Genomic DNA, 106,697 nt, shown 5'->3' with positions numbered 1-106,697 from the left:
ACCTGCCCCGGTGCCGCCGCCCAGGCCTCTTTCCAGGGAAGATGAGAAACATGCGCCGGAACCTGCCCCGGTGCCACCGCCCAGGCCTCTTTCCAGGGAAGATGAGTTCCATGCGCCGGAACCTGCCCCGGTGCCGCCGCCCAGGCCTCTTTCCAGGGAAGATGAGAAACATGCGGCCGTCCCTTCCCAGGTACCGGAAGGGATTCAGCCCGTGAATACCATACTGAGCAAAGCGGCGGGGGGCGGCGATGAACTCAAGGACATCCTCAATTCTGCCCGGGAAATGAAAGCGGAGCTCAGGCAGGTCCTTGATGAATCCCGCTTGATGCTCGCTGAAGCTGAGCAGAAGGTGCGCCAGGTAAGGGCCATATCCGAAGAGAACCGCAGTTACGCCCCTCCGCCCGCGGCACCGCCTCCTCAAGCGGCACCCCAGCCTTTCATTCACGCAGGCATTGAGATCCCAGAGCGCTCCGATCTTGACGTGGAGCTCGATGACATCCTGAAGCTGCTGGTCTATCACAAGGGCTCCGATCTCCATCTCAAGGTGGGATCGCCTCCCGTGACCAGGATTGAAGGCGAGCTCATCCCCGTGGGGAGCCAGAATCTGACAGCGAAAGACACCCAGAGGCTCATCCTCAGGATCATGAACCCCGATCTGGTGCAGTCCCTGCTCAGGAAAAAGGAGATTGACTTTTCTTATGAGGTGAGCTGCGGCCGCTTCAGGGTCAATGCATTTCTGCAGAAATCCACGGTGAGCGCCTCCCTGAGGCTGGTGAAATCCCAGATCCCGAACTTCAAGCAGCTTTACCTCCCCTCAACCCTTGAGAAAATTGTGGATTTCCATGACGGGCTCTTCCTGGTCACCGGCTCGGCGGGATCGGGAAAGTCCACGACCCTGGCGGCCATGATAAACTTTCTGAACGAGTCAAAGAAATATCATGTCATTACCATAGAAGACCCTGTTGAATATGTTTTTGAAGACAAGCAGTGCATCATTACCCAGCGCGAGGTGGGAATTGACACCGAGTCGTTCCGGGATGCCCTGAAGATGGCGCTGCGCCAGGATCCCAATGTCATCATGATAGGAGAGCTCCGTGATACCGAGACGGTCTCGCAGGCCATCATGGCCGCTGAGACAGGGCACCTGATCCTGGCGACCCTCCATACCCCAAACACGATCCAGGCAGTGCGCCGCCTTCTTGATTTTTTCCCGAGCGAGCAGCAGAAAACCTACCAGGCTTCACTGGCTTCAACGCTGAGAGGCATCATCTCCCAGAAGCTTATCAAGAGAATTGACCAGGACGAGAGAATTCCTGCCGTGGAGCTCATGTTTGCCACCCCTACGATCAGCAGCCTCATAAGGGAAGGAAACCTCACCGAGATATACCAGTATATCAAGGATGGCATGAGCGAGGGAATGATTACTTTCACCGAGTCCCTCACGCGCCTTTTCAAGACAGGGTGCATCTCAAGGGAAAGCGCCCTGTTCAACGCGGAGCAGGCGACGGAAGTGAGGCTTACCATGGCCGAAAACGAAGGCGGTGGATCGATTGATGCTCCCGACGCGATGAAATCAAGCTGGTGGCATGACCGCCTCTAGGCCCGTCATAGTCGTCACAGAGGCATAGGTGAAAAAGCAGTCCTTCACTCTTGCGCAAAGCAGGTATAGTAATGCGCATTATAAATTGCAGTATCATAGTTACCAGAGTTAAGTATCCTTGCTCATCTGGCAATTTGCCTGTCCCCGCAGGGGGGAATGCTGCAATTACTTATACTCTGGAGTATCAATCATTACAGGCTTATTAAGAATATTATCTTCCCCGCGGCAGGCCCCGCGAGTGCAACTGCCAAAAGAAGAATCACTCTCAGATATGAAGGGAATTTGCGGGAAGAACAAGAAAAATGGTACTTAGAGGTAATTAGTGCGCTTTAGGGATCTCATGCGGAGAAGGAGGTGTGGCGCCAGGGGAATCTCTCACTCAAATCAAGGAGAAAAACAATCCAAAGGAGGAAAATATGCCCACTGCGAATCTGCCGAAAACGATGAAAGGAAAGGACCTCATCACCACCCAGGAATGGACCAGGGATGAGCTGGACCATGTGCTCAAGCTTGCCAAGGACATGAAAAAGAAGAGGTTTGCCCCTGAATACACGGAGCTGCTGAAACACAGGACCTTCTTCATGTTTTTCTACAACCCCTCGGTGAGGACAAGGCAGTCCTTTGAATGTGCCGCCACAGAGCTCGGCGGCCACGCCCAGTTTCTCGAGCCCAAGACCATGCGGCTCAAGACGGCCACCACTGCCGGCGAAACGGTGGAAGACGCGGCGAAGGTGATGAACCGCTATGCCTGCGGGATCGGCATCAGGATCCTGGAGGACAAGATCGCCGCTTACGGCGAAGGCGACGACCTGCTGCGCGAATACGCGAAATGGTCTGAAATTCCCATCCTGAGCATGGCCCACGACAAGTTCCACCCATGCCAGGGCCTGGCCGACATGATGGGCATCCAGGAGCATCTCGGCGAGAACCTCCAGGGGAAAAAGATCCTCATCGCCTGGGGCCATGGCGCCCTTGCCCGCTCATGGTGCTCGGTGCAGGAAGCAATGCTCATCTGCTCGCGCTTTGGAATGGACGTGACGCTTGCCCACCCCGAGGGATATGACCTTGACCCGGAAGTGATCAAGCATACGCAGCATAACTGCAAGGAGCAGAACAGCAAGTTTGAAATCACCCACGACCCCGTGGCGGGATACAAGGGAGCCCATGTAGTCTATTCCCGCAACTGGATGAGCCCCAACGCCTACCAGAACGGTGAATTCAACAAGCAGGGCGATATCGAAAAGGCCCTCAGGTACACCGAGTGGATCTGTGATGCAGATAAGATGAAGCACTCCGAGAATGCCCTTTACACCCATCCCATGCCGATAGACAGGGGTCACGAGGTCACCGATGAAGTGGCAAGCGGTCCCAGGAGCATAATCTATGACGTGGCCGAGAACAGGCTCCATGTGCAGAAGGCCATAATGGCCCTCACGATGTCGGACCACTAGGTGCAAAAAAATAATAAAAGGAGGTGAGCCTTCGGATTCGAAGGACCATAGATGGAAAAAGTTGCAGTAATCGCCTTAGGCGGAAATTCTCTTATCAAGGACAAAAAGCATGAGTCAGTTGAGGACCAGTACATTGCTGCATTTGAGTCCTGCACGCACATCGCGGAACTGATCGAGGCAGGCTACAATGTGGTGATCACTCATGGAAACGGCCCGCAGGTGGGCTTCATACTTCTGCGCTCCGAGCTCTCAAGGCACAAGATCCACGAGGTTCCCCTGGATTTCTGCGGGGCTGACACGCAGGGCGCACTGGGCTACTCATTCCAGCAGGCCCTGGGAAACATCCTCAAGGACAAGAAAATAAAGAAGCCCATAGTCACCGTGGTGACCCAGGTCGTCGTGGACAAGAACGACGAGCGCTTCAAGAACCCCTCGAAGCCCATCGGCCAGTTCTATACCAAGGAGGAAGCCGAGGAGCGCAGGGACAAGAGCGGCTGGGAGATCAAGGAGGATGCCGGCCGCGGCTGGCGCCGCGTGGTCGCCTCGCCGCTTCCGATTGAGATTATCGAGGAGGACGCGGTGAAGACCCTCATCGAAAAAGGCTTCGTCGTTATCACCGTCGGAGGGGGCGGCATCCCTGTCATCAGGAACGAGAAGGGCGATCTGCAGGGAGTCGCGGCCGTCATCGACAAGGATTTTGCCTCAAGCCTCCTGGCAAGCAATATCAAGGCGGACTACTTCATCATCTCCACGGCCGTAGAGCAGGTGTACCTGAATTACGGCAAGGAGAATCAGAAGGCCCTCAGCAAGGTGACGGTGAGCGAGCTCAAGAAGTACATTGAAGACGGCCATTTCAAGCCCGGCAGCATGCTCCCAAAGATCCAGGCTGTCATCTCCTTCATAGAGAAGGGCGGCCGCGAGGCCATCATTACCGATCCGCCCCATATAAGGGCCGCCGTTGAAGGCAAGACCGGCACTCACGTGATAGGAGGTTAGCCATGAACCGTGTGAAGGGGATGGAATGCATAAGCTGCAGGGGAAAAGTTGCTTATGACGCGAAAAAAGTCCAGTATCTCTGCCCTGAATGCGGCGGGAACCTGGAGATACTTTTCGATTATCAGCATATCGGCAAGTATTTCACCAGGGAAGCCCTGGCCGCATCAAAGGATTTTTCCATGTGGAGGTATGCTCCCCTGCTTCCCATACAGGATCTCTCACGCATTCCTCCCCTTCACATTGGTTGGACCCCTCTCTACCACGCCGGGAAAATGGGCGCTGTCCTGGGCATGAGCCAGCTCTATCTCAAGGATGACGGGAGAAACCCCAGCGCCTCCCTCAAGGACAGGGCAGGCGCCGTGGCGCTGGTATGCGCCCTTGAGCGTGGCATCAGCAGTATCACGGGAGCATCAACAGGCAACGCCGGCTCATCAATGGCATGCCTCTGTGCAAGCGTGGGAATAAGGCCCGTGATCTTTGTGCCTGAGAAAGCGCCAAGGGCAAAGATAGCCCAGCTTCTTCTCTATGGCGCCCGCGTGCTCATGGTGCGCGGCACCTACGATGAAGCCTTTGACCTCTGCCTCAAGGTATCCGATACTTATGGATGGTTCAATCGCAACACCGGGTACAACCCCTTTACCCGTGAAGGAAAAAAGACCTGCATTCTCGAGATCTGCGAACAGCTCATGTGGGATGCTCCCGACTGGGTATTTGTCTCCGTGGGCGATGGCAACATCATAAGCGGCATGTGGAAGGGGCTGCGCGATCTCAATGAACTGGGCTTCATAAAGAAGCTTCCCAGGATATGCGCCGTGCAGTCGGAAAAGAGCAATGCCGTGGCGCAGGCGGTGAAGAACTACCAGGACGGGCCGATCACCGTAAAGCCTGTGAAGGCCACCACAATAGCGGACAGCATCTCTGTCGATCTTCCCAGGGACGGTATTGCCGCCGTAAGGGCAGTGCTGGAGACGAAAGGCGAGGCCGTCGAGGTCTCCGATGAGGAGATCCTTGAAAACATAAAGTTCCTTGCCCATCATTCGGGTATATTCGGCGAACCGGCAGGGGTCACTTCGCTTGCCGGTCTCAGGAAGCTGCTGAAAAAAGGCATTGTCAAGCCCGATGAAAAGGTGGCATGTATAATCACGGGGAATGGCCTCAAAGATGTGGACTCGGCCCTCAAGGTGGCCGGCTCCGGTGAGACCATCGATCCCACTCTCGAAGCAGTCAAGAAGGTCCTGGAGAAAAACTGACACCCTCCAGGAATGGCGCGAAGGATGTGATAAAGTGGAGCCTGATATCGAACGGGAACCAGGTGAGGAAAGCGAGCAGGACCGCCCCAGCAAGGACGATATCCTGAGAGGGAAATTTATCGAAAGAAATTTCGAGAAAATCCTGAAGCTCCTGAAGAAGCCCGAGAGGCGCGATCCCGCCCTCTACGTCATCATAGGCCTCCTCGCGCTCATCCTGGTCCTGCAGCTTCTCCGCCCCGCCGGAGCAGGGAAGGGCTCCCTTGGCGACGAGAGCCGTGACGAGGTGATAAAGAGGCTTGAGGCCATCCAGACCAAGGTCGAGCGCCTTGAGAAGGAGTTCATCGTCCTCTCAGGCGGTGAAGGCGATACCGCGGAACCCTCTCCTGCGGCATCATCCTCGCAATCCTCGCAGGGGGAGCCGCACCAGGCTGCCGCTCCCCCTTCCCAGGAGCCACAAGTGACACCGAAAGGAATTCGGAAATACACGGTGAAAAGCGGTGACACTCTTGAGGTAATCTGCGCCAGATTTTACAGGAGCAAGGATCCTGCTCTCATCAAGGCACTTGGAAAATACAACAACCTGAAAGGGCCGAACTTTGACCTTTACCCCGGGAACACCATCAAGGTGCCGCCCAGGCCGGTGCTTTCAAAAAAGGCCAAATAACGTGCGCGTTACGGCCTTGTGCCATAGACTTCCACGAGGCTGTCAAAGAGCAGCATGGTATCGGCAAACCTTCCGATTCTCTCAAGCGTAATGTCATGGTCATCCATGGCATCCTGGGCGCTTCGCTGGAACTCCATCACCACAGCCTGAAAATCCTTTACGGCTTTCTCATCTATACCTGCACCCGCAGATGCCTTCACCCACTCTTCAAGGCGCTCCTTTACGTCACTCCGGGCTTTTTCAGCCTTCTTTCTGAACTCTTCTCTGCCCGTCCTCACATAGAGAAGCGTTGCCGAGCTCAGCGAGCCCATGGCCTCCTCCAGGGGGACAAAGAGGGCGCCAGAGGCTGATTCCCTGCCATGAGCCTTCATCGAGTGAGTGACGCTCTTTTCCAGCTCCTGCACCTTGTCGGCATTTTTTGCATGGTGTGAGATATTCTCTCTTTCCATCTCGTCCATATCGGCAAGCTCCTCCGCAATGGCTCTCAGGTCGGCATAGACTTCCCTGAGGCGCTTGAGATTCGTCTGACTGCGGAGGGGGATGCTCTTCGACGCTTCGCTGAGAAAGCGGTCACATTCATTGAGAGCTTTTTTCACCCTTCCCTGATAACTGCCTTTCAATGCAACGGTGCCGCTGAGGAGAGAAAAGGAGAGAGAATGGACCTTGAGGGAGAATTCCCGGGTGAAGGCCGCAAAGGCGCGCCTGTCACTCTCGGCCTGTGCCGCGGCCTTCCCTGCGGCACAGGCAGGCATGAGGGCAATAATCAAGAAAAGCGCGGCGGCAAGAAAGCATTTCATAGTCCTCACCTGCCTTCAGAGGCGGCAAGAGCCTCCTTCAGCCTGTCGTAGGCAGCCTCAAGGCTCTCTGAAAGCACCTTGGTCCCTGCAATGACCGGCATGAAATTCGTGTCGCCATTCCATCGGGGCACTATATGATAATGAAGATGGCCCTCAAAGCCGGCGCCGGCAACTCTCCCCAGGTTCAAACCGATGTTGAAGCCGTCAGGCCTGAGGACGCCCTTGAGGATCCGCACCCACTTCTGAACTAGAAGGTTTGCCTCCCTCAGCTCCTGGTCGTCGAGGCCGTCAAATTCACTTTCATGCCTCGTGGGAGCAACCATGAGGTGGCCGTTGTTGTAAGGATAGATGTTGAACATCACCAGGGCCCGCTCCCCGCGCTCGATCACGAAATTCTTCCTGTCTTCGCCCGAATCTCTCACATCACAGAAGAGGCACCGGTCTTTGGTCCCCTCCAGGATGAACTTCATCCGCCAAGGCGCCCATATACGCTCCATGCTCCGCCTCTTTCTAGGAATCTTTCAGCGATTCCTCAAGCGCTCTCGAAAGCTCGTCAAACTTCATGATTACCTCGCCGGCGAGGTCCGGGAGCGCCTCGTATTCCTTCATCTTTGCAGCTGTCTCAAGTTTCCTGGCGGCATCTGTCGCACCGGGTGCGCCGAAGCTCGTTGCAGAGTTCTTGAGGCTGTGGGCTGAATTGCGGATCTCGTCGGCCTTCATCGTTCTCAAGGCTTCAGCGAGCTTTGCTTTTTCTTTTTCAAGGTCCTGCCTGAAGACCTCCACAAGGGTTGCGATAAATGCCCTGTCCTTTGACAGGTCTCCCAGAGATCTGCTCAGGTCAAAGAGGGGGGCCTCTCTCTCCTTGTCGCTCTCCATGGCAGGAACTCTCCAGTATCCATATAATAAAATAGCAGAAGGATAGAGATATCTTCTTGCTCGCAATGGTTAATCCTTCAAATCCCGGGCACCAGCAGGGGGAGCCGGGAAATGAAGGCTGGCAAAGGAGCCGCCGATGAAAAGCATTCACCGTATCAAGCTGGACATATTCAAGGTGAGCTACAGAATATGCAGGCCTTACCAGGAGAAGATAGATGATTTTTATGAGGATGGGAAAATAAGGTTCCAGTGGGATATGATCAAACAGGCCCACCTCCTGGGCAATGACACCACCCTCCCTGCAGTCTGCACCTCCTGTCCCCTCAACATTTACTGCCAGGCCGAGGGGTGCCAGGGTGAGATCCTCGGGATGAACATATTCCTGAGGGTCCTCTCCAGGATCAAGCCCGATGCATCGCTGTTTCAGTACAGCCTCCTGTATGATGTGCTTGACATTGAGGCGACCCGCAGGCTTTACCAGGATATCACCGAGACCGAGGGCTTCCTTGAGAAGCTCAAGTGGCCCATCGCCCAGGTCTTTTACGGGAGCATGCCCGTGAGCTACGACAGGGGAGACGGCACTTACCGCTTCATTTTCTATGAATGGGAAGGCGAAGAGGAGGAGACCTATCCACAGGGCTCCGAGGGGTATTTCTGGGGGCGGTCCCAGGAAGGCATCGCGGTGAAGGACAATTTCGGGAACAGGATGCCTTACATATTCAGCAAAATCTATAAGGAAGGCTTCGGAGTGTACGGCCTCTCCCTTGACGGCATGCTCCATGCCTTTGTGCCCGTGATGGGGCACTTCCCTTCATGGGATGACATCGATCCCAGGAGGAATTCAGAGCTTGTCGCCACTGAAGCGCCGGCATCCATGGTCTTCAAGGACACCATAGACACGCTGAAAATCTTTGCCCAGGAGGCAATGAAGCATAATACCGGGCTGGTCTTTGAGTGTGTCGGCTGATGGGAACCCCTATTTGCCCTCGATATAGGGCTTGGCAAAATCTGTAACCACAGGTATTACCACGTACTCGCCGTTATAAGCCTTGATCGCGTAGAATATTGAAAAGACCCACATCACAAGAGGCAGCAAGCCGAGAATCGGTGCGAGAATACAGCCGATGCCCGGGATGGCTGCAAGAATTGACGCGCAAAATCCAAGGAGAACCATCGCAAGGCCGAAAAAGAGCCCCTGCCACCCATGGTACCTGCAGAAATGGACATTCTTCTTATCAGTGAATATCAGGAAAAGGGCTGGTAAAAAAAGCGGATAGGAAAGGGCGGCAAAAAGCTTGTCCTCCTGCTTTATCTCCTCTTTGTGCTCCTCGTCTGCCATATCGGTGACCTCCTTTTTCACTACTTGGTCACCTATCCTTTCCACATTTCCCTCCATATTCCTCCCGGGGCTCCCCCGCTCCTGGAGGAAAGGGACGTGAGGGGATAGAACTTTCAGGATATACAGAAGAGGACTATAATGCTGACTGAAAACTTCAACCTCGACAGCATCACGGAACTTGGAGAGTTCAGCTTCCTTTTTGCCGGGAACGCAGTCGGCGGCGGCGAATGGTGGGGTGTCTACCTGGGAAGCCGCTGTGTATTTCACCTGAGGGCTGCCCACAAGGGTGAGATCGAGGCCATCTATCTCAAGCAGAAAAACTATCCCTATTATTCACCCACGGAAAAGGATCACTTCTTCTTTTTCGAGGATCGCCTCTACCATGTGAACCCTGTAAAGGTTGACCCCCTCGCCGAGATGATAATCCTCTACTTCACCCAGATGACCAAAAAGCTCAAGCCCGAGGTCAAGAAGATCCAGCGGGAGTTCGGAGAGAGCCTCGTGAAATTCGACAACCTGCTGAAAACAAAGATGGAAGCAGTAAAAAAGGGAGGGGCATCCCTGGCCAAGGCAACACCTTATGTTCCGTCACCGCAGGTACCCTATACCCAGCCTGCAGTCACACCTTCCTTCACGGCGCCTTCTCCCCAGGCTGCGCCTTCAGTTCCTGCAGCGACAACAGCACCCCCAGCCATAACAACAGCAGCACTCCCGCCTGCAGCAACTCCCCCGGCTGCACCACCCGGAGAGCCCCCTCAGACTCAGGAAGCACTCACGGCCGAGCAGGAACTCCAGCGCCAGCGGATGCGGGAGCGGAGAAAGCGGCTGGGGCTGCCGGAGGATTTACCCTGACCTTATAGACATGCCAGGCACTGTGCCTGCCTGGAGAGAGGAAGTTTTCAGGACATGACCGGTAAAATGAAGGCCGTGGTGAAGACCCGCAAAGGCCCCGGCGCCGAGATGGTGACTGCTGATATCCCACCTGTCGGCGCCAGGGAGGTTCTTGTCAAAGTGAAAGCCACTTCTATCTGCGGCACTGACGTCCATATCTACACATGGGATCCCTGGGCCCAGGGACGGATAAGGAAAATACCCCAGGTCCTGGGTCATGAGTTCGCAGGAGAGGTTGTGGAGATCGGCAAAGAAGTCCGCCACATAAAGATTGGCGACACTATATCGGCTGAAACCCATATCCCCTGCGGTGAATGCATCCAGTGCCTCACGGACCAGATGCACATCTGCAACAATCTCTCCATCCTGGGCGTTGACAGGGACGGCTGCTTCGCCGAGTACGCCGTGATCCCCGAAGTAGTCTGCTGGAAAAACAGCCGTGACATACCCTATGAATATGCCACGGTCCAGGAGCCTCTCGGAAACGCCGTCTATGCCACCCTTGTTGAAGACGTGGCCGGCAAGACGGTCGCCGTTATAGGTGAAGGTCCTACGGGGCTTTTCGCCGTCGGCGTGGCAAGGGCTTGCGGAGCTACCGAGATATTCGCCCTGGGCAAAAACCGCTACAGGCTTGAGATCGCCAAAAAAATGGGAGCCGATCACACCATCATGGTAAGTGATACAGACGCCGTTGCTTTTATACTCGAGAGAACAAATGGAATCGGCGTTGACGTGGTGCTTGAAATGGCAGGGGCACAGCAGGCTATCGATGACGGTATCAGGATAATCAGGAAGGGGGGGCGTTTCTCAGCCTTCGGAATCCCTCCGGGAAACGTGAGGCTTGACTATGCCAACGGGATAATCTTCAAGGGGATCACCCTTTACGGCATCAACGGGCGCCTTATGTATTCAACATGGTTCAAGGTGAGAAACCTTCTTGCTTCGAAAAGGCTCGATGTCTCTCCCGTGGTGACTCACAAGATGCCCATGTCGGACTTTGCGGAGGGATTCAGGCTCCTCACCGAGGGCGAGAGCCGTTGCGGCAAAGTGGTTCTGATCCCTTAGAGGGCAAAATCATAATTCCTGGATCTCATCTGCCATGCCAGCTTTCACGGGGGCGGGAGAGCCCCGCGGAGAGCCGGGCATGAGACATTTCAAGGAGGACCCGATGGGAAAATTTGATTTCATCGACGAGGAGATTGCAAGGCTCAGAGAGGCCGGCCTCTATAACACCATAAGGACCATCGAGAGCCCCCAGGGCGCCTGGATAACCGTTGACGGGAAAAAGGTCCTGAACATGTGCTCAAACAACTACCTGGGCTTTGCCAATGAAAAACGCCTTGCGGAATCGGCCAAGCAGCATATCGACCGCTATGGTGTCGGACCCGGCGCCGTCAGGAGCATCGCGGGCACCATGGCAGTTCACCTGGAGCTGGAGAAAAAACTCGCCACTTTCAAGGCTGTCGAGGAGACCCTGTCGCTGCAGTCGGGCTTCGTGGCCAACCAGGCTGTCATCCCCTCGATAGTTCCGGGTGAAGACGATGCCGTCTTCACCGACTCCCTTAACCACGCCTCCATAATAGACGGCGTGCGCCTCACCAAGGCGCAGCGCTTCATTTACCAGCACAATGAGCCCGAAGACCTTGAGAAAAAGCTCAGGGAAGCCGCCGGAATAAAAAAGAAGCTGATCATCACCGACGGGGTTTTCTCCATGGATGGCGATATAGCGCCGCTCCCCGAGATCTGCAACATCGCCGACCGCTATGAAGCCATGGTGATGGTGGACGATGCCCACGGCGAGGGGGTCCTCGGCAGAAACGGCCGCGGCATCGCCGACCACTTCGGTCTCCATGGCAGAATTGACTTCGAGGTGGGAACTCTCTCGAAGGCCTTTGGCGTCGTGGGAGGCTTTGTCTCCGGGAAGGCAAAGGTGATAGAATTCCTGAGGCAGAAGGCCAGGACTTTCCTTTTCTCATCGGCTGTCACTCCGGCTGACGCGGGAGCCTCCATAGCAGCCGTTGATATTCTGATGGAGTCGGAAGAGCGGGTCAAGAGGCTGTGGGATAACACCGCATTTTTCAAGGACAAAATGAAAGGCCTTGGCTTTGACCTGGGGATATCCAGGACACCCATCACTCCCGTAATGCTCGGTGAGGCAAAAGTGGCGCAGGCCTTCTCGCGGAAGCTCTTTGAAAAGGGGATCTTCGCCATGGCAATCGGATTCCCCACGGTGGCGAAAGGCAAGGCAAGAATAAGGGTCATGCTCTCGGCGACCCACTCAACGGAGGATCTTGAGAAAGCTCTCGGGGTCTTCGAAGCAGTAGGCCGGGAGCTTCACATCATCTGAGCTCCATGAGGAAGAGGGATGCAGTACTTTACCAGGAAATTCGCGGGTTTCTCCTTTATCGCAGCCCTCAGCGCCATCGGGTTATTTGTAGGGACAACCCTTTCGGTCTATCATTCCGTCTGCGCGCGCACCTACGAGGACTTCCTGCTGAGGCCAAAAATCGGCATCCTTCTCGGCGCCCTCGCGGCCTGCACCCACCTTATCACCATATGGATCATAGACCACCTCACCAGGGGGAGATACCGCCACAGGCCTCTTCTCCACGCCTTACAGCTCACTGTCATTCTATACTGTTATCTCATGTGGGCGGAGGTAACCTTTTTCCCTCACAAGATGCAGATGGCATCTCACCGCTACTGGATCCTGGCGATGACTGGCCTTGCCCTTGCCATCAGCATCATCATCTTTTTCCACTATTTCCTTATGGAGACCCTCCAGCTGCGCTTCAGGATCCTTGGCAAGATTCACATGGGCATCATTGAGTCGCTGATCACCGTCCTGGAAGTGAGAGAGCCGGAGAAAAAGGGCCATTCCCGCAGGGTTGCCATGGGCTGTGATCTTGTCTCCGCGAGGCTTGGACTGCCTCCTGAAAAAAGGGAGGCTCTCCGCCGGGCAGCCCTCATGCATGACCTGGGAAAGATTGCCATTGATGACAGCCTTCTCTGCAAGGAGGGGCGCCTCAACCCCGAGGAACTGGCGGCAGTGAGGCTTCATCCCCTCATAGTGGAGAAGATACTCGCGCCTCTTCACATCCTCTCGAGAGAGACCAGGATAATCAAGGCATCCCACTACTTTATCAATGCCTGGAACCAGGAAAAGGAGACGCCTGAGAGCCAGGAAGGCATTGACCGATCTATTCAGACGCTCTTCCATTATACTTTCAGCGGTGATACCTCCCTTGGTACTCCTGATGAGGCAAAGATCCTCTCCGCCATTGATCTCTATGACACCCTCACCCATCCGAGGCGCCAGAGGCCTGTGCTTCTGAAGGAAGACGCCCTTGAAGAGATCCGGCAAGGGGTGGGAGCAAGGTTCGATGGAAAGGCCTTTGAGGCGCTCACCGCCCTGGTGAATGAGGGCGCCTGGCCGCAGGACGTGAAAGAGGAGGACCGCGACGAAGGCACTGCAGATGAGGACACTATCCTCACGGAAATAAGGAAGACAGCGCGGGGCCTCAACCTGCTGGACAATTTCTACCGCCTCCTCGGCGTGGGGCGGCACAGGGGGAAGCGCTCACTGATACTCTCTATGGGATCAGGATTGTTTCTCGGCCTTATACTGGGAGTTTTCATCTACGCCACTACAGGCGACACTGCCTGGATCAGGCTTTTCTTTTATCAGGGCATCATAGTGGGACTTGTCGTGTGGTCCATCGGCTACCCCATTGAGTGGTACCTGGCTCACCGGTTCCGCAACCGCCTCTTCACGGGCCCCTTTGGAGCCTTCACAGGCTTTGTCATAGGAGGCGTTCCTGCCAGCATAATAAGCCTCATTGCCGTAATCAACGCTCACCTCGGCGCAAGGTTCACCCTTGATGAGTACAGCATCCTTTACATCGTGAGCACCTCGCTCCTCTGCGGCGCACTGGGCGCCGTGTTCCGCTATCTCCAGGATGTCTCCAACAGGCTGATGAAGAACCAGGGAAAGCTCCAGAAAGCCTATTTTGACCTTATCTGCGCCCTCTCCTTCGCCCTGGAGGCCAAGGATCCCTACACGAGGGGACACTCGGAAAAGGTGAGCATCCTGGCCAAGAAGATGGGAAAACTGCTGGACTTTGACGAGATGAAGCTTGAAGAGCTTGAAAAGGCGGCGCTTTTTCACGATATCGGCAAGCTGGGAATAAGCCAGTCAATCATCAACAAGAAAACAAGACTCGACGACGATGAGCTTGCCATAATCAAGCAGCACCCCACGATTGGCGCCGAGATACTTGAGCCTGTGAGATATCTCAGGACCCTCTCGCCCTTCGTGAAAGCTCACCATGAGAGCTTTGACGGAGGAGGCTACCCCGAGAGAAAGGAGAAGACCGACATCCCTCTCTACGCGAGAATTATCGCCATCGCCGATTCCTACGACGCGATGGTCTCCGACCGATCCTACCGCAAGGGCCTTCCCCATGCCACCGCCATAGAGGAGCTGAAGAAATGCTCGGGCTCACAGTTCGATCCTGACCTCGTGAAGATCTTCATAGACTCCTTTTAGCGCAGCGGAGCATCTCTATAGATGGAGGTGAGTCCCGTGGAAAAAAAGGACAATTACAGACTTCTCATATTTGGAGTGGTGCTCTTTGCCATCATTTCGCTGATTGCGGCCTTTGGACAGGGAGGCAGGGATACCCTCATGCAGGGGCCCGGCCCGGGAGGCCAGGCGGTATTTACCGAATCCCGCTCCATGGGGGATTTTAACGGCTACCAGGGCGGCACTTTCAGGGGTATGCCTCCCGGCGGAGGCGTCCAAGGCGCCGCAGGAGGCTGACCGGGAAGGTAGCAGCCGGGTGGAACCCGGCTTCCCAGGGCAATCAGGGTCAGGCTGACAGATTTCCGGTGAGTGTCCCGTCGCTGCAAGGCAATCAGGGACAGTCTGGCGGGCAACCGTCAGTCTGTCCCTGTCACTTTAAGGTACTACAAAGGATATACTTTCCTGTTATAGAATACAGAGGAAAAGTATCGACCACAGGGAGACTGAGATTGATGAGCGGTTTCAAGGAGGCCGGGCCCCTCAGCAAGCAGGAGCTTCTCCAGAAGCTCAAGAGGCTTAACGAGGTGAGCAGGGACATACAGAACACAGGCAAATCGCTCTCGATTGTCCAGAATATGCTCCAGCATGCCTCACTGAAGGAGAAAATGGACAAGCTCTCCCAGGAGCAGGCCCAGATCGTCAAAAAGATTGTGGACACCTCTTCCGATGTGCTCTCCAAGGGCGAGTTCCTGAGGTTGAGCAGGATAATAGACGAGTTCCAGGCCCAGATCAAGACATGCAAATCATCGGCGGAATTAAACGAGCTTCAGAAGAAGATTGACGATACGGTAGATGACTGGGTGGAGCTCTTCCAGAAAATTGCCTTTGACGCCATAAAAAATTCAAGGTAAGCCCAGAGGCCCCTTATGCCAAAAAAAGAAGAGGAACTCACCAACAAGAACATCCAGGCCCTCAAGACCCTCGCCAACGTCGAAGGCCAGGGCTCGGGCAAGGATTATGTGACAGAGCTCATTCTTGAGGCCGACAACCTGGGAGCAAGCGATATTCACTTCGAGCCTTACAAGGATGAGCTCAAGCTCAGGATGCGTATTGACGGCACCCTCCGCGACATCTTCGCCGTCCCCAAGAAAAAGGAAGCCTCCATTATCTCATGCATCAAGGTGATGGGCGGTATGGACATCACGGAAAAGCGCCTCCCCCAGGACGGCCGCGTGGAGATTGAAGCCCAGGGGCGCTCCCTCAAGGTGCGTATCGCTTCAATCCCCCAGGTCTTCGGGGAAAAGGTGGTCATGAGGCTCTTCTCAAAGAACATTGACATGCTGAACCTCGACACCCTGGGCTTTACCGAGGAGAACCAGAAAAAATTCGAGTTCATCATCACCAGGCCCAGCGGCATGGTTCTTGTGAGCGGCCCCACGGGCGCAGGCAAGACCACCACGCTCTATGCCGCGATGAACAGGCTCAACTCGCCCGAGAAAAACCTTGTGAGCATTGAAGATCCCATTGAGTACATCATCGACAGGATCAACCAGATCCAGATCAATCCTGCCATTGACTTCAATTTTGCCACGATTCTCCGCGCCATCCTGAGGCAGGATCCTGACATCATCACCGTCGGTGAGATCAGGGACCTGGAAACTGCCTCAATGGCCGTAAGAGCAGCCCTCACAGGCCATCTCCTTCTCTCGACTTTCCATGCGAACAAGACCACGGCCTGCATCACAAGACTTATAGACATGGGCGTAATGCCCTTCATGCTTGCCGCGGCGTTAAATGGAGCCATAGTGCAGAAGCTCGCCAGAAGAATCTGCCCTATGTGCGTTGAGGAGCTCCCCCCCTCAAAGAACGTGCTTCAGGGACACCGCCATTTCAAGGGAAAAGGGTGCCGCATGTGCAACAACACGGGCCTGAAAGGGAGGATCGCCATCCACGAGGTCCTCGTCGTCTCAGGGGAGCTGCGGGATCTTATCCAGAAAAACGCCGGCGGCGGCGCAATATTCCAGCTTGCAAGAAAGGAGGGCCTCAAGACCCTCCAGGACGACGCCGTGAAGAAAGTGCTGGATGGCATAATCACTTACGAGGAAGCGGTGAATGTCACTTTCGACATTCTTTAGGAAAGATCATGAGCGCACCTCTCTCATCTCTGCCGGGACTTGACTGGGACTCCCTCCACCGCGAGGCGGCAGGGCTCCTCTCGGCGTACATAAGGATAGACACGTCCAACCCGCCGGGAAATGAGCTGGATGCCGCGCGCTTTTTTCAGAAAATCCTCGCGGCAGAGGGCATTGAATCCACCGTCCACACTGCCCTCCCGGGGAGAGGGAGCATAATGGCCGTTCTCAGCGGTGAAGGCTCCCGGAAGCCCCTTGTCCTTCTCAATCACACCGATGTGGTCCCTGTTGATGACGGCCCTTCCTGGGATGTCCCCCCCTTTTCGGGCGCTTCACGGGACGGATTCATCTGGGGAAGGGGAGCGCTTGACATGAAGGGCATGGGCATCCTGGAGCTGATGGCATTCCTCATCTTCTCCCGGTCGGGGATGAAGCTCTCCAGGGACCTGGTCTTCCTTGCCACTGCCGATGAGGAGACAGGGGGAACCCATGGAATAGAGCACATCTATGGCCTGGAGCCTCTCCTCTCCACGGCGGCATTCTGCATCAACGAAGGGGGAGGAATCCGCTTCACGGGCCCCCGGAGCATCCCGTGCTGGTGTATCGGGGTAGCAGAGAAAGTCTCGCTCCGCCTGAAAATCACCACCCACGGCAGGGGCGGCCATGGCTCCATCTACCGGCACGACAATCCCAACGTGGTCCTCCTCAGAATACTTTCAAAGATTGAATCAATGCACGAGCCGCCGACAGTAATCCCCGTAGTGAAGGAGTTTTTCAGGAACATCGCCATTGCCGAGGGACAGGATGAGCGCAGCCATTTTCTGGATATTGAGCAGGGGCTCACCGACAGCGGTTTTGACAGGAAGTTCAGACAGAACGGCTACTATGACGCCATGGTGAGAAATACAAAGGTCATCACCATGCTCAAGTCAGGGGAAAAAATCAACATGATCCCTGTTAAAGCCAGCGCTTATCTGGATTGCAGGCTTATCCCCGGGAGCTCCAAGGAGGATTTTCTGGGAAAAATCAAGGATGCGCTTCTGGGCGAGCCTGTCACCATCGAGATTGTGGACTCAGGAAGGGAGTCGCCTCCCTCGCCCCTTGGCAGCCCTCTCTACAGGGCGATTGAAAATGTCGCCTCCCGCGCCGATCCTGGAGGAATCACCGCTCCCTTCATGATGACGGGAGGCAGCGATTCAAGCTTTCTGCGCCAGAAAGGGATACCCTGTTATGGCTTCGTGCCTTTCAGGCTCCCCCCGGAAGAGAAATCCAGGGTTCACGGGAAAAACGAGCGGCTTTCGCTTGAAAACCTGAGGAACGGAATGAGGCTTCTGATGGAGATCATTCTGGAGCTTGAGGAGCTTGGGGCTCCTTAGGGTCCTCTTCCTCTCCGGTCCTTATCCTGAAGGCTTCGACGGAATCGGCATAGACCACATCAGATTTGGCAAGCAGCGAAAAGGTGGCCAGAATCAGCTTTATGTCAAGCCAGAAGGAGTAATGATCGACATACCATATATCCCATTCGATCCGCTCAGGCCATGAAAGCGCGTTTCTCCCTTTCACTGTCGCGAGTCCCGTCATGCCGGGCTTCACTTCAAGTCGCCGCCTCTCATGCCCGGTGTACTGCTCGACCTGGTAGCGGAGAGTAGGCCGGGGTCCTACACAGCTCATCTCTCCCCGCAGCACGTTGAAGAGCTGAGGGAGCTCATCAATGCACCAGCGCCTCAGGAAATGGCCTGATTTCGTGATGCGGGGATCGCCTTTCACGAGATCAAGGCCCGCACCTATATGCTCTGCACCGTCCACCATGGTACGGAACTTGAATATGGTGAAAGGCTTTCCATCCTTCCCTATCCTCTCCTGGAGAAAAAACAGGGGGCCCTTCGACTCGAGCTTGATTATCAGGGCGGCGGCGGCCATGACGGGAGCGGTGAGCAGGAGGCCGATAAAAACAAGAAAAAGGTCAAGAGCCCTTTTCAGAAATTTTTCCGTCGAGGTCATGGGAGAGGCCATTTATGCACCTGCAGGGGGCGCCTGCCCCGAAAAGGCAGGCACCCCGAAAAATGCTTATTTCGATACCGCCATGTGCTTGAGGTTCTCAATGACAAGCTCTGCCGTCTGGATTCCTGCACGCTTCTGGCCTTCACTGGTACTGGCGCCTATGTGGGGAGTTCCGATGAAGTTCTCCAGGGCAAAGAGGGGATTGTCCTTGGCAGCAGGCTCCATTTCAAATACATCCATGGCCGCGGCAGCCACCTTGCCACTCTTGAGGGCCTCCGCGAGGTCATGCTCATTCACCACGCCGCCGCGGGCGCAATTAATGAGAATGACGCCGTCCTTCATCTTTGCTATGGTATCCTTGCTGATGAGATTAGCCGTCTCGGGAGTCTTGGGAATATGGAGCGAGATGAAGTCCGATTCCTTCAAGACCTGGTCCAGGTGGGTGGTGAAGTGAATATGGTGGGCCTCCAGCTTGTCCATCTGGCAGACGCCTTCCTGGTCGCAGCCCAGGACCTTCATACCCAGTGAATGGGCGCGGCTTGCGAGCTCGCACCCGATTCTCCCGCAGCCGATGATACCCAGGGTCTTCCCATGGAGCTCAATGCCCTTCAAGGCGCTTTTCTCCCACCTGCCCTCCTTGAGGCCGATGGTGCCCCTCACGATCTGGCGCGCAGCAGCGAACATCATGCCCAGGGCCAGCTCGGCTACGGAGATGGAAGTGGCCGCAGGGGTGTTCACCACCTTTATCTTATGGGCCTCTGCCGCCGCCTTGTCCACGTTGTCAAGGCCCACGCCGGCGCGGGCGATGAGCTTGAGGTTCTTTCCCTTCTCTATGACCTCTTTTTTCACTTTGGTGGCGCTCCTCACGACGATGGCGTCATATTCAGGGATTACCTCCAGGAGCTCCTCGGGCTTTAATCCTTTCTTCTCCACCACTTCGAGCCCCGCTCCCTTCATCATTTCGAGGGCCTGCTTGTCAAGTCCGTCCGTTACGAGAACCTTCATGATCATCTCTCCTTTTTTTATATTACCCAATGGGCTTTTAATGCCGTTACCTATACCTCGCGCAGCGTCTGTTCCCTGAGAGAGAGGAGGTGCGCCACGAGGTGCTCCCTGCCCACCTTCTTCTCCAGGGCCAGTATTTTCACTATCCCCCTGCCGTACATCCAGCTCTTTATTTTCAGGAGCTTCCCTGCTTCATGTTTTTCCCCCTCGGAGAGAAGAATCCTGTATTCCACCCACCGGGCCATTGCTTCCCTGAAACTCTTGTTTTCAGTGAAGAGCTTCTTTTCATAGAGAAAGGCATGGGTGAGTTCGTGAGCCAGTATGGCCTTGAAGCGCTCCCTCTTGAGACCGCTCAGGATATATACCATGTGATACTTTTCGTCAAACATCAGGTGGGAGCGGTATTTTCCCAGGGATCCGGCACACCATGAAAAGGAATACTCCCAGATCCTCTGTTCCTTGATGAGCTCAATCACTACGGGGTAAGTGACCTTTATACCATACTGCCCGGCAAGAAGGCTCTTCATCTCTTCAAGGAGCTTCTTCGCCACGGTGAGATCCCTGACATTGGGCTTGTCATTCACCTCAAACTCTGAGGTCGTTATCTTGAACTCACTCTGACCGGTGATCAGAAACTCTATGGTTCGGCCTATCTTTACAAGAGTGGACTTGAGAATCGCAGGAATATCCACCTTGACACCTGTCCATCTCGGAGGAAAAATTGAAACCAGGGCTATGAGAAAAGGATTTGACGGGGCGCCATCCTGGCAGATCATTGATCTTGAAAAAGAGGCCGGTGCATTCTCCCGGAAGCCTATTTCTTAAGAGCGGCCCTCACATCATCTTCTGTTGCTCCCTGCTTGTTGGCAATCACCGTAAGAAGGAGATTGGTTTTCTCAAGTTCGCCTGCCAGTGCTTTGAACATTGTGTTGAGATATACCCCAAAGGCCAGGAAAAAAATGGTCCATACAATCATCAGAACTGTCTTTAAATCCATCCTGTTCTCATCCTCCTTGATTCATAAAAAAATAATGTTTCTCAAGTTCCCAGGGAACAGCACCGAAGAATTCCCCTCACGGGCAGTAAAGATCTGCTTCCCCCCCCCCGCATTTGACAACCTGTAGTGGTGTTCACCTTCAATCGATGATCTCAATATATTTATTCCTGCAGAGAAAAAATCCTTCTCATCTTTGCAAGGAAAAGCATTTCCCTGTTCCCGCGGGGAAACAGCAGGTCCGCATTCTCCAAGGCGCGCCAGTATGGTAACGGTCCCATGAAGGAAATCACGGGCACTTGGTGAATTCTCAAGAAAGAAGATGAGACCCTTTATAGAGAGAGGCAAGGATGAGAATAGTGCTGTCCACATGCAGATTGGAGGAGGCCGATCATATCACCGACACCCTCCTCAAAGAGAGGCTGATAGCGAGCGCGAATCATGTTCCCGGTGTCATTACGAAGCTCTGGTGGAAAGGTGAGATGATCTCCCAGCAGGAAGTCCTGCTCATATTGAGAACAAGGGAGGAGCTCATCTGGAAAGTTGAGAAAAGGATCGAAGAGCTCAACAGCTTCGAAGTCCCCGAAGTGGCAAGCATAGAGATAAAGGAATGGAACAGCAAGTACGCCAACTGGCTCTTATCAGTCACTCAGCAGAAATAGACCCTTTGCCGAACGGACCTCTGATGATGACTCTTGAATAACTGCCTGCAAGAAGCCAATTCCAGGAGGTGGCCATGGAATCACTTTCCGTATTTATTGTGCCCCACACCCACTGGGATAGGGAGTGGTATGTTCCCTACGAGATTTTCAGGAAAAAGCTCACCGATATGCTCCTGAGCCTTGTCGAGGCTATGGAGCATGACAAGGAATACCATGCCTTCGTGCTTGACGGCCAGGCCGTAATACTGAAGGATTACCTTGACTATTACCCGGAGCACGAAGAGCGCATCGAGAAGCTGGTAAGGGAAGGGCGCCTCCTGGTGGGGCCCTGGTACACGCTCCCCGATGAATACCTGGTAAGCGGTGAAGCCCTGGTGAGGAACCTCCTCATCGGGCATAAAATGGCTGACTACTTCGGCAAAGTAATGAAAATCGGCTACGTGCCCGACTCCTTCGGCCATATCTCCCAACTGCCGCAGATCCTCAAAGGATTTGGCATTGATCATGCCATCTTCACCAGGGGTATAGGCGATCAGCCCCGGAAATCGGAATACCGATGGAAGGGGAGCGACGGCACTGAAGTGCTCGCCACGGTACAGCTTCTCGCTTACAACAACCTGGGCTACCTGCCCCAGGAAACTGCCGTGGCAGAGAGCCGTGTGCTCCGGGAAGTGCGCTACCTTCAGCCTTTTCTCTCAACAGGGAATGTGCTCCTCAATCATGGCGGCGATCACCACTGGCCCCAGCCCCATGTAGTCGAGGTGGTCCGCTCCCTCGCCGGGAAGAACCTCTTCAGCTCCATCAGGATCTCCGGTTTTGAGGAATATTCCCTGGCGGTGAAAAAGGAGGACAGCCGGCATTTCCCCACACTTGAAGGCGAGCTGAGAGACTCGCGCCATTTTCCCATTCTCTCCGGTGTGCTTTCCACCAGGATGAAGCTCAAGCTGATGAACCATGCCATAGAGAACCTCCTGGCCCACTGGGCCGAGCCCCTTGCCACATTGAGCCACCTGGAAGGGAATGCTTACCCGCACAGGGCTCTGCTCATGGCGTGGGAGCTGCTCCTTCAGAATCATGCCCATGACAGCATATGCGGCTGTGGCACCGACGAGGTCTTTGAAGAGAACATCATGCGGTTCCACAAGGTCAAGCAGCTGGGAAACTACATCAGGAACGAGTCAATGTCCCTGATGTGCGATGCCGTTTCCACCCTGCAGGAAAACATTCCTGAGGGGGAGACCCTCGTGATCTTCAACTCCCTCCCCTACACAAGAACGGAGCCCGTGCAGATCAAGCTCGCATGCCAGAACCTCCCTGAAGCCCTCTGCCTCGTCGATGAGAAGGGAGAGGAGCATCCGCTGCAGCTCACCGGCAAGACGGAGCAGGAGGGCTCCTATCCCCACATGTCGAGAGATCCCGTCGAAGAGAGGAATTATGCCTTTACCGCCGGAGAGATGCCCCCCATGGGCTACAGGACCTTCTACCTGGTCCCCTCGAAAGAGCAACCGGGAGAGCCGCAGCCACCTCCGCAGGAAAAGGAAGAGCTTGCCATAGAGAACCGCTTTTATGAGGTGGGATGGAACCCCATCGACAGGCTTTACGCGGTGGAAAAGCGCACCGGCAGGAAGTTCCCCTATCTCTCGGGATTCATGGACGAGGCCGACTGCGGTGACGAATACAATTTCTCACCCCTTCCCGGCGATATGGTCCTCAAGGATCCCTTGAGAGATCTCACGTGCTCGCTTGTCGCCGACGGCCCGGTGCAGAAAACCATAGAGATCAAGGGCCTGCTTGCCCTTCCCGAGGGGCTTGCCCCTGACAGGAAGTCCAGAAGCGCCACCCTCCAGGAGTGCCCCTTCTCGCTCAGGGTCTCTCTCTTTGAAGGCCTGGAGAGGATCGACTTCTCTCTTCACTTGAAAAACAACGCTCGCGATCACCGCCTCAAGGTGGTCTTCCCGCTCGAAATCGGGGAAGGGAAGCTCACGGCAACGGCAGAGGCTCCCTTTGATCTTGTGACCAGGAGCCTCTCGAGGCCCTCCTCTGGAGGATGGATCGAAGAGCCTGCCAGAACTTTTCCCCAGGGACGCCTCCTTCTTCTCAGGGATGCGGCGCATTCACTGGCCCTCTTCAACAAGGGTATCCCGGAAGTGGAGATTCACAGGGGGAGCAAGCGCCTCCAGGTGATCATGACTCTTATCCGCTCCGTGGGATGGCTCTCGCGGCATGACATCATAGGGAGAGGCGTCGAGGCAGGACCTAAGATACCCACGCCGCTCGCGCAGTGCATCGATGAATTCCGTTTCAGCTATAGCCTGGTCATAGCCGAGGCCTCACGGGAGCCCGAGCATTTTTCCGCACAGGCGCTCTGTTTTGACGTCCCCCTCCGGGGCACCTTCACCAGCAGGCATAAGGGCGCGCTGCCCCCCTCGCGCAGCTATCTCTCGGTAAAGCCCGAAACGCTCCTCATTTCAGCATTCAAGAAAGGTGAGCACAACGACAGCATTATCCTGCGGCTCCATAATCCGTCAGGAAAACCCCTGGACGGAACCCTGGCCTGCGGCTTTCCGGCAAAAGGATATTACCATGTGACGCTCAACGAGGAGAGGACAGGCACCCTCAATGCCATTGACAGGCCATTCAACGTGGACCCGAAGAAAATCATCACCCTGGAGATTGAAAGACAATAATACTGCAGGAACAGGAGCTGATCTCTATGAAAGCTGTAGACAAGTATCTGGATGCAATGATCAAGGTGAGCGGGTCTGACCTCCACCTTGCTTCGGGATTCTGCCCCATGATAAGGATCCATGGGCAGCTCGAGCTCACCGATGCCCCGCCCCTGCCTCCCGACAATGTAAGGGAAATGGCTCTGGAGATTCTCTCCAACGAGGATAAGGAAGCCCTTTTCAGGAACACGAGCGTGGATTTCATTTACCGCTCAGAAGCGCTGGGACACCGCTTCCGCTCCAATTCCTTCTTCCAGAAGAACGGCCTCAACCTGGTATTCCGGTGGATCCCCACGGCCATCCCCACGCTTCAGTCCCTTGGCTTTCCCGAGGTGATGAGAAACCTCACCCATTTCCACCAGGGCCTTGTGCTGGTCACGGGCCCCAGCGGCTGCGGGAAAACCTCCACCCTTGCATGCCTTATCGACATCATCAATGAAGAGCGCTCACTCCACATTATTACCGTGGAGGATCCAATTGAATATGTTCACGAGAACAAGAATTCACTGGTCATCCAGCGGCAGCTAGGCATGCACGTCTCTTCCTTCAACCTGGCCCTCAAGGGAGCTCTCCGTGAGGACCCCGACGTGATCATGATCGGCGAGATGCGCGACCTGGAGACTATCCAGCTTGCCATCACTGCCGCAGAGACAGGCCACCTGGTCTTCGGCACCCTTAATACCAACAATGCCATACAGACCATCGACAGGATCATTGACGCCTTCCCCTCGGACCAGCAGTCCCAGATAAGGACGATGTTCTCCGAGTCAATCAGGGGGATTGTATCGCAGCAGCTCATTCCCAAGGCCGATGGAACCGGGAGGGTATGCGCCTACGAGCTGCTCTTCTCAAATCCCAGCGTCGCCAACATGATCCGGGATGGCAAGAACTACCAGCTTACGTCGGTGATGCAGATGGGCAAGAAGCACGGCATGCAGATGATGGACATCTCTCTCAGGGAGCTCCTGGAACAGGGCCTTATCACCAGGGACGAGGCCTTCGAGAGATGCGTTGATCCTCAACAATTCCAGTAAAGGCGGGAACGGACATGAAGTTTTTCTCCAAATTCAAGAATTTCCAGAAGGATGGCCCCGCGGAGGGCTCCTCCACACTGCCGATCCAGGACGAGACGCTGACTGCCGCCGCTGAGAGCAGGGCGCCGGAACCCACGGCCCACCATGAGCCGGCTCATACGGCCCCGCCGCATGAAGCCGCGGCCGAGGAGCACATGATGCCCCTTATCGTCCCCGTGAAGGAAGCAAGAAAGACCATCGATCTCACCTTCCCGGAGTTCTCCATGAAGGCCCTCCTTACTAAAATGGTGGAAATCGGGGCTTCAGACCTCCACTTCGAGACAGGCTCCCCCCCCATATACCGCATCAAGGGAGACATGGCATTTGTGAACATGGAGAATATCACGAAGGATACAGCGGAACGCTGCCTTTACGGGCTTATCAACGACTCGCAGAGGCAGACCTTCAACGAGTGCGGGAACCTGGATTTTGCTTACGAGATAAAGGATGTAGCCCGGTTCAGGGCAAACTTTCTTAAGCACCACCGGGGAATAGGCGGGGTCTTCAGGATTATCCCCAGCAAGATCCCCACGGCAGACGAGCTGAGGCTTCCCGAGGTGATCAAGTCCATTTCCATGTCAAGAAAAGGCATCATCCTCGTTACTGGGCCCACGGGCTCAGGGAAGAGCACCACGATGGCCTCGATGATAAACCACATCAACAGGAACAAGAAAGGCCACATCATCACCATCGAGGACCCCGTGGAGTTCACCCATCAATCGATCAACTGCCTCATCACCCACCGCGAAGTGGGCCATCACACCCTCTCATTTGCCGATGCCCTCAGGGCCGCCCTCAGGGAGGATCCCGACGTGATTCTCGTGGGCGAGCTGCGCGACCTGGAGACAATCTCGCTGGCCCTCACGGCAGCGCAGATGGGAGTGCTCGTCATGGGCACGCTCCATACCAACAACGCCACAAAGACGATTGACAGGATGATCGACGTATTCCCCGCCAAGCAGCAGGAGCAGGTACGCCTCCAGCTCTCGCAGTCCCTCAGGGCCATTATTGCGCAGCAGCTGCTGAAAACGGCTGACGGAAAGGGAAGAACAGCGGCCATTGAGATACTTATCGCCAATACGGGCCTCTCCAATATTATCCGCGAAGGCAAGACCACCCAGATCCCGTCATTCATCACGATGGGAAAAAGCGAGGGGATGCAGTCCATGGACACCGTGCTGGTGGACTTTGTGAAAAACGGCATCATCAAGAAGGAGGACGCTCTTTTAAGGGCCAATGACATGAGCGTGTTCAAAAGGGCAGGCCTTCTGCAGTGACGCGAAGATGCCGGGCTTCACTGCCGGGAATGTTGAAGGACTGGAGGAAACCTATGTCAAAGATATGGTAAGTAGCATGCTCCGGGTGCGAAATCCCCGCAAGGAAAGGACAGAATTCAATGGAAGAGAAAAAGAGACTTCTCCTCGTTGACGATGAAAAGGACTTCGCCAGGTCCTTGAAGCTTTACCTCGAGATGGAAAATTACGAGGTTGACATGGTGAACAGCGGGAGCGAGGCGCTGGTAAAGGCTGAAAACAATTCCTATCACCTGGTGATATCCGATATCCTGATGCCGGAAATGGACGGATATGAGCTGCGCAAGAAGCTCAGGACAATTCCCGGCACCAAAAAAGTCCCCATAATACTGCTCACGGCCAAGGAAGCCGACGTGGAGTCCCTCAAGGAGATTCATGACGGCGCCACGAGCTTCATAATGAAGCCCTTTGAGCACACCCTCCTGCTCGATGAGATAAAAAACCTTATAGAGCACCGTGCGGCCCGGGAGCTTCCCTAGCTCCCCATCCTTACAAGAGGCAGAGAACACCTTGAAAAAGAGCACACCATCTTCATATTCTTACAGGGGAGTGAGCCCCACACTTTTCATCGGCCTTGGCGAATACGGCGGCAGAACCGTGGGTGCCCTCATGGATCTGGTGAAAAAAAGGTTCCCGCCGGCGGAAGAGCCTCCGCTTTTCCAGTTTATATCTCTTGGCAGCGCGCACTCCCAGAGTTCACCAGCGGTCCAGCTGTTCTATGATGGCTCTGAAAGCTTCCAGGCCCCGCCGGGTTCTTGCCCGGAGGAGGGGCCGGGGAAAAGCGCGGCAGGCGGCGGCATTACCAGGCATCATTACCGCATGGCCTTTTATCAACATATAGAGGGCCTGAGGGCGCTCTGCCGCAGGCATCTCGCGGCGATAACCTCCCCACTTACGAGGAAGAGCGCGGCAGAGGCCCTGAACATCCCCATTGACGAGGGGGTGACGGTCTATATCATCTCTTCCCTCTGGGAGTCATCTTCCACGGGGATTCTTTGGGATATGGCGACGCTGCTCAGGGAGGAGACGGGGAATATTGAAGGGCCTGTGAGAATCATCTCCCTCCTTCTCTATCCAATGGAACAGCCCGGCAGGCCCCTGTGCCTTACGGACGATCAATATGCCGTGATGGGTGCCGCCCTTGAGGAGCTTCAGTCCCTCTATGCCGGCAGGAGCATGCAGGCCCTGCCCGGTGTGCCCTGCCCTGCGCCGGGAAAACCCTTTCACCTCGCTTACGTGCTTCCTCTCTCCCCTGGAGAAGAGGAGGACGAGGAGGCCATGCAGCTTCTTCAGAGCTACCTGTCCATGGAGCTTGATCCTTTTTTCTCGCCATACCTGAAAAGCACAAGGGATCAGCTCAGCCTCTACCTCGATCTTCCCCTTATTACCTTCGGCATGGCGGAGCTTCTCTTTCCCCACAGGGAAATCATTGAATGGTGCTCAAGGAGGCTGAGCCTGAGGGCCCTCCAGATGTGGGGGAGAAAAGAGGCCGCCTCCCAGACCGACGAGGCCCTCAGGAAGTTCTTCCGCATCATGGAGATAAAAAACCCCGAGAAGGCCGACGAGGAGTTCTCCAGGAGAATGGGGAAGCCCAAGGAGACAGCATGGCACCTGGGACGGCAGCTCAAGGAGCTTATTGAGACCTCCAGAAAGGATGACCTTGCCGAGAAGTTTGACGAAGAATACCGCAGGCTCTCCGCAGAGGAGCTGAACGAGTCGTCATCGACCCTCAACATGAAGATGAAAGAGATGGGGTCACTCCACAAAAAAGAGATCTCCCGGCTTCTGCTGGAGATGGCGAGTGACAGCCACGTGGGGCTTTTAAAGCTGAAAGGGGCTCTTGCCTCCCTGACCTCATTCTGCAACAGGGCTACCAAGCAGGTGGAAAACAGGATACAGGCAAGCGCCCTGAAGATTGACGAGCTGGAAAGAGAGCGGGTGGCCCTTGGCAGAGCGCTGAAAAAGCTCGTGAAAACGCCTCTCTTTTTCCTGCACAAGGCGAAGTTTCACGCTCTTTTTGAAAAGCTCTGGAAAGTCTCGGAGCTGTCCTTTGCCGAGCGCCTTCTTCTTCACATTCTCACATCGGGCCTTGAGTATTACCATCTCATGCGTGAATTCCTCTCACAGTACCGGGAACCTGTGGACTCCCTCATTGAAGTTTATGATCTCCTCTCGAAGCAGCTCAACGAGGAGGAGTTTTTCCCGCCACTGGGTGATCCCCTCACCATCTCCTTTGTGAAGGGGAACGCCCTGGAAGCCATATACCAGGATAATACAGGGAGCGAGGAGAAGACCATCACTGAAGTGATCTCCTCGATGCTCTCCCTTATCCCTTTGGATCTTGTCGATCTCTCCAACAAGCGCATCCTCAGAGACCTCAGGAATAACGCCCTGGAAGCCCTCTCCTCCAAGGCAAGGCAGTGTTTTAACCAGATTAGCGAAAAACCGGTGGTGGAGTTCTTCAATGAGCTCTGTACCGAAGGAGCACAGGACTCGTTGATTGAACAGCTTCTCCAGCGCGCAGCCCCGCGGCTGGCACCGCTGCTGAAAGGCGAAAACATGCGGATACGAACAACCGTGGCATTCCACGAGGGAACCTATCCTCAGTCCGAAGCGTCAATGAGGCTGGTGAAGAAGCTGGACGCCCTGGGGAATGCCATGCTTGAGTGCGCCGACATATGCGATGAGAGCAGGATTTCAGCCCTGGCGCACTATGCCGGGATCACCGTAAAGGATCTCAAAGGGAGCAAATGGCCCGCGCAGGCGGCAGCCCTGCAGAAAAGGCACCAGTTCAACCTCTCCGGCGAAAAAGGAGGGAATGATGAAGGGGAGCCTGTCCTCACGGTGAAAAGCTCACCCTGATGCCGTCCCGGGAAATCCACATGGAATCAAGGAGGAATCTGATGAGAATTGCATTGAGCCTTATGATACTTTTCGCAGGAGCGCTCCTCACCCTTATGGCCATGACCGGAGGCTGTGCCCCGCCGCCTCAGCCCCCGAGCAGCATCCAGCCGCTGGACACTTCCCATGTGACGGCTCTCAAGTCAGCCCTGAACACTGACCCCGAGCTCGCCTCGGCAGGAATCCAGGTGACTGTCCAGAACGACACCGCAACCCTCACCGGCACCGTAAACTCCGAGGAAGCGAAGAAAAGGGCGGAAGCCATTGCCCTCAAGACCAGGGGTATCAACAAGGTGGTGAATAACCTCCAGGTGGCCCCAAGTGAATAGCAGCAACGGAATCGGCCCCTTCCATGAGCTTTAGGATAGGCCCCATTGAGATAAAAAGCCCTGTAGTCCTCGCCCCTATGGCAGGCGTCACCGATCTTGCCTTCCGCCTGGTAGTGCGAAGCTTTCACGAGGGGCTTTCATGCGCCGAGATGGTGAGCAGCCAGAGCCTTGTCCATGCAAAATCCCGGAAAAAATATCTTCTCCGCTTCGATCCGAGGGACACTCCCACAAGCGTGCAGATCCTGGGACGCGATGCCTCCCTTATGGCCGAGGCCGCAAAAATCCTCGAGGACATGGGGGCCCAGGCAATTGACATCAACATGGGATGCTCGGTGAGAAAGGTGCTCAAGCAACGTGAAGGCTCTGCCCTGCTGAGAGAGCCCGAGGTGGCAGGTGCAGTCATGAAAGCCGTCGTAAAGGCCGTTACCCTCCCTGTAACGCTCAAAATGCGCATGGGATTCAGTGAGGACCCGAAAAGAGCACTTCTTTTTTCAAAAATCGCTGAAGACTCCGGCATCGCCGCCCTTGCCGTCCACGGGAGAACCATCGAGCAGGGCTTTTCAGGGAAAGCCGACTGGGAGATCGTAGCCCAGGTCAAGAACACCGTTGCTGTCACCGTTATCGGGAACGGCGATGTGAAAACGCCTCCCGACGCCGCGACAAGGATGAGAGAGAGTGGCTGTGATGCGGTTATGATAGGAAGAGGCGCCATGGGAAATCCATGGCTCTTGAGAAATGCTGCCCGCGCATGCCTGGGCCTGGCCCATGAGGAACCCGCCACAGAGGAGAAATTCCCCGTCATGCTTCGGCATATCGCCCTTGCCAGGGAGCTTGCCGGCGAAAGCTCCGCTTCGAAAACCATAAGAAAGCACCTGGTGTGGTATTTGAAGGGGATGCCCCTTGCATCCAGGATGAGGGACCTCATTTTTCACCAGAATTCCTGCAATGGCCTCGTGGCTTTGATTGAAAAATACCGTGATTATATCTCAGGCCTCAATGGCCGGCCCGAGGCTGAAATTCCCCACCCCCGGGAACTGGCGGAGCGCTTCGAGAGCTCCATGGGCGTCAATGCATAACAAGCCGCCTTTCCAGATAGAGGCCATATTCCCTCATCTCCATGGCAGGAATATTTCTGCTATTGTAAAATAAAGGAGAAACATTTTAAAGGGAGCCGGTAAATACATGAAACTGGTAAGGCTTTCACCCAAATACGCCCAGAACGTTGCATCTCTTGAAAGCGAGGTCTACGCTCCGCCCTTCAGGCACGGCGAGGACACCATCAAGAGCAACCTGGCCAAGAGCGAGCAGGACAAGGGGAATCTCAGCTGGGGCCTCATTGATGATGACAAGCTCGTTGGCTATATTACCGCCTGGCTGGATGAATCCCATGTAAAGGAATACATCCAGGAAGACGTGGTCTTCATTGACGATATTGTGGTTCTTCCCGACTTCCGCTCCGGCCTTTTCAAGCTCCTCAAGGCATTCAAGAAAGACATGAACAAGGACAGCCGCTGGGGACTTCCCGTAGAGGGCATTGCAAGGAAAAACGCTTACGAGCTCTTTACAAGGCACAGGGAGCTGCTGGAAAAATTCGGCTATGAGCTTGCCTATACCTATGAGTATTTTGACGAAAACCTTAAGGAAAACCTCATATGGATAAGATTTGAGTGCGCACAGCCCTGAACAGGAGGGAGATCCCGCCACCTCATGCCGTCCAAGAAGACAATACTGACCAGGAAAAACAGGAGCAGCAATAGTGGAAATTAGAGCCCTCCATTGCTCGGACATTCACCTTGACGGCAAGTTTCCGCTCACACCGGGCCGCGGGGAGCAGAGAAGGCAGGAGACAAGGGAGCTGTTCACAGAAATCCTTGAAACTGCCAGGGGGGAAAAAGTTGATGTGGTCCTCATCGCCGGTGATCTCTTTGATCACTCCCTGGTGAGCCCCGGGACCATCGCTTTCATCAAGGAGAAGATCAAGGCCCTTGACCCTCTCCCCGTGGTGATAGCGCCGGGAAACAAGGATCCTTTCACTGCCGACTCCCCCTACTCTTATTCAGACTGGCCTCCCAATACCATAATCTTTAACACCAACAGGCTGAAGGCTATTGAGATAAAGGAAAAAAAGCTTGTAATCCATGGGGCTGCCAACAAGTCCGGCGACGATTCTTACCCTATCATGAAAAGCTTTGCCGCAAGGAAAAAGGAGTTTCTCCAGATTCTGATGTTTCATGGCACCGACACAGAGATCGCCCCCGCGGGAAAAACAGTCTGTCTCCCCTTCAGCGGCAGTGAACTTGCCCAGTGCCCTGTCAATTATATTGCCCTTGGCCATCTTCATGATTACCGGAGGCTTTCCCCCGGGGAGGGAAATTCCTGTGCCTGCTACTGCGGGGCTCCAGATTTCCGCTCCTTCCATGATACCGGGGAAAAAGGGATCATTGTGGCAAGAATAACCCAGGAAGGAACAGAGACAAGGCTGCTGCCAGCCTTCAAGCGAAGATACTTCACTCTACCTGTTGAGTGCTCACCGGCAGAGACCAGTGAAAAGCTCCTTGAGCGGGTGAGGACCATGGCAAAGGAAAAGGACTGGAGTTCTTCCGTGGTAAGGATAGTCCTTACCGGAAGCATTTCACCTTCACTGGCAGCAGGCATCAAAAGAATCAGGGATGATCTTGCCCCTCACTTTTTCGGTGTCTCCGTCTTCAACGAGGCGGCCATCATTCAGGACATGAAATCAATGAAAGGGAGCCCTTCAACCTTAACGGCATTTGTCGGCGCCATTGAAAAAAGGATGGAAAGGGCAGGCAGGGAGGAACTCCTCCTGCTTGCCGAGAGCCTGTCTGTGGGAATTGAGGCTTTTTCCCCGCAAGAAAGTGTTGCGCAATGAAGGTAACCAGGCTGGTCAGCATCAACGCAGGCGGTGAGAGCCTCCCTCTCTCACCTCAATGCAATATCATACTCTGCGGCGCCGGCAAGGTCCTTGTCAGCGGCAGCAGCACCTGCGGGGAATCGGAAAGCCGGGAAGCCTCTCTGATAGTCTGCCCGGAAGAGGGTGGTGCCCCGCCACCTTTGCCGGACAGTGCTTTCCCCCCTTCCCTTCTTTTTAACGGCATGCTCATGAAGCACCTGGACGATCCTTCCCGCTTCTCGTCGCTCTTCCTCTCCATGGCCGATTCAGGCAGTGAAAATCCTCCACAGAGTAACCCGCTGAAGCGTCTCGATGCGGAGCTTTCTCATATCGGCTCAGATTCTGACGGATCAGGTGCCATAGGATCCCTTCTCCTGAGCATGAGCTCGTTGGAAAATGACATTAAATCCCTCAGGGAGAGGAGAGAGCGCTTTGTGACGATCTCCACGACCATTGCAAAGCTTGAAAAAAAGCTCTCCATGCTGATGAAGGACAAGATAAGGACAGAGGATTCCATCCCCAAGGAAAATGCGGCGCGGCTTTACGAGCTTCTCAAGGAGTACCGGGAGCACTCATCCCGCATGAGGGAGAATGAGGCCCGCCTCAAGAGCCTCAAGGAGTCAAAGGAATCCGTCACTCAGAAGGCAAGTGCCCTGAGGGAAGCCCTCAGGGATTATGAGTATCTCCTCACCATGGATAACTCCATCCTCACGCTTATCAATGAATACGAAAGCATAATAATCATCAAGGACTCGTCATCGCAGGAGAAAGAGCATCTCAAGGCCGAGATTCTGGATAAGGAGAAAGAGCTCCAGTCAATCATCTCTCACTACACCAAGGGATTTGAAAAATATTCCTCCTTCGAGGAATTTGACTCCCTCCTCACCACCCTTGAGAGAAGCGTCAGCAGGGCAAAGATTATCAATGAAAAGTGGGAGGTCGTGGAGGAGAAGGAACAGGAGGCTAAAAGGCTGAGAGGAAGGGCCATATCATACCTCATCCCCGCTTATTTTTTCACCCTTCTTGTTGTTGCTCTCGGCTCTGCCCAGATTCACACAAGCTTCCCCATGCTGGAGGTGCCGCTCCTTGTCTCATCGCTTGCGTGCATCTTCATGTTCTATGAATTTTACAAGTACAACCAGCAGAAGAAACGATTTGTCAACGAGATGAACCGCGGGAAGAAAGAGATCATGGAGCTCAAGAGCGATATAGATAAGTCAAAGGAGGCCCTCTCGGAGATTCTCAAGGAGGCAGGAGTCACCGTGTCCTTTGATCTGCGCACCCGCTTCAGAGAATTCCAGGGAGCCAAGAAGGACCTCGACAGCCTCAGCAGGATCACCCGCTCTTTTGATTCCGATGAATCGGAGACCTCAGTGAAAACGAGCTCTCTTGAGATGGAGATCCGTAAAATTCTTGAAAAGAGCGGGGTGCTTTCCCAGGACGCGCCTGTCTCGGCAGAGGTCATCGGGCAGTTCAAGGAGAATTACAGAAAGGCTCAGGCGCTCCAGCAGGAACAGGAATTCCTGCGCATCGAATACCGCAGGATTACTGACGATATCGAGAGAGAGTCGCCTGCGAAAAGCCAGCTTGACAAGACCTTTCAGGGGGCAAGCGCCGCTCTCAGGGCAATGCTTGAAGATAAAAGCCATGCTCTCAATGAGGACATGGTGAAGCTCCTGGAGCTTGACGCCGTAATATCGGACTATCAGGCAGTGATTCATGAGATGGAGGAACGTCTTCCCCCCTCAAGCCCCGGGGAAAAATCCCTCCCCGAGCTCGACGAGGAGCTCGACAGCCTGAGGAACCGGGTCGGGGAGCTCAAACAAAGGCGCGAGGCTGTCGCTCTTGCCAGGAGCATCCTGGAAGAGGCACGGAGAGACTACCTTTCCGGGGACTTCATCCCCCGCCTGAAAGATGCCCTCAGAAGTCAGTGCAGCGCTCTCCCCCACCCCTCGGACGAAAAGCTTATTGAGTCCCTCATGCCCGCGGGAGGCGACCTGGAGGCCGCCCTGGAAAGCAGTGAGCCCTCCAGGCTTTTTTACCATGCCCTTATAGTCTATGGAAGCATCCTTGTGACCATAAAAAATGAACAATACCCCCTTTTCCTGGACGATATCCTGAGCACTGACGGCCCCCTCCCCATTGAAGAGGCGGTAAGAGAGCTCCTGGACCTGTCAAAAGCCTTTCAGATAGTGTGTCTTACGAAAGAAAAGGCGCTCCTGGATCGTATAAAAGGCGCGCTTACAGCACGGGAAGCCCCCTATGACGAGCGCGAAAAAGAGGGCATCCTTGTCATCACCACAAGGTGAGCGGCCAGGGAGACATTATGACGGAAAGCTCCCTTCAGATTCTTACGAAATCCCCCGGCGAGACAGCAAAAATTGGCGAAACCCTTGCCGGGCTCCTCAGCGGCGGCGAGATTATCGGCTTCTCAGGCGACCTTGGAACAGGAAAAACAGTGTGCATCCAGGGGATATGCAGGGGCCTCGGCGTCAGGCAGAAGGTCACCAGCTCAAGTTTTGTGATCATGCGGTCCCTCGCGGGCAGGATCGCAGTGAACCATTTTGACCTTTACCGCCTGGAAGACCCGGAAGAGCTCATTGACCTGGGATATGAGGAGTTTCTTTTTTCCGACAGCGTCGCCCTCGTTGAATGGGCTGAAAGGCTCGGCAGGCTTATGGGAGAAGAGTACCTTATGGTCACCCTCGAGTACGGAGAGGAAAATGACGAGGAAAGGCTCATTACCCTTACCGCCAGCGGGGAGAGGTACGAGAGGCTCATTGGAGAGCTGCGTCTCCAGAACATTGGAAAGGAATGGCAGCCATGAAGGTGCTTCTTATCGATTCAGCCACAGATACCTTCTGCGTGGCTCTCGGAAAGGGGAAGCGCGTCGCCGGTGAGATGTTTTTTGAGCGCCCCAGGGGGCAGCTTCTCTTCATGATGCCGTCGCTGATGGAGCTTTTCAGGATAACAGGCCTGTCAGCAGAGGAGATCGATTTTATCGGCGTCACTTCCGGCCCTGGATCATTCACGGGCCTGCGTCTGGCGCTTGCCACCGCCAGGACCATCGGGCAGGTTCTCGGCAGACCGCTTGTGACCGTGAACACCCTTGATGCTATTGCAGGAAATGTCATGCCCCGCGGAGACGAAGTGGTCTGCTCAGCGCTTGATGCCCGCCGCGGAGAAATCTTTGCCTCCTTTTACCGCGTTGTGGACGGTGCCCTTAAAAGCATCTCGGGATACAGGGCATTCAAAGCTGCCGAATTTGCCAGTGCCATTGAAAACCTGGAGTGCTCCCGGTGCATCATCACGGGGAATGCTCTTGAGCGCTATGAAAAACCAGCCGGTGACGCCGGCGGAGTGAAAGCCGTGCTCCTTCCCCCCTCATACTGGTATCCCAGGGCTCCGGCTCTCATGGCCCTGGCACTTGCGGGCTACCATGGAGGGAGGGCCGTCTCCTGCTATGAAGCTTCCCCCTTCTATATGAGAAAATCAGACGCCGAGGAGCGCCAGGAAAGAGCGGAGACCACACAGTGAGAGATGAAGAGGCCCCGGTGTCCATCGGCTTCATGCGCGCTGAAGATATCCCGCGTATCAGGGAGATCGAGAAGCAGTGCTTCACTGATCTCTGGCCTGAAGATGGTTTTGAGCGTGAGCTCCAGAACACCAAGGTAGGCCTTTACCTTGTGGCGCACACAGGTGAAATGGTGGTGGGCTATATGGGAGCGTGGATCATAATGGATGAATCCCACATCACGACTCTGGCCGTGGACCCCTCCTGCCAGCACAGAAAAATCGGCCTGCGCCTCGTGCTCCGCCTCATGCGCGAGGCCATCACCAGGGGAGCGCGGTGGTCCACCCTCGAGGTGGCGGAGAAAAATACCGCGGCGCTCAGGCTCTATGATAAATTTGGCTTCAACAGGGTAGGTATCCGGCGGGATTATTACGGCGAGGGAAACAATGCCCTTGTCATGTGGGCCGGCAACCTCCAGAAGGATTCCTACAGGGCACGCCTGGAAGCACTTGAACAAAGCCTCGACGAGGCAAGGGAGAGAGGTGAGGAGAGATTATCTGGCTCGGCATAGAAACAAGCTGCGATGAAACTTCAGTGGCTCTCGTCGAAGACGGTGCCACGATTATCGCGAATCTTATCTCCTCTCAGGTTGCACTCCACGAGAAATTCGGCGGTGTCGTTCCTGAGCTGGCAAGCAGGAAGCACCTGGAAGTGGTGAACCCCCTTGTGGATGAGGCATTGAAAAGCTCAGGCCTCGCCTGGAGGCACCTCGGGGGAATCGGGGTAAGTCACGGTCCCGGCCTCATAGGGTCCCTGCTGGTAGGTGTAGCCACTGCCAAGGCCATGGCAGGGCTGCTTGGCATACCCCTCGTGGGGGTGAACCACCTTGCAGGCCATGTGTATGCCAACTTCCTGGTGAATCCCTCCCTGCCTCTCCCCTGCCTGTGCCTTCTCGTATCGGGAGGCCATACTGCCCTCGTCATCATGAGGGAGCACGGCAGATTCGAGCTGCTGGGTGAGACAAGGGATGATGCAGCCGGCGAATGTTTTGACAAGTCGGCAAGAATTCTCGGCCTTCCCTATCCCGGGGGCCCCGAGATCGACAGGCGGGCGCGCAGCGGAGACCACCGGGCAATAAAATTCCCCAGGGCATTCCTCGAGGAGGATTCCCTGGAGTTCAGCTTCAGCGGCCTCAAGACGGCAGTCAAGTATTTTGTGAAAAACACTCCGCCGGGGCACCATTCGATGGAGGATGTCTGTGCCTCGCTTCAGCACGCCATTGTGGATGTCCTGGTGAGAAAGTCCCTTCTTGCCCTTGAGCAGACCGGCATCAGGAGGCTTATGCTTGCAGGCGGCGTAGCCTGCAATTCCTCTCTTTCGGCCCGTCTTGGCGAAGAATCCAGGCGCAGGAATTTTGAGCTCTCGATTCCCCCGCCGGTGCTTTGCACCGATAACGCCGCAATGGTGGCATGCGCTGCCTGGTATGACTTTAAGAGAGGCAGGGAATGGTCCCTTTTTCTCGACGCCAACCCCAACCTCACGTGGGACGATATTCAGTGAGGGTCATCTCGGAGTGCACTCTCCCGCCGCCTTGCGTCTCAGCTTCCAGGAGACGGTGAAGGCGAATGCCACGGCAAGCGAAGCGAGAAGCGCCGTAAGCCAGGCAGGGAAGCCTCTTCCCACCACGAGAAGATAGGTATAGGGGGAGATCCCGAAGAGAAGGGCCGTCACACTCCAGAAGACTGCGCCGTGATAATTCTTTCTTCGCATGCATCTCACGGCGAGGGCAAAGGAGATCCAGAAAAGCACCACCTTCGCCGCATAGAGCGACGCAAGCACATTAAGGCTCACTCCATAATGAAAGGCAAGGGCCTGAAGTTTTTCCATCTGTCTTTATGGCACGAAAAAATCGGGAAGTAATGTTTCTCCACAATTCTCTTTTTTCCTTCCCGAATAACGGATGACTGTTCGAGGCTGGCCTTCCTGAATTATTGCGGGGAAAACAAGGAACCGGCACAGGCGGGAGAGAATTCTCTCATGCCTGCTGCACCGCAGAGAAAGGCGGATTACCGTGGCCCTGAAAGAAATCACCTCCCGGCAGAACCATTTCATCAAGTACGCCGCCTCGCTCAAGGAGAGGAAAAACAGGGATATTGAGCATTCCTGCATCGTTGAGGGGAGAAACCTGCTGAAAGATATGGCGGGAAGCGATATCTCCCTCAGGTTCCTCTTTGTATCCCGTTCATTCTACGGGAAGGAAGGCGCCGGTACCCTTCTCGAAAGGCTCATGCAGAAGGCCGGAAGGTCCTTTCTCATTGAAGACAGGCTCATGGAACATCTCTCCACGACAGAGAGCTCACCGGGAATCCTGGCCGTCGTGGAGACGAAAGCCATGGGAATTGAAGAGGCAGAGGTCAGCAAAGAGAGTTTTTACCTGATCCTGGACAGGCTCCAGGACCCGGGAAACCTTGGCACCATCTTCAGGACCGCAAGCGCTTTCGGGGTAACGGGCGTGATCCTCTTCACACCCCATGTCGATCCCTATAATCCAAAGACCGTCCGTGCATCATCGGGAGCGATCTTCACTGTGCCTCTCTATAGTGCCGGAAACGCCGATATCCCCTGTATAAAGGAGATGAAATCGAAGGGGATGGCCTTATTCAGCACCTCATCGAAAGGGGGGCACCTCCTCCCTGAATGGCCCTGCACCACCCCCATGGCGGTGATCCTGGGAAACGAAAGCCGCGGGATCTCCCCCGAGCTCAGGCAGCTTGCCGATAAGGAGATAAGGGTGCCCATGAAACCGGCAGTGGAATCGCTCAACGTGTCAATCACCGCCGCTCTGATCTGCTACCGCTCTTATGAGCTGCGCTTTCTGGCGAAAAGGTAACAATTTGGACAAGATTTTCATGGAAAAATACTTGCCAAAAATATGTTTATGTGGTATAGTAGAGCACAAGGTCGTTCTCATGGAGTGAGAGCGGCCGACACCAAAGGGCTTTTAAGGGATTAATATTAACGGAAAGAAGAGGTGGAATGAAGTTATGACAGGATCAGATTTTTACTGGGAAATCTTCAAGAACACTGGTTCCCCCACAGCCTACTTGCTCTACAAGGACAACACTCAAGGTAAAAAAGGGGAAGAGACCCAGTAAGCCCTGGTCTGGATACAAGCTTCAGAGACTGATATTTAAAGAATCCTTCAAGGTGGCACACCTGTGAAGGAATTCTTTTTTATGCCGAAGTATAAGGGGCATTATGACCTGGATTGACGCCATAATCATCATTGTATTCATTGCCTTTTTCATCACGGGAGTATTCAGGGGAGGAATATGCGAGCTTGTGGATCTTCTCGTGTTCACGGCTGGCATACTGCTCTGCCTTGCCCTCTACGAGATTCCCACGATGATCGTGCTCAAGATCTGCCCTGAGAACCCCGTATCGGCGGCATGGACAGGATTTTTCATTATCTTCCTCCCCCTCCTGCTTGCAGGTGCAACATTCTCTGTCCGCCTGAGCCATCACTGTAAGGATAAATACAGCAAAGCCCTTCTCTCAGTCACGGGCGGGATCTTTGCAGTCTTCAAATTCGTACTGATCTTCTGGATCATCGTGCTCATCAGTTTCAGCAGCCTCAAGGATTCATGGCTGAAGGAGGACCTCTACCGCTCTCCTTTCACCGCGCAGGTCCGGCGCCTTAACCCTGCCTTCGCCGCCGTGATCCGCCCCCTCACCACCAGGCAGGTATCGCAGAATATCGCCAAGGCCTTTGAAAGACAGGAGTTATGGAAAAACAAGGAGAATAGGACCTGAAAAAGGGAGGATATCATGAAAAAAGCTCTGCTCATATGCATCCTTATTATTGTCTGCACAATGCCGCTCCTCGCCACGCCCATCCAGGATTATGTGTATTACAACCTCAAGGTGGGCCAGCTCATCTTCCGGGAAATAGGGTGCATGGAGCAGGCAAACCAGGTTTTCAACTACTGGATGAACGGCGAGTCCACGAAAGGGGAGGCCGTCAAGCAGCTTGCCTCAATCAAGCTTGAGATGGAAGGCACAAGGTCGGAGATGAAGAAGCTCGAGCCCTCATCGGATCTGAAAAAGCTCCATGAGCTGTATCTCTCCTCTAATGACATCCTTATCTCGTCGGTGATCAACCACCGCAACTTCATAGAAAAACAGGACCTCAAGGCTGACGATATCCGCAGGAAGCTCATGAGCCACCTCCTCTCCTATATTGATGCCGTCTATGACTGCCAGGTAAAAAACATAGCCGCCCAGGCGGAATTTCAAGGCACTCTGAAGCTGGAAGGCGTATCGACAAGCATAAAGGACTATTTCGCCTGGAATAACAAGGTGCTTGAAGTAATGCGCAAGCAGGTCATTATCTCCCGCGACATGGAAAAACTGCTTATAAAGCTTCATTTCGGGGATATCGATCTGGAGCAGGCCCAGAAAGAGGAGAAAGCCCTTGTCGGCGAGGCCGAGACCCTCAAGAAATCCGTCGATACCGTCAATGCCCAGGGCGATGTAAAGGAGCTGAACCTGCTCTTTGTAAAGAGCTTCGATTCCTACATTGACTTCCACAGGGATCTTGAGAACTACCTGCAATCGCCGTCAAAGGACAAGTCACAGAAATTGCAGGGCAAATCAAAAGAAGCCAACAGGAAAAATTTTGAATTCAACGAGGCATGTTTCAAATTCCTCGAGAAACGCGTGACAAAGCCGCAAGCATAGCATCCTCAGGGGCAAGCCCATGAGAGCATGGAAATCCTCACTGCGTGAAGGACACGAGCATGTTCTCTCACAGCTCATGAACAAAGGATTTACCGCGCTCTTCTCAGGGCTTGTCGTAACAAAAAACCTGCTGAAATCTCCCGCTTCCGGGATTGAGCCCGTCATTCACACCGATGCATCGCTTGTGGAAGTTGCAGAGCTCTTCGACTCCGTAGAATTCCCCGGGAGCAGGTGCTTTGACGTGCAGGTGGAGCACCATGGGAGGCTGACACGCTGCAAAATCTATTCACGCCCTCAGAGTGATGATTACTTCAGCGTGCTCAGAAAGTTATCTGAATTTGAGCCTGCCACGGTCTTCACTTTCCTTTACGATGCCCACAGGGACGTGTTCCTGGATCCCTGGTCCGCCTATCACCATCTCAGGGGAAGGCTGCTGGTCTTCATGCCCCGCCTGAAAGACAGCATCACCCAGAAGCCTTCATTACTGCTGGATATCATCGATCTCATGGTGAACGATCATTTCACCATTGATGCTGAGACAGAGAAGATGCTCAGGGCCCTTGTCTTTATTCCCAGGGAAGATGATATGCCTTCGGTGAAAAGGGGGCTCGGGGCGCTCCTCACGGGGGAAAACCCCCACAGAACCATTGTGGCGCTGCAGGAGAAAGGAGTGCTCGAGTCGCTTTTTCCCGAGCTCGTCGCGACAAGGGAGGTCCCCCAGGATAAGGATCATCACCCTGAAGGCAATGTCTATGAGCACACCATCGAGTGCTTCAAGCACCTGAAGAGGCCTTCTCTGGCACTTGCCCTGGGGGCTCTCTTCCATGATATAGGGAAAAGAGAGACCGCCGTCTTCCAGAAAAGACTCAGCTTCCCCGGTCACGAGGCGGCGGGGGCAAGGGCCGCCAGAAAGATACTGAGGCGGATCGGCTTTGAAGAGAGCCTGATAAGGGATGTGACCTTTCTCATTGAACACCACCTTCTTTCCCATGTGCTCTATCACATGCCGGAAAGAAGAAAAGCCGAGTTCATGGAGCACCGCCTCTTCCCAGACATTCTCAGGCTCTATAAGGCCGACGTTATGAGCTGTTTCGGCGATCTCTCCCACTATTATAAAATATCCACATTCTACAAAAAGATCAGGTGCCATGAGAAGGATATCATAGACTGGTAAGTGAAATATCAATATCGTGCATGAGGTCTCGTGCAGTACCAGGAAGGCAGAGAGGGACCGGGGAGGTTGTGCCTTTTCAAAAGCGTACAGCCTGCTCTTGTATTTTTTTTCAGGATGCAGCAGCATAACATTATGAAAATGAAATGTCCCGCCTGCGGAAAAGATACTGAAGATTCCGCCTTGTATTGCAGCACCTGCGGTGCCCGCCTGATCGTCGCGCCACCGCAAAAGAAGATATCTCCCGGGCAGCTCGAGGAGCTGAGGAAGCTCGTGGAGCTCCCCCTGCCTCCCCCGAGGAGGGAACAGACTGCCGGCTGGGAGCCCGTCCCGGCCATCGTCCCGGCCCCTGAGCCACCTCCACCCCAGGACGATTCAAGAAAAAGAACGGAGCTCTCTCCGGGGACTTTCCTGCAGAACAGGTACCAGGTCCTCAAGCCTCTCAAGCGCGGCGGTATGGGAGCAATATACGAGGTTTACGATAACAGGCTTCAGAAAAACTGGGCCCTCAAGGAGCTTATCGAGTTCTTCATCAACGAAGAGGAAAGAAAGAGGGCCACCGAGCGTTTCCAGAGGGAAGCCACAATCCTTGCCTCGCTCATCCATCCCAACCTTCTCCGTGTGATAGATTCTTTTGAAGAGAAGGGCCGCTTTTACCTGGTGATGGATTATGTCCAGGGAATCGATCTCGGGGAGCTTATGAAAGGCCAGCCTCAGAACAGGCTCCCGGAACAATGGGTCATCAGGATTGCCGGTGATATCCTGAAAATTCTCCACTACCTCCATACCCAGCGTCCCCCCGTCGTTTACCGCGATCTCAAACCCTCAAACATCATGATAAGGGAGCAGGACAAGAGCACCGTCCTTGTGGATTTCGGGATAGCAAGGGCGCTCACGCCCGACAACTCCCCCAGAACGGAGATCGGCACCGTGGGCTATGCCCCGCCGGAGCAGTACTCGGGAAATCCTCTCCCCGTCTCTGATATCTACGCACTGGGTGCCACCATGCACGAACTCCTTTCGGGGGTCACACCCCGCGTCCCCTTTCAGTTCCCCCCCCTCAGGGAGGCAGCGCCTGCCGTATCAGAAAGACTGCACCAGATAGTGATGAGGGCCCTCGAGCTTGATCACAGGAACAGGTGGGCCTCGGCAAAAGACATGTACGCGGCCCTGGAGACCATCAGGTCAGGGGGCCCCCTGCCGGAATTCAGGGAGAGCGACTCTTCAGGGATATCCTTTAAGCCGGAGACTGAGAGAAGGGGCTCCTCCGACCTGCCGGGGCTTGACACCTCGATTCTCAAGCCCCATTTCCCGCAGACTCCCGGTCCACTTCCTTCCTCTTCCCCCCTCAATCTTGAGCTTATGCCTACAGAGGCGATAAGCGGCAGGGCGAGATCCTCGCCGCCATCGGCCGAGCAGCTTGCCACAGAGCTTCTTTCCTCATTCAAAAGCTCCTTGCCGAAGGAGGAGCAGTCCCCGAAATCGACTGCAGCCCTCTCTCCGGAGAAGGAAAAAAGCCTGAAGAAGCTCAACGCCTATCTTGACCGCTTCAAGGATTACCTGAGCTTTGACGGGCACAGAGAGCCCGTGACATGCCTTGTGCTGCACCCCCGGAAGGAGCTGCTTGCTTCAAGCGGCGGCGACGGGGCAGTGAAAATCTGGGACCTGGTGGCTCACAAGGAGCTCACTTCTTTTTCCGAATCCTACAAGAACATTGCCACCATAGCCTTTTCCGCCGACGGGAGGCACATCGCTTACAACAGCGCAAAGAACAGGTGCCCTGTCTATGATCTGAAGACAAAAATCAAGATCACTGAATTTGACAAGGTGGACAATGTGCTCCACACCATAGCCTTCCATCCCCAGGAGCTCAGCATCGTGCTGGGCTATATCGACGGTGAGATCGTGGTCTACAATTATGCCACCCAGAGCTTCAGCCGCCTTAAATATTACCAGAAACCCCTCACTGCCCTCACCCTCTCCAAAGACGGCACCCTCATGATAACAGGGCATCTTGACGGCACTCTCATGCTGTGGGATTATGCCGGCAAGAAGCCCATCAAATCGCCTAAGAACCACACGGGAAAGATCAACATGCTTGCTGCTGCCCCGAATGACAAGCTCCTGGCCTCCGGGTCCACGGACGGATCAGTAATACTCTGGAGCCTTCAGAACCTTGTCCCTATAAAAACCCTCAAGGGCGGCACCGGTGAAATCTTTTCGCTGGCCTTCGTACGGGACAACCCTTACCTGTGCACCTCATCAGAGGACAAGACAATAAGGATATGGGATCTCCCCGACGGTGAGCTGAACGTGGTGCTCGATCGCAACCTGGGCCGCGTGATGCACCTCACGCTCAACGCATACGAGAAGAACACCTATCTTGCAGCGGCAAGCGGAAGCCTTGTCACTTACTGGAGGGTTCAGGAGAGTCCTGGCCAGTTGCCGGGTTCCGGGGCTTCTTAAACTCCCTGAGCTCCAGGTGAAGAGACCTCGGCGGCCTCTCATCACCGTCGGTATAGTCAATGATCACGGCGCCCGTGCTGTGGGCGCACCAGAATGCGCCTGAGAGCTGCGATTCGCTCTTGAAGCTGATTTTCATCGCCTGGTAGGTTCCCGCCGGGGTGGTGACCTGCTTTTCCCCGCCCGCCGTGAAAGTGAGCTCTTTACCGAGGATTCTCGCCTTCCATGTAGCTCCTTTTGAGAGAGAACGAGGGAAGAGAAGATATTTCACTCCGCCATCCTTCAGATACAGGCCTTTGCTGTCGTTCTGCAGAAGGATTGTGGCATACGGCGTCTCTTCAAGGGTGACAAGGAGCTGGTGGTATTTCTCGCCGTCAATCTCTCTGGCTCCCTGCACAAGAAGGGTATGGCTGGATACAGGAAGCTTGATGGAGCCTGAGGCAAGCTTTGAGGAGTAAGCACCCGAGTAAGTCCAGGAAGCGCCTTCGCCCATGGGAAAGGAGAATTCCTGGACCTTCCTCGCACAGGATACCGTGAGAAGGCACGAAAGCAGTATGCAGGCTATTCTGCCCAGTCTCATCGCAGCATGCACGGGACAATCCCTCCCTTGGGTTAATGCCTACAGCTCGACCCCGGGAGACGTGTTCTGCGGCTCAGGAGCCTCATCCTTTGGAGGCGCAGGGATCTCAATCACCTGATGAGACGGCTCGGAGGGAGGCGCAGGGATCTCAATGGCCTGGGGCCTTCCAACCTCTTCGGAAGGCTTGGGGATCTCTATCGCCTTGGGCCGGTAAATCGGCTGGGCTGCCCCTGATCCGCCGCTTCCCGAGAGAGGAAGCTGCGCATCGGGCGGGCGCGGCTGTCCCTCAGGCCTGAGGGGCCCAATGCTGGTCTGGGCACTTGCCTCTCCACCGGGCTTGACTGGCGAAGCAAGCTCCTTGTCGGGCTTCCTTCCTTTCGGTGTATATTTTATGGGCCCATGCTTTGAGCAGAACTTCTGGGGAACCTCATAGGTCTTGAAATACTTCTTCACCACGTTGGGGCAGGACCCCGTGCATCGAAGGTTTGTCTCGGCACAGAGGTACACCCCGGCCATCCCCTTCGGATCAGTGTAAAAGGCCAGCTTCTTGTCCCTCGCCAGGGCCTTCTTCATGAAGTTCGCCCAGATGGGCGCGGCAAGATCGCCGCCGTACACGTGGTTCATCTGGGTATAATCATCATTCCCCGTCCACACGGCACAGGTAAGCTGTGGCACATAGCCCACGAACCAGGCATCCCTGAACTCGTCGGTGGTACCTGTCTTTCCCGCCGCTTCACGCCCTATCTGGGCTGCCGTACCCGTGCCGCCTTCTATGACGGTCTTCAGTATCTCGGTCATGGTGAAGGCAGTGGACTCAGGAAGTATTTCCTCGGCCTGGGGCCAGCGGTGATCTTCAATGACAGTGCCTGAAGGATCGATAATCATCTTTATCGCGGTGGGCTCGCACCTGATGCCTCCATTTGCCAGGACTCCGTAAGCTGAAGCCATATCCAGCGGGGTTACCACGGCGCTTCCGAGCCCTATTGAGAGATGGTGCTCTATCGGGTCCCTGATTCCCATCCTGTGAGTATAATCAATCACCTTGTCAATTCCCAGCTTGTCAAGGACCTTGACGGCACAGACATTGCGGGACCACTTCACCGCATCGCGGAAGGTCATGGTGCCGCGGAAGTTCCTGTCGCAGTTTCCCGGAGACCAGAAGACACCGTCGGCTGTCTGGTAAGAGACAGGGCTGTCATCAACGAGGGAGTCGGGTGAATAGCCGCTGTCAATCGCCGCCGTGTAAATGAAAGTCTTGAAAGACGAACCGGGCTGGCGGCGCGCCTGCCAGGCCCTGTTGAACTGGTTCCTCTCTGTATAATTGAGCCCGCCCACCATGCACTTGATATAGCCGTTCCTGGGGTCAATGGCTACAAGCGCGCCGTTGGAGGCATTCATGCCCTGGTTCTTGGCCAAGGAGATGCCGTCCCTGATGGCATCCTGGCCATATTTCTGCATTGCCAGGTCCACGGTGGTATATATTTTCAGGCCGCCCCGGTAGAGGAGGTCATCGCTGTATTTCTGCGAGAGCTGTTTCAGCACGTACGAGGTAAAATAGGGATACTTGATGAGCTGGAACTCCGACTTCCTGGGGGCATAGGCGAGCTGGAGCTCTTTGGCCTTCTTTGCCTGCTGCGTGTTGATGTAGCCGCACTTTACCATGTTGTCGAGCACGTAGGCCTGGCGTTTTTTCGCCGACTCCTCGTCCACAAAAGGTGAATAGACACTCGGCGCAGGCGGAAGGCCTGCAATCATGGCGCTCTCCGCAAGGGTAAGTTCTTTCGCATGCTTCCCGAAGTAAGTCTGGGCCGCTGCCTCAATGCCATAGGCTCCGGCGCCGAAGTAAATCTGGTTGAAATAGAGCTCCAGAATCTCCTTTTTGGTATATCTCCTCTCAATCTGAATGGCAAGTATGATCTCCTGGATCTTCCTGTGGAGGCTTTTCTGGGGATGAAGGAATATGTTCCTCGCGAGCTGCATGGTGATAGTGCTTGCGCCCTGGGATGCCCCGCCGCCCTTGAAATCCTCGTAAGCGGCGCGCGCAATGGACCTGGGATCGATTCCCCTGTGAGAATAGAACCTCTCATCCTCAATTGCAATCATGGCATCCTGCATGGTCTGAGGAATATCCTCGATGGCCACCCAGAACCGGTTCTCCTTGAAGAGCACGCCGATGACCTTGCCGTCCGAAGAGAATATCCTGGAGGTCTCGCTGGGCTCAAACTTGGTGAGCTTTTCCACGTCGGGAAGACCCCTGGAGCAGGTGCTCACCACTGCAAGCACTACGCCGAAGAGGAAAATCGCGATAAAAAGAGCGATAAAAAAGAAAACCAGCACTACCTTGAGAAATGTTCTTTTAGGCTTCTTCTGACCTGTCATGCTCTTTCACCTCGTCACCTTTTATTGCACCGAGAATCCCGTTCACAAACCTGCCCGAATCCCTGTCGCCGAATATCTTTGCCAGTTCCACGGCCTCATCTATCGAGACTTCAACCGGTATATCATCCCTGTAAAGCATCTCGAAGAGGGCTAGCCTCAGGATGTTCTTCTCCACCTTGGCGACTCTCTCGTATTTCCAGTTTTTCAGCTTCTCCTCTATAGATGCATCAAGCTCTTGAATATGCTGAAGGACGCCGGAAAAGAGCTCATCGGCAAAGGAGCGGAACTTCTCATCGTCAAGATACCCTCGGAGCTTCTCCCTTGACGATATTTTCCTGAGGATCCCTTTCTCCTTTCCCTCATCAAGGAAAATCCCCAGCACCTCATCATCAATGCTGAAAAAAACATTCTCCATGGCCTTGGCGGGATGAATCCCTCCCACATCGACCTGAAATAGTGCTGATAGCGCCAGGATCCTTGCAATAGTCCTCTTTCTCACTATTTCTTTACCTCTTGCCCGCTGAGAATCTGTGAAAGGCTTTTCTCGACAAAGGAGGTATGGATCTCCCCCTTCCGGAAATCAACACTTTCGAGAATTCTCTTGTGAAAAGGTACGGTGGTCTTCACTCCTTCAATCTGGAATTCATCAAGAGCCCTCCTCATTCTTGCGATGGCCTCGCTGCGGTCATGGCCGAAGGAGATTACCTTTGCAAGGAGGGAGTCATAATAGGGAGAGACCTCTGAGCCCTGGTATATATGGCTGTCAATCCGAAGGCCGGGGCCGCCGGGAAAGTGGAGTTTTGTAATCACCCCTGTTGAAGGGGCAAATCCCTTCTCGGGGTCTTCGGCATTTATCCGGCATTCAATGCTGTGGCCGTAAAGTGCGACATCGCCCTGCGAGAGCATCAGCTTTTCACCTGCGGCAATTCTGATCTGCTCCTTCACCAGGTCAATTCCTGTCACCATTTCGGTCACAGGGTGCTCCACCTGGATCCTGGTGTTCATCTCCATGAAATAGAATCTCCCGGAATCAAGGTCAAGGAGAAACTCTATGGTTCCCACGCCTGTATAGCCTGAGAGCTTCGAACCCTTGACGGCGGCGTCTCCCATCTCCTTTCTGAGCTTCTTGCTCACAGCCCCTGAGGGAGCTTCTTCAATGAGCTTCTGATTCCTCCTCTGGATGGAGCAGTCGCGCTCTCCCAGATGTATCACGTTCCCCCGCTCGTCAGCCACAATCTGGAACTCAATGTGCTTGGACCGCGGAAGGTACTTCTCCAGGTAAATCCTGTCATCATCAAAGGATGTCCTTGCCTCGGCTTTTGCCGTCATGATGCACTTGAGGAGCTCCTCTTCGTTGGTCACGACCCTCATTCCCTTGCCGCCCCCTCCTGACGTGGCCTTGATGATAAGGGGGTAATCGCACTTCCTGGCAAAGTCGGCAGCTTCCTTGCTGTTCTGTATGATTTTGGTGCCGGGCACTATGGGGATGCCATAGCCCTCCATGGTCTCCCTTGCCCTGGACTTGTCTCCCATGAGCACCATTGAAGCCACAGAGGGCCCGATGAATTGTATGCCGTGGCTGTCACAGATTTCAGCGAATGCCACGTTTTCCGCGAGGAGGCCGTATCCGGGGTGAATGGCCTCAGCCTTGCTGATAATGGCGGCACTGATGATATTGGGAATATTGAGGTAGCTGTTCAGGACCCTCGCAGGCCCCACGCAATAAGCTTCGTCGGCCATCTTCACATGGAGCGACTCCTTGTCAACTTCGGAATATATCGCCACCGTGGCAATGCCCAGCTCCCTGCAGGCCCTTATGACCCGGAGGGCAATCTCGCCCCTGTTTGCAATCAGTATTTTTTTGAACACAGCTTTCTCCTTATTCCCGGCTTCTTCCCTCATTGTCCCTCACCTGCATGAGGGCCGTCCCGTATTCGACACTGCCGTTCTCCTCGACCAGGATATCGGTGATAATGCCCGACGCGAGTGATCGTATCTCGTGCATAAGCCTCATTGATTCAACGTAGCCTATCACCTGCCCGTCTGTCACCTCCTGCCCCTTTTCCACAAGAGGAGTTTCAAAGGGGGTGGCGGCACGGTGAAAAAATCCCACAAGGCCTGAAGTGATGGCGATGATCTTGCCGGCGGAATGGCCCGCCGTCCTGACCTTCGGGGCCCGGGAGGGAGCAGGGCCCCTTGCTGTGCGCTTGAAAGCTATATGGCTGTTCTCTTCCTCAATTTTCAATTCCTGCACCGCAGTGCCCCTTGTGTGCTTCAGAATCCCGGGAAGGACTGCGCCTACAAATTTCCGGAAGCTCTTGTCATTATCCACACTACCTACCTCTTTTCCGCAGTTATCACCCTGGGGAACCCTGCAAGATCATCATGAACCTCGCAGCGGTGAAATCCGTTTCCAGCGAGGAGCTCCACGAGATCCCGGCCCAGGGCCGGATTTATCTCAAGGGCCATCAATCCCCGGGACTTGAGCCATAAAGCCGAACCTTCAATAATTCGCCGCGAGATGGAGAGACCACCTTCATCAGCCCGCAACGCCATCACCGGCTCAAATTCCCTCACGCTTCTCGGCAGCTCAGTGAATTCTTGGTGAGTCACATAGGGAGGATTTGATACGATGACATCAAAGGGCTCATCGCTGCCAATGGCATCATAGAGGTCCCCTCTCGTAAAACGGATGCGGGGGGCGACACCCAGGCTCACGGCATTTTTTTCCGCCATCGCAAGGGCCCCGCCGGAAATATCGGTGGCGGTAATGGTGACAGGGGGGAGAAACCTGGCAAGTGCGCAGGCTATGCAGCCGCTCCCCGTGCCGAACTCAAGAACCCGGGGCGAGGGAATATCCTGTTTTTCGAGCCAGGCCATTACCTTTTCCACGAGGAGCTCTGTTTCGGCCCGCGGAATCAAGCAGGTGGCGTCGAGCTGGAAAACAAGCGACATGAACTCCCTCCTGCCGGTAAGGTAAGAGACAGGGAACCCCTCCATCCTCTTCTCGAGCATCGCCCCGTACTTTTCAATTTCAAGCACTTTGACGATCCGGTCAAAATGTACATAGAGCTCCGTCCGCGAGAGGGCCATGGCAGCGGAGAGCAGCACCTCAGCGTCAAGCTCCGGTGTCGATGACGCTGAACGGCCCAGGAACTTCTTCCCCTTCTGGAGGACTTCTGCTATAGTGCTGCTCATGGAGTCGCAGGTCACCTCGAAATATTCCGTGTATTACGCAGTCGCCTGAATGGCTGACTGCTGGCTGTGAGCAACAAGGGCATCGATGATATCTTCAAGATCGCCTTCCATGATGAACTCGAGGTTGTGGACCGTGAGGCCGATCCTGTGGTCCGTGAGGCGGCTCTGGGGGAAGTTGTAGGTCCTGATCTTCTCGCTGCGCTCCCCGGTCCCCACCTGTGATTTCCTGTTCCTGGCGATCTCCATCTCCTGGTTCACCTTCTCCTGATCAAGCAGCTTCGCCCTGAGAATTCTCATTGCCTTTTCCCTGTTCTGGTGCTGTGAGCGCTCGTCCTGGCAGGCCACCACGATGCCTGAGGGGAGGTGGGTGATCCTCACGGCCGAATCGGTCTTGTTCACATGCTGGCCGCCGGCGCCTGAGGAGCGGTAAGTGTCAATACGGAGATCATTGATATTGACCTGGATGTCCACTTCCTCGGGCTCTACCAGGACCGCCACGGTGACAGTGGAGGTATGGACCCTCCCGCTTGCCTCGGTGGCCGGCACGCGCTGCACCCTGTGGACGCCGCTCTCAAATTTCATCCTGGAATAGACGCCCTTGCCGGAAATCGAGAAGACTACCTCCTTGAAGCCGCCCAGCCCCGTGATGTTGGAGCTCATGACCTCGCTTTTCCAGTGCTTCTTCTCGGCATATTTGCAGTACATCCTGAAGAGATCGCCGGCAAAAAGGGCAGCCTCATCACCACCGGCCCCGCCCCTTATCTCCATTATGATATCCTTTTCATCGTAAGGATCCTTGGGAATAAGCATCTTCAGGAGCTTCTCCTTGAGCTGCTCCTTCTCCCTGGTCTCTTTTTCAATCTCGGAGTTGATATACTCGGCAAGCTCGGTATCTTCCTCATACCTCACCAGGCTGAGGTTCTCCTCGAGAGCGCCATTCACTTTCTTGTAATGGCGGAAGACATTAACTGTCTCCTCTATCCCGGAGCGCTCCTTGGCAAGCTCCTTGTATTTCTCCAGGTTGCCGATAACGTCATTATCGCAGAGCTGCCTGTTTAACTCCTCATACCGCGCTTCAATCTCTTCCAGCTTCTGTTCCATGCGCGTTACCTCCTGCCCATACCATGCTGCTTAGCGTGCCTGCCGGTGCCCTGTGCACCCGTACCATCCATACTCTCTTTATACCATAAGAGTCAAGAGTCTGCAATCCTTTTCCAACACGATATTCCGATTGCGGCATACCATTCCATGGGAGAATGCTCCTTCAATACTTAAGGGGAAGCTCTTCTTCCTGCCTGTACTTCGCAGGGCTGAGGGGCACATTGTGGCAGTGCCTGCACCGTGCCTCGTATTTTTCAGACGCTCCCACAAGGATAGTGGGGCTGTCATACTCGGCGGGATGGCCGTTTATAATCCTCTGCGAGCGGCTTGCATTCCCTCCGCATACGACACAAATGGCATTTAGCTTGTCCACGGACTCTGCCTTCGCCATCAGGTAAGGAACGGGCCCGAAAGGCTCCCCCTTGAAATCCATATCCAGGCCAGCCACGATGACCCTGAGGCCTCTGCTTGCAAGCCTGTCACAGATTTCAGCGACCTCAATGGGGAAAAACTGGACCTCGTCAATGGCCACGACTTCCGTGTCCTCTTCAAGCTGCTCCAGGATTTCGTCAGGATGAGTGACGGGAAGGGCCTTTATCGTGAATCCGCTGTGCGATACCACTTCCAGAACCCCGAAGCGGCTATCCATTGAGGGCTTGAAGACCTGGACCTTGAGCCTGGCGATCTGGGCCCTCTTGATTCTCCTGATAAGCTCCTCGCTCTTCCCGCTGAACATGCTTCCACAGATGATTTCAAGAGAACCTTTCTTTGTCATGTGCCAAGACCTCCTGGTTTCAAACGGCTCATTTTTTCATAGCACTTCATGTCAGCGCTGGGGCATTCCCCCGAGAGGCATGAGGGGCCTGCCTGCTCAAATATGGCGGGCGCTACCTTCATCACGGCGCGAAGCATGGCATAGGCAAGCTTCCGGATTTCCCACTGGGCTTTCTTGCAGCAGCGCAGGGAGAAAAAATGAAGAAGCTCCCGGGCATTCATAGTCACCACAAGAGTGGTAAAGAGGGCCTGGGGAAGGATATAGCGGGCATCCTCACAGGGAATCCCCCGGCCCACCATCTCATTATAAAAGTTCATTGCATCGCCCATGAATGCATCGAATTTCTCTTTCATGGGCTCATCGTCCCTTATGCGCGGAGGCGTCACGAACTCCGGGCTTCCCCCCATCTTGACGTACCTCTGGCTTTGCTGCGAGTAAGAGGCAATCCGGTGCCTCACGAGCTGGTGGCTTGTGACTCTCGAGATCTCTTCTATGGAAAAAGTGAAGCTCACGTGCTCCACAATGGAAAGATGCCCTTTTTTTATGCAGTCTGAAATCCTTTTCTGGATCTTTTCCGTGGTGAGGGCCTCCATGATCTCGCCGGCACTCTGCGAGGAGTAGCAGACTCTCGCCGCTGCCGCCGCGAGCTTCTCAGGCTCAGGCGTATGCTGTAAGAGCGTCACTTTCACCTGGAACACCTTCTTTTCGAGAAAATGGAGAAGAGGAGATAATACACAAAGAAGGAGAGCCAAGGCTCTCCCTCTTTCATTAAAGAGGCTTCACCATGAGAGATGAATCCCTATTCCCCTTCCTTGTCGAGGCCGTATCTCTGGCGGAACTTTTCCACCTGTCCTTCCTTGCCTGAGAGGCTTCTCTGCTTGCCCGTGTAGTACGGGTGGCATGCCGAGCACACTTCCACCTTGAGGCCCTTTCTCGTTGAAAAGGTCTGGAAGGTCGAGCCGCAGGAGCATGTGCATGTAGCTTCAAACCACTTGGGATGTATCTTGTCCTTCATTGCCGTTCACCTCTGTAAAGCTCACCTGGATGCTTGTATATCGAACGTGAGGTATTATACCACAGGACGATTCATTTTGCAATGGGGGCTGAAAAAAGTTCTCTCGCTGCTTACCACATAGCACGGCATTCATGATCCGTCAATTTTTGTCGCCCAAGCCATGGGAACTCATTTCCGCCGAAGCTCAGCTGTCGCCGGGAAATCTCTCCTTATGCCTGAACTTGTACTTTTCGTATACCTTGTTGAATTCCTTATGGATATCCCGGAATATCTGGAGGATAGTGGGATCAAAATGCTCGGGCAACGTACGGCCGTCACCTTCAGTGATCACCTTGCTGACCGTCTTGTGATCTGACTGGGGCTTGTAAGGCCGGGCGCTTCTGAGGCAGTCGTACTGGTCGGCCATTATCATGATCCTGCCTTCGATAGGTATCTCCTCCCCCTTGAGCCCCCGGGGATATCCCGTGCCGTCCCACCTCTCATGATGGGTGAGGGCTATCCGCTCAGCCATCTGCAGCAGTGTTGACGTTGACCCCGAGAGGATTCTTGCACCAATGGTGGTATGAAGCTTCATGAGGGAGAACTCCTCCGGGGTAAGCTTCGCAGGCTTCAGCAGGATCTCCGTGGAGACTCCCGCTTTCCCTATATCATGCATGTGGCTTGCATAAGAGAGAGCCTCCATAGCCTTCTCAGGCCATCCAAGCGCCTTGGCTATGAGATTGCAGTAATGCCTGATCCGGTAGATGTGCGACGCCGTCCCCTCGTCCTTGTATTCAGCCACAATCGAGAGGCGGTAAACGGTCTCGTAATAGCCCTCCTTCAGCCTGTCCATCGAAAGGCTGAGCTCCTGGAGGGTATCCCTGAGCTGATCCGATTTCCTCTTTACCTCATTTTCGAGGATGCTGTTATGGAGCTTGAGAAAATCCTCAAACTCCTTTACCCGCAGCAGGTTTTTGGCCCTCACCTTCAGCTCCGAGATATCGAAAGGCTTGGTGAGGAAATCACTGGCCCCGGCTTCGAGGCTCTTCATCTTGGATTCCCTGTCTTCAAGGCCGGTAATCATCACCACGGGCACAGTCTTGGTAGTGGCCTCGGCCTTGAGCCTGCGGCATGTCTCTACACCATCCATCTCGGGCATGATGATATCCAGGAAGATAAGGTCGGGAGTGATGGTCCTCGCCACCTCAATGGCTTCTATTCCACTTTTCACCGTCACGAAATCATATCCGCACGATTCAATCACAGAGGAGATGATCTTCAGATTCTTTTCATCATCATCTACGATAAACACTACGGGCTTGCGGTCCTTGGCCATATATCCTCCTGGTCCCTCCCATTCAGCTCAGCCTGCCTCATGAGGCTCACCTATATCCTCCCTTATAATATCGGGCGCGGGAGTCTGTAAATAGCTGCTGAACTGAGTGCTTTGAAGGCGGGACAATCTCTGTTTCTGCAGAATTTCGCTCTTGCCGCGGCACGTTCCTGCCTTCCTGCTCCGCGATTGCCCGGTTCCCCCGATCACTCCCTCCGCCTTGCTCCTGCGAGTGCCTTTAAGAGGGTGCAGGATTATCCCCTGGCACTATTGAATCCATATCTGACCTTTTGCTTATACTCAAGAGCATATCAGTATATCTCTCTTACTCCGAGAGGACCGCCATGCCGGAACCATTGCCAAAGGGAACGGCCCTCAATGAGGGCAGGTACGAAATCACGAAGCTTCTGGGTCAGAGTAATTTTTCCCATATCTACATGGTGAAAGATACAAAGCAGAACAAAACCCTGCTTGTCAAGGAGCTTTTCCTTGGAGACGGCGGCGAAGACTTCGCTGCATTCGAGCAGCACTTCCTCAAGGCTGCTCATGAGCTCTCCTCCATATCGCACCACTGCCTTCCCCGCCTCATCGACTATTTCTCCGACGGGAGCCGCTGCTATTATGTCCGCGAGTTCATCGAGGGGAAAACCTTCAGTGACCTGCTGAAACAGGGGCAGAAAAGCTTCAGCGAAAACCAGCTGAGAACGTGGTTTTCCCACCTCGTGGAGAGTTTTTCCTCTCTCCGCGCGCAGACCCCCCCCCTCTCGCTGGGCCCTGTAAGGCCGTCAAACGTGATAATCACTCCCATGGGGAAAATAAGAATACTGGATTTCGGGATAGACCGCTTCTTCCCCCCCCTCACGAAGAAGGAGGTTTTGAAAGGGAGCATCTCCTCCTTCTCTGCCCCGGAAAGCACGGGAGAGCGGGAGGCGACGGAAAAAGGCGATGTTTACTCACTTGGTGCCCTCTTTTACCATGTTCTCACCGCCCGCGTACCGGGAGGCGAGCTTGATTTCAGCCACCAGGACGAGAAGATGCTTGAGCTTATGAGAAGGCTGGAAGGCCCCCTGAGAAAATCACTTGAGAGCGATCCCGGGAAGCGGTACGACTCTCTCGACGAGTTCAGGAATGACATTGCGGGGGCCTTTGAGAAAAAGGAGATGGGCAATGCCGAGATGGTCACGTCTATCAAGGAGATTGACCTGCTGACCGTAAAGCCCCATGAAGAGATCCAGGGGAAAATCCATGTGATGAATGTGGGAGGGGGTCTCCTTGCGGGGCGCACCTGGGTTGATGCAAACTGGATATCGCTCTCATCGCAGGTCTTTAACGGAAACGACCTGGACATCGGTTACACCATTAAAACAGACACCCTGGAGCTAGGGGTGCCCCATACAGGTACTATTGTCCTGGAGACAAGAAACCAGAAAAAGACAATCCCGGTGAGAATAATCGTGGAGCCCCAGGGATCGCTTGAACTCCACCCTGCCGCCGTGTTCCTCATTTTGCTGCTTATCCCTATGATCTATGCCTTCTTTGTCTCATCGTACCTCACCGGCACTGTCAACTCAGCCCTCAGCCATATAAGGGAGGTGCAGTCGATGCTGCTGCCCGCCCGGGAGCTCAATCCCTCAATAATCTCCCGCCTCAGATTCTCTTCATATCTGCTCTATTTTTTCCCATGGTCAAGCTGCTTCCTTCTCTCCCTCATCTTCATTAGGTTCAAGCCGTCGGCCAGAGTCCGCTTCTTCCCCCTTTACATCCTTGCGCTATCCATTCCCCTTATCTGGTTCTTTGTCAGGCTCTCGCTGGAAGTGCCTCTTCCCCCTTCGCCTGAGATCGGCGCCTTTCTCAAAAACTACGGCCTCACAGGCTCCATGAGCCTTGGCACAAGAATAATGCCCTTCTGCCTCATTGGCGGCTTCAGTTTCGCCTTCTACCTCTCGAGGGCTACAGAGAGTGTCTCAAGGTTCTGCGCCCTGAGGCCTTCCCTTGATTACCTGCTGAACGGCCTGGCCATTCTTGCCTACCTCGGGTATTTCATCGCCGTCATGTTTCTGAGCCTTCCTCTTGCTTCTGCCGTGCATTGAACTGGCTCATGGCCCTCTCAATGCCGTTGGAAAGGAGGGCCTCCAGGGCCTGCACCGCGGTGTTTATGACAGAAGGGAGGACCTCACGCTCCTTGAGGCTGAAAGGCTGGAGCACATACCGCATGGTTTCCGCGCCGGGCGGGAGAGGGCCTATTCCGATACGCATGCGGGGGAATTCCTCGCTCGAAAGCTCCTGGATAATCGAGGCGAGCCCGTTATGGCCGCCGCTCCCGCCGTTTCTCCTTATCCTGATCGAGCCCAGGGGAAGATTGAAATCGTCGCTTACGACAAAGACTGCCGGGGGGGGAATCCGGTAGAAGTCCATAACAGCCTTTACACAGAGGCCTGAGAGGTTCATATAGGTCCCGGGCTTTACCACAATAAGCTTTCTTCCCTCAAAAAAGCCTTCGCCGAGAGAACCCCGAAGGCCCTTTGATTTAAAGGAAATACCCAGCTTGTCGCCAAGCGCATCAGCCACCATGAACCCGACATTGTGGCGGGTATTGGCATATTCCACGCCGGGATTTCCCAGGCTTATCAGCGCAACAATATTCTGATCCATGCCATTTCCTTTGTTGAAAGTATCGGCTCATCATACCATGGCACCCGGAAAGACAGGAAGGACAATTCCCTCTTCCGGTAAAAATATGTGCCAGAGATCCATGAGAGGAGTGGCAGCGATGAACACATACGATAAGGACGGGCCTATCTCCTGCGAGACTGTCGTCGGGTTTGTCGAGGGAAGAGTCTCGGCTCACCACATTCCTGAAGAGATAATCTCCGATATAAGCGTAAGCCTCAGGAGGGACGGAGACAGCTTTGCCCAGGCTTCAAGGTTTGTGAGGATTGACGAGCCTTTTTATTTTATTGTGGAGCCGGGCAGCTATTCTCTGGAATGCCACTTTGACCAGGTGAAGCTGAATACCCCGGTGTTCGCCGTGGGGCCCAGCGAGAGAAAAGTGATACAGTTCCGGTTCATGAACGAGCAGTAAGAGGGTGCGCCTTACCGGGAGCGGGGAGCATCTTGCCGTTCAGAAGATACCTCTTGCCTGCCGGGTGCTGACCTTTTCACGGTATAATGATTAAATAGCAATGGATAATCCAGCATCGTGAGAAGAGGAGCACTGTCATGATTACCGCCCATAATCTCCTGCCTCCTGTCCGGCCTTCTGGAAACAGCAGCCTCAACGCAGAGAAAAGGACTCACCTCACTATCCTTCATATCAATGACCTCCACGGGGAAGTGACAGAGCACGCCCCCGCAGAAGAGGGGAAAGTGGGAGGAATCGCAAGAATCGCGGGAGGGATAAAGGAACTCCGGTCAGGGAACAGCGAGGGAACCATCGTGCTTGACGGCGGAGATTTTTTCGAAGGCAGCTTCTACAGCAAGTTCTCCCAGGGAGAGATTGTGGGAAAATCCTACGAGAAAATAGGCTTTGACGCAATAGCGCTGGGAAACCACGACGTGACCTGGGGCCTTGGCCCCGGCTCCGCCGTAATGAGAGGGGCTGGAGCCGCCATTCTCTCGGCAAATATGAAGCCCCCTGTCAAGGAATCACCTGCCGTGGATCTTATCAGGCCTTATACCGTCATAGAGCGCAAAGGCCTGAAGATCGGCATACTGGGCCTTACATGCCGAGAAGCGGAGACAGCCACGCCTGGACGGGGAGAAATCGCCTTTGACGACCCCGTTGCCGCTGCCAGGAATTTTGTCGGGGAACTGAAAGGCGAGACTGACCTCATGGTGGTGCTTTCCCACCTCGGCTACAGTGATGATGTGAAGCTTGCGAAGAGTGTGGAAGGGATCGACGTGATCGTGGGCTCTCACAGCCATACTGCCCTCAAGGAGGGGGAGATGGTAGGCTCCACCCTTGTCACGCAGGCCGGCGAATATGGAGATTACATAGGGAAGATTGATCTCGTCATTGACGGAGCGGAAAAAACAATTGTCTCCCATCAGGCCAGCCTTGTTCCCGTGACGGAAAATATCCCCGCTGACAATGAAGTGGCGTCAATAGTAGCGTCCTATCTGCCGAAACTGGACGGGATAAAAGACAGGGTCGTGGGCTATGCCGCAGAAGAGCTGGAGAACTTCAGGCACGGTGAAGGCGGGGCCAACACCAACCTGACCAACCTTTTCATAGACTCGCAGCGCAGGGATTCCGACATCGCACTCTCATCGACATTTTCCCTCAGGAAGGGGATTCCCCGCGGACCTATCACCTTCGGCGATCTTTATGAAGCCCACCCTTTTAAAAGATCACTCCTCCAGGTGAGGGCCCAGGGCTCCCAGGTCCTTGAGTTCCTGGAAGAAGGACTTATGGACAAGAACCGTGTCAATGGAAAAATCTTCTCGGGGCTCACTTATGAGTATTGCAGGGAGAAGCCGGAAGGAAGCCGGATAGTTTCTCTCAGCTTCAGGGGAAGGCAGTACTCTCATGAGGAGTTCAGCGGACTCTCCCTCACGGTGAGCATGGATGCCTATATCAAGGAGAAAAAGTGCTTCAGGGACTGCAGGGTGACAAAAAGCTACGGCGATGTCTTCGAGATATTCAAGGGTGAGATAGAGACCCTTGGAACCCTGAGGAACCTCCCCAGCGAGGTGAGGTATGCCAGGGTCAGTGATGACGCTCCCTCCACTGCTGCCGCGTAAACTGCTGCATATACCTGTCAGGTGGTTGACAGCCGGAATGTGTGCGCCCGTGCCGGGCGCACCAAAAAAACAGGGGAGCTCACGGGCTCCCCTGTTCCTTGCCATTCATTGGACTTCCTTACTGGTTCTTATGAAAGCAGTTGCTGCAGAACTTGTCTTTCGCCTCATCCGTCTTCGCGTCACGGAGGGATTTCCTCAGCTTCTCGAGCTCATTGGCCTCGGCTTTCCCTGTCCTTTCAAGGGTGTTGAGCTTTCTCCTGAGGTTTCTCACGTTCTTAATGGCAGGGCACTCGCTCTTCACAAAGGCCCCTTTTTCCTTTTTGAGCGGGCAGGTGGTGATTACCTTCTTGGGATTCTTCTTCTCCATGCGATCCTCCAGTCATCAGTCATATTCTGCTCTTTGTGCGCCCACCCCCGGCAGAGGCGCAGGGTGAGCTGTTCCCCACATTTTCTGGGGAGACCCGGATTATTCCTTCAAGACTCCTCTTTCTCCTTTTTCATGCACTTCTCCCCCGTGGAAGCATCAGGCGGGGCAGGTCCTTCCGGCCGGCCGTCATCATCGTCAGTGACAGGCTCAACAAGCCTGGGAAAGATCCTGATGAGGCATATCTTTATTGACGCCGCGATGGGAACCGCAATGAGCATGCCCAGAAAGCCTAAAAGCTTGCCTCCCGCGAGGAGGGCAAACAAGGTCCAGAGAGGGTGAAGGCCCACCTGCTCACCCACAATCCTGGGAGTGATGACATTGTCAAAGAGCTGGTTTACCAGCAGCATCATTCCCACCATGAAGAGGGCCGCCAGGAGATGGGAATGAGAGGCAGTGAAGAGCCCTATGAGGAAGGCCATCAGAGTGCTCACTACTGCCCCGAAGTAGGGAATGATGCAGGTGACGCCCGTAAGGCAGCCCAGCAGCAGTGAATACTTGGTATGGAAAAAGAGCGACACGAGGGAAGCGCCTATGGTTATGGTCACTCCCACGAGAAATGACACGACGACCTGGCCTTTGAGGTAATTGACAAGCATCACGTTTATCTCATGGGAGACCTGGATAAGCTCCCTCTTGTAATGCTTATGGCCGATAAGGAAAAGGAGGCGCTCCTTCAGGGGATCGATCACGCAGAGAAAATAGAAGGTGAGAATAGGCACGAGCACAAGGGCTATCACGTGGGATAAGGACGAGAGGGCCCAGTTGCTGATTCCGCTGAGGATCCGTACCGAGTAGCCGGCAATCTCCTCCTGTTTGGCCTGCAGATACTTGACGACAGACTTCTCGTCGCCGAAGTGTTCCCTGAGAACGGGGTAACGCTTGGTAAGGCCCAGCCAGAAAAAGGAGAGGTTCTCTATCAGCATGTTCTCCTTCTGCTTTTCCTTGATTTCTTCATCGGAGAGGGTCCTGAACTTACTGAGAGGTTCTGAAGCCGGTTTCGATGAAGGAAGAGGCGCCATACTGGCTGGTGAAGGCGAGGGTGAGCCCTGATCCAATGAAGGTACCGGCAGGGATCCCGTTGAGGCAGATGGCTGACTCCCCGCTGGTGGTGCCGCAGTCGGGTATGCAGGCGAGGAAGTGAGCAGGGGAGGGGGGATGACCTGTGGTGTGCCCTGGGGCCCGTCCTGGAGATGCCTGTTGTATTCCTCCTCCCCTTCCTCATGGACGGTGTCCAGGTAGCGGCTGATATTCCGCTCGATCTGGCGCATCTGCCTGAATACCGGGGGTACCACAAGAAGGAAGAACAGGGCGATAATGAGGAAACACAGCAGGTAGACCTTGAGAATCGCAGCGATCCGCCTGTTTCCTCTCCTCTCAAGATAATCCACGAAGGGGTCGAGGAAATAGGCGACGACAAAGCTTACGATAAAGGGCATCAGCACGTCGTTGACCCTGTAGAGTATGTAGCAGCCCAGGGCAGCGAGAATCCAATAGAACCACTTTGGGATAGGAAGGGCCGTGTTCGGGTGATCCTCGTGGGCTTCAGCGGGAGCGGCTTCCCCCCCGCCGGGGGGGGCTGCAGGGCTGCCGTCAGGATCAGGCGGCGCCGGCGGAGTGCCTGCCGGAGACTTGTCATCAGGTTTTGCATCCATAGTCGTGCCCCCCTCGCTTGAGCTAATACTCAGTATGATACAATGGTTACGGCCATAAGTCAAGGAATCCTCCGCCAATCGGAGCCTGGAGCCTACAGCTTCATTTTATGCTTTATCTCCATATAGGTCTTTATGAGCATCGGCGCAAGCCTTGCCGGATCGCCATCTAAGACCGTCACCCCGCCGGTCCTCATCCTGGCCGTAAGCACCTGCCGCTCCCAGAGCAGCTCCTGGGCGAGAGCCTTCCTGTACACCGTGCCCGAATCCTCAGGGAAGGACTGCGCCGTTTCATGGAGCCGGGGATTGCCAAGGAGCACGCAGAGGGGGAGATGCCTCGGATAAAGCTGCCTGATGTGCTCCACGGCAGCCCTGGAACTCTCCTCTCCCTGGAAATCGGTGAAGAGCACCACGAGGCTCCGCTTCCTGTTCTTCAATGCAAGAAAATCGGCCAATACGCCGAAATCAGGCTCATCGCGGGAAGTGGCAAGATCCCGGACCCTGGCAAGCATCGAGAGGAAATGCCCCTTCCCCCTCCCGGGCGCCATATAGGGACCTATCTCGCGGGAAAAAGTGACAAGGCCGACGCGGTCATCCTTTTTCATTGCAACGTACGAGAGGAGCAGGGCGGCATTGAGCGCGTGATCGAGCTTTGCGAGGCCATGGATCTCCTCCTCCATGAGTCTCCCCGTGTCAAGGGCCAGTATGATCTGCTGGGAACGGTCAACCTCGTAATGCTCCGTTATCAGGCGGCCCTTCCTTGCCGAAGCCTTCCAGTTTATCGTCCTGAAATCATCATCTCGATGGTATTCCCTCAATGACTCGAACTCCGTGCCGCCGCCGAAAAACCTGACAGGCTTCATTCCTGCTTCCTGGAGCCTTCCCTTGATGGCAAGAAGCTCATATTCCCTCACATTGGCTATATTGGGAAGCACTTTTACGGTCTGCCGGGCACTGATGGTGAACTGCCTGCGCACGAGGCCGAGAACGCCCTCAACGCGGATCCACAGGGAGCCGAACTGATAGTCGCCCCTCCTGAGAGGCTTCGCTGAATAGAAACAGGAAGCACTTCCTCCCGGCGGCACTGCCGCGGAAAGCTCCCGGGTGGAAACCTCCCACCCGGGGGGTGCATCGTCACAGATCGTCACTTTCGCCGGGAGCGCTCCCTGGTTTGAGACCTCGATCTCCACGGTGTTCTCATGGCCCACCGAAAGGGGGCTCATAACCCGGCGCGCCACAAGAATCTTCCTTCTCGAAGCCGTGAGGATGCAGTCCCATAGCACCAGGACAAGCCAGCACCCGTCAAAAACGGCGAGGCCCCCGAGTGGTGAAATCACCGGCGAGAGGAGCCACATGAGGGCTCCCGCCAGGGCAAAGAGAAGGAGCGATCGAACCGTGAAAACCATATGGCTCCCTTCTATCGCGGCACATTCACCTGTGCCACGATGCCCTTGAGGACGCTGTCGGCGGTGATGCCGTCAATTTCAGCCTCGGCCTTTACCATGACCCTGTGGCGGAGCACCGGACAGACCAGGGCCTTGACATCATCAGGGATCACATAATCCCTTCCCTTCAAAGCCGCCAGGGTCTTGGAGGAGAGGAGGAGCTGGACGCTCCCGCGAGGGCTTGCACCCATGGAGAGCTGGGAGCTTTTCCTCGTGGCACGCACCAGTTCCGTGACATAATCAATCAGAGGCTCGGTGACTGAAACTCTCCTGATCAGCTCCCCCGCCCCGTCGAAGGCCTCCCGCCCGAGGGGATTGATGCCGGCACGGGCAAGATCCCTTGCGTCGAATCCCTCATGGTGCTTCCTGATCACCTCGCGCTCCTCGTCAAAGGAGGGATAGGAGATGAGGATCTTCATCATGAAGCGGTCAAGCTGTGCCTCGGGGAGGGGGTATGTGCCTTCGAACTCAAGGGGATTCTCAGTGGCACACACCATGAAGGGCTCCGGGAGCTTTATGGTCTCGCCCTCAATGGTGGCCTGTCTCTCCTCCATGGCTTCCAGCAGCGCCGACTGGGTCTTGGGAGGAGTCCTGTTAATCTCATCGGCCAGCAGGAAGTTGGTAAATACAGGGCCTTTCTGGAGCTTGAACTCCTGGGTTTTCATGTCGAATATGTGGGTTCCCACCACATCGGAGGGCATGAGATCAGGGGTGAACTGGATCCTGCTGAACTGCCCCTTGAGAAGCCAGGAGAGCGTCCTGGAGAGAAGGGTCTTGGCCGTTCCCGGCACTCCCTCCAGCAGCGCATGGCCTCCTGAGAAAAAGCACACCGCAAGCTCCTCGATCACCCTGTCCTGTCCGACAATCACCTTTTTCATCTCTTTCTGCAGCGTCTCATAGAGACGCCCGAGCTCTTCGTGCGTCATGTCACTCTTCCTTTCCTGCCGCGGCAAGTTTTTTCGCAAGGCCAAGAAGGGTCTTTTCATCGAGTGCCTTTCCCTTCAGCCTCGTCTGGCATTCTGCAAGAACCGCACCGATTTTCCCTTGATCGGCCTGTAACCTCTCTGCCATTCGCTCTGCCAGCACTTCATCAGGTGATTCTGGCGATATTCCGAGAAGCCTCGCCATGGTCCTCCTGAAGTTTCTCACAAGCATGGAAAGCACAGAATGGCGGGCCTGAGCTTTCTGATAAATGCCGGCCATGGTGGCGACATATTCAAAAGAGCCCCGGCCGGCTTCTGCGGAAAGAGGCACCGGCGCCGAGCACCTCCTGCTCACGCTGTAAAGGAGCATCAGGATAAGAATGATCACCTGGAGGAGGAGCAGTTTCACTGAGAGCGGGATAATTGAGAGGAAGGACTTCTCATCTGAAAAGCCGTGGTGGTATTCGTCAAAGAAGAGAGCCTTCCCCGGGGGGGCAGTCCTGAGGCAATGCACCGAGAGGATGGCGTTGTCGGCTCTTCTTATCATCTCATTGGAAAATATCTCTGGAGCGGTCGTGGCAATCACCTTGCCTGAGCCGTAAGATTTCATGGCCATGATGGTGCCCCTCCCGTCGGCGAGAAGAGGCTCGAAGGCCCCTTTATCCTCGCTCGTGAGTCGTATGCCTGTCTTTACCATGGCCTTTGCCACTCCGGCAGTGGAGGCAGAGGGAACGGGTGCGACCTCCTCTGGCGATGCAAGGTCGCCCGTGGCCTTCACCGTGAAGCCGAAAATCCTGAATACATCGTTGTTCTCTATGTCAGCGACAAGGAGCACCCCTCCACGGTGAACGAATGAGCGAAGCCATATGAGCTCATCGCTGTCATAAGGGGTAAGGGGAGAGAGGATTATCACCGTGCCGGCTTCCATCCCGAGGCAGGAGAGCTTCACCTCCGCAATTGAAGGCCTGCACCCCAGCTTCTCAAGGAGAAGATAATAAACCTTGCCGCCCCACCGGGAGGTGCTGTGCACGGAGTTATTTACCGGGACTGTGCCGTCGCCCTGCTTCCCGCCCAGCAGGAGGAGCAGCACAATGGCTGTAATGGCGCATACCAGGGAGAGAATCCTGCCCTTGTTCATCATAGCTCCCTTTTCAGGCCTTCATAAAGGTCCTTGAAGCCGAGGAAGGCTTCACGGTCTGGAGCCCCCTTCCCGTAGAAGCTCTTCTCATAGGAAAGAAGAAGGGCCTGGAGGCTTTCCCTCCTGCCGAGAGTTCCTTCCCTCTCAAGCAGCATCCCGAGCTCCCGCACCGTGAGGGAAGGTCCTATGCCGGCGATGCCCTTCCTCTGGAGTATGTAAAGAAATGAATGGAACATCTCTGCCATGGCCATGAGATACTCTCCCGAGGCCTCGCGCTCCCGGGCCCTCTTTTCAAAGTCTGCCCGGGGAACGGGAAGGGGCAGGCTTTCCTTCTCCTCCTCCCTTATCTCGGTGACGACATTCTTTTTCAGGTTCCTGTAAATATGGAGTATGAGCAGTACCATAAGCACGATCACCATGAAGACAAACAGGTAAAAAGGGCGCTCCCCTGCCGCAAGCGGCCCGAAGAGCAATTTTAAGAAAGCAAGGACACGGCTCCACACTGAGGCGAGAAACTCAAGGGTGTGCTTCACCCATGGAAGGGCGAGAAAATTCTTCAGCGCCTCTCCGAGGTAATCAAAGGCATTATGGCTCTCCGAAGGCGCTGAAAGGTGCTCGAACTGCTTCTGCTGCAGTATCTCGCCGAGGGCGCCCCTTATTCTATCTGACTCCTCTGCTGCCCCGTTCACCGGATTAAATCCCTCCATCTGGAAGTACGGCACCTTTTTGAAGGCTCCTGGCGCATAGAACAAGATCATAGGCTTCTTGCCACACCACGCTGTCATAGTAAAGGAAAAGCTCTCCCAGGGCTGTCACGGGAAGAAACGCAGCCACGTAGAGCATTCCCGCGAGAGGGAAAAGAGAGAGAAGGGGCACCGCGGTGCCTATGACGAGGCCATGCAATGATATCCAGACAATCAGCGCTTTTGCTCCCATAGACCCTGTGAGATGCCAGCTCCGCCTGAGGCCCCCTGCAAATCCCCGGCCCTCTGCTACCATGGCGGGGATCACAAGGCATGATCTCACTGAAAACCAGAGGGCAGCCGCCCCCGATAAAGCCAATGCCAGCAGCACCGCCAGCATGGCATCATTATACGCCAGCTTCCTGGAAGAAAGGCTCTCCGCGACGAGCAGGGGCACAGCGATAAAGAGGGCGGCAATGCACAGCAGCAGAGCGGAGTAAAGTGCAAGAGAAGGAAGCTTTCCCGCGAGGGCCCTCAGATTCCCCCTGAAAGATCCCTTCTCTCCCGTCACGAGGTCCCTCCCCGGCATGGTGACAATCCATTTTGCCAGGGTATAGGCGCAGAGTGACAGAAAAAAGAAGGGCAGCACCGAGACAAGCTCCTTCAGGGAATTTTGAAAGGTCACGGCTGAGCGGAAAGAAAGGGTCTTGAGGTATGCGCTTCCTGCCAAGAGAGGGGGGGCCTGCACGATGAGGGCTGAAGAGATGAAATAAAGGGCTTTTGACCAGAAGCACTCCACGGCGGCATCAAGAATATCGGCTACGGTGAAGGCTCGGAGTTCCATCTCAGTCACCTTTCGCGGCGCGGAAGCCGGTGTAAATCAGCCGCGTTCTTCCTTCACGCCTGTCCCGGTAAAGCATAAGCGTAGTCCCCTCCTTCTCTCCCGGCCTGAGCCCCTGCACCACGGTAGGGCTGTCGGTGATGATGATGTTCCTTCCCTCGGTGGTGGCAAAATCCTTTATGGTGATTTTTTTCTTTGCTCTCCGGTAGAAGAGCACGATCTCGTCCATGGAATCAAGGGTGTACATTTCAAGCACGGTCTGCGAGATCTCATTGTCATCGGGATTATGGCCTCCCCCCTCACCGTACCTGAGGACCGACGCATCTGGATAGAGAGGGAGAGAAAATGAGGTCCTGCTCAATTTCCCCCCGGGAGGACAGGGGGGCAGCGGGCCCAGTTCCGACGGTGACGGCTGAGGCCCCGCACTTCCAGGCGCTGAAGAGGATATCCTGCGCCCCATCGTGCAGCCTGCCAGGAGGCAGGCACTGCAGAGCGCCACCAGTGCAAAAGTGAGAACTTTCCGTGCACATTCCATCGAAGGGCTTCAACTTTCCCCGCAGGGTCTTTCCCTTACCGGCGTGCTTCCCATGAATCGCCTGAAGGCATCGTCTCTCGTGGGAAACTCCCCGCGCCGCACCACTTTTCCCCTGTCCTTCAGGGAATTGAGGGTATCGGCCTTGGGGGGATGGATGATGGTCGTCGTGGGAACAAGAAGCCCCGCGATGGCCGCAGTCTGGTAGTTGGCCAGAGTGCCTGCGATGAGGGCAAAGACTCCTATCCTGGCAAGATCGGAACGGCGTGACGGGGCAAGGACCCCTATGCCGCCGATCTGGATCGCGATGGAAGAGAAATTGGCGAATCCGCAGAGGGCATAGGTGGCAATCACCACCGAGCGCGGCGACAGGTTCACCACATTGTCCCTCAGAATCGCCGAGAGGTCGCTGTAAGCCACGAACTCGTTGATGACCAGCACTTTCGCCAGAAGGTTCCCGACTACCGGGCAGTCTTTCCAGGGCACTCCCAGCACCCACGCCACAGGCGAGAAGAGGGTCCCGAAGACTGTCTCAAAGTTGAGGGTAACGGTGGTATGGAAAAGCATGCCGAAAAGGTTTCCCGTCCATTCGAGGCAGTAGTTGAGGAGAGCAATGAGGGCGATGAAGGCAAGGAGCATGCCGCCTACGTTCAGGGCAAGCTGAAGGCCTGTTGAGGCGCCGTTGGCAGCGGCATCAATTACATTGGCGTCATTTTTTGGAAGATCCATCTTCACCGTGCCCATGGTCTCAGGCTGCTCAGTCTCAGGCATGATTATCTTGGCCATCATCAGCGCTGCCGGTGCCGACATGACGCTTGCCGCCAGGAGGTGCCCCGCAGCGTCGGGAAACATTGAATTGAGCATCCCCACGTAAGCGGCCATCACGCCTGCGGCAATGGTGGCAAATCCTCCCGTCATGACGGCCAGGAGCTCCGACTTTGTCATGGACTCCAGGTAAGGCCGTATGAAGAGGGGCGCCTCCGTCTGGCCCACGAAGATGTTCGCCGAGCCGCAAAGGGTCTCGGCGCCGCTCGTGCCCATTATCTTTATGATCCCCTTGGCAACAAGCTGCACTATCTTCTGCATGATGCCCAGGTAATAGAGAATGTTCATGAATGACGAGAAGAAGATTATCGTGGGAAGGACCTGGAAGGCGAAGATGAAGCCGAAGCTCTTAGTGTCAGTCACAAGGCCGCCGAAGAGAAATGAGGAGCCTTTCGTGGTAAAATCCAGGAGCTTCACCACAAAGGTATTGATAATGGAGAAAAAGATCTGGCCCGGCGCCGTCTTCAGCACTATGAGGGCGAAGAGGAACTGGAGTCCCAGGCCGCTCGCGATTATCTGCCACCGTATCTTCCTGCGGTCCCTTGAGAGAAGGACCGCAATGCCCACTGTCACCACGATCCCTAAAAGGCTCACCAGCTGCCCGAGAGGAGAATCTGCCATGATTTCTCACCTGCCGCTTAAGAATAGGGAAGCACCCCGAGGGGTCCTTCCCTATCATTCGTGATCGTGCCGGTGATTCCTTTACAGGGGCCCTATTTCCCGCCGGTAAAGGTGCGCAGCAAGAGCGATGACGAGTTGCCTCCTGCCGCGAAGCCGTTCAGGGAACTGGTCATGAAGATGCCGCGGAGGTCATCGCTGGTGCCCGAGGTCTGGGAGGTCCACGTCGAGCCGCCGTCGCCGGTGGAGTAAATCCTGCCGCCGAGCCCCACGACCCAGCCGTTATTCGCGTCGGCAAAGTAGACTCCCCTCAGGCTCTCGGTGCCGACGGAGGGATTCAGCGCCCAATTGTTGCCTTCATCGCTGGAAAAGACTACGGTACCGTTATCCCCCACGGCCCATATGTGTGCTGAATCGAAATAGCAGACCGCGTAAAGATTTTCCTTGGTGGGCGGACTAAAAGCATAAGCCCATCTTCCATTGTGCTTATTGAATATTCCCCCTTTAAGGCCTACTACCACGCCTTCATCAGCGCTCGCCATATCAACCGCTCTCAAATCACCTGGTGCATAATCAAACTGATTACTCGTAACGATCCATGTCGTACCACCATCGGTGGTGCTGTATGCGGGTGAATCTCCCCCGCGGTCGCCAACCACTGTACCGATATTGCTGTCTGAGAAGGAAACGCCGTAAAGGGGCTTGGTGGCCGGTGATTCCTGCGCTGTCCAGTCTGATGCGGTGGCGCCCCCATTAGTGGTTTTATAGATCATCGCACCGGACGACCCACCCACGGCCCACCCGGTGGTGTTATCCACCATGGAGATGCCGTAAAGATGATCGCTCCCCTTGGAGAAGCCGCTCCAGTTGTTTCCCCCGTCGGTGGTGACGCTGATCTGCCCGTTTCCTCCCACGGCCCAGCCGGTGCTGGCACCTGAGAAAGTGACGGCGTTGAGAGGATTGCCGCCCGTTCCGGCAAGGGTCTGCCAGGGTGTCGTGGCAGGCGAAGGCGATACTGACGGTGAGGGAGAAGGTGACACCGAAGGCGAAGGAGTGGGCGATACTGAAGGCGAAGGAGTGGGTGATACGGTCGAAAGGGCCATGTTCATCTCAGGGTTCTCGCCTGTCACGACATCCACGTCCGAGGAACCCCATGCGATTGCCTGACCCGATGCATTGTCCGCTTCAACCCTTACGGTCTTCCAGCCGATGGGCACGTTCTCTACCGTTGCCGTGGCTTCAACTCCCGTGGCAGGCTTGTCAACGCGCACTGAGGGCACAACACTCTCTGTGGTGCCCTGCTTGCAGACGCTGACGGTAAAATAAGAGGTGTCCGCAGGGACCTCGCGGAGGATGGAGCAGCTTTTCCCTCCGGGGGCCTCGCTCCTGACTGCTACGAAACCGCGTGTGCCCTTATGGGGGAATGAGAGCTTGATGACAAGCCTGGCTGTACCGGCAGTACCTCCCCACAGGGAGTTCAGACCGCTTCCATTCCCTGACGGGTCCCCGCCGCCTCCAGCTACTCCTGAGCCGCATCCCCCCGCCAAAAGGCTTATCGTGTAGAGAACAATAAAAAAAAGAGAGAGCTGAGCTCCAAATCCCGAAAATAACGAATATTTCTTTTTATTCATCTTGGCCCACCCTTTCGGATAAATATTGGAGAACAGAAATTCCTTTTCATTATATAACAGATCCTGTTTCGAATCAACACCCGCAGAGGAGAATTTTATCTCATCGCGCGCGACTGTTCAATTCTGCGCGGCATCGGTGGTGCCGACAATGATTTTGCGGGCCTTGCTGCCGTCGGCAGGGCCCACGATGCCCTTGCGCTCCATCAGGTCAATGAGGCGACCGGCGCGGGCATAGCCAATCTTGAGCTTTCTCTGCAGGATCGAGACCGATGCGTGGCGCTCGGCAAGGATGATCCTGAGGGCTTCCGGGTAAAGCTCATCCTCGCTGTCATCGTCTTCGCCGCCTTCACCGCCCGAGGCGATGTCCCTGGGCTCAACGGAGATAGGCACGAGGTTATCAGGGGGAGGCTGCTCCTGCCAGAATGCCACTATGGCTTCTATATCCTCGCTGCTTATGTAGGCGCCCTGGACCCTTTTCGGGGCGGCGGCATCGCTGGGAAGATAAAGCATATCGCCCTTGCCCAGCAGCTTTTCCGCCCCGACCCTGTCGAGGATTGTCCTGGAATCGACCTGCGAGGTGACGGCAAAGGCAATCCTGGACGGGACATTCACCTTGATGAGGCCTGTAATGACGTCCACGGAGGGGCGCTGCGTGGCGAGAATGAGGTGGATGCCGGCGGCCCTCCCCAGCTGCGCAAGGCGGCAGATGTGCTTCTCCACGGACTGGGAGGAGACCATCATGAGATCGGCAAGCTCATCGACTATGACAAGAAGGTAAGGGAGAGGCACTGGAGCCTTTTTATTGTATTCAAAAATATTCCTCGCCTTTACCTTGCTGAACTCATCATAGCGGCCCGCCATGATTTCCGTCATCTGCTGCAGCACAAGGGTGGCTATCTTGGGATCGGTGATGATTTTCTTGTCGGGAGTGGCCTTGATATCGATAAGGTGGGGAATGCCCTCGTATATCGAGAGCTCGACACGCTTGGGATCAATCATCACCATCTGCACCGTCGTGGGAAAAGCGTGAAAGAGGAGGCTCGCTATGATGCAGTTCACGCAGACACTTTTTCCTGAGCCGGTGGAGCCCGCCACAAGGAGGTGAGGCATCTTCACCAGGTCTCCTATGATGGGCTTGCCCGTAATATCCTTCCCGAGGGCCACGGGAAGGATGAGATCCCTGCGCTGGAACTCTTCTGCCGAGAGCATCTCCTTGACAGTGACCATGTCGATGCGCTCGTTGGGTACCTCTATGCCCACGCAGGATTTGCCGGGGACAGGAGCTTCTATCCTTATCTGCGCCGCCAGCACAAGGGCAATGTCGTTCTGCAGGCTCGTGAACTTGTTCACCTTCACTCCCGGGCCAGGCTGGAGCTCATAGCGGGTCACCGAGGGCCCTCTTTCGATGTTGATGACCGATGCCTGCACGCCGAAGCTCGCCAGGGTGTCCACAAGGATCCTGGAATAATCGCGGGGGCTCTTCTTCGATCTCGGGCTGTCCACGTCTTCAAGCATCGTGAGGGGGGGGATCTTGTAAGCATACTCCCCTGCCTCATCAGCCTCTGTCTTTCTGGCCTTCCCCTTTTTCACTTTCGGCGGAGCCGTATCCTCAGGGGTCTGATCTTCTTCGAGCTTTTCATCTTCCTCATCGTCATAGTCTTCTTCATCTTCATAGTCGCCGCTTTCCTCTTCGCCGCCGGAGACGCTGGTCCCCTGGAGGTTCATCGATAAAGAGACCTGCGCGGCAGCCCTGAGGTCTTCCACTATCTCTTTCCCGTCGCGGGGTGTCCTGTCACCCCACTTCAAAGTCTTAAGGAGGGTGCCGGCACCCCTGCCAAGGGCCGTGGCAGCGGCAGCGATGATCTTCCAGAGGAAGCCCAGCGCCTTGGCGAGAGCTTTCCCAAGCTTTATGAGAAGATCTATGATGTCCCTTACGGAGAGGCCCACGAAAAGGAGGAGCGATGCCATGCATACTACGTCCATGATAATATAGGTCCCGATTATGCCGACATTTTTCACCATGAGGTCCTTGAGGGTCCTGCCCCAGATACTGCCGCTTCCTCTCATGAGGTTTCTCATCACCTCGGCGCTCCATACACAGACCAGCACGAGCAGTGAAGTGAGAACCAGTACCCGCATCCTGAAGGGGTAGATGAACCTGGCACCGATGATTATAACCAGGAAAGGCACGCTGAAGCCGGCCCATCCCATGAGCCCGTTGATGGCCGAGCCCAGTTTGTAGCCTATATTCCCCGAGAGCACCGGGTTGATGGTGCAGTACATCAGGAAAAATCCCGCAGCGATGAAGAAAATCCCCAGGATTTCGTGCCATGGGAACTCCTTGCGCGGCTTTTCCTGCTTCGCCTGGGACGTCTTCTGCTTCCGGGTCCTTGGCGCCGCTCCCGTCCTGCCGTTGCCGCTCTTTGATTTGCCGCCTGCTGTACCCTGTGCCATAGGGCCATAATTCTCCCTGGCCATGAAAATCCCTGCAGGGAAAAATGGAATTCGAAGCGTTGAAATCAAGAATTAACGCCGATCATGGAGGAGCGTCACTTTGCCGCCTGCTCGAGGGCATATTTTTCTCCACCGCGCTCCCCGGCGAAAGATGGCGCGCAATGCTGAAGGAGCGGCGGCTTTTGTCACGAAAGATAATTAGGAAGGGAGCAAGGGACTCACTGCTCCCCCAGTATAAAAGAGAGAGAACACCGGGGCCTGTTTCAGATACTTGCAATAAGGGGAGGTACCACGTATGATGCTTGATATACCTTACGGAGACGACACCATGCCCCTCAGCATTCCCGCCGGCCACCGCGCCACGGTGCTGAGCCCGCGCCATTCAGGCGCCTCGGAGAAGGTGGACATCAAAAAAGCCCTGGAGGAGCCGGTGAAAGCGCCGCCCCTGGGGGAGTTCCTCGAAAGCTCCCACTCTGTGCTCATCATCGTCAATGACGCCACCAGGCCCACTCCCACGCCCCTCATCCTTGATCACCTGGAGCCTTACCTGAAAGGAAGGCGCCACGCCTTCATAATCGCCACGGGAACCCACCGGGGACCCTCCGATGAGGAACTGAACCAGATATTCGGAAGGCACCTTGAATGGATAAGGAAAAACCTCATCATCCATGACTGCCGCGATAATGAAAGCCTTGTCCATTACGGCACCACATCCTTCGGCACGGAAGTGTATCTCAACAAGGCTCTCGGTGAGTTTGACAAGGTGCTTGTCATCACTTCCGTAGAGCCTCATTATTTTGCAGGCTATACAGGGGGAAGAAAATCGCTGAACCCCGGCATCGCAGGGCTTGCAACCGTCACGGGAAACCACCGCCTTGCCCTCCGTCCTGAGGCAACGACGCTTGCCCTTGCAGGAAATCCTGTCCATGAAGACATTGAGGAGTCCGCAAAGATGGTCCGCAAGGAAATCTTCTCAGTACTCACGGTGCTTGACGGCTCCCATAAGCTTTACGACGTCGTGTGCGGCGACCTTTTCGCCTCCATGGCACCGGCAGTTGAAAAGGCAAAGGATATTTTCTGCGCCCCCCTTGACGAGAGGGCCGACATAGTCATCACCGTGGCCACAAAGCCCTGCGACATCGATCTCTACCAGTCGCAGAAGGCAATAGACAACGGAAAGCTTGCCGTGAAAGAGGGCGGCATCCTCATCCTTGTCTCGAAGTGCAGAACGGGAACCGGTTCCGATGATTTCATCAGCCTCATGGCCTCAACAGGAAGCCCTGCCGAAACCCTCAGCAGAATTGGCGAGGGGTATAAGCTTGGCTACCACAAAGCGGCAAAGCTTGCAGAGGTCCTGGAGCACGCATCGATATGGACGGTGACAGACATAGACCCTCCCATCATCCACAGAATGTTCATGAAGCCTTTCCCCACGGTGCAGGAAGCCCTTGAAAAGGCACTCCAGGAGAAGGGGGCAGGGGCTTCGGTGGTAATCCTCATGGACGGGAGCATGGTGGTGCCCGAGCTCTCGGGGAAAGCCTGCGGCACCGTGTAGAACAGGGACAGGAAAACATACTGGAAAAGGAGTCACGGCAATGAAAACACTTGAAAAGGCACTGAACAGCGGATTTGTCAATGAGCTTGAAGAAATCATCCCGGCAGACCGCATCCTGAAGCATCCCGCGGAGCTTTATGCTTATGGCGCCGATGCCTCGATTCACCGTAAGACACCCCAGATTGTGGCCGTCGTGCTCTCTGCCGAAGAGGTCTCTCAGGTTTTAAAGCTTGCCAACAAGCACCTTGTTCCCGTGACTCCCAGAGGTGCGGGAACCGCAATGTGCGGCCATGCAATCCCTCTTCATGGAGGCCTTGTTCTTGATATGCAGAGGATGAACAAGATCCGGGAGATCCGCGTGCAGGATCTTTACTGTGTCGTTGAGCCCGGCGTGGTGTATGCCGCCCTGAACGACGCCCTCAAGCCTCACAAATTCTTCTTTCCCCCCGATCCCGGGAGCGGCGAGGCCTGCACCATAGGCGGCATGGTGGTCTGTAACGCCTCGGGAGTCCATGCAATCAAGTACGGGGCCACAAGGGACTACATTCTCGGCGTCGAGGCGGTGATGCCCACGGGCGAGATAGTGCACCTGGGGACCAGGACCCTCAAGAGCGCCTCGGGCTACCAGTTCGAGAGGCTTCTCCCCGCCAGCGAGGGCACCCTGGCAGTGGTGACGGAAGTCACTCTCAAGGTGGTCCCCCTTCCCAAAAAGAAGGCCATGGCCATGGCGGCCTTCGACAACCTTGAGACGGCGGGGAAATGCGTCTCCAACATCATAGCCCATCCCATACTCCCCGCCTCCCTCGAGCTGATGGACAGCATCTGCATCAAGGCTGTCAATAAGGCTATGAAGATGAGCCTCCCCGAGGCCGAGGCCCTCTGCTTCATCGAAGTTGACGGCCATCCCGGCTCCGTGGCCGAGGAGATAGAGAGCGTGGCTTCGGTGGCGAAGGCAACGGGGGCGATATCCGTTGAGTTCACCGATGACGCGAAGAAGATCGAGGAGCTTCAGAAAGCCCGGAAAGGCATGATCCCCTCCCTCTCAAAATACAGGCCTGACCTGGTGACCGTGATGCTTGCCGACGATATGGCAGTCCCCATCTCCAAGGTCCCCGACGCGGTGAAGGCATTCCACCGCGTCGCCGAGAAGTACGGGGTCCTTATTCCCACATACGGCCACGCAGGCGACGGAAACCTTCACACCAAGTTCCTCATTGATCCCTTGAAAAAGGAGCAGTGGGACGCGGCGGAAAAGGCGACAGAAGAAGTATTCGAAGAAGTGCTGAAACTGGGCGGCACTATTACGGGCGAGCATGGCATATCGATCACCAAGGCGCCTTTCTACAGAAAAGAGCGCGCCGACATGATAGAGTTCTCAAAGAAGCTGAAGCGCCTCTTTGACCCCAATAACATCCTGAATCCTGGGAAAATGATGGATTACGAGGAGGGGATAATCGCCCACCTCCGTTACCCCGTGGGCGACAGGCCTCCGGGGAAGTTCACCACCCTCGGAAAGCACGCCTGGGACCTTCACTCCTGCACTTACTGCGGCTTCTGCAAGTCCGTGTGCCCCATATTCACCCAGAAGATCCAGGACACCTGCGTGGCCCGCGGGAAAGTGGTCCTCTCTTACGGCATCCTCCAGGGAGACGTGCCCCTTGACGCCCACACGGCAGAGCGCCTCTTCCAGTGCACGGGCTGCATGGACTGCACCAGGCGCTGTCCCTCGGGGATCGACATAGTCCCCATAGTGGAATCGGCCCGTGCCGAGGCCGTCAAAGCAGGGTTCGCCATGGAAAACCACAAGGCCCTTGTGAAAAACGTGATGGAGTCGGGGAACATCTACGGCGATCCCTCGTCGTTCATCGAACCGCAGCAGGGCGAGGTGCTCCTTTACGTGGGGTGCCAGTTCGCCTCAAGGACCAACATGACCAGGAAAATATTGAAGGTCCTCAAGGCTCTCGGCGTAAAGCCCCGCATAGAAAAAGAGACATGCTGCGGCTTTACTCTGAAGAACCTGGGCTTTACCGAGGATTTCGAGAAGCAGAAGGAGCGCTTCCTGGAAAAATTCGGTAACTACAAGGGCCAGCCCATCTATGCCCTCTGCCCCACCTGCCAGGCCTTCATCAAGGAGGAGTATGGCTTTGACTGCGCCCATGTCCTCACTCTCGTGGAAAAGCTTATGGCCTCGGCCTCGCCGGCAAAGAGCGAGGGGACCGTCACTTACCATGACCCCTGCCACTTCTCAAGGATACTGGGCTTCACGGAGACGCCAAGGAACCTCATAAAAAGCCTGGGCTTCGCCATCAAGGAGATGGAGCTCAAGGGGAACGTCTCCCGTTGCTGCGGCGGAGGAGGAGGCCTCCTGGTCACCGACATGCCCCTCTCGGACGCCATAGCGGCGGACCGCGTAAGGCAGGCTGCCAAAACAGGAGCCGCAGTCATTGTCACTCCCTGCCCCACCTGCGAGGTAACCCTTAAAAAGTCGGCGGCAGCAAGGAAATGGGAGCCCGGGGAGACCCCCATGACGGTGAAGAATCTCTGGGACCTGCTGCTGGCCGCCCTGAAATAGGGGCCTTCAGGCCTGGAGCATTCCAAAGGCAATGATGGGAACACCGGGGAAGGCCACGGAGGAATCGGAGATTCCGAGCACGATGGCCTTCTCCTGGGCCGGTATGGTGGCCTGGAGCCTCCCGAAGACACCGTATATCCTGGCGACAGTCTGCCCTCTCCTCACGACGTCACCGGGTTTCACGGAAAACCTCACGATTCCGCTCACAGGGCATACGGGCTGGTGGGAATACCTCAGAATCCTGTCATTGAACTGAAGAGGGAGCCTGAAGACAGAAGACTCGCCCTCGTCGTTCACCATGCCCTTGTCTGCCAGGATGTTCCATATTGAGCTTACGCCGTATCTCACATTTTCCTCATTGACTACGCATGATTCACCCAGTTCCAGCGTGAGAGCAGGTATCCCGTGCTTGATGAGGCTCCCGCTGAGGGTCCTTTCCCATCCGATTGAATCGGGCGAGTCCTTGTGCTCGCTGATCAACACAAAGCCGCTCTTGAGCCCGATGGTTTTCGCCCTCTCATAGGCCTCTATGTGGGAAAGGCCGGGGTACGGGTCAATGAGGGCATAGGGAATCGACTGGCGCCAGTCATTATGGAGATCGAGCACCAGGGCCGGATTTGAGGCGATGATGGTGCTGAATATGAGGTCGGCAATTCTCTCGGCAAAGGAACCGGCCCTGTTCCCCGGGAAAGAGCGGTTCAGATCCTCCATGCTGGGCGTGATGTTCCTGGAGGCAAGCTCAAAGCCGAGGGGGTTCATCATGGGAAAGGCACAGACCGAGCCGCGCAGGAGAGGGCTTTTCCTGAGGCGCTTGAAAATCTCCTGTATGATGACCACTCCCCCCACCTCGTCGCCATGGGCGCAGGCGGTGAGCCACACCATGGGCCCCTCGTTGATGCTCCTGATCTCCATGAGCGGAAGGCGCCTCACCGAGAGGTCGGAGCCAGTCATAATCCTGAGAAATGAATATCTTATCCTCTGAACATCCTTGGTGCTGTTCATCGCGGCGCCCTCACATTCAGTCAGGGAGAGCCCTCTCTCCCCGTCGGTACTATTCAAAATCCTTGCTCCACTTACCTCCTTTGCAGAGGGGAGGCTCCAGGGTGATTCCGGGGAAAAAAGGTAATATCATATGGAAAATCGAAATTTACCGGGAGCCCACATTGTTTTCAGCTCTCCGCATTTACAGAGCGGGGTGGGCTCAGGGCCGGAGACTCCAAAAACCTTCGCAGAGCCGGCTTTTCTCTGTCAGGCAAGGAAGATTCAGGTGAACTCTACAAGGATATGCTTCCGCTCATTCGTTCTGCTGGCACTTTGTGCTGGCCTCCTTCTTGTTGTGCCCTCCTGTGCAAAAACACCCTCGCCGCAGGACGCCCTCAGGAATTTTGTAAACGCCCTTGTGAACAAGCAATGGGAGAGCGTGTGGAACGGCATGAGCTTTTCAAGCCAGAAAGATTATGAGGAAAAGGTCTTCAAGCCTTTCAAGGCCAACTTCGCTGCCACGCCTGAAGACAAGAAGCAGATAAAGCACCCCCAGCTCGGCGTGAGCGTCCAGGATATCCTGGAGATGAGCCCCAAGGAGTTTTTCATGCTTAACATGGAAAAGACGACGGTGCGCAATGATGTCCTTGCCGTTCTGAACCCCGAAAGCCTTAAAGTCGAGAAGGTTACCGTTGAAGGTGACATGGCAAGGATCAAGCTTGAAGGGAATAATCCCGTGGTCACCATGAAAAAGGAAAACGGCGAATGGAGAGTCTGCCTCTTCTGAAAAGGGGGGGAGGGACCCACAAAAAGGAGATTTGCCTTCTCTGTCGTAATTTTCAGCATAAGGAAAGGTCCTTATCGGATTCCCCGTTTCTCTATTCATGCCGGTTTTTCAGTTTATCAGGTATTCACCCAATACCAGGAGGAGCATAGTATGAGCAAAAAGGACAAGAAAAAATTCCAGGGAGCAGCTCTTCAGATTTCCCGCCCCGGCGAGAGCCCGCAGGAAAAGCCACCCGGTCATCAAGCCGAAGCGGAGCCCGGGCCGCAGAAAGAAGACGACACAGAGGCTCCCCGCGAGAGCTCAATCGAGCTGAGGCATTTCATTGAGGAGCTGAACAGCTCACAGGCAACTATTGCCGCACGTCTTGGAGATATTGAAACCCTTGTGGAAAAGACCGCCTTGCCTGTCATGGATATGGCAACCATTGTGGAAGGCCATAAAAAAGAGCTTGAAGGCCTCACCAGGAGAATTATTGAGCTTGAAAAGGAAGCGAAGAGCAGTGCGCCCCGCCATGAGACCGGGCTTGAAGATAATCTCCATTCAACGCTGGAAGAGCTCCAGCAGATCTCGGAGAAAGGGAAGGAATATCATAAGGAGCACCTCTCCCTCAAGGAGAAGATAGACAGTGCCCTTACCAGATTTGATCAGATAAAGAAACATATCGAGGCTCAGCCTTCCCTGGAAAAAGATCTGAATGAGCTCCATGCCACCGCCAAGCTCATGACCTTTGTTGAACAGAAGATCGGCGAGCTTCCCGAACCGGAGGGAACCCATCTCTATATTGAGACCCTGATGGACAGGGCAAGAAAATCTGACCTGTACTTCACCATGGAGAATCTCCTTGACGTGATGATTACCCACAAGGCGACAGTGCTTCATCTCAGGAAGAATGAGCCCCCCCAGGTCAAGGTGGAAGATGAGCTCATTCCCGTGGGCGACAAGCTCCTCACCGAGATAGACTGCGCCCACCTCATTCTCCCCCTCCTCACGAGGGAGCAGCAGGGTGCCCTGGCAAGAAAAGAGGAAGTGGTCTTCACGGTAGTCCATAATGAAGCCAGATTCAAGATTAACGTGTTCTTCCAGAGCTCAACGCCTGCGGCCACCATAAAGATGCACCCCCTGGAAGTCCCCCCCTTCAATGAGCTCATGCTGCCCGAGGAACTCAAGAAGCTCATCCCTTCAGACGATGGCCTTGTAATCTTCGCGGGGCTCAACGGCTCGGGGAAGACCACCACGGCCGCCGCGTGTATTGATTTCGTCAACAGCAGGGAGAAGAAGCATATCATCACCCTGGAAAGCCCCATTGAATACGAGTTTAAGACCAAGCAGAGCCTCATTACGCAGCGTGAGCTGGGGACCGACTTTACGAATATCAACAACGCCTTTTTCCAGTCCCTCTCCAAGGACCCTGACATCATCTTCATCGGAGAGATCACGAACCCCGATATGCTTATGAACGCTCTCCTGGCTGCCGATTCGGGCCACCTTGTGATGGGCACCCTCATGAGCCCCAACTGCATAAAGACAGTGGAAAAAATGCTGGAGCCTTTCGCGGGAGAGGGGCGGCACAAGGTGCAGAACCTTATCGCGCGGACCCTCAAGCTGATAGTGACGACGGAACTTCTCACGGCACAGGAGTCGGGGAAAGTGCCCGCCCTGGAGATAATGGTGAACAGCCCTGAAATAGCGCGGCTTATCCTGGAAAACAGGCTGGGCGCGATTTACAGTTCCCTGGAAAGCGCTTCTTCCGAGGGGATGAGAACCTTTGCCCATTCCATTTCCCAGCTCCTTGAGCAGGGAGTCATTGCCGAAGAGGAATATCAGAGGCTTCAGCTCAAGCTCCGCAAGCAGCAGGCTTATTTCAAGACCCTTCCTCAATAGCGATCTCCGCTCATCGCAGTAATCGCACCATGCAATTTGCAGGCAATCTGAAAGGATCTACAGGGGGGTATATGGAGAGAGCAGTCGGAATATGCCTTGGTGCCTCCACTCTGGGCATCGTTGAGGTAAAGAACAGCAAGGGAAAGATCCGCATAGGGAAGGTCATCACGAAGACCCACGAGGGAAATCCCATGGCCTTTCTCAAGGCAAGCCTTGATGAGGTGGGGAGCGCTCCTCTCACGGTGACGGGCAGAAAATTCAGAAATCTGCTGGACCTCCCGCAGATAACGGAAGTTGAAGCCATAGAAGAGGCGCTCCGGTTCACCCTCGACGGCAAGGTAAAGCCTGAAGCTGCAGTGAGCGCGGGAAGCGAGACTTTCATCATATACCTTCTTGACAAGGATATGAAGGTACGGGGCATCCACACGGGAAGCAAGTGCGCCTCGGGCACGGGGGAGTTCTTCCTCCAGCAGCTGAGGCGCATGAACGTCACTCCCGAGGAGGCCATCAGCAAGGCGCTTGATGTCGATCCTTACAAGATTTCAGGCCGCTGCTCCGTGTTCTGCAAGAGCGACTGCACCCATGCCCTCAACAGGGGCGAGCCTATCGGCCATATAGCCGCGGGCCTCTGCGAGATGATGGCCAAGAAGATAATCGAGCTTCTCCCGGGCGTCTCCAAGAGGAACATCGTGCTGCTTGGAGGTGTGAGCAGGAACCGCGCCGTCGTGAAGATCCTGAAGAAGGATATAGAAAACCTTATCATCCCGAAGGAAGCACCTTTTTTCGAGGCCCTGGGCGCCGCCCTCTGGGCTTACAGGAACTGTGTGCCCGTCGCGGGAGGATCGTTTTTCAAGGAAGCCGAGCACAGCTTTGATTTTCTGCCTCCCCTTTCACAGGCCGAGCACCTTGTGACGTTCAAAAAGAGCGTGCGGGGCAAGGCGCGAAAAAGTGACAAATGCCTTGTCGGCCTCGACGTGGGCTCCACCACCACGAAAGCGGTGCTCATGAGGATTTCCGACAATGCAATCCTGGCCTCATGCTACCTCAGGACCAACGGCGATCCCATAGGCGCCAGCAAGAAGTGCTTCGAGGAGATTGACAGGGCCCTTCCCTGCGAGGTCACGATCAAGGGCCTCGGCGTCACAGGCTCCGGCCGTTACATTTCCGCCCTCTACGCGGAGACCGACGCCATCATCAATGAAATCATCGCCCATGCCGAGGCAGCCCTCTACTTCGACCCTGCCGTTGACACCATCTTTGAGATAGGCGGGCAGGACGCCAAGTACACCTACCTGCAGAACGGCGTGCCCTGCGACTACGCCATGAACGAGGCGTGCTCGGCGGGAACAGGCTCATTCCTCGAGGAGTCCGCGAAGGAGAGCCTGGGCGTTGCCATGGAGGATATCGCCGCGCTGGCCATGAAAAGCAGGAAGCCTCCCAATTTCAACGATCAGTGCGCCGCCTTCATAGGAAGTGACATCAAGAGCGCCATCCAGGAGGGGATACCTGTTGAGGATATCATCGCGGGCCTCGTCTATTCCATATGCATGAACTACAACAACAAGGTGAAAGGCCCCCGCACGGCAGGCACAAAGATCTTCATGCAGGGAGGTGTCTGCTACAACAGCGCTGTCCCCGTGGCAATGGCAGCCCTGATAGGAAGCTCCATAGTCGTGCCCCCCGAGCCGGGCCTTATGGGCGCCTTCGGCGTGGCCCTCGAGGTGAAGCGCCGGCAGAGCCTGGGACTCCTCGGCGAAAAGAGCTTTTCCCTGAAAGAGCTTGTGGAAAAACGCGTTGAATACGGCAAGACCTTCACCTGCAAGGGGGGAGAGGAGCAGTGTGACAGGAAATGCTCCATCCAGCTCATCAAGGTGAAAGACAAGAATTTCCCCTTCGGGGGAGCCTGCAACCGGTACTATAACATGCAGCTCAACAGGAAGGAGGAGGACGCTCCGAACCTTGTGAAGGATCGTTACTCCCTCCTCACCGAAAAGCTCTGCACCCTCAAGCCGCCTCTCGCGGCGCCCACGCTGGGTCTTAACCGGTCGTTCCTGACGCATCTGCTTTACCCCCTTTATTATAACTTCTTCACGCTGCTGGGATTCCGCGTCGTGCTGCCCGACACCCTTGAAGAGGAGGGCATCGAGCAGAAGGGCGCTTACTTCTGCCATCCCCTCGAGGCCGCCCATGGCTATTACCTGGACCTCCTGCGCAAAAAGCCTGAGGTGATAGTGCTCCCCCATGTGCGGGAGATAAGCGTGCCCAAGGCAGTCTCGACAAAACATGACATGCAGGCCACGTGCCACCTGCTGCAGTCGGAGACTTACTGCCTGCGCGAGTCATTTTCCGATCTGGAGAAGGACATCAAGGTGCTGAGGCCCATTTTTGACTTCTCCCAGGGCTACGAGTCCGAGAAAAAGAGCTTCATAAAGCTTGCCCGCGATCTGGGGAAAAAGGGGAAGCTTCCCGGCATCGCCTTCGACTTCGCCATGGGCAAGCAGCAGGAGTTTTTCGAGTCCCTCAAGATCCTTGGCAGGATATTCCTGCAGGAGCTCGAGGAGAACCCCCGGGACAAGGCCGTCGTCATCTTCGGGAGGCCTTACAACGCCTTTACGCCCGACATGAACATGGGGATACCGGAAAAATTCTCCTCGCGGGGAATACCGGTCATCTCCTTTGATATGCTCCCCTATGATGACGAGCCCGTGAGCGGGCAGATGCACTGGGGAATCGGCCAGATGCTCATGAAAGCCGCCCTTTTCGTAAAGAAGCACCGCCAGCTCTATGGCGCCTATATCACCAATTTCAGCTGCGGCCCCGACAGCTTTCTCCAGAGGTATTTCAGGGAGATCATGGGGAGGAAGCCTTCACTCACCATAGAGCTTGACAGCCACACCGCCGACGCCGGCATCACCACCAGGGTGGAAGCATTTCTTGATATCGTGGACCGCTACAGGAAGCTCAACGTGGCCGATGACAGCAGGCAGGCTCTCTATTCAATGGCACGCACCATAGTGACGCGTGACTCATTCCAGATACTCACCTCTGAGAACGAGCTCATCTCGCCGCGTGATCCCCGCGTTCATCTGCTGCTCCCCTCAATGGGATGGCTCCTCACCGAGGCCGCGGGGGCTGCATTCGAGTCCATGGGATTCAAGACCACGGCCCTTCCCCAGCCCGATTTCGAGGTCCTCAAGATGGGCAGGGCGAACACGTCCTGCAAGGAATGCCTTCCCCTGATTCTCATCACGGGAATGCTCGAGAAGTACCTCTCCCAGGGGAGGCCCGAAGATGAGCTTACCATGCTCTTCGTGCCCAAGGCCGAAGGGGGCTGCCGCCTGGGCCAGTACTGCGTCTTCCTGGAGAACCACATTGAGAAAAAAGAGCTCCGGGACGTGGCCATCCTCGCCCTTGACAATGAAAACAACTACGCCGGCTTCGGAGACGAGGTGCTCAAGCGCGTGGTCCAGGGAATGATAATATCGGACATCATGGATGACATCTACAGCGCCATCTATGCCCTTTCGAAAGACCGCGCCGCGGGGCTTGCGTCATTCCACCGCGAGTGGAATGCCATTCTTGACGCGATAAGAAATAACGAGAACCTGGACAGGACCCTGGAGCAGGTGGCTTCGCGCCTCAGGGAGATTGAGCTTAAGAAGCCCATCCACGAGGCATGCAAAGTTCTTCTCTGCGGCGAGATTTACGTACGCAAGGAGCGCTTCGCCTCGGGACCCATAATAAAAGCCCTGGGAGACCGCGAGATAGTGGTGAAGACGGCCCAGTCAAACGAATGGCTCCTCTACAATGACTACCTGATCTCGGCAGGCGTCCTGGACGCCCAGTACAATCTCCCCCAGCTCGCCATGCACCATGTGAAGCACTATTTCAAGAATATGCTTGACACACGCTACAAGAAGATCCTCGCCCGGTCGGGCCTCTTTGAGTATGAGAAGCTCGATATAAACAGGATAATGGAATACGGGAAAAAGCTTCTGAGCATTTACATCGGCGGCGATCCCATATTGAGCTGCGGCTCATCCTTGAAGGACATCCTCCACACGATAAGCGGCGTGGTCCTTATAGGCCCCTTTGCCTGCATGCAGTCCCGGATCACCGAGGCGGTACTCAGCAAAGCCCTTACCTGCGAGAGAAAGATCGATATAGAAGGAAGAAATTACACTATCCCCGAATCAATAAACGGCCTGCCCTTCCTGGCCATCGAGACTGACGGGAATATCTTCCCTCAGATACTGGAGGCCAAGATCGAGGCCTTCGCGCTCCAGAGCCAGCGCATCCATAATGCAATAGCAAAGGAGCCTGCGGGCAGATCACATTGAAACAAGAGGTGAACTTTGTCGCAGAAGATCAAAGCAGCCGATACCGCCGAACCCGAGATGACCTTTGCAGGCAAAGTGAAAAAGTCCTTCAGGCAGACTTTTTTTGTTCCCTGGCTGAAAGCCCGCGCGAAGCGCCTGGGCACCCACATCATCGACTCAACGGAGAACTGCTCATCGCTCCTTGATTTTGGCTGCGGCGACGCCATACTCACGGAGTTCCTCCACAGCAAGTCGAGCAAAGAAGTGGTGGGCGTTGACACTGTCGATACGAACCTGTCCCGCATCCCCGTGGTGATCTATGATGGTGAGCGCCTCCCCTTCGCAGACAAGCACTTCGATGCCGCCCTTGTGGCCTATGCGCTGCACCACTGCCAGAACGTGGGGGGCATACTCAATGAGCTGAAGAGAGTCACCAGAAAAAAGATAATCATTATCGAGGAGATTTACCGGAGCCGCTTCAGCCAGAAGCTTCTCCACTTTCATGATTACGGCAACAGGTTGCTTTCGTCCAAGATGGACATCCCCCTGAACTTCCACACGATGGACCGGTGGACGGAGCTCTTCAGGAACATGGATTTCCTGATACACAAGACCTTCAGGATTTACCAGTATCCTCTCTTCAACATCACCCACCAGGTCCTTTTTGAGCTTCACCTCGATGACGAGATCGCTGCCTAGAAACCCATAAGGCCGCAGCAGCGCGCGCAGATCGGGAAGACTCCCCCCGCCTCCTTGAGGGCTTTCCTGAATTTCTGGTACTTCTCGTTGTTAAAGATCTCCAGAAGGCTGTTATCCCTTATGTTTCCCACGATATAGTCGGGGTAGTCCCTGCAGGGCGATACGTCTCCGTTGGGCATGAGCTCGGTAATGAGCCAGGGCGTCACGCATTTGCCATACCCGAAGAAATTGCCGGGCTCTCTGTAATACTGGTCAATCTTGTCAATGGGCAGGTCGGGGATGAAAAGGTAAGGGAAGGGGTACCTGGTGCTCTTGATCTTTGCCACGCACTCCTTGAGAGCTTCCAGGTCGATCTTATGCACGTCCTGAACATAGCCGCGCCATGCCGTCGGCGTGCAGCCCAGGTACTTCCTGAGGACCTTGGTGTGGGCCTTTCCCACTTCCTCTGAGGTAAACCACGAATAGTATATGATCATGCAGTCTGCCTGGATCTCTTTCCCCATGGCCAGTATCTTGTCAAGGATATGGGCATTGTCCCGCGACACGGTGACAAGGACCATTATGTAAGGGAGGGTGCTGTTCCTCTTCTTTTTTTCTTTCTGCACTGCGTCGATGCCCCGCGCGAGAGTGTCAAAACAGTCCTTGGAGCCTCTTATCTCGTTGTGAATCTCCTTGGTGCCGTCAAGAGAGAGCATGAGGGCCTCCCACCTTGTCTTCACAATCTCCTCGGCGTACTCCTTAAGCTTGATCCCGTTGGTGACAAGGGAGATGACAAAGTCCTTCTCCTTCATGTAGCGCACCAGGGGAATGAGATCGGGGTAGAGAAAGGGCTCTCCGCCCCAGATATAGATAAGCGGCTTCAGATGTGCCACTTCATCGACCATCCGCTTGTAGGTCTCCAGGGGAACGACTTCCTTGAGCTCCGTGTTGGGCTTCGCAAGGTTATAGCCTTTTTCTCCCCACTGGCCGCACATCTTGCAGCGGAGATTGCACAGGTTGGTGATCTTGATGCTGATCTGCGTGAGGGGAAGACTTTTCCCGTCGAGGAAATTATAGTCAAACTTTACGGTGAGATGCTTCCTGATAAGGCCTTTTAACGTCCTTGTGAGAATATAGGGCGTCCTTGTGAGGCGCATGAGAAAATCAAGGGGCATGTAGCTGTGCTTTCTCTTGCTGGTCTTTTCTGCCTGAGGCTTCTTTGGAGCCTTCTCCTCCGCCGCGGCCTTCACGGGGGATTTCTCTGCAACCGCAGCCTTTCTCACCTTTGTGCCCTTCTGGGCTTTTGCTCCTTCCGCGGCTTTTCCCTGCACGGGGGTCCCGGCGGCCTTGATAGCCTTGCTTCCTTCAGCGGCTTTTCCCGCCTTTGCAGCTTTTGAGAGCCTGGCGGCCTTTGAATGCTTTGTCGTTTTCTTTGTGCTCATGGTATCCGTTCCTTTTTCTCTGAATGTCCCCACCACGTCCCCTTCTCACTACCCTGCCTCAATGCCGGCGCGGCAGGACTTTTCCTTTCTTCAACTCCCCTGCTCCTTCTTCCTCCCCTCGCCCAGGAACTCCACTTCCCTCACCGATCCGTCGCGGTTCATGGCGTAGCGGATATTCCGCCATATGAGATCCCCGGTGAGAAGTGATTTCACAAGGCTCAGGGCCCCCATAACCTCGCCGGGCAGGGTGAGAAGGCACCAGACGAGGTAACTCTGGTTATCACGATAATTGAATTTTATGAGGCCCAGGGAGCCCATCATCATCACGAGAAAAATGCCGAAGAGGGGAGCCCATTCCCTCAAGGGGGGAGCCCACAGAGAGGCTGTCAGCAGCAAGGCCGAGAGCACCATGAGACCCGCGGCGACAAAAGTGAAGAGAAATGCCGTGACCCAGAGGGGGCGGCAGTAGATCTTCAGAAACATGAGCTGCCTGGTGAACCACTCGAGGTCGCCGCTGAAAGTCTCCAGCACATTGGTGCTCGTGGCGATGCAGTGGGGCACAAAGACCCTTTTTACCCTGTTCTTGATTATTATCCGCGTGAGGCTTATGTCATCGACCACAGTGACGGACCAGGTCTTCCCCACCTCATAATGGTCGTATTCCTTTCTCCTTATAGCCATTGAGCCTCCCCAGACGCCCGATGACGATGACATGAGAGTGCAGATGTAGGCGCTCAGCATCGAGTGGATGGTCCCCCAGAAGGTGAAGCGGGGTGGCGTGAGCCAGCGGAATCCTGTGCTTATGGGGATGTCCGCGGCAGAGAGGGGGAGGACCAGGTCCCTTATCCATTGCCTGCCGGGCCTGATATCGGCATCGGCAAAAATAAATACCTCGCTTGAGCTGTCCCTCGCGATGGCCTGGAGCAGGTTGTGGTTCTTCTGGCAGCAGGTCCGGGCAAGGCCGGCGACGACGTGGGAGGTATGGGGATTCTTCGCCACCACGTTCCTGATGGGGACGACAGCGGCATCATCAACGCTTTCGGTGATGAAGGTGACGGTATAGTCGGAGTAATCCTGCATCACGATGGCCTCCAGGTAGCTCTCGAGGTTTTCCTCCATGCCCTTGCAGGGCACGAAGACCGCCACCTTGGGAGCATAGTCCTCCCGGAAGCGGGGTACCAGGAACTTCCGGTAAATGAAGAGACCGTAAAGAAGCCCCCGTGCGCAGAGCACCAGGTTCGAAAGAGCCACGAGGGCCAGGACTATGACTACTGCCTTATGCATGCCGGGAACGGTGTCTCCTTTGAGGTGAAAAAAGAATGTTCTCGCTTTTTTCTATTTCCCCTGCCTGCCCTGTGATTCTGGCAGCTCCGAAAAAGCAAGCCCTGTAGAGGGAGGGCAGGGGAATTCTCCCGGCCAGCAGAGTTTGTCTGTGCAGCCTGTCCAAGATAGTGACAAACTCAAATGCTGGCTGATGAGGAGAATGTCCCCTGCCCTCCTGCCTGCCCTGTTGTTTTTCATCAGGTGCAGTGTATTGGTCTCTCCTGCTCATTCCCTCATTACTTAGTGATCCGGATTGACCTCAATATGTTGTAAATGACTGGACGGTATTCATTAAAGGTTGAGCTGTCGCCGAAGAACATGAAGTCATACTGGAAGCTCCTGCCGTACAGTATTGCCTGCCAGTAATGACTGAGGCTCGAGACTTTGTCGATTCTCTTCTGAGCGAGGAATCCCCCCACCGCTCCCGGGGCCGTAAGGGAAGTCACAGAAGAGTAAGAGTTCGTCGATTGTTGATGAGTTTTGAAATCCTGCTCATACATATCTTTCACATTGAAGCCCTTCATCAAGGGAGTCACCTGCAGTCTTATGCTCCAGCTCCGGGAGCCTTTCATGGGGCCTTTCCATTCAACAATTCCGTAATCGGATGATCCCCGGGTGAAGTCATCGGGAACGGTAAAAGATATGCCGACCTGCGAGATGCTTACCGCTTCGGCGTAGGCAATGGGTGTGAGAATAAGAAGAATGGATAAGAGAATCAGGGATAATCTTGACATAACCATATTCCCGCCTCCTGTCTTTTGTGTACAATTCGAGAATCTGAACTGCTTTCCTTTTGGAAGCGGTATCTGAGAGGGGACACTCTTCTCCTGACTCACAGAAATTATGTCACGGGGAGCTCGCTTAAACAAAAGACAGTTTGTTTCCAGTCCGCAGCCCTCACTTACGTGCACTTTCTCCCGTGAGCAGGGCCCTTAACGACTGGGCGAGCCATATTCTCTCAGCAGGGTCAAGGAATCCCGTGACCTTCACCATTTCTTCCTCGCACTCTATGGAAATCACTTCATCAATAGCCCCGGTGCACCGCTCCTCCCTGATACCCTTCACCCTGGAGAGAGGGATGGACCGCTCGAAGAATCTCCTGCCGGCAAAGACTGTCTCAATGAAGATCGCATCTCCCGCCACAATGATCCTTTGATATGAAGCCATGGCGAATATGGAAGCTGCCCACAGCCCTGCCGATGCTGCCAGCAAGAGAGCGGTATAGAGAGCATTCACTCCCTCGAGGCATTTCCTGATACCGCCCTCCTGCCGGTATATCATGACCTGGATAAAAATAAAAAAGGCGGGCAGAAAAAATCCGCAGAGGACCCCCAGTCCTCTGAAGCCTTTGATTCCATTGCCCGGCAGCGTAAAGGTGGCCCTTCCCTTATCGCACTCATACCTGACGCGCGTGGAAGGCGGGGGCTCGATCTGCACATCGGCGGCCTCACAAGGAAGCGTCGCTTTCCTGCCCACGAGGGGAGCCCCTATCTCACCTGGCCCGGTAATCCATTCTCTCTCACCTCTCCGGTCCACCAGGGGCACCTCGATGTATTTCGCCATTTGCTCGGCACACCGCACCGCTTCAGGCTCCCTGTTGAAAACGAGGCGGAAAGGCTCCCGGGAGGGCACAGGGAGCTCAATATTCCAGCTGCGGATTATATGGGGCCCATGCTGAGTATATATGATCTCAATACTCTGGTTGAGCACCACCTCGTCTATCTCTGCAATATCGAGCTTCAAGGTTTTTCCCTGAGGCTTTTTCCCAAGCGCACGCTTTTCATTGCCTGTCGCTTCGATAAAAATACTCTTCTCGTGCCTGTTTATGGTAATCCTTATCCCGGAACAGAGCTGCACCAGCCTTATCAATGCTGCCACTACCAGGGGCACTGCGATGAGCGCTGAACAGCTGATATACTGCACCGGATCGTCAGGATTATGGGTAATGGGGCGGACCATGGTGAAAATGGCAGGCATCAGAGAGGTATGAAAAAAATACATGAAGAGCAGGAACAAGAGAAGCTCCCAGGCGATCCGCTCCCCTGTAAGGCTTCCCCTGGAGAGTTCCAGGCTATGGCGGCCGATTGGTCTGATCTGCAGGCGTGCCAAGGTTCCTCACCGTTTCCGGGAATGAGGTGAATGCCCGGGGAGACAGCTCCGAAGAGATTCACGCTGCCCCGGTACAGGGAGATTCGAGGGAAATGGGGGGAAGGCCTTCCGAGAGCCTCAGGGCCTTGCCCTGGCTCCCTTGTAATAGACCAGGAAAGGGGCCCCTCCTTCTGAGAGAATGTCCCTTAGAAAGACCTCCTCGGGGCCCTCGCCGCGGGGGATGGTGCAGGCCTCCAGGGCTTTTTCCAGTGACTGATGACAGGAACACATGGGATTTTGGCATCCTTGTCCATGGGGTGCCTGTTGCTCCCCATTGCATGCTCCCCCATACAGATGATCACTCCCCGACTGGTTTTCGAGGCCCGCACACAGGCGCGAATCTTTTTCAATTTTCATGGAGGCCTCGGAGACCATCATCTCTTCCACATCGCTGAAATACTTCCAGGGCGCATCAAAGCGCCTGTCCGTGAAGCAATGAGCTCCTCGTCGTCTTACAGAAGAGGCCACGAAGAATTGAGAGAAGGACCAGTGTACCAGGACCCGCTCCTTATGAAGACCTGCACCTCCGAAGAGAGGCTGTGAAACCTCTCGTCGGTGACGTAGCGGAACCCGGGGCACCGGGGAGGCAAAAAATATTTTTTGGGCTTTTCTGTCAGGCTCGTGGGTATTCCCCCGGCTTCCTGCAGAACAAGAATCGAGAGGCAAGGGGAAATCTCCCGTTATTTGATGCGGGAAGGCCATATCCTGATGAACTCTTCGGCCGTGACGACCTTAATCCTGCTCTTCTTGTAGTGCCCGATGTTTCGGGTGATGAAATAATCAATGTCTTCGGCCAGGGCTGAGTGATACTGGATGGCGTCTTCAAAGTCGGGAAAGTCGGATATCAACGAGAGGTCTATCGTTTTTTCATCTACCGGGAGGAGGGACACAAGGGCTTTCAGCTTCTGGAGCGATATTATTGCTTCACTGGAGCCTTTGAGCTTCCTCAGGAAATAGAAGAGATGAGAGATGGAAAGGGTGGATACGAAGGCTTTGACCTCTCTTCTCTCGACTATGGAGAAGAGGCTCGCAGAGGCATGATAAAAGGGTTCTCTTGCGCTCAGAAGGTCAAAGATGATGTCCGTGTCGATGAACAGTTTCTTCACTTATACTTCTCCTCGAGGTATTCCCTGTATTCTTTCCTGCAGTCGAAATTATCTTCCAGCTGAATGATGCCGGAGAGCTCTCTCACGAGGGGTGTATAGTGCCTCGGGGGGCCTTCAGGCTCTTCCGTGAGGCTGAGGAAGAACTGTTCAACCATCCTTGACAGGCTTATATGGTTGCGCCTGGCGAAATCCTTGGCATCTTTGATCGCCTCTTTATTGAGTTTCAGAGTCAGTTTGCTATCCATGTTGGCACATCCTTTCTACGTATTTATTATATGAAATAATACGTATTCATGTCAAGTCTTCGGATGAATGTTCAAGGCAGGACCTGTGGATATTCCCCGGCTTCCAGCAGGACCTGTCACTTTTCATCAGTTGAAGCGAATTTCCCCTTCGGAATTCATTTCGCTTTCAAGTATCATGAAAAGAGGCCTTGATGAATATGAGGGCGGCGCTCTATAAGACCGGAATCACCAACCAGGATCAGGCGCTCCGCCAGGGTGTCGGAAAGGCAGGAAGGGCCCCTCATCGTAAACCACGGGGGAGATTCTCCAAATTCTTCACAGATTTTTTTCCTGGTTAACGTATTTTTTACAAAGTTTCCTTTCCGGGAAGACCATCCTGCGTGATAGACGAGGTGGGAAGGAAAACTCAAGGCAGGGTGGTGAGGGCATGCAGATCGGTGCACAGACGCTCCAGGTGATCCAGAGCCTCGGCCTCACGGGCTGAACCAGAACAAGCACTACTACGAGTCCTTTGAAAACGGCGAGATCCAGGGGCTCTGGAGAAATTACCTCGACAGGATCAAGGAGAACCCCGATGCCCAGTGGGAGCAGTACGCGGACCGCAGCATCTTCGGCCCCCATGAATAACTCGCTGAGGGCATTGCCCACTATCAGTACAACGATCTCACGAAGAAAGAGCTCCTCGAGAAGGATCCCGAGCTTTACCGGGAGGTCGAGAAGGTCCTCAATGACGCGAAAAACCAGTCACTGCCCGACGAGCAGAAGAAGTCGCCCCTGGCGAACATTGCCGAGGGTATCGGCGACTTCGTGGGCGGTATCGCGAAGGCCATCGGCGGGGTGATCAAGGGGCTCGGCGATGCCATCGGGGGGCTGTTCAGCGGGCTCTTCGGGAACAAGGCCTGAGGCGAGAAGCGCTCAAGAGCTGTATGAATGGTATACTAAAAATGATCCATGGGCCGGAGTGTCGGCAGTCAAAAAGTGATCCACCCTGACCACCCCTGAAAAGGTGAAGAGGGCGTAGTTCGCCGGCAGAGTGCAGGGATCCCCGCTTCAGGTCTTCCGCCTGCTCCTGTAGCGCTCTATTGCCTTCCTCACGATGCCCGTCGCCTCGACGGGGCCCTGGAAGGACTCCACCGTGGTCTTCTTGGACTCAAGCGCCTTGTAGTCCTCGAAGAACCTCCTTATCTCCCTGAGTTTGTGCCCGGGGAGCTGCGAGATATCCTTATAGTGGGCATACTCCGGATCGTTGACATGGACCGCGATGATTTTATCATCGGCCTTGCCCCCGTCTATCATGTGCATTGAGCCGATAGCCTTCGCTTCGACGATAGTGAGGGGATATACGGGCTCCTGGCCCAGCACCAGCACATCAAGAGGATCGCCGTCATCGCACAGAGTCCTTGGAATGAAGCCGTAGTTCGCGGGGAAGACGACTGAAGAGTAGAGGACCCTGTCAACGCGCAGCAGTCCCGTCTTTTCGTCCACTTCGTACTTGTTCTTGGAGCCCTTGGGAATCTCTATGATCACGTTGAAAACATCGGGGCTTCTGTCACCGGGGTCCACATCATGGAGCGGATTTACCGCTGCCTCTCCTTCAGCGGGCCAGACAATCGACAATACTATGATCACCGCCGTGATAAGAACAGTGGCAGCCGGAAGCAGAGGGAGTACTTTGCGCCTTCTTATCCGGCATTTTTTTTCTTTCATGGGAGTCATCCTTCCCGGGTAACCGCATTGCCACGGGGGGACTTCTCCAGATTGCCAGGCGGATCCTTTCCATCCCGAATGGTGCCGGCACTGAAGCCGATATATACCGGGCTGACTTTCCCGCTCACATCGGCGCCCCTCGAGAGGAGCAGCCCGACAATTCGCACGGCTCCTTTCCAGACTGTGTGGTACAGGGGAGTGATTCCATCCTCATTTCCTGAGGAAAAGGAGACAGAGCGATTGATGGAGAACCAGAATATGCTGCTACCCCTATTCCCTATTACTGATATGGACAGCCGCAGGGACATCATCGATTTGCTGCAGGAGCCAAGGTGACTCATGACGGATTGAAATCGGCACACCGCCTCAAAGGACTGCCGGACGCACTTCTGTGTGCCTTTTTGATCGTTGTCCTCATTACAAGCTCCGCAGACGCCGAGGACATTACCGACCGCAAGGTGGCGAAAACGGCCCTGCAGGACCGTGAAGGATGGAACGGTCATTTATGCCGACGTGGTGACAGCCACCGCCATGATCAAAAAAGAATGTGCCATATAGGGATGTTCAGGGACATGACGGAGAGAAGAAGAGTGGAAGCGCTTCTGAGAGAGGCTCTCAATGAAAAAGAGGTGCTGCTGGATGAAAAAAAGGCCGGCGACATCATCTCTCTTTTGAAAGTGAGATCTGAAGATGCGAAGCTTGAAATATCGCCGTGAGGTCCCGCAGCCGTATCAGGAGGGCATCATGCACCATTTGATGATTGTGCTGCTCCTTTTCCTGCTCTCGATTCCGGCTGGGGCAGCCGATCTGCCTGCGCCTCCCTTCAGGAAATCGTGGGCCTACGAAGTGGAGAAGGAGCTTGGCGAGCAGCCCGGGTACTTTGCGCTCAGCAAAGGAACATTGTGCTTTACTGCACACCGCTCCTTTGGTGCCATTGATTTTTCTTCCGGAAAGATCCTCTGGAAAAAATCCCTCAAGAGCCAGGCCGTGCTGGCTGCGGACTGCGAAGATGACAGATTTTATGTGGCGCTCGGGAAAAAGGCTTCTTTTTCCAATGAGCATCAGTCAGGGAAAGAGCAGATCATCGCCTTTGATCCCCGCTCCGGGAAAGAGTTATTGGACATTCCGCTTGACAGGATTGACTGTAAGCCCGCCATAGAGGCCCATATATTGTATTGCGTCTTTGCTGATAATACGATGAAAGCGATTGATCTGAACACGCAGAGGACACTCTGGACAACAACGGTTAAGGATTTCGATAAAAGAGAGAAGAATCGATACTTCAGAAATGAAAAAAGCCTCAAGGCAGAAAAGGCACATCTCTTCATCAAAGATGAATACAGGCTGTTATGCGCAGACTGCCGTACAGGCACTATTCAATGGAAGTATGATATCAAAGATTTCTATTGGCACTATTCAACGGATGAGAAGGGAGCGCATGTCTATCTCGCTCTCGGGGAAGAGGTGAGATCGCTCAATGGGCGGGATGGAAAGCTGGAATGGGCTGTCTCGATTGATAGTGCTGTTGGTGGATCCCCAGTTCCTTGTGGAGGCCTTGTAATTCTTGCAGGCCGTGATTTCACGCTCTATGCACTGAAGGCCGACAATGGGAAAATCAAATGGACCTATGAGCTTTCAAAGGAAGCAGGTCCGAATATTTCGGAGCTATTTGTCGAAAATGATACCGTTATTGCGGCAGTTAACAGCAAAATGCTCGCCCTTACCCTGTCAGGTGAGAAGCTCTGGGAGTTTGACACTGAAGTCTATCATCTCTGGGTCATTATGTTTGTGGATGATGGATTCCTCTTCTCATCGGGCCACGAAATCCTGCGATATACTATGGGCACACCGCCTGAAATCCCCTCCACTGCAAAGGAAAGACGAATCCTTGCCGAAGAGCTCGTATCCCGTTTTGACAGTCTGGGAAAAGATGAGAAGTGCTTCCTGGGCAAACTGGGTGATGAAGGCTTCGAGGCCCTTCTGCCATCGGTAAAAGAGCGATTGCAGGCATTCGACAGGACACCTCCGAAAAAGACGGCGTCTTGGAGAGATTATTACCGGAATGTCGATGACAGAAGCGAAGAATACCTTAGGTTTGAACGTGCCCTTGGTGTGCTTCAAAACACCATGAGCAGCGCGCATACGCCCGAGCTCTTTTCCTTTTTGTCGCTGGCACGGAAGGATACCGCAAAGTACGCGATATTGAAAGTCATCTCCACAAAGGGAGATGAGAAACTGACGATCCCGTTCTTCCTTGATGTGCTGAGGGCGGGCAGCAAAAAGGACAAAAAAACCTTCGATTATCTTTATACCACAGCTCTTTATGCCGTTGCCGATTCAAAGTCTCAGGCCGCCGTTGATTACTTCATTGAGGAGCTTGCCAACCCTCAATCTCCTATTCGGCACACCGCATATTTGAGCCTGGGGAGCACAGGGGGCGAGCGGGGAGCGCGGGCAATACTCGCCGCCAGAGACACCTCCCTCACGATTCCAACAATCGAGAGCTATGCAAAGTTCTATGAACTTGGTCCGGAGGTCAGCAGGACCGAAACCAATATTTTTGACGACCGATTGGCCCAGGTGAGAAAAGATCGCAATGGGACAAAGTGGGGGCTTGCGCAGTCATATGTTCTCGGCTCCCTGCAGGATGCCTGGATTTTGAAATTCGACGGCAAGGAGTGGAAGGAGCCGCTCTTCACCGGGAAGACAATCAGAGAGCTTGATATGGAAAAAAGCGATTGGATTTCCACGCTGGCTCTCAACGGCGACATGAGAAAAGACAGCGACGGCGACGGATGGACCGATGAAGTGGAGAAGCGCCTGGGCACCGATCCGCTCAATAAGGACACCGACGGGGACGGTCTCATTGACAGTGCCGATAAAAATCCCCTCGCTGCGCCGCGTGCTTTGAGCGAAACGGAAAAGGTGCTGAGAGCCGCCTTTGAGGGCAGGTTCTGCTTCTCATCAGGTAAAGGATTCAGGGTTCCCTGCCTGGTGAAGCTCCCCGAAGGCATTGAGCCGCTCGAATTCATCGGGTACGACTGGATCATAATCCCGGAAAAGAAGGGAGAGAAGAGCCCTCTCGAAAAGGCCAGGGCTGTCGTTGATCGCCTGGGAGTTTTGGTGGTGAGCTTTGCCATGCCCCCCAGTGATTTTGATGAAAATATCGTGCGTGAAAATAAAGAAGGCAGGTTCATTCTCTGGAACAAGGACAGAACTGAGGCGAAGCTTCTTTTCTCAACACATTATGGCGATCTCAACGCCTCGGAAACTGAGATCCATCTTAAAAAATTCGGCGACGACTGGATCGTGGTAAAAATGCGGGTTATCAGGGTTTCTTGATGCGGAGCCCCATCCCGGCAACCTGCCAGGAGCCTGATGCCACATTCCAGGCTCAAATTCCCATTATTTTCCTTTTCTGCTATAATGATATCGTAACGGAGATTACCGCAGACAATATTATCGCCCACCCTGAGATAATACTTTCAGCCATCACTTTGCAGAACCGGGATCCGGATATCCAATCGGTAAAATCACACCGGGCCGGCGGATTCCTGATGTTGCTCCGAGAAACCAGGCAGCATGAGAGCTCAGAAAGTCCATATTGACAGGACAGTTATGAAGAAAAGCCTTCCTTGGCTCATTTTACTATTGATTCTATCCCCCACTCTCTGCCTGTGCGCCCCTTCTCTGGAAGAAGGGCTCTGGAGAAAAGCCTGTGAATATTACAGCGCCTCGGTGACTCTTGAAAAAACAAGCTACAGGGCCGCTTTAGAATCATATGAGAAAGCTCTCACCGCACTTGAAGAAATCGTGACCTCCTTCCCCGACTCCCCCACTGCCAGGCAGCTCCAGAGCGGGGAGAGAAAGCTGGGAAAGCTCACCTATCAAGAATTCAGGAGCTCACTGCTTCCAAGGGCACGACTGAGAGCGGAAGCGGAAGAAGACCCTGTCGCCTGTGCCATATTGATATGGGAAAAGACCAAAAGAAATGAGTTTTATGGCGCAATTCTCGCTTCAGAGGCTTATGCGAAGAGAGGGCAGCCTGACAAGGCCATTGCCTACGCAGAAACAGAAGCCAACGTGTATTTAAGAGAAGATGCCTTTGTAGGGGTGACCAGGGCATGCGCTGAAAAAGGTGATATTGAGGGAGCAAGGCGCGCCCTGAAGAAATTGAAAGAGCTGGAAAAAGCTGACGAGACAGGCGGATATGTTTATAAGCTCATCAGGGCCGCGGTCTGGCTTGACTCTGCACTGGTGAGGGCTGGAAGAGTCACTGAGGTGTCCTCAGTGCTGTCCCAGGCTGTCGCACAGGGAAATGACTGCTCTGAGGTTTATGAAGTGGCGGCAGAAGCTTACCTTGAAGCCGGCATCTATGAAAAGGCCTTTGAATGCGCTCTTAAGATTCCCGATCCCGAGACTCGCTCGGAAACACTCAGTGAGCTTTCCCGCCAAATGATCAAGGTGAGCGATTCAGAGATGGCACTCAGGTATGCTGGGCTGATCAGCGAGCCAAGAAACAGGGCAGATGCATATGCCTCCCTGGTGGAATTCTATCTTGCAAGAGAGGAAGATGTGCGGCTTCCCCTCGATGAGGCAATGAAGAGTGCACAGATGATCAAGGATCCCTATGAACGAATAGATAGACTGAGTGAGATTTCAAAAAGTCTCGCGAAAGCGGGCCATAAAGAGCAGGCGCTTGAAGTGCTCGAATATGAAAAACAAGCAGTTTCGGCGATGAATAAGGGCAAAAAGAGACTCATTCCACTTGTGTATTACCTGCTTCCCGGGTATATGCTTCTCAATCGCAAGGACCTGGCTTGCTCAGCCTTGATGGAGCACTTGAATGGAAAATATGCCTTGCCTGATGAGAAAGACCGCACAAGGGTGGCTGCTCGTGGTTTTGCCATCATAGGCGATTATAAAAAAGCCTGCCGTTATGCGGGGAATGATGAGCAGCTCATGACTGATGTAGCTGAAAGTGCCGCCAAAGCCGGATGCTTTGAAAATGCTCTCAAAATTGCAGGGATGATCAATGATGAGCAATACAGGCACAGCGCAGAAACAACTCTTTATGCCATTCAAGCCCATCATTACAGAAAGCTGGGGAATACCGGAAAGTCACAGGAGGCGCTCAGGAAAACACTGGCGGCTGCCCGTTCCATAGAAAAAAGCTGGCTTCTCGATTCCACTATGAATGGACTCGCATACTGTTTTGAGCAAAAGGGCGATATCGAGGAGTGGAAAGTGATAGTGGAGAAGATATCGTGGTATAATCAACGCTCTAATCTGCAATATTGGATCGTCCGGCATTATATGGAGTCTGGTGAAGTTGAAAAAGCCCATCAGACAGCGGTAGGGATACAAGGGGGATTGCTTTCGACGCTCATAAGATCACAGGCATTTGTAGAAACCTCGATTGGATATGCAAAAAGAGGTGATTGGGAGCTCGCTCTCGAGGTGGCGGGGGAAATAGATGATGACTGGAGCAGGGTGGTCGCTCTCTGCACCATTGCACCATACTGCAGGGAACCTCTTACCGAGAGGGCGAAAAACGCCCTTCACCGGATTATTGAAAAGCTGGAGCAGTGAAGAGCGAGGCTTATCAATAGTAAGGTCTTGAATCTGTGTGTCAGTCGGCGAGCGAATCAGAAAGCCCCTGCAGGCTCACCTGCTTGCTGCATAAAGTACAGGCTGATGAAGATAGGGCGAGATGCTTACGATATCTTGTCTATGCTTTTCCACGACCCATTTGCTCCTTTTCTTTACCATAAAGAAAACTCCCCAATCACTCGCCAGACCATCTTTATGATAGCCTCCATCAACTTCTGCCCTAGAGGTGCTGATGAACCTTATAGAAGATATATAGAAGACGATCCCCTTTTCCCCAGTCTCTTTGTCAAATTGCTGGCAAGGCATCTCTTTCTGACACGATGATTTTGATACTTTTTTCACCGGCGGTATGTTTCCCTGAAAGCGTTTCATAATGTCATCTCTTGGATCTTTGCCATAGAGAGAAAGAAAAAAGACCTTTACTTCTTTCCAAGAGGAAAATCCCTTTATCTGGGAGCGGAAGACGGCCTCAATTATATCGTCTATATCTTTCTGCCTCGATGGGGAAGCTGCGCCGGGCATGGGAAAAGCGACCGTGAAGAAAAGACAGAGCACTATTGACAGAAAAGCCTTATTCATAGGTCCCCTTACTATTGTATCATACAGAGATAATGATTATAACAGAGGCTCCCCTCCTGTCAAGCCGGGGTCTTATCAATTGGAGTGGAAGCTGTTGAGTGCCTGGAGGTAAAGTCCTCTCTCCTGTTGAACCCAAATACCAAAAGGCCTCCGGTGGGGGAAGTCTCATGAGATCGATCCGCCTGCTTCCCATTGCGGTCATATTGATTCTATCGGCTTGCATCGCATTGTACGGCGCCGATGATGAAAAGGCCCTCTTTGACAAGGGCATGTCTTATATCGATGAAGCACTCTATCACAAAGCCATCGAATCCTTCAAGAAGCTTCTGAATGACTATCCCGAGGGATATTACCGTGAGGCGGCACTACAGGAGCTCGGGCTCTGCCATATGAAACTCAACGAGAAAGACGAGGCCCTCACCTATTTCGAAGATCTTGAGGAGAGTGCTTCAAGCCCGCTCTGGAAGGCACGGGCTCACTGGCGACTGGCGGAGCTCTTCCAGCGCTATCGCCAGAAAGCGGGTCATGTGGCGGAAGAATATGAAAAAGCCGAGGCCCTCCTTGCCGGTATTCCCGGAGCCAAGGAAGAGCGCTGCGCCCTTCTGCTTGCCATGGCCTCCATTTATACCGGAAGTCCGAAATTCTCTGACGTATCGGATTTTTATGCCGGAAAACCGGAATCGCTCGCCAAGGCCGAATCAATTCTGCAGAAAATTTTTGCTCTAGATCCGTCCAGCACTATGCGCTGTAAAGCCCTGCTTGAATTGGGAGAGCTTATGGGCAAAAAGAGAGACTATGATAAGGCTGAAAAATACTTCAAAGAGATTCTCACCCTTTCAGAAGACTCAGAGGAAACAGGAGATGCCCTTTACAGGCTGGCAAGAATCGAAGAGATACGGAAGCATTATAATGACGCCTTATCGTGGTACCGGCGCCTTCTCAGGAGCTTTCCCGGATCCAAGCCTGCAGAATCCTCCATAAAAAGAATCACGGCCCCATATGTATACCTCAAGGGGCTTCCCCCTTTTCTTGCCGGGGAGAAGCCTAAAATCCTTCTCACGACGAGAAACATCGACAATGTCAGTTTCCGCGCCTACGAGGTCGATATGATAGACCTTTTCAGGGATGTCCGCTGGAAGAATAAAGATATAGCCTTTGACCTGCCTGAAAACTGCCTGAGAGCTTCCTGGGAGCTGGCCATACCGGGAAAAGATGATCATATTGAAATTCAGAAGGAATACGACGTGCCCCTTAATGAACGAGGAGCCTATATCATCGAGGCACGGGCCGGAAGCTCCGTCGTGCGCACTCTCACCATCATCTCCTCCCTTTGTGTCCTCCAAAGCGGGCGCTATCTTTTTGCTGCAGACAGAAAGACGGGAGAGCCTCTCCGTGGAGTCGAGCTTTTTGCAGAAAACAGCACCTCTTATCACAGTGACAAAAGGGAGGGAAAGCAATGCGCCGTAATCATCCCGCTCGGCCATACCGACGGAAGAGGCCTCTTCTATTGGAAAGATGAGAGCCTGCCGGATGATGTTTATTCACTTTTTGCCCGCCATGGAAAAGATTTCACCGTCATTCCCATGGTCTCTCCTCCCCATCCTCTCATTCCAGAGTTTAATGATCCACACCGGATTTACCTCTATACCGACAGGCCGCTCTATCGCCCGGGACAGGTGGTGCATTTCAAGGGAATCGTGAGAAAGGAGGTACATGGATCGTATGAGAACCTCCCTGGAGCCCCGGTGACACTCTATGCCGAGGACCAGGAGAGAAAAAAGATCTTCTCTGCCCGCGACATAATCACCACCCGCTTCGGCACATTCAGCGGTGAGTTCACCTTGGACAAAAGCACTCCCCCGGGTTCCTATACCCTCTATGCACAGGCCATCTGCAGGAGGGGCTTTGCCCGGTTCTCCGTGGAAGAATACCGGAAGCCCGATTTCAAAGTCGCCCTCACCTCTCCTGAGCCATGGTATTTTTCGGGAGATACGGTAAATATCAAGCTCAAGGCAGAGTATTATTCTGGCGGTGGAGTGCCGGGAGCTTCGATCCGCCTCTCTGCATCAGGTTACCCTTACAGGTACCGATTCGCTCAAGGAGAATACTCCCATGAGCCGGTCCGTCATTATTACTATGGTGAAGAGACAAATCAAAAAATAATCTCATTGTATGCTGCCGAAGCCTCTACCGATGGAGCAGGCCATGCCTCATTCACCGTCTCACTCCCTAAGGACTCCAAAGATATGCTGGTGAGAGTGGAGGCTAATGTGACCGATAGAGGCAGGCGCGAGGTGGCAAAGACGCTCTGGCTTAAAGCAGTTCGCTCAGACTGCTATCTTGACGTGAATACCTCAGCACACTTTGTGACTCCCGGCGATCCGCTCACGGTGCATATTCGTGCGGAAAACCCGCTCGGCAGGCCCCTGTCCAAATCAGTACAGGTGAAAGGATACCGCATAGAGGCGCACAGCACCATTGTGAATGGCAGAGAAGATAAGAAGGAGCTTCTCAAGGAGGAGCTGTTCTCAAGAGAGCTCGCCACCGGGAGCACAGGCCTTGCTTCATTCACCTTCAAGCCTGCGGTAGAGGGAATGATAAAGATCTTCGCCGTAGCAAGTGACATGCATAACCGGGAAGTCTCAGACAGCACTTACCTTACCGTCTCTCAAGCGGCGGGTGACAGCACCTGGAAGCCCGGGGGGCTCAGTATCATCACCGATAAATCATCATATCACCCCGGCGAGACTGCAAAAATGCTCATCACTGCCGATCAGGAGGGGAGCAATGGCCTTTTAACCATCGAGGCGGATGAAGAGACGGTTGAGCCTCTCCATTTCAATGGGAAATTGCACATGATTGAGCTTCCGATCAGGAAGGAATACGCGCCCCAGGTTATAGTGAAGGCGGCCATCGTGAAGGATGACAGATTGAGCTCCGATGCCGTATCATTCCAGGTTGTGCCCGAGCATACCAGGCTTTCACTGACACTCGAGCCGGACCGGAATGTCTATGCTCCCCGTGAGAAGGGAATTCTAAAAATCAAGGCGCGTGATGATGAAGATAAGCCTGTAAAAGCAGAGCTTTCACTTGCCGTCGTCGATAAAGCCCTTTTTGCCCTCACTGAAAGAACCGCCATCGATCCGTGGCGTTTCTTTTATGACCGTGAGGAGCACACCGCGTATTCCTGGGTAGCCTCATCCTACGATGTCTGGCATTCCTTCAGCTCATGCGGTTTCAGCAAAGATTTTTTCCTGCTCGACTTCGGAGACAAGGTGTGCTGTCCGCCGCAGCCTCCACCCGATATGGGCTCGGCACGGATCACAGGTGAAAGCACATTTCTCAATGCTCAGATCCGCCGGGATTTCCCAGATACAGCCTTCTGGAGGGCACACATCACTTCCGGCGCCGGGGGAGCGGCAGAGATCACCATTCCCTTTCCCGATTCGCTCACAAGCTGGCAGCTCTCGGCGGTGGGCGTCACTGAAGACACGAAAGTCGGCACCGCTGAGATTACCGTCGTCACCGGGAAAAAATTCAATTCTCGCATCGCTGCGCCACGCTTTTTGACACAGCATGACCGTGCGCTCATCTCGGGGATTATCCATAACGGGAGAAAGGAGACACTCGAGGTGAAAGCCCGGCTTGATGTACAAGGTCTTTCCCTCGAAGAGCCGGCTGAAAAGAGCCTGACCCTGCCACCCGGCAGGGAAGCGCGACTGGACTGGAAGGTACGGGCCGACCATCCGGGCAAGGCGACGGTGACTCTCCGGGCGCTCACCAGGAAAGAATCAGACGCGATGGAGATTTCCTTGCCAGTGATACCCCATGGATTCGAGCATACAATTCATGTGGGTGCCCAGGTCGAGGGGAGAAAAGATCTATGCTTCCAGATTCCTGAAAAACGTAACGTCGAGACGACGCACCTGGATCTTATCCTTTCTCCTTCACTCGCCTCGGTACTGATGGACTCGCTCGATTATCTGGAACATTTCCCCTATGGCTGTGCAGAGCAGACGCTGAACCGCTTTCTCCCCGCGGTAGAGACAGCCGGGGCACTGAAAGCATCCGGCCTGAGCCCGGGGAATCTGGAGAAGCGTCTTCCTCTTATGGTCTCCGGAGGCCTTATCAAGCTCTATGACTTCCAGCATGGTGACGGAGGCTGGGGATGGTGGTATCAGAAACAATCCAGCGCCACCATGACCGCATATGTGCTCAATGGCCTGGAAATGGCAAAGAAGGCGGGATTCCGTGTCGATGAAGATCGCCTTGCAGGAGCCTATGATTTCCTGAGAAGAGAGTATGGAAAGGGAGTATGGAAAAACGGCCGGCCTTTCATTCTGTTCGTCCTTTCCCGGAAGCCGGTGAATACCCCGGGCCTGAAGAAAGAGGCGCAGGCTCTCCTCGATGATCGCCGGAACCTCTCTGACCAGGGCATCGCGTATCTGCTGAGAGCTCTTCACCGCCTTGGGGAAAAGGAAAAGGCCGCCACGCTTCTCAAGTATCTTGAGGACAGGGTCGGGCACGAGGGCGATATGGCTTTCTTCGGCAGCGGATCAGTGAGTGAATGCTCCAAGGTCGAGACGACGGCAGATGTCCTGCAGACATTTGAAGAAGTCAGGCCCGATCATCCCCTCATTCCAGGGATGGCTCTCTATCTGGTGCTCTCCCGCACCGGAAGCCACTGGGAATCCACGAAATCCTCAGCAGCCGCCGTCAATGCCCTTACCGTCAGGCTCGCGAAAAGCCTGGAGCAGAAGGAGGAGCTCCCTGTCAGTGTTGCACTGAACGGCTCCAGTGTATTTGAAGCCAAGGTGTCAAGGAGCACCATGCTTGACTTCCCGGGCACCATGACCATTCCTTCCCGGAAGCTGAAGACCGGCGAGAATACTCTGACCATACAGTCAGGCTGCAAGGAGCCTCTCTTCTGCTCAGCATCCCTTCATTACTGCTCTCAGGAGGAGAATATCCCGGCACAGGGCGACCTCCTCAGAATTTCCAGGGAATACCTGCCGACGCAGCACCCTGAGAGAAGGACGCCCCCGCTCTCCTCCATCAAATCCGGGGAAGAATTCTCAGTGCGACTCACTATTGATGCAAAAAACGACTTCGAATATCTGGTCCTGGAGGATCCAAGGCCCGCCGGATGCGAGGTGTCAGAAGGATCCGTCTGGGAAAGGAATCAGTGTTTCAGCAATTGCGAGATCAGGGATGAAAAAACTGTCTTCTTCTTCACAGAGCTTGAACGGGGAAAGCATATCCTGGAATACAGGATCCGTGCGGAAGTTCCCGGTGACTACCACGTAATGCCGGCATCAGTATCGCCTATGTACAATCCCGAATTCAAGGGGACAAGCGCTGAATCGCGTATAAAGATAGCACAGTGATAAGGCTCTACTGGAAGAAGCCTTTTAATGCCCGTCTTGTAAGGAGGAGACCGACTTTGAATAATGAAGAGGCATCTGAGGGGAGCCGCCTCATTGAGCGGCCATCACAGTCAAAGCCTCAGCGTGGGGGAGGGGGTCCGCCCAAGGCGCCGCCCGGCGCTCCGCCCGATGTGCCGGGAAGTGGTGGCTCACACCGCTGGGGCTGGACTGAATCTTCCAGCGGACCCTATGTGATTGTGCGGGGAGAGCTCGGCAGGTTAAAGATGCCATTGCAGGAAGCCCGCAGGCTGAAAATCAACGACATTCTTACCTTGGACAGGGATGAGGGTGATCCCGCTGTCATTTCAATCAACGGAAAAGAGGTGGGGAAAGGGAATATTGAATCAATCGGCCATCAGACCGCCATACAGATATTTGAAACCATCCCCGGGAGAAAGCTGATATCCGTAATTTTGCCGCGGAAAGAAAGCCTGACAGGAAAATACAGGTGATATCGAGTGAGACGTCTGAAGGCCTCAAGCGGACATTGTGCCATTAAAAATGGAACAATGGCACAAATGCGGCGGCCATTATCAAAGAAAGCAAAAGGAGCGTGGAACATTGGACGAACAGTACCAAAATGACTGCCGTGCTCAGAAAGGTATTACTCATCAGGCGGCGGTAGAAGATGGCCAGGATAATGGTAATAACCATGATAATCAGGAAGTATTTAAAAGGGCTCCCTATAAGAAAAAATGCAAGACGAGTAACCAGAGGGCTGGAAATATTGTATTTTCCTATATAGCGGGCCAAGATTGCGATGGAGATATGAAAGAAAGTTAAAGAAATCAAGAACATTGAATAGCCTGCAATAATAAGACGCAGACTCCATTTCTCATTGAAAAGAGCATGCTGACGGCATTGCAGCATCGTGTCTTTCTCTTTTAAGCATTCATTGCGCTCTTCCGCCAGAATGACCAACTCCTTCATCAAAAGGCTCTTAACACAGGCGACAAGGACAGATGAAGCAGGACAGAATCAGTGAGAAAATTATCATTATTAATGATTGGGAAGCAAAAAGAAGGATAAGAAGCGTATTCAGAAGAGTTTCTTTCGAGAGCCACAATCTGTACCAAAAAAATATCGCGATTCCCAGCAAGGTCAAAAACAATAGCATCACAACACCCCGAAAACAAATATAATATTCGTATTCATCATGGAAAAAATATCTCAAATCTTTTAAAAATTCTGAAGAATTATCGCTCACAAAGAAGAAAAATGCCAATTTGGATATGACGGGCAGCTTCACATTGCCTTCACTCATCATCAAATGGTGATAATTATGTTCAACCACATCGAAGGCCTCATGGAGGAAACAGTAAGAGAGCACAATCATGATATATCCGAGAAGAATAAGGAGCGCCTTATGCTTTCTCTTGAGAGTCACTCTATACAGTCCCTTTCACTGTGAAAACAGAAACCCGGCCTGGCCTGCCCATCAAAATCTATTACTGCCTGCACGACAAAGAAAAATATATTCCAGAAAGGTATCAATAAGAGAATATGACTCTACCGCAGGTCTTTCCACCCCCCGGTCGATTTCCCAACTTCTATTATACAGTTTTTCCTCAGGTCTCACAAGCACAGCGTCAAGCATAACCGGCATAGCTTCATCAGCAGAAATGTGGCAGTAGCTTTAATCCTGACGATATGCCAGCAACGCTCCCATGAAACATCACTGCACAATACTGCCCCGTCCCACCTATCCATACCACAAGAATCCCAGTCAAAATTACTGGTAA

General features: G+C 54.5%; 92 protein-coding genes. 49 read left to right on the top strand and 43 right to left on the bottom strand.

The annotated features are described in order from the left end of the window. The 5 genes from RDV48_17005 to RDV48_16985 form a co-directional block, all read left to right on the top strand. The coding region (locus RDV48_17005; GenBank protein ID MDQ7824504.1) for a PilT/PilU family type 4a pilus ATPase at positions 1 to 1,600 on the top strand (1,600 nt) is incomplete at its 5' end. A 416-nt stretch (positions 1,601 to 2,016) separates the two neighbouring features. Further along, on the top strand, positions 2,017 to 3,051 hold the full coding sequence (locus RDV48_17000; protein ID MDQ7824503.1) for an ornithine carbamoyltransferase: 1,035 nt from the start codon (positions 2,017 to 2,019) through the stop codon (positions 3,049 to 3,051). 51 nt (positions 3,052 to 3,102) lie between these two features. Next, complete coding sequence (gene arcC, locus RDV48_16995; GenBank protein MDQ7824502.1) at positions 3,103 to 4,047, top strand: carbamate kinase; 945 nt, start codon at positions 3,103 to 3,105, stop codon at positions 4,045 to 4,047. 2 nt (positions 4,048 to 4,049) lie between these two features. Beyond that, on the top strand, positions 4,050 to 5,297 hold the full coding sequence (gene thrC / locus RDV48_16990; protein MDQ7824501.1) for a threonine synthase: 1,248 nt from the start codon (positions 4,050 to 4,052) through the stop codon (positions 5,295 to 5,297). 34 nt (positions 5,298 to 5,331) lie between these two features. After that, positions 5,332 to 5,961: a LysM peptidoglycan-binding domain-containing protein gene (locus RDV48_16985; GenBank protein ID MDQ7824500.1), complete on the top strand. Its 630-nt coding sequence runs from the start codon at positions 5,332 to 5,334 to the stop codon at positions 5,959 to 5,961. Between the two features lie 8 nt (positions 5,962 to 5,969). On the opposite strand, the gene RDV48_16980 is transcribed toward RDV48_16985, so the two are convergent. Genes RDV48_16980 through RDV48_16970 form a run of 3 tightly spaced genes read right to left on the bottom strand, consistent with a single transcriptional unit; the run spans position 5,970 to position 7,634 of the window. After that, on the bottom strand, positions 5,970 to 6,758 hold the full coding sequence (locus RDV48_16980) for a hypothetical protein (protein ID MDQ7824499.1): 789 nt from the start codon (positions 6,756 to 6,758) through the stop codon (positions 5,970 to 5,972). A 5-nt stretch (positions 6,759 to 6,763) separates the two neighbouring features. Next, the gene (locus tag RDV48_16975; GenBank protein MDQ7824498.1) at positions 6,764 to 7,255 is read right to left on the bottom strand and encodes an HIT domain-containing protein; all 492 of its coding nucleotides are present in this window, start codon (positions 7,253 to 7,255) and stop codon (positions 6,764 to 6,766) included. Positions 7,256 to 7,268: 13 nt separating this feature from the next. After that, entirely contained in the window at positions 7,269 to 7,634 is a 366-nt protein-coding gene (locus RDV48_16970) for an Hpt domain-containing protein (protein MDQ7824497.1), read from the bottom strand. Positions 7,635 to 7,770: 136 nt separating this feature from the next. Here RDV48_16970 and RDV48_16965 point away from each other — a divergent pair, with 136 nt between their 5' ends. Beyond that, the gene (locus RDV48_16965) at positions 7,771 to 8,601 is read left to right on the top strand and encodes a hypothetical protein (GenBank protein MDQ7824496.1); all 831 of its coding nucleotides are present in this window, start codon (positions 7,771 to 7,773) and stop codon (positions 8,599 to 8,601) included. Between the two features lie 9 nt (positions 8,602 to 8,610). On the opposite strand, the gene RDV48_16960 is transcribed toward RDV48_16965, so the two are convergent. Further along, the gene (locus RDV48_16960; protein MDQ7824495.1) at positions 8,611 to 9,018 is read right to left on the bottom strand and encodes a DUF4870 domain-containing protein; all 408 of its coding nucleotides are present in this window, start codon (positions 9,016 to 9,018) and stop codon (positions 8,611 to 8,613) included. A 93-nt stretch (positions 9,019 to 9,111) separates the two neighbouring features. Here RDV48_16960 and RDV48_16955 point away from each other — a divergent pair, with 93 nt between their 5' ends. From RDV48_16955 to RDV48_16920, 8 genes are all read left to right on the top strand, one after another. Next, the gene (locus tag RDV48_16955) at positions 9,112 to 9,825 is read left to right on the top strand and encodes a hypothetical protein (GenBank protein ID MDQ7824494.1); all 714 of its coding nucleotides are present in this window, start codon (positions 9,112 to 9,114) and stop codon (positions 9,823 to 9,825) included. Positions 9,826 to 9,879: 54 nt separating this feature from the next. Then, positions 9,880 to 10,929, top strand: coding sequence for an L-threonine 3-dehydrogenase (gene tdh, locus RDV48_16950; protein MDQ7824493.1), 1,050 nt, complete (start codon positions 9,880 to 9,882; stop codon positions 10,927 to 10,929). A gap of 103 nt (positions 10,930 to 11,032) precedes the next feature. Beyond that, positions 11,033 to 12,211, top strand: a complete 1,179-nt coding sequence (locus RDV48_16945; GenBank protein ID MDQ7824492.1) for a glycine C-acetyltransferase — start codon at positions 11,033 to 11,035, stop codon at positions 12,209 to 12,211. A gap of 18 nt (positions 12,212 to 12,229) precedes the next feature. Then, the gene (locus tag RDV48_16940; GenBank protein MDQ7824491.1) at positions 12,230 to 14,413 is read left to right on the top strand and encodes an HD domain-containing protein; all 2,184 of its coding nucleotides are present in this window, start codon (positions 12,230 to 12,232) and stop codon (positions 14,411 to 14,413) included. Positions 14,414 to 14,449: 36 nt separating this feature from the next. Beyond that, positions 14,450 to 14,686, top strand: a complete 237-nt coding sequence (locus RDV48_16935; GenBank protein MDQ7824490.1) for a hypothetical protein — start codon at positions 14,450 to 14,452, stop codon at positions 14,684 to 14,686. A 215-nt stretch (positions 14,687 to 14,901) separates the two neighbouring features. Further along, a complete protein-coding gene (locus tag RDV48_16930; GenBank protein ID MDQ7824489.1) occupies positions 14,902 to 15,300 on the top strand; it encodes a hypothetical protein in 399 nt (132 codons plus the stop codon). A gap of 15 nt (positions 15,301 to 15,315) precedes the next feature. Next, positions 15,316 to 16,524, top strand: coding sequence for an ATPase, T2SS/T4P/T4SS family (locus RDV48_16925; protein ID MDQ7824488.1), 1,209 nt, complete (start codon positions 15,316 to 15,318; stop codon positions 16,522 to 16,524). An 8-nt stretch (positions 16,525 to 16,532) separates the two neighbouring features. Further along, entirely contained in the window at positions 16,533 to 17,897 is a 1,365-nt protein-coding gene (locus RDV48_16920; protein ID MDQ7824487.1) for a M20/M25/M40 family metallo-hydrolase, read from the top strand. On the opposite strand, the gene RDV48_16915 is transcribed toward RDV48_16920, so the two are convergent. From RDV48_16915 to RDV48_16900, 4 genes are all read right to left on the bottom strand, one after another. Then, positions 17,863 to 18,534: a sugar transferase gene (locus RDV48_16915; protein MDQ7824486.1), complete on the bottom strand. Its 672-nt coding sequence runs from the start codon at positions 18,532 to 18,534 to the stop codon at positions 17,863 to 17,865. The genes RDV48_16920 and RDV48_16915 overlap by 35 nt on opposite strands. A 54-nt stretch (positions 18,535 to 18,588) precedes the next feature. Beyond that, on the bottom strand, positions 18,589 to 19,527 hold the full coding sequence (locus RDV48_16910) for a hydroxyacid dehydrogenase (GenBank protein MDQ7824485.1): 939 nt from the start codon (positions 19,525 to 19,527) through the stop codon (positions 18,589 to 18,591). A gap of 50 nt (positions 19,528 to 19,577) precedes the next feature. Further along, complete coding sequence (locus RDV48_16905; GenBank protein MDQ7824484.1) at positions 19,578 to 20,219, bottom strand: hypothetical protein; 642 nt, start codon at positions 20,217 to 20,219, stop codon at positions 19,578 to 19,580. A 122-nt stretch (positions 20,220 to 20,341) separates the two neighbouring features. Further along, positions 20,342 to 20,524 carry a hypothetical protein gene (locus RDV48_16900; GenBank protein ID MDQ7824483.1) on the bottom strand — a complete coding sequence of 61 codons (183 nt, stop codon included), beginning with the start codon at positions 20,522 to 20,524 and terminating at the stop codon, positions 20,342 to 20,344. Between the two features lie 347 nt (positions 20,525 to 20,871). Between RDV48_16900 and cutA the strand changes: the two genes are divergently transcribed. From cutA to tsaD, 15 genes are all read left to right on the top strand, one after another. Beyond that, entirely contained in the window at positions 20,872 to 21,183 is a 312-nt protein-coding gene (gene cutA / locus RDV48_16895; protein ID MDQ7824482.1) for a divalent cation tolerance protein CutA, read from the top strand. Positions 21,184 to 21,257: 74 nt separating this feature from the next. Beyond that, positions 21,258 to 23,870, top strand: a complete 2,613-nt coding sequence (locus RDV48_16890) for a glycoside hydrolase family 38 C-terminal domain-containing protein (GenBank protein MDQ7824481.1) — start codon at positions 21,258 to 21,260, stop codon at positions 23,868 to 23,870. Between the two features lie 26 nt (positions 23,871 to 23,896). Continuing rightward, positions 23,897 to 24,943, top strand: a complete 1,047-nt coding sequence (locus RDV48_16885; GenBank protein ID MDQ7824480.1) for a type IV pilus twitching motility protein PilT — start codon at positions 23,897 to 23,899, stop codon at positions 24,941 to 24,943. A gap of 14 nt (positions 24,944 to 24,957) precedes the next feature. Next, a complete protein-coding gene (locus RDV48_16880) occupies positions 24,958 to 26,259 on the top strand; it encodes a type IV pilus twitching motility protein PilT (protein MDQ7824479.1) in 1,302 nt (433 codons plus the stop codon). Positions 26,260 to 26,378: 119 nt separating this feature from the next. Then, a complete protein-coding gene (locus RDV48_16875) occupies positions 26,379 to 26,774 on the top strand; it encodes a response regulator (protein ID MDQ7824478.1) in 396 nt (131 codons plus the stop codon). Positions 26,775 to 26,805: 31 nt separating this feature from the next. Continuing rightward, the gene (locus RDV48_16870; protein ID MDQ7824477.1) at positions 26,806 to 29,157 is read left to right on the top strand and encodes a tubulin-like doman-containing protein; all 2,352 of its coding nucleotides are present in this window, start codon (positions 26,806 to 26,808) and stop codon (positions 29,155 to 29,157) included. Between the two features lie 41 nt (positions 29,158 to 29,198). Continuing rightward, positions 29,199 to 29,525 (top strand): BON domain-containing protein, encoded by a 327-nt coding sequence (locus RDV48_16865; protein MDQ7824476.1) that lies wholly within the window; start codon positions 29,199 to 29,201, stop codon positions 29,523 to 29,525. 23 nt (positions 29,526 to 29,548) lie between these two features. Continuing rightward, positions 29,549 to 30,601, top strand: coding sequence for a tRNA dihydrouridine synthase DusB (dusB, locus tag RDV48_16860; GenBank protein ID MDQ7824475.1), 1,053 nt, complete (start codon positions 29,549 to 29,551; stop codon positions 30,599 to 30,601). A gap of 106 nt (positions 30,602 to 30,707) precedes the next feature. Continuing rightward, positions 30,708 to 31,208: a GNAT family N-acetyltransferase gene (locus tag RDV48_16855; protein ID MDQ7824474.1), complete on the top strand. Its 501-nt coding sequence runs from the start codon at positions 30,708 to 30,710 to the stop codon at positions 31,206 to 31,208. A gap of 73 nt (positions 31,209 to 31,281) precedes the next feature. Next, positions 31,282 to 32,415 (top strand): metallophosphoesterase, encoded by a 1,134-nt coding sequence (locus RDV48_16850; GenBank protein MDQ7824473.1) that lies wholly within the window; start codon positions 31,282 to 31,284, stop codon positions 32,413 to 32,415. Next, on the top strand, positions 32,412 to 34,745 hold the full coding sequence (locus RDV48_16845; protein ID MDQ7824472.1) for a hypothetical protein: 2,334 nt from the start codon (positions 32,412 to 32,414) through the stop codon (positions 34,743 to 34,745). The genes RDV48_16850 and RDV48_16845 overlap by 4 nt, the downstream gene beginning before the upstream one ends. Before the next feature lie 17 nt (positions 34,746 to 34,762). After that, the gene (gene tsaE / locus RDV48_16840; GenBank protein MDQ7824471.1) at positions 34,763 to 35,263 is read left to right on the top strand and encodes a tRNA (adenosine(37)-N6)-threonylcarbamoyltransferase complex ATPase subunit type 1 TsaE; all 501 of its coding nucleotides are present in this window, start codon (positions 34,763 to 34,765) and stop codon (positions 35,261 to 35,263) included. After that, the gene (tsaB, locus tag RDV48_16835; GenBank protein ID MDQ7824470.1) at positions 35,260 to 35,973 is read left to right on the top strand and encodes a tRNA (adenosine(37)-N6)-threonylcarbamoyltransferase complex dimerization subunit type 1 TsaB; all 714 of its coding nucleotides are present in this window, start codon (positions 35,260 to 35,262) and stop codon (positions 35,971 to 35,973) included. The genes tsaE and tsaB overlap by 4 nt, the downstream gene beginning before the upstream one ends. Beyond that, complete coding sequence (gene rimI / locus RDV48_16830; protein MDQ7824469.1) at positions 35,970 to 36,521, top strand: ribosomal protein S18-alanine N-acetyltransferase; 552 nt, start codon at positions 35,970 to 35,972, stop codon at positions 36,519 to 36,521. The genes tsaB and rimI overlap by 4 nt, the downstream gene beginning before the upstream one ends. Before the next feature lie 23 nt (positions 36,522 to 36,544). Next, entirely contained in the window at positions 36,545 to 37,510 is a 966-nt protein-coding gene (gene tsaD, locus RDV48_16825; GenBank protein MDQ7824468.1) for a tRNA (adenosine(37)-N6)-threonylcarbamoyltransferase complex transferase subunit TsaD, read from the top strand. A gap of 3 nt (positions 37,511 to 37,513) precedes the next feature. Here the strand turns inward: tsaD and RDV48_16820 are convergent, their stop codons facing one another. Then, the gene (locus tag RDV48_16820) at positions 37,514 to 37,837 is read right to left on the bottom strand and encodes a hypothetical protein (GenBank protein ID MDQ7824467.1); all 324 of its coding nucleotides are present in this window, start codon (positions 37,835 to 37,837) and stop codon (positions 37,514 to 37,516) included. A gap of 184 nt (positions 37,838 to 38,021) precedes the next feature. Between RDV48_16820 and RDV48_16815 the strand changes: the two genes are divergently transcribed. The 6 genes from RDV48_16815 (at position 38,022) to RDV48_16790 (ending at position 44,327) form a co-directional block, all read left to right on the top strand. Beyond that, the gene (locus RDV48_16815; protein MDQ7824466.1) at positions 38,022 to 38,840 is read left to right on the top strand and encodes an RNA methyltransferase; all 819 of its coding nucleotides are present in this window, start codon (positions 38,022 to 38,024) and stop codon (positions 38,838 to 38,840) included. A gap of 154 nt (positions 38,841 to 38,994) precedes the next feature. Then, on the top strand, positions 38,995 to 39,105 hold the full coding sequence (locus RDV48_16810; GenBank protein ID MDQ7824465.1) for a YqzL family protein: 111 nt from the start codon (positions 38,995 to 38,997) through the stop codon (positions 39,103 to 39,105). A 103-nt stretch (positions 39,106 to 39,208) separates the two neighbouring features. Continuing rightward, positions 39,209 to 39,763 carry a CvpA family protein gene (locus RDV48_16805; GenBank protein ID MDQ7824464.1) on the top strand — a complete coding sequence of 185 codons (555 nt, stop codon included), beginning with the start codon at positions 39,209 to 39,211 and terminating at the stop codon, positions 39,761 to 39,763. 15 nt (positions 39,764 to 39,778) lie between these two features. Continuing rightward, complete coding sequence (locus tag RDV48_16800) at positions 39,779 to 40,690, top strand: hypothetical protein (protein ID MDQ7824463.1); 912 nt, start codon at positions 39,779 to 39,781, stop codon at positions 40,688 to 40,690. A 19-nt stretch (positions 40,691 to 40,709) separates the two neighbouring features. Continuing rightward, positions 40,710 to 41,864 (top strand): HD domain-containing protein, encoded by a 1,155-nt coding sequence (locus tag RDV48_16795; protein MDQ7824462.1) that lies wholly within the window; start codon positions 40,710 to 40,712, stop codon positions 41,862 to 41,864. Between the two features lie 132 nt (positions 41,865 to 41,996). Continuing rightward, positions 41,997 to 44,327 carry a protein kinase gene (locus RDV48_16790; GenBank protein MDQ7824461.1) on the top strand — a complete coding sequence of 777 codons (2,331 nt, stop codon included), beginning with the start codon at positions 41,997 to 41,999 and terminating at the stop codon, positions 44,325 to 44,327. On the opposite strand, the gene RDV48_16785 is transcribed toward RDV48_16790, so the two are convergent. From RDV48_16785 to RDV48_16735, 11 genes are all read right to left on the bottom strand, one after another. After that, a complete protein-coding gene (locus RDV48_16785) occupies positions 44,269 to 44,916 on the bottom strand; it encodes a hypothetical protein (GenBank protein ID MDQ7824460.1) in 648 nt (215 codons plus the stop codon). The genes RDV48_16790 and RDV48_16785 overlap by 59 nt on opposite strands. A 27-nt stretch (positions 44,917 to 44,943) precedes the next feature. Further along, positions 44,944 to 47,283, bottom strand: a complete 2,340-nt coding sequence (locus RDV48_16780) for a PBP1A family penicillin-binding protein (GenBank protein ID MDQ7824459.1) — start codon at positions 47,281 to 47,283, stop codon at positions 44,944 to 44,946. Next, positions 47,261 to 47,782 (bottom strand): transcription antitermination factor NusB, encoded by a 522-nt coding sequence (gene nusB / locus RDV48_16775; protein MDQ7824458.1) that lies wholly within the window; start codon positions 47,780 to 47,782, stop codon positions 47,261 to 47,263. Before nusB ends, RDV48_16780 begins: the two co-directional genes overlap by 23 nt. Continuing rightward, the gene (gene accC, locus RDV48_16770) at positions 47,782 to 49,152 is read right to left on the bottom strand and encodes an acetyl-CoA carboxylase biotin carboxylase subunit (GenBank protein ID MDQ7824457.1); all 1,371 of its coding nucleotides are present in this window, start codon (positions 49,150 to 49,152) and stop codon (positions 47,782 to 47,784) included. The genes nusB and accC overlap by 1 nt, the downstream gene beginning before the upstream one ends. Before the next feature lie 10 nt (positions 49,153 to 49,162). Further along, on the bottom strand, positions 49,163 to 49,615 hold the full coding sequence (locus tag RDV48_16765; GenBank protein ID MDQ7824456.1) for an acetyl-CoA carboxylase biotin carboxyl carrier protein subunit: 453 nt from the start codon (positions 49,613 to 49,615) through the stop codon (positions 49,163 to 49,165). Positions 49,616 to 49,620: 5 nt separating this feature from the next. Beyond that, complete coding sequence (prmC, locus tag RDV48_16760; GenBank protein MDQ7824455.1) at positions 49,621 to 50,481, bottom strand: peptide chain release factor N(5)-glutamine methyltransferase; 861 nt, start codon at positions 50,479 to 50,481, stop codon at positions 49,621 to 49,623. A 33-nt stretch (positions 50,482 to 50,514) separates the two neighbouring features. Further along, a complete protein-coding gene (gene prfA, locus RDV48_16755; protein MDQ7824454.1) occupies positions 50,515 to 51,582 on the bottom strand; it encodes a peptide chain release factor 1 in 1,068 nt (355 codons plus the stop codon). Between the two features lie 163 nt (positions 51,583 to 51,745). Next, entirely contained in the window at positions 51,746 to 52,357 is a 612-nt protein-coding gene (locus tag RDV48_16750) for a thymidine kinase (GenBank protein MDQ7824453.1), read from the bottom strand. Then, complete coding sequence (gene thyX, locus RDV48_16745) at positions 52,354 to 53,046, bottom strand: FAD-dependent thymidylate synthase (protein MDQ7824452.1); 693 nt, start codon at positions 53,044 to 53,046, stop codon at positions 52,354 to 52,356. Before thyX ends, RDV48_16750 begins: the two co-directional genes overlap by 4 nt. A 110-nt stretch (positions 53,047 to 53,156) precedes the next feature. Further along, complete coding sequence (rpmE, locus tag RDV48_16740) at positions 53,157 to 53,372, bottom strand: 50S ribosomal protein L31 (protein ID MDQ7824451.1); 216 nt, start codon at positions 53,370 to 53,372, stop codon at positions 53,157 to 53,159. Between the two features lie 184 nt (positions 53,373 to 53,556). Beyond that, the gene (locus RDV48_16735) at positions 53,557 to 54,687 is read right to left on the bottom strand and encodes a response regulator (protein MDQ7824450.1); all 1,131 of its coding nucleotides are present in this window, start codon (positions 54,685 to 54,687) and stop codon (positions 53,557 to 53,559) included. Positions 54,688 to 55,028: 341 nt separating this feature from the next. Between RDV48_16735 and RDV48_16730 the strand changes: the two genes are divergently transcribed. After that, complete coding sequence (locus RDV48_16730) at positions 55,029 to 56,774, top strand: protein kinase (protein MDQ7824449.1); 1,746 nt, start codon at positions 55,029 to 55,031, stop codon at positions 56,772 to 56,774. Here RDV48_16730 and pth read toward each other — a convergent pair. Further along, the gene (gene pth, locus RDV48_16725; GenBank protein MDQ7824448.1) at positions 56,734 to 57,336 is read right to left on the bottom strand and encodes an aminoacyl-tRNA hydrolase; all 603 of its coding nucleotides are present in this window, start codon (positions 57,334 to 57,336) and stop codon (positions 56,734 to 56,736) included. The two genes, RDV48_16730 and pth, sit on opposite strands and share 41 nt — an antisense overlap. A gap of 118 nt (positions 57,337 to 57,454) precedes the next feature. Here pth and RDV48_16720 point away from each other — a divergent pair, with 118 nt between their 5' ends. Both RDV48_16720 and RDV48_16715 read left to right on the top strand, forming a co-directional pair. Further along, positions 57,455 to 57,766, top strand: coding sequence for a hypothetical protein (locus RDV48_16720; GenBank protein ID MDQ7824447.1), 312 nt, complete (start codon positions 57,455 to 57,457; stop codon positions 57,764 to 57,766). Between the two features lie 137 nt (positions 57,767 to 57,903). Further along, on the top strand, positions 57,904 to 59,427 hold the full coding sequence (locus tag RDV48_16715) for a 5'-nucleotidase C-terminal domain-containing protein (protein MDQ7824446.1): 1,524 nt from the start codon (positions 57,904 to 57,906) through the stop codon (positions 59,425 to 59,427). 118 nt (positions 59,428 to 59,545) lie between these two features. On the opposite strand, the gene RDV48_16710 is transcribed toward RDV48_16715, so the two are convergent. The 11 genes from RDV48_16710 to RDV48_16660 form a co-directional block, all read right to left on the bottom strand. Beyond that, positions 59,546 to 59,794: a hypothetical protein gene (locus RDV48_16710; protein ID MDQ7824445.1), complete on the bottom strand. Its 249-nt coding sequence runs from the start codon at positions 59,792 to 59,794 to the stop codon at positions 59,546 to 59,548. 107 nt (positions 59,795 to 59,901) lie between these two features. Then, positions 59,902 to 61,506, bottom strand: coding sequence for an AI-2E family transporter (locus RDV48_16705; GenBank protein ID MDQ7824444.1), 1,605 nt, complete (start codon positions 61,504 to 61,506; stop codon positions 59,902 to 59,904). Between the two features lie 92 nt (positions 61,507 to 61,598). Beyond that, on the bottom strand, positions 61,599 to 62,909 hold the full coding sequence (locus RDV48_16700) for a DUF58 domain-containing protein (GenBank protein ID MDQ7824443.1): 1,311 nt from the start codon (positions 62,907 to 62,909) through the stop codon (positions 61,599 to 61,601). Between the two features lie 11 nt (positions 62,910 to 62,920). Further along, positions 62,921 to 63,874 carry a MoxR family ATPase gene (locus RDV48_16695; GenBank protein ID MDQ7824442.1) on the bottom strand — a complete coding sequence of 318 codons (954 nt, stop codon included), beginning with the start codon at positions 63,872 to 63,874 and terminating at the stop codon, positions 62,921 to 62,923. Between the two features lies 1 nt (position 63,875). Then, positions 63,876 to 65,012: a DUF4350 domain-containing protein gene (locus RDV48_16690; protein ID MDQ7824441.1), complete on the bottom strand. Its 1,137-nt coding sequence runs from the start codon at positions 65,010 to 65,012 to the stop codon at positions 63,876 to 63,878. Next, entirely contained in the window at positions 65,009 to 65,716 is a 708-nt protein-coding gene (locus RDV48_16685) for a hypothetical protein (protein ID MDQ7824440.1), read from the bottom strand. The genes RDV48_16690 and RDV48_16685 overlap by 4 nt, the downstream gene beginning before the upstream one ends. Beyond that, a complete protein-coding gene (locus RDV48_16680; GenBank protein MDQ7824439.1) occupies positions 65,703 to 66,536 on the bottom strand; it encodes a hypothetical protein in 834 nt (277 codons plus the stop codon). The genes RDV48_16685 and RDV48_16680 overlap by 14 nt, the downstream gene beginning before the upstream one ends. 1 nt (position 66,537) lies before the next feature. Beyond that, positions 66,538 to 66,894 carry a hypothetical protein gene (locus RDV48_16675; GenBank protein ID MDQ7824438.1) on the bottom strand — a complete coding sequence of 119 codons (357 nt, stop codon included), beginning with the start codon at positions 66,892 to 66,894 and terminating at the stop codon, positions 66,538 to 66,540. A 183-nt stretch (positions 66,895 to 67,077) separates the two neighbouring features. Next, on the bottom strand, positions 67,078 to 68,511 hold the full coding sequence (locus RDV48_16670) for a NupC/NupG family nucleoside CNT transporter (protein MDQ7824437.1): 1,434 nt from the start codon (positions 68,509 to 68,511) through the stop codon (positions 67,078 to 67,080). Positions 68,512 to 68,603: 92 nt separating this feature from the next. Further along, positions 68,604 to 70,139 carry a hypothetical protein gene (locus RDV48_16665; GenBank protein MDQ7824436.1) on the bottom strand — a complete coding sequence of 512 codons (1,536 nt, stop codon included), beginning with the start codon at positions 70,137 to 70,139 and terminating at the stop codon, positions 68,604 to 68,606. Between the two features lie 117 nt (positions 70,140 to 70,256). Next, entirely contained in the window at positions 70,257 to 72,593 is a 2,337-nt protein-coding gene (locus tag RDV48_16660) for a DNA translocase FtsK (protein MDQ7824435.1), read from the bottom strand. Between the two features lie 295 nt (positions 72,594 to 72,888). On the opposite strand from RDV48_16660, the gene larA reads away from it, so the two are divergent. Together larA and RDV48_16650 are read left to right on the top strand one after the other, a co-directional pair. Beyond that, positions 72,889 to 74,148, top strand: coding sequence for a nickel-dependent lactate racemase (larA, locus tag RDV48_16655; GenBank protein MDQ7824434.1), 1,260 nt, complete (start codon positions 72,889 to 72,891; stop codon positions 74,146 to 74,148). Between the two features lie 40 nt (positions 74,149 to 74,188). Beyond that, positions 74,189 to 76,720, top strand: coding sequence for an FAD-linked oxidase C-terminal domain-containing protein (locus RDV48_16650; GenBank protein ID MDQ7824433.1), 2,532 nt, complete (start codon positions 74,189 to 74,191; stop codon positions 76,718 to 76,720). 6 nt (positions 76,721 to 76,726) lie between these two features. On the opposite strand, the gene RDV48_16645 is transcribed toward RDV48_16650, so the two are convergent. Then, the gene (locus RDV48_16645; protein MDQ7824432.1) at positions 76,727 to 77,779 is read right to left on the bottom strand and encodes a succinylglutamate desuccinylase/aspartoacylase family protein; all 1,053 of its coding nucleotides are present in this window, start codon (positions 77,777 to 77,779) and stop codon (positions 76,727 to 76,729) included. Between the two features lie 208 nt (positions 77,780 to 77,987). On the opposite strand from RDV48_16645, the gene RDV48_16640 reads away from it, so the two are divergent. The 4 genes from RDV48_16640 to RDV48_16625 all read left to right on the top strand — a co-directional run bounded on the left by RDV48_16640 (position 77,988) and on the right by RDV48_16625 (position 85,387). Then, positions 77,988 to 78,488, top strand: coding sequence for a hypothetical protein (locus RDV48_16640; protein MDQ7824431.1), 501 nt, complete (start codon positions 77,988 to 77,990; stop codon positions 78,486 to 78,488). A gap of 150 nt (positions 78,489 to 78,638) precedes the next feature. Beyond that, complete coding sequence (locus RDV48_16635) at positions 78,639 to 80,369, top strand: ATPase, T2SS/T4P/T4SS family (GenBank protein ID MDQ7824430.1); 1,731 nt, start codon at positions 78,639 to 78,641, stop codon at positions 80,367 to 80,369. Between the two features lie 71 nt (positions 80,370 to 80,440). After that, positions 80,441 to 84,709 (top strand): acyl-CoA dehydratase activase, encoded by a 4,269-nt coding sequence (locus tag RDV48_16630; GenBank protein MDQ7824429.1) that lies wholly within the window; start codon positions 80,441 to 80,443, stop codon positions 84,707 to 84,709. Positions 84,710 to 84,724: 15 nt separating this feature from the next. Beyond that, entirely contained in the window at positions 84,725 to 85,387 is a 663-nt protein-coding gene (locus RDV48_16625; protein ID MDQ7824428.1) for a class I SAM-dependent methyltransferase, read from the top strand. Here RDV48_16625 and RDV48_16620 read toward each other — a convergent pair. From RDV48_16620 to RDV48_16585, 8 genes are all read right to left on the bottom strand, one after another. Next, the gene (locus tag RDV48_16620; protein MDQ7824427.1) at positions 85,384 to 86,808 is read right to left on the bottom strand and encodes a radical SAM protein; all 1,425 of its coding nucleotides are present in this window, start codon (positions 86,806 to 86,808) and stop codon (positions 85,384 to 85,386) included. The genes RDV48_16625 and RDV48_16620 overlap by 4 nt on opposite strands. Before the next feature lie 90 nt (positions 86,809 to 86,898). After that, positions 86,899 to 88,092: a glycosyltransferase family 2 protein gene (locus tag RDV48_16615; protein ID MDQ7824426.1), complete on the bottom strand. Its 1,194-nt coding sequence runs from the start codon at positions 88,090 to 88,092 to the stop codon at positions 86,899 to 86,901. Between the two features lie 275 nt (positions 88,093 to 88,367). After that, the gene (locus RDV48_16610; protein MDQ7824425.1) at positions 88,368 to 88,865 is read right to left on the bottom strand and encodes a hypothetical protein; all 498 of its coding nucleotides are present in this window, start codon (positions 88,863 to 88,865) and stop codon (positions 88,368 to 88,370) included. A 163-nt stretch (positions 88,866 to 89,028) separates the two neighbouring features. Beyond that, positions 89,029 to 90,240, bottom strand: a complete 1,212-nt coding sequence (locus RDV48_16605; GenBank protein MDQ7824424.1) for a hypothetical protein — start codon at positions 90,238 to 90,240, stop codon at positions 89,029 to 89,031. Between the two features lie 117 nt (positions 90,241 to 90,357). Next, a complete protein-coding gene (locus tag RDV48_16600; GenBank protein MDQ7824423.1) occupies positions 90,358 to 90,510 on the bottom strand; it encodes a hypothetical protein in 153 nt (50 codons plus the stop codon). Positions 90,511 to 90,959: 449 nt separating this feature from the next. Then, positions 90,960 to 91,385 (bottom strand): PIN domain-containing protein, encoded by a 426-nt coding sequence (locus tag RDV48_16595; GenBank protein ID MDQ7824422.1) that lies wholly within the window; start codon positions 91,383 to 91,385, stop codon positions 90,960 to 90,962. Then, positions 91,382 to 91,630 (bottom strand): DUF6364 family protein, encoded by a 249-nt coding sequence (locus RDV48_16590; protein MDQ7824421.1) that lies wholly within the window; start codon positions 91,628 to 91,630, stop codon positions 91,382 to 91,384. The genes RDV48_16595 and RDV48_16590 overlap by 4 nt, the downstream gene beginning before the upstream one ends. A gap of 1,050 nt (positions 91,631 to 92,680) precedes the next feature. Next, positions 92,681 to 93,337 (bottom strand): inorganic diphosphatase, encoded by a 657-nt coding sequence (locus RDV48_16585; GenBank protein ID MDQ7824420.1) that lies wholly within the window; start codon positions 93,335 to 93,337, stop codon positions 92,681 to 92,683. Between the two features lie 332 nt (positions 93,338 to 93,669). On the opposite strand from RDV48_16585, the gene RDV48_16580 reads away from it, so the two are divergent. The 3 genes from RDV48_16580 (at position 93,670) to RDV48_16570 (ending at position 98,929) form a co-directional block, all read left to right on the top strand. Beyond that, positions 93,670 to 94,053, top strand: coding sequence for a hypothetical protein (locus RDV48_16580; protein MDQ7824419.1), 384 nt, complete (start codon positions 93,670 to 93,672; stop codon positions 94,051 to 94,053). Positions 94,054 to 94,081: 28 nt separating this feature from the next. Next, positions 94,082 to 96,679, top strand: a complete 2,598-nt coding sequence (locus RDV48_16575; protein ID MDQ7824418.1) for a PQQ-binding-like beta-propeller repeat protein — start codon at positions 94,082 to 94,084, stop codon at positions 96,677 to 96,679. Positions 96,680 to 96,919: 240 nt separating this feature from the next. After that, positions 96,920 to 98,929 (top strand): hypothetical protein, encoded by a 2,010-nt coding sequence (locus tag RDV48_16570; GenBank protein ID MDQ7824417.1) that lies wholly within the window; start codon positions 96,920 to 96,922, stop codon positions 98,927 to 98,929. Between the two features lie 75 nt (positions 98,930 to 99,004). On the opposite strand, the gene RDV48_16565 is transcribed toward RDV48_16570, so the two are convergent. Next, complete coding sequence (locus RDV48_16565; GenBank protein MDQ7824416.1) at positions 99,005 to 99,529, bottom strand: hypothetical protein; 525 nt, start codon at positions 99,527 to 99,529, stop codon at positions 99,005 to 99,007. 167 nt (positions 99,530 to 99,696) lie between these two features. Between RDV48_16565 and RDV48_16560 the strand changes: the two genes are divergently transcribed. Next, entirely contained in the window at positions 99,697 to 104,916 is a 5,220-nt protein-coding gene (locus RDV48_16560) for an MG2 domain-containing protein (GenBank protein MDQ7824415.1), read from the top strand. Positions 104,917 to 104,972: 56 nt separating this feature from the next. Further along, positions 104,973 to 105,407: a FliM/FliN family flagellar motor C-terminal domain-containing protein gene (locus tag RDV48_16555; GenBank protein MDQ7824414.1), complete on the top strand. Its 435-nt coding sequence runs from the start codon at positions 104,973 to 104,975 to the stop codon at positions 105,405 to 105,407. Positions 105,408 to 105,450: 43 nt separating this feature from the next. On the opposite strand, the gene RDV48_16550 is transcribed toward RDV48_16555, so the two are convergent. Then, on the bottom strand, positions 105,451 to 105,885 hold the full coding sequence (locus RDV48_16550; protein ID MDQ7824413.1) for a hypothetical protein: 435 nt from the start codon (positions 105,883 to 105,885) through the stop codon (positions 105,451 to 105,453). Positions 105,886 to 106,697 lie beyond the last annotated feature (812 nt).

Source organism: Candidatus Eremiobacterota bacterium, assembly GCA_031082125.1.
In the GTDB taxonomy this organism is placed as follows: domain Bacteria; phylum Vulcanimicrobiota; class CADAWZ01; order CADAWZ01; family Ess09-12; genus Ess09-12.
The sequence above is the reverse complement of the archived record's forward strand: the minus strand, read 5'-3'. Positions and strand labels throughout refer to the sequence as shown.

Excerpts from the sequence above, each read along its gene's own strand:
- RDV48_17000 (MDQ7824503.1), top strand. The coding sequence starts at position 2,017 with ATGCCCACTGCGAATCTGCCGAAAACGATGAAAGGAAAGGACCTCATC.
- arcC (MDQ7824502.1), top strand. The coding sequence starts at position 3,103 with ATGGAAAAAGTTGCAGTAATCGCCTTAGGCGGAAATTCTCTTATCAAG.
- thrC (MDQ7824501.1), top strand. The coding sequence starts at position 4,050 with ATGAACCGTGTGAAGGGGATGGAATGCATAAGCTGCAGGGGAAAAGTT.
- RDV48_16980 (MDQ7824499.1), bottom strand. The coding sequence starts at position 6,758 with ATGAAATGCTTTCTTGCCGCCGCGCTTTTCTTGATTATTGCCCTCATG.
- RDV48_16975 (MDQ7824498.1), bottom strand. The coding sequence starts at position 7,255 with ATGGAGCGTATATGGGCGCCTTGGCGGATGAAGTTCATCCTGGAGGGG.
- RDV48_16970 (MDQ7824497.1), bottom strand. The coding sequence starts at position 7,634 with ATGGAGAGCGACAAGGAGAGAGAGGCCCCCCTCTTTGACCTGAGCAGA.
- RDV48_16965 (MDQ7824496.1), top strand. The coding sequence starts at position 7,771 with ATGAAAAGCATTCACCGTATCAAGCTGGACATATTCAAGGTGAGCTAC.
- RDV48_16955 (MDQ7824494.1), top strand. The coding sequence starts at position 9,112 with ATGCTGACTGAAAACTTCAACCTCGACAGCATCACGGAACTTGGAGAG.
- tdh (MDQ7824493.1), top strand. The coding sequence starts at position 9,880 with ATGACCGGTAAAATGAAGGCCGTGGTGAAGACCCGCAAAGGCCCCGGC.
- RDV48_16945 (MDQ7824492.1), top strand. The coding sequence starts at position 11,033 with ATGGGAAAATTTGATTTCATCGACGAGGAGATTGCAAGGCTCAGAGAG.
- RDV48_16940 (MDQ7824491.1), top strand. The coding sequence starts at position 12,230 with ATGCAGTACTTTACCAGGAAATTCGCGGGTTTCTCCTTTATCGCAGCC.
- RDV48_16930 (MDQ7824489.1), top strand. The coding sequence starts at position 14,902 with ATGAGCGGTTTCAAGGAGGCCGGGCCCCTCAGCAAGCAGGAGCTTCTC.
- RDV48_16925 (MDQ7824488.1), top strand. The coding sequence starts at position 15,316 with ATGCCAAAAAAAGAAGAGGAACTCACCAACAAGAACATCCAGGCCCTC.
- RDV48_16920 (MDQ7824487.1), top strand. The coding sequence starts at position 16,533 with ATGAGCGCACCTCTCTCATCTCTGCCGGGACTTGACTGGGACTCCCTC.
- RDV48_16915 (MDQ7824486.1), bottom strand. The coding sequence starts at position 18,534 with ATGGCCTCTCCCATGACCTCGACGGAAAAATTTCTGAAAAGGGCTCTT.
- RDV48_16910 (MDQ7824485.1), bottom strand. The coding sequence starts at position 19,527 with ATGAAGGTTCTCGTAACGGACGGACTTGACAAGCAGGCCCTCGAAATG.
- RDV48_16900 (MDQ7824483.1), bottom strand. The coding sequence starts at position 20,524 with ATGGATTTAAAGACAGTTCTGATGATTGTATGGACCATTTTTTTCCTG.
- cutA (MDQ7824482.1), top strand. The coding sequence starts at position 20,872 with ATGAGAATAGTGCTGTCCACATGCAGATTGGAGGAGGCCGATCATATC.
- RDV48_16890 (MDQ7824481.1), top strand. The coding sequence starts at position 21,258 with ATGGAATCACTTTCCGTATTTATTGTGCCCCACACCCACTGGGATAGG.
- RDV48_16885 (MDQ7824480.1), top strand. The coding sequence starts at position 23,897 with ATGAAAGCTGTAGACAAGTATCTGGATGCAATGATCAAGGTGAGCGGG.
- RDV48_16880 (MDQ7824479.1), top strand. The coding sequence starts at position 24,958 with ATGAAGTTTTTCTCCAAATTCAAGAATTTCCAGAAGGATGGCCCCGCG.
- RDV48_16875 (MDQ7824478.1), top strand. The coding sequence starts at position 26,379 with ATGGAAGAGAAAAAGAGACTTCTCCTCGTTGACGATGAAAAGGACTTC.
- RDV48_16865 (MDQ7824476.1), top strand. The coding sequence starts at position 29,199 with ATGAGAATTGCATTGAGCCTTATGATACTTTTCGCAGGAGCGCTCCTC.
- dusB (MDQ7824475.1), top strand. The coding sequence starts at position 29,549 with ATGAGCTTTAGGATAGGCCCCATTGAGATAAAAAGCCCTGTAGTCCTC.
- RDV48_16855 (MDQ7824474.1), top strand. The coding sequence starts at position 30,708 with ATGAAACTGGTAAGGCTTTCACCCAAATACGCCCAGAACGTTGCATCT.
- RDV48_16845 (MDQ7824472.1), top strand. The coding sequence starts at position 32,412 with ATGAAGGTAACCAGGCTGGTCAGCATCAACGCAGGCGGTGAGAGCCTC.
- tsaE (MDQ7824471.1), top strand. The coding sequence starts at position 34,763 with ATGACGGAAAGCTCCCTTCAGATTCTTACGAAATCCCCCGGCGAGACA.
- tsaB (MDQ7824470.1), top strand. The coding sequence starts at position 35,260 with ATGAAGGTGCTTCTTATCGATTCAGCCACAGATACCTTCTGCGTGGCT.
- RDV48_16820 (MDQ7824467.1), bottom strand. The coding sequence starts at position 37,837 with ATGGAAAAACTTCAGGCCCTTGCCTTTCATTATGGAGTGAGCCTTAAT.
- RDV48_16810 (MDQ7824465.1), top strand. The coding sequence starts at position 38,995 with ATGACAGGATCAGATTTTTACTGGGAAATCTTCAAGAACACTGGTTCC.
- RDV48_16805 (MDQ7824464.1), top strand. The coding sequence starts at position 39,209 with ATGACCTGGATTGACGCCATAATCATCATTGTATTCATTGCCTTTTTC.
- RDV48_16800 (MDQ7824463.1), top strand. The coding sequence starts at position 39,779 with ATGAAAAAAGCTCTGCTCATATGCATCCTTATTATTGTCTGCACAATG.
- RDV48_16795 (MDQ7824462.1), top strand. The coding sequence starts at position 40,710 with ATGAGAGCATGGAAATCCTCACTGCGTGAAGGACACGAGCATGTTCTC.
- RDV48_16790 (MDQ7824461.1), top strand. The coding sequence starts at position 41,997 with ATGAAAATGAAATGTCCCGCCTGCGGAAAAGATACTGAAGATTCCGCC.
- RDV48_16780 (MDQ7824459.1), bottom strand. The coding sequence starts at position 47,283 with ATGACAGGTCAGAAGAAGCCTAAAAGAACATTTCTCAAGGTAGTGCTG.
- prmC (MDQ7824455.1), bottom strand. The coding sequence starts at position 50,481 with ATGAGCAGCACTATAGCAGAAGTCCTCCAGAAGGGGAAGAAGTTCCTG.
- prfA (MDQ7824454.1), bottom strand. The coding sequence starts at position 51,582 with ATGGAACAGAAGCTGGAAGAGATTGAAGCGCGGTATGAGGAGTTAAAC.
- RDV48_16750 (MDQ7824453.1), bottom strand. The coding sequence starts at position 52,357 with ATGACAAAGAAAGGTTCTCTTGAAATCATCTGTGGAAGCATGTTCAGC.
- rpmE (MDQ7824451.1), bottom strand. The coding sequence starts at position 53,372 with ATGAAGGACAAGATACATCCCAAGTGGTTTGAAGCTACATGCACATGC.
- RDV48_16735 (MDQ7824450.1), bottom strand. The coding sequence starts at position 54,687 with ATGGCCAAGGACCGCAAGCCCGTAGTGTTTATCGTAGATGATGATGAA.
- RDV48_16730 (MDQ7824449.1), top strand. The coding sequence starts at position 55,029 with ATGCCGGAACCATTGCCAAAGGGAACGGCCCTCAATGAGGGCAGGTAC.
- pth (MDQ7824448.1), bottom strand. The coding sequence starts at position 57,336 with ATGGATCAGAATATTGTTGCGCTGATAAGCCTGGGAAATCCCGGCGTG.
- RDV48_16720 (MDQ7824447.1), top strand. The coding sequence starts at position 57,455 with ATGAACACATACGATAAGGACGGGCCTATCTCCTGCGAGACTGTCGTC.
- RDV48_16715 (MDQ7824446.1), top strand. The coding sequence starts at position 57,904 with ATGATTACCGCCCATAATCTCCTGCCTCCTGTCCGGCCTTCTGGAAAC.
- RDV48_16710 (MDQ7824445.1), bottom strand. The coding sequence starts at position 59,794 with ATGGAGAAGAAGAATCCCAAGAAGGTAATCACCACCTGCCCGCTCAAA.
- RDV48_16705 (MDQ7824444.1), bottom strand. The coding sequence starts at position 61,506 with ATGGATGCAAAACCTGATGACAAGTCTCCGGCAGGCACTCCGCCGGCG.
- RDV48_16700 (MDQ7824443.1), bottom strand. The coding sequence starts at position 62,909 with ATGGTTTTCACGGTTCGATCGCTCCTTCTCTTTGCCCTGGCGGGAGCC.
- RDV48_16695 (MDQ7824442.1), bottom strand. The coding sequence starts at position 63,874 with ATGACGCACGAAGAGCTCGGGCGTCTCTATGAGACGCTGCAGAAAGAG.
- RDV48_16690 (MDQ7824441.1), bottom strand. The coding sequence starts at position 65,012 with ATGATGAACAAGGGCAGGATTCTCTCCCTGGTATGCGCCATTACAGCC.
- RDV48_16685 (MDQ7824440.1), bottom strand. The coding sequence starts at position 65,716 with ATGGAGGGATTTAATCCGGTGAACGGGGCAGCAGAGGAGTCAGATAGA.
- RDV48_16680 (MDQ7824439.1), bottom strand. The coding sequence starts at position 66,536 with ATGGAACTCCGAGCCTTCACCGTAGCCGATATTCTTGATGCCGCCGTG.
- RDV48_16670 (MDQ7824437.1), bottom strand. The coding sequence starts at position 68,511 with ATGGCAGATTCTCCTCTCGGGCAGCTGGTGAGCCTTTTAGGGATCGTG.
- RDV48_16665 (MDQ7824436.1), bottom strand. The coding sequence starts at position 70,139 with ATGAATAAAAAGAAATATTCGTTATTTTCGGGATTTGGAGCTCAGCTC.
- RDV48_16660 (MDQ7824435.1), bottom strand. The coding sequence starts at position 72,593 with ATGGCACAGGGTACAGCAGGCGGCAAATCAAAGAGCGGCAACGGCAGG.
- larA (MDQ7824434.1), top strand. The coding sequence starts at position 72,889 with ATGATGCTTGATATACCTTACGGAGACGACACCATGCCCCTCAGCATT.
- RDV48_16650 (MDQ7824433.1), top strand. The coding sequence starts at position 74,189 with ATGAAAACACTTGAAAAGGCACTGAACAGCGGATTTGTCAATGAGCTT.
- RDV48_16635 (MDQ7824430.1), top strand. The coding sequence starts at position 78,639 with ATGAGCAAAAAGGACAAGAAAAAATTCCAGGGAGCAGCTCTTCAGATT.
- RDV48_16630 (MDQ7824429.1), top strand. The coding sequence starts at position 80,441 with ATGGAGAGAGCAGTCGGAATATGCCTTGGTGCCTCCACTCTGGGCATC.
- RDV48_16620 (MDQ7824427.1), bottom strand. The coding sequence starts at position 86,808 with ATGAGCACAAAGAAAACGACAAAGCATTCAAAGGCCGCCAGGCTCTCA.
- RDV48_16615 (MDQ7824426.1), bottom strand. The coding sequence starts at position 88,092 with ATGCATAAGGCAGTAGTCATAGTCCTGGCCCTCGTGGCTCTTTCGAAC.
- RDV48_16610 (MDQ7824425.1), bottom strand. The coding sequence starts at position 88,865 with ATGTCAAGATTATCCCTGATTCTCTTATCCATTCTTCTTATTCTCACA.
- RDV48_16600 (MDQ7824423.1), bottom strand. The coding sequence starts at position 90,510 with ATGTGTTCCTGTCATCAGTCACTGGAAAAAGCCCTGGAGGCCTGCACC.
- RDV48_16590 (MDQ7824421.1), bottom strand. The coding sequence starts at position 91,630 with ATGGATAGCAAACTGACTCTGAAACTCAATAAAGAGGCGATCAAAGAT.
- RDV48_16585 (MDQ7824420.1), bottom strand. The coding sequence starts at position 93,337 with ATGAAAGAAAAAAAATGCCGGATAAGAAGGCGCAAAGTACTCCCTCTG.
- RDV48_16575 (MDQ7824418.1), top strand. The coding sequence starts at position 94,082 with ATGCACCATTTGATGATTGTGCTGCTCCTTTTCCTGCTCTCGATTCCG.
- RDV48_16570 (MDQ7824417.1), top strand. The coding sequence starts at position 96,920 with ATGAGAGCTCAGAAAGTCCATATTGACAGGACAGTTATGAAGAAAAGC.
- RDV48_16565 (MDQ7824416.1), bottom strand. The coding sequence starts at position 99,529 with ATGAATAAGGCTTTTCTGTCAATAGTGCTCTGTCTTTTCTTCACGGTC.
- RDV48_16560 (MDQ7824415.1), top strand. The coding sequence starts at position 99,697 with ATGAGATCGATCCGCCTGCTTCCCATTGCGGTCATATTGATTCTATCG.
- RDV48_16550 (MDQ7824413.1), bottom strand. The coding sequence starts at position 105,885 with ATGAAGGAGTTGGTCATTCTGGCGGAAGAGCGCAATGAATGCTTAAAA.